Source organism: Colwellia sp. Arc7-D, from assembly GCF_003061515.1.
In the GTDB taxonomy this organism is placed as follows: domain Bacteria; phylum Pseudomonadota; class Gammaproteobacteria; order Enterobacterales; family Alteromonadaceae; genus Cognaticolwellia.
The window spans coordinates 1,960,828-2,076,170 of sequence record NZ_CP028924.1 but is presented as its reverse complement, the minus strand read 5'-3'; the positions used below and the strand labels follow the sequence as shown (position 1 = coordinate 2,076,170).

General features: G+C 37.6%; 92 protein-coding genes and 1 tRNA gene (1 of these 93 running past the window's edge). 35 read left to right on the top strand and 58 right to left on the bottom strand.

Annotated elements, in window-relative coordinates; all coding sequences use genetic code 11:
• Together DBO93_RS09100 and DBO93_RS09095 are read left to right on the top strand one after the other, a co-directional pair.
• Positions 1-795, top strand: the 3' portion of a protein-coding gene (locus DBO93_RS09100) for a bile acid:sodium symporter family protein (RefSeq protein ID WP_108456063.1). 102 nt of this gene lie to the left of the window's left edge; the window shows 795 of its 897 coding nt (coding positions 103-897); its start codon lies beyond the left edge, outside the window; the stop codon is at positions 793-795.
• An 88-nt stretch (positions 796-883) separates the two neighbouring features.
• Positions 884-1,492, top strand: a complete 609-nt coding sequence (locus DBO93_RS09095; protein WP_108456062.1) for a glutathione S-transferase family protein — start codon at positions 884-886, stop codon at positions 1,490-1,492.
• Between the two features lie 65 nt (positions 1,493-1,557).
• Here the strand turns inward: DBO93_RS09095 and DBO93_RS09090 are convergent, their stop codons facing one another.
• Positions 1,558-3,153, bottom strand: a complete 1,596-nt coding sequence (locus tag DBO93_RS09090) for a hemerythrin domain-containing protein (RefSeq protein WP_108456061.1) — start codon at positions 3,151-3,153, stop codon at positions 1,558-1,560.
• Positions 3,154-3,724: 571 nt separating this feature from the next.
• On the opposite strand from DBO93_RS09090, the gene DBO93_RS09085 reads away from it, so the two are divergent.
• Entirely contained in the window at positions 3,725-4,417 is a 693-nt protein-coding gene (locus DBO93_RS09085; protein ID WP_108456060.1) for a crotonase/enoyl-CoA hydratase family protein, read from the top strand.
• Between the two features lie 139 nt (positions 4,418-4,556).
• Here the strand turns inward: DBO93_RS09085 and DBO93_RS09080 are convergent, their stop codons facing one another.
• The 17 genes from DBO93_RS09080 to DBO93_RS09000 form a co-directional block, all read right to left on the bottom strand.
• The gene (locus tag DBO93_RS09080) at positions 4,557-5,471 is read right to left on the bottom strand and encodes a haloalkane dehalogenase (RefSeq protein ID WP_108456059.1); all 915 of its coding nucleotides are present in this window, start codon (positions 5,469-5,471) and stop codon (positions 4,557-4,559) included.
• A 76-nt stretch (positions 5,472-5,547) separates the two neighbouring features.
• Positions 5,548-6,720 carry a VWA domain-containing protein gene (locus tag DBO93_RS09075; RefSeq protein ID WP_108456058.1) on the bottom strand — a complete coding sequence of 391 codons (1,173 nt, stop codon included), beginning with the start codon at positions 6,718-6,720 and terminating at the stop codon, positions 5,548-5,550.
• A gap of 5 nt (positions 6,721-6,725) precedes the next feature.
• Positions 6,726-7,559 carry a MoxR family ATPase gene (locus DBO93_RS09070; RefSeq protein ID WP_108456057.1) on the bottom strand — a complete coding sequence of 278 codons (834 nt, stop codon included), beginning with the start codon at positions 7,557-7,559 and terminating at the stop codon, positions 6,726-6,728.
• 102 nt (positions 7,560-7,661) lie between these two features.
• Positions 7,662-9,779: a molybdopterin-dependent oxidoreductase gene (locus tag DBO93_RS09065; protein ID WP_108456056.1), complete on the bottom strand. Its 2,118-nt coding sequence runs from the start codon at positions 9,777-9,779 to the stop codon at positions 7,662-7,664.
• A gap of 180 nt (positions 9,780-9,959) precedes the next feature.
• Positions 9,960-10,958 (bottom strand): NADP-dependent oxidoreductase, encoded by a 999-nt coding sequence (locus DBO93_RS09060; protein ID WP_108457787.1) that lies wholly within the window; start codon positions 10,956-10,958, stop codon positions 9,960-9,962.
• Between the two features lie 84 nt (positions 10,959-11,042).
• Positions 11,043-12,701, bottom strand: a complete 1,659-nt coding sequence (locus tag DBO93_RS09055; protein WP_108456055.1) for an AMP-binding protein — start codon at positions 12,699-12,701, stop codon at positions 11,043-11,045.
• Between the two features lie 77 nt (positions 12,702-12,778).
• The gene (locus tag DBO93_RS09050; protein ID WP_108456054.1) at positions 12,779-13,960 is read right to left on the bottom strand and encodes an acetyl-CoA C-acyltransferase; all 1,182 of its coding nucleotides are present in this window, start codon (positions 13,958-13,960) and stop codon (positions 12,779-12,781) included.
• A gap of 74 nt (positions 13,961-14,034) precedes the next feature.
• Positions 14,035-14,955 carry an SDR family NAD(P)-dependent oxidoreductase gene (locus DBO93_RS09045; protein ID WP_108456053.1) on the bottom strand — a complete coding sequence of 307 codons (921 nt, stop codon included), beginning with the start codon at positions 14,953-14,955 and terminating at the stop codon, positions 14,035-14,037.
• 51 nt (positions 14,956-15,006) lie between these two features.
• Complete coding sequence (locus tag DBO93_RS09040; protein WP_108456052.1) at positions 15,007-15,471, bottom strand: MaoC family dehydratase; 465 nt, start codon at positions 15,469-15,471, stop codon at positions 15,007-15,009.
• Between the two features lie 127 nt (positions 15,472-15,598).
• Positions 15,599-17,404: an acyl-CoA dehydrogenase gene (locus tag DBO93_RS09035; protein WP_108456051.1), complete on the bottom strand. Its 1,806-nt coding sequence runs from the start codon at positions 17,402-17,404 to the stop codon at positions 15,599-15,601.
• 77 nt (positions 17,405-17,481) lie between these two features.
• Positions 17,482-18,243, bottom strand: a complete 762-nt coding sequence (locus DBO93_RS09030) for an SDR family oxidoreductase (RefSeq protein ID WP_108456050.1) — start codon at positions 18,241-18,243, stop codon at positions 17,482-17,484.
• 73 nt (positions 18,244-18,316) lie between these two features.
• Positions 18,317-19,366 (bottom strand): phosphotransferase family protein, encoded by a 1,050-nt coding sequence (locus DBO93_RS09025; RefSeq protein WP_108456049.1) that lies wholly within the window; start codon positions 19,364-19,366, stop codon positions 18,317-18,319.
• 59 nt (positions 19,367-19,425) lie between these two features.
• Complete coding sequence (locus DBO93_RS09020) at positions 19,426-20,634, bottom strand: acyl-CoA dehydrogenase family protein (protein WP_108456048.1); 1,209 nt, start codon at positions 20,632-20,634, stop codon at positions 19,426-19,428.
• Between the two features lie 100 nt (positions 20,635-20,734).
• Positions 20,735-21,856, bottom strand: coding sequence for an NADH:flavin oxidoreductase (locus DBO93_RS09015; RefSeq protein WP_108456047.1), 1,122 nt, complete (start codon positions 21,854-21,856; stop codon positions 20,735-20,737).
• Between the two features lie 53 nt (positions 21,857-21,909).
• Positions 21,910-22,677: an SDR family oxidoreductase gene (locus DBO93_RS09010; RefSeq protein WP_108456046.1), complete on the bottom strand. Its 768-nt coding sequence runs from the start codon at positions 22,675-22,677 to the stop codon at positions 21,910-21,912.
• A 38-nt stretch (positions 22,678-22,715) separates the two neighbouring features.
• Positions 22,716-23,438 carry a histidine phosphatase family protein gene (locus DBO93_RS09005; protein ID WP_108456045.1) on the bottom strand — a complete coding sequence of 241 codons (723 nt, stop codon included), beginning with the start codon at positions 23,436-23,438 and terminating at the stop codon, positions 22,716-22,718.
• A 465-nt stretch (positions 23,439-23,903) separates the two neighbouring features.
• Positions 23,904-26,351 (bottom strand): TonB-dependent receptor, encoded by a 2,448-nt coding sequence (locus DBO93_RS09000; RefSeq protein WP_108456044.1) that lies wholly within the window; start codon positions 26,349-26,351, stop codon positions 23,904-23,906.
• Positions 26,352-26,652: 301 nt separating this feature from the next.
• On the opposite strand from DBO93_RS09000, the gene DBO93_RS08995 reads away from it, so the two are divergent.
• Complete coding sequence (locus tag DBO93_RS08995; RefSeq protein ID WP_108456043.1) at positions 26,653-27,552, top strand: LysR family transcriptional regulator; 900 nt, start codon at positions 26,653-26,655, stop codon at positions 27,550-27,552.
• Positions 27,553-27,615: 63 nt separating this feature from the next.
• Here the strand turns inward: DBO93_RS08995 and DBO93_RS08990 are convergent, their stop codons facing one another.
• From DBO93_RS08990 to yejK, 6 genes are all read right to left on the bottom strand, one after another.
• Positions 27,616-27,930 (bottom strand): cupin domain-containing protein, encoded by a 315-nt coding sequence (locus DBO93_RS08990; RefSeq protein ID WP_108456042.1) that lies wholly within the window; start codon positions 27,928-27,930, stop codon positions 27,616-27,618.
• Positions 27,931-28,053: 123 nt separating this feature from the next.
• Positions 28,054-28,809: a transporter substrate-binding domain-containing protein gene (locus tag DBO93_RS08985; protein ID WP_108456041.1), complete on the bottom strand. Its 756-nt coding sequence runs from the start codon at positions 28,807-28,809 to the stop codon at positions 28,054-28,056.
• A 49-nt stretch (positions 28,810-28,858) separates the two neighbouring features.
• On the bottom strand, positions 28,859-29,698 hold the full coding sequence (locus tag DBO93_RS08980; RefSeq protein ID WP_108456040.1) for a M23 family metallopeptidase: 840 nt from the start codon (positions 29,696-29,698) through the stop codon (positions 28,859-28,861).
• On the bottom strand, positions 29,691-30,572 hold the full coding sequence (locus DBO93_RS08975) for a 6-carboxytetrahydropterin synthase (RefSeq protein ID WP_108456039.1): 882 nt from the start codon (positions 30,570-30,572) through the stop codon (positions 29,691-29,693). Before DBO93_RS08975 ends, DBO93_RS08980 begins: the two co-directional genes overlap by 8 nt.
• 17 nt (positions 30,573-30,589) lie before the next feature.
• The gene (gene pyrC / locus DBO93_RS08970; RefSeq protein ID WP_108456038.1) at positions 30,590-31,618 is read right to left on the bottom strand and encodes a dihydroorotase; all 1,029 of its coding nucleotides are present in this window, start codon (positions 31,616-31,618) and stop codon (positions 30,590-30,592) included.
• 85 nt (positions 31,619-31,703) lie between these two features.
• Positions 31,704-32,822 carry a nucleoid-associated protein YejK gene (gene yejK / locus DBO93_RS08965; protein ID WP_108456037.1) on the bottom strand — a complete coding sequence of 373 codons (1,119 nt, stop codon included), beginning with the start codon at positions 32,820-32,822 and terminating at the stop codon, positions 31,704-31,706.
• 78 nt (positions 32,823-32,900) lie between these two features.
• On the opposite strand from yejK, the gene DBO93_RS08960 reads away from it, so the two are divergent.
• The 3 genes from DBO93_RS08960 to DBO93_RS08950 all read left to right on the top strand — a co-directional run bounded on the left by DBO93_RS08960 (position 32,901) and on the right by DBO93_RS08950 (position 35,063).
• Entirely contained in the window at positions 32,901-33,122 is a 222-nt protein-coding gene (locus DBO93_RS08960) for a DUF1414 domain-containing protein (RefSeq protein ID WP_081153610.1), read from the top strand.
• 55 nt (positions 33,123-33,177) lie between these two features.
• Positions 33,178-34,887 carry a DUF3413 domain-containing protein gene (locus tag DBO93_RS08955; RefSeq protein WP_108456036.1) on the top strand — a complete coding sequence of 570 codons (1,710 nt, stop codon included), beginning with the start codon at positions 33,178-33,180 and terminating at the stop codon, positions 34,885-34,887.
• Positions 34,888-34,986: 99 nt separating this feature from the next.
• Positions 34,987-35,063: transfer RNA gene (locus DBO93_RS08950), tRNA-Pro, on the top strand.
• Positions 35,064-35,261: 198 nt separating this feature from the next.
• Here DBO93_RS08950 and DBO93_RS08945 read toward each other — a convergent pair.
• Together DBO93_RS08945 and DBO93_RS08940 are read right to left on the bottom strand one after the other, a co-directional pair.
• Entirely contained in the window at positions 35,262-36,518 is a 1,257-nt protein-coding gene (locus DBO93_RS08945) for a Y-family DNA polymerase (protein ID WP_108456035.1), read from the bottom strand.
• Complete coding sequence (locus DBO93_RS08940) at positions 36,506-36,919, bottom strand: S24 family peptidase (protein ID WP_108456034.1); 414 nt, start codon at positions 36,917-36,919, stop codon at positions 36,506-36,508. Before DBO93_RS08940 ends, DBO93_RS08945 begins: the two co-directional genes overlap by 13 nt.
• A gap of 269 nt (positions 36,920-37,188) precedes the next feature.
• On the opposite strand from DBO93_RS08940, the gene DBO93_RS08935 reads away from it, so the two are divergent.
• On the top strand, positions 37,189-37,989 hold the full coding sequence (locus DBO93_RS08935; RefSeq protein ID WP_108456033.1) for a transporter substrate-binding domain-containing protein: 801 nt from the start codon (positions 37,189-37,191) through the stop codon (positions 37,987-37,989).
• Between the two features lie 81 nt (positions 37,990-38,070).
• Here the strand turns inward: DBO93_RS08935 and DBO93_RS08930 are convergent, their stop codons facing one another.
• The 7 genes from DBO93_RS08930 to lrp form a co-directional block, all read right to left on the bottom strand.
• Entirely contained in the window at positions 38,071-38,277 is a 207-nt protein-coding gene (locus DBO93_RS08930; RefSeq protein ID WP_108456032.1) for a hypothetical protein, read from the bottom strand.
• A 143-nt stretch (positions 38,278-38,420) separates the two neighbouring features.
• Positions 38,421-39,707, bottom strand: a complete 1,287-nt coding sequence (gene serS / locus DBO93_RS08925) for a serine--tRNA ligase (protein ID WP_108456031.1) — start codon at positions 39,705-39,707, stop codon at positions 38,421-38,423.
• A 26-nt stretch (positions 39,708-39,733) separates the two neighbouring features.
• Complete coding sequence (gene crcB, locus DBO93_RS08920) at positions 39,734-40,135, bottom strand: fluoride efflux transporter CrcB (RefSeq protein WP_108456030.1); 402 nt, start codon at positions 40,133-40,135, stop codon at positions 39,734-39,736.
• Positions 40,128-41,483 (bottom strand): replication-associated recombination protein A, encoded by a 1,356-nt coding sequence (locus DBO93_RS08915; protein ID WP_108456029.1) that lies wholly within the window; start codon positions 41,481-41,483, stop codon positions 40,128-40,130. The genes crcB and DBO93_RS08915 overlap by 8 nt, the downstream gene beginning before the upstream one ends.
• A complete protein-coding gene (lolA, locus tag DBO93_RS08910; protein ID WP_108456028.1) occupies positions 41,470-42,255 on the bottom strand; it encodes an outer membrane lipoprotein chaperone LolA in 786 nt (261 codons plus the stop codon). Before lolA ends, DBO93_RS08915 begins: the two co-directional genes overlap by 14 nt.
• A 1-nt stretch (position 42,256) precedes the next feature.
• Positions 42,257-44,797, bottom strand: a complete 2,541-nt coding sequence (locus DBO93_RS08905) for a DNA translocase FtsK (RefSeq protein ID WP_108456027.1) — start codon at positions 44,795-44,797, stop codon at positions 42,257-42,259.
• Positions 44,798-44,892: 95 nt separating this feature from the next.
• Positions 44,893-45,375: a leucine-responsive transcriptional regulator Lrp gene (gene lrp, locus DBO93_RS08900; protein WP_108456026.1), complete on the bottom strand. Its 483-nt coding sequence runs from the start codon at positions 45,373-45,375 to the stop codon at positions 44,893-44,895.
• 123 nt (positions 45,376-45,498) lie between these two features.
• On the opposite strand from lrp, the gene ald reads away from it, so the two are divergent.
• The 6 genes from ald to infA all read left to right on the top strand — a co-directional run bounded on the left by ald (position 45,499) and on the right by infA (position 50,805).
• Positions 45,499-46,620: an alanine dehydrogenase gene (gene ald / locus DBO93_RS08895; protein ID WP_108456025.1), complete on the top strand. Its 1,122-nt coding sequence runs from the start codon at positions 45,499-45,501 to the stop codon at positions 46,618-46,620.
• Positions 46,621-46,851: 231 nt separating this feature from the next.
• A complete protein-coding gene (trxB, locus tag DBO93_RS08890) occupies positions 46,852-47,811 on the top strand; it encodes a thioredoxin-disulfide reductase (RefSeq protein WP_108456024.1) in 960 nt (319 codons plus the stop codon).
• Between the two features lie 3 nt (positions 47,812-47,814).
• Positions 47,815-48,525, top strand: a complete 711-nt coding sequence (aat, locus tag DBO93_RS08885; RefSeq protein WP_108456023.1) for a leucyl/phenylalanyl-tRNA--protein transferase — start codon at positions 47,815-47,817, stop codon at positions 48,523-48,525.
• Positions 48,526-48,628: 103 nt separating this feature from the next.
• Positions 48,629-49,732, top strand: a complete 1,104-nt coding sequence (locus DBO93_RS08880; protein WP_108456022.1) for a tetratricopeptide repeat protein — start codon at positions 48,629-48,631, stop codon at positions 49,730-49,732.
• A 68-nt stretch (positions 49,733-49,800) separates the two neighbouring features.
• On the top strand, positions 49,801-50,502 hold the full coding sequence (locus tag DBO93_RS08875) for an arginyltransferase (protein WP_108456021.1): 702 nt from the start codon (positions 49,801-49,803) through the stop codon (positions 50,500-50,502).
• An 84-nt stretch (positions 50,503-50,586) separates the two neighbouring features.
• Positions 50,587-50,805: a translation initiation factor IF-1 gene (gene infA / locus DBO93_RS08870; RefSeq protein ID WP_011043571.1), complete on the top strand. Its 219-nt coding sequence runs from the start codon at positions 50,587-50,589 to the stop codon at positions 50,803-50,805.
• Positions 50,806-51,041: 236 nt separating this feature from the next.
• Here the strand turns inward: infA and clpA are convergent, their stop codons facing one another.
• On the bottom strand, positions 51,042-53,297 hold the full coding sequence (gene clpA / locus DBO93_RS08865) for an ATP-dependent Clp protease ATP-binding subunit ClpA (RefSeq protein WP_108456020.1): 2,256 nt from the start codon (positions 53,295-53,297) through the stop codon (positions 51,042-51,044).
• A 28-nt stretch (positions 53,298-53,325) separates the two neighbouring features.
• Positions 53,326-53,646, bottom strand: a complete 321-nt coding sequence (clpS, locus tag DBO93_RS08860) for an ATP-dependent Clp protease adapter ClpS (protein ID WP_108456019.1) — start codon at positions 53,644-53,646, stop codon at positions 53,326-53,328.
• Positions 53,647-53,865: 219 nt separating this feature from the next.
• On the opposite strand from clpS, the gene cspD reads away from it, so the two are divergent.
• Positions 53,866-54,093, top strand: coding sequence for a cold shock domain-containing protein CspD (gene cspD, locus DBO93_RS08855; RefSeq protein WP_108456018.1), 228 nt, complete (start codon positions 53,866-53,868; stop codon positions 54,091-54,093).
• A gap of 101 nt (positions 54,094-54,194) precedes the next feature.
• Here cspD and icd read toward each other — a convergent pair whose 3' ends face one another.
• Positions 54,195-55,445 (bottom strand): NADP-dependent isocitrate dehydrogenase, encoded by a 1,251-nt coding sequence (icd, locus tag DBO93_RS08850; RefSeq protein ID WP_108456017.1) that lies wholly within the window; start codon positions 55,443-55,445, stop codon positions 54,195-54,197.
• Between the two features lie 269 nt (positions 55,446-55,714).
• A complete protein-coding gene (locus tag DBO93_RS08845) occupies positions 55,715-57,946 on the bottom strand; it encodes an NADP-dependent isocitrate dehydrogenase (RefSeq protein WP_108456016.1) in 2,232 nt (743 codons plus the stop codon).
• A 170-nt stretch (positions 57,947-58,116) separates the two neighbouring features.
• Here DBO93_RS08845 and DBO93_RS08840 point away from each other — a divergent pair, with 170 nt between their 5' ends.
• The 7 genes from DBO93_RS08840 to DBO93_RS08810 all read left to right on the top strand — a co-directional run bounded on the left by DBO93_RS08840 (position 58,117) and on the right by DBO93_RS08810 (position 64,213).
• Complete coding sequence (locus DBO93_RS08840) at positions 58,117-58,734, top strand: pseudouridine synthase (protein WP_239059154.1); 618 nt, start codon at positions 58,117-58,119, stop codon at positions 58,732-58,734.
• On the top strand, positions 58,727-59,206 hold the full coding sequence (locus tag DBO93_RS08835) for an NUDIX hydrolase (protein ID WP_108456014.1): 480 nt from the start codon (positions 58,727-58,729) through the stop codon (positions 59,204-59,206). Before DBO93_RS08840 ends, DBO93_RS08835 begins: the two co-directional genes overlap by 8 nt.
• A gap of 64 nt (positions 59,207-59,270) precedes the next feature.
• Entirely contained in the window at positions 59,271-60,416 is a 1,146-nt protein-coding gene (mnmA, locus tag DBO93_RS08830) for a tRNA 2-thiouridine(34) synthase MnmA (RefSeq protein WP_108456013.1), read from the top strand.
• A gap of 12 nt (positions 60,417-60,428) precedes the next feature.
• Positions 60,429-61,052: a high frequency lysogenization protein HflD gene (gene hflD / locus DBO93_RS08825; RefSeq protein WP_108456012.1), complete on the top strand. Its 624-nt coding sequence runs from the start codon at positions 60,429-60,431 to the stop codon at positions 61,050-61,052.
• A 21-nt stretch (positions 61,053-61,073) separates the two neighbouring features.
• Entirely contained in the window at positions 61,074-62,444 is a 1,371-nt protein-coding gene (gene purB, locus DBO93_RS08820; RefSeq protein ID WP_108456011.1) for an adenylosuccinate lyase, read from the top strand.
• A gap of 149 nt (positions 62,445-62,593) precedes the next feature.
• The gene (locus tag DBO93_RS08815; RefSeq protein ID WP_108456010.1) at positions 62,594-63,748 is read left to right on the top strand and encodes a cupin domain-containing protein; all 1,155 of its coding nucleotides are present in this window, start codon (positions 62,594-62,596) and stop codon (positions 63,746-63,748) included.
• Between the two features lie 3 nt (positions 63,749-63,751).
• Positions 63,752-64,213, top strand: a complete 462-nt coding sequence (locus tag DBO93_RS08810; RefSeq protein ID WP_108456009.1) for a GNAT family N-acetyltransferase — start codon at positions 63,752-63,754, stop codon at positions 64,211-64,213.
• Positions 64,214-64,257: 44 nt separating this feature from the next.
• Here the strand turns inward: DBO93_RS08810 and DBO93_RS08805 are convergent, their stop codons facing one another.
• A complete protein-coding gene (locus tag DBO93_RS08805) occupies positions 64,258-64,659 on the bottom strand; it encodes a DUF4826 family protein (RefSeq protein WP_239059153.1) in 402 nt (133 codons plus the stop codon).
• Between the two features lie 363 nt (positions 64,660-65,022).
• On the opposite strand from DBO93_RS08805, the gene DBO93_RS08800 reads away from it, so the two are divergent.
• On the top strand, positions 65,023-66,066 hold the full coding sequence (locus DBO93_RS08800) for a Glu/Leu/Phe/Val dehydrogenase dimerization domain-containing protein (protein ID WP_108456008.1): 1,044 nt from the start codon (positions 65,023-65,025) through the stop codon (positions 66,064-66,066).
• 133 nt (positions 66,067-66,199) lie between these two features.
• Here DBO93_RS08800 and DBO93_RS08795 read toward each other — a convergent pair whose 3' ends face one another.
• A complete protein-coding gene (locus tag DBO93_RS08795) occupies positions 66,200-69,271 on the bottom strand; it encodes an FAD-binding and (Fe-S)-binding domain-containing protein (protein ID WP_108456007.1) in 3,072 nt (1,023 codons plus the stop codon).
• Between the two features lie 174 nt (positions 69,272-69,445).
• On the bottom strand, positions 69,446-71,824 hold the full coding sequence (gene ppsA / locus DBO93_RS08790) for a phosphoenolpyruvate synthase (protein ID WP_108457785.1): 2,379 nt from the start codon (positions 71,822-71,824) through the stop codon (positions 69,446-69,448).
• 216 nt (positions 71,825-72,040) lie between these two features.
• Here ppsA and DBO93_RS08785 point away from each other — a divergent pair, with 216 nt between their 5' ends.
• Complete coding sequence (locus tag DBO93_RS08785; protein WP_108456006.1) at positions 72,041-72,850, top strand: pyruvate, water dikinase regulatory protein; 810 nt, start codon at positions 72,041-72,043, stop codon at positions 72,848-72,850.
• Between the two features lie 127 nt (positions 72,851-72,977).
• A complete protein-coding gene (locus DBO93_RS08780; RefSeq protein WP_108456005.1) occupies positions 72,978-74,027 on the top strand; it encodes a 3-deoxy-7-phosphoheptulonate synthase in 1,050 nt (349 codons plus the stop codon).
• A 606-nt stretch (positions 74,028-74,633) separates the two neighbouring features.
• On the opposite strand, the gene DBO93_RS08770 is transcribed toward DBO93_RS08780, so the two are convergent.
• Complete coding sequence (locus tag DBO93_RS08770; RefSeq protein WP_108456003.1) at positions 74,634-76,901, bottom strand: TonB-dependent receptor; 2,268 nt, start codon at positions 76,899-76,901, stop codon at positions 74,634-74,636.
• Positions 76,902-76,994: 93 nt separating this feature from the next.
• On the bottom strand, positions 76,995-78,206 hold the full coding sequence (locus tag DBO93_RS08765) for a phosphopentomutase (RefSeq protein ID WP_108456002.1): 1,212 nt from the start codon (positions 78,204-78,206) through the stop codon (positions 76,995-76,997).
• Positions 78,207-78,498: 292 nt separating this feature from the next.
• Here DBO93_RS08765 and udk point away from each other — a divergent pair, with 292 nt between their 5' ends.
• The 4 genes from udk (at position 78,499) to DBO93_RS08745 (ending at position 81,969) form a co-directional block, all read left to right on the top strand.
• The gene (udk, locus tag DBO93_RS08760) at positions 78,499-79,143 is read left to right on the top strand and encodes a uridine kinase (protein WP_108456001.1); all 645 of its coding nucleotides are present in this window, start codon (positions 78,499-78,501) and stop codon (positions 79,141-79,143) included.
• Positions 79,144-79,223: 80 nt separating this feature from the next.
• The gene (locus DBO93_RS08755; protein ID WP_108456000.1) at positions 79,224-80,468 is read left to right on the top strand and encodes a NupC/NupG family nucleoside CNT transporter; all 1,245 of its coding nucleotides are present in this window, start codon (positions 79,224-79,226) and stop codon (positions 80,466-80,468) included.
• 80 nt (positions 80,469-80,548) lie between these two features.
• Positions 80,549-81,319, top strand: coding sequence for a deoxyribose-phosphate aldolase (deoC, locus tag DBO93_RS08750; protein ID WP_108455999.1), 771 nt, complete (start codon positions 80,549-80,551; stop codon positions 81,317-81,319).
• A 62-nt stretch (positions 81,320-81,381) separates the two neighbouring features.
• Positions 81,382-81,969 (top strand): thymidine kinase, encoded by a 588-nt coding sequence (locus DBO93_RS08745; RefSeq protein ID WP_108455998.1) that lies wholly within the window; start codon positions 81,382-81,384, stop codon positions 81,967-81,969.
• A gap of 130 nt (positions 81,970-82,099) precedes the next feature.
• Here DBO93_RS08745 and DBO93_RS08740 read toward each other — a convergent pair whose 3' ends face one another.
• The 14 genes from DBO93_RS08740 to DBO93_RS08675 form a co-directional block, all read right to left on the bottom strand.
• Positions 82,100-89,809 (bottom strand): Ig-like domain-containing protein, encoded by a 7,710-nt coding sequence (locus DBO93_RS08740; protein ID WP_108455997.1) that lies wholly within the window; start codon positions 89,807-89,809, stop codon positions 82,100-82,102.
• A 110-nt stretch (positions 89,810-89,919) separates the two neighbouring features.
• Positions 89,920-90,300: a hypothetical protein gene (locus DBO93_RS08735; RefSeq protein WP_108455996.1), complete on the bottom strand. Its 381-nt coding sequence runs from the start codon at positions 90,298-90,300 to the stop codon at positions 89,920-89,922.
• A gap of 639 nt (positions 90,301-90,939) precedes the next feature.
• Positions 90,940-92,901 carry a cytochrome c/FTR1 family iron permease gene (locus tag DBO93_RS08730; RefSeq protein ID WP_108455995.1) on the bottom strand — a complete coding sequence of 654 codons (1,962 nt, stop codon included), beginning with the start codon at positions 92,899-92,901 and terminating at the stop codon, positions 90,940-90,942.
• A gap of 364 nt (positions 92,902-93,265) precedes the next feature.
• Positions 93,266-93,631: a cupredoxin domain-containing protein gene (locus DBO93_RS08725; RefSeq protein ID WP_108455994.1), complete on the bottom strand. Its 366-nt coding sequence runs from the start codon at positions 93,629-93,631 to the stop codon at positions 93,266-93,268.
• 15 nt (positions 93,632-93,646) lie between these two features.
• Positions 93,647-95,896 carry a heavy metal translocating P-type ATPase gene (locus DBO93_RS08720; RefSeq protein WP_108455993.1) on the bottom strand — a complete coding sequence of 750 codons (2,250 nt, stop codon included), beginning with the start codon at positions 95,894-95,896 and terminating at the stop codon, positions 93,647-93,649.
• A complete protein-coding gene (locus tag DBO93_RS08715) occupies positions 95,889-96,323 on the bottom strand; it encodes a MerR family DNA-binding protein (RefSeq protein ID WP_108455992.1) in 435 nt (144 codons plus the stop codon). The genes DBO93_RS08720 and DBO93_RS08715 overlap by 8 nt, the downstream gene beginning before the upstream one ends.
• A gap of 152 nt (positions 96,324-96,475) precedes the next feature.
• Positions 96,476-97,294 carry a formyltransferase family protein gene (locus DBO93_RS08710; protein ID WP_108455991.1) on the bottom strand — a complete coding sequence of 273 codons (819 nt, stop codon included), beginning with the start codon at positions 97,292-97,294 and terminating at the stop codon, positions 96,476-96,478.
• A 145-nt stretch (positions 97,295-97,439) separates the two neighbouring features.
• A complete protein-coding gene (locus DBO93_RS08705) occupies positions 97,440-97,985 on the bottom strand; it encodes a nuclear transport factor 2 family protein (protein WP_108455990.1) in 546 nt (181 codons plus the stop codon).
• Positions 97,986-98,019: 34 nt separating this feature from the next.
• Positions 98,020-98,553, bottom strand: a complete 534-nt coding sequence (locus DBO93_RS08700; protein ID WP_108455989.1) for a cytochrome c — start codon at positions 98,551-98,553, stop codon at positions 98,020-98,022.
• A 308-nt stretch (positions 98,554-98,861) separates the two neighbouring features.
• Positions 98,862-101,999, bottom strand: a complete 3,138-nt coding sequence (locus DBO93_RS08695; RefSeq protein ID WP_108455988.1) for an efflux RND transporter permease subunit — start codon at positions 101,997-101,999, stop codon at positions 98,862-98,864.
• Between the two features lie 18 nt (positions 102,000-102,017).
• Positions 102,018-103,838, bottom strand: a complete 1,821-nt coding sequence (locus DBO93_RS08690; protein WP_108455987.1) for an efflux RND transporter periplasmic adaptor subunit — start codon at positions 103,836-103,838, stop codon at positions 102,018-102,020.
• The gene (locus tag DBO93_RS08685; RefSeq protein ID WP_108455986.1) at positions 103,831-105,294 is read right to left on the bottom strand and encodes a TolC family protein; all 1,464 of its coding nucleotides are present in this window, start codon (positions 105,292-105,294) and stop codon (positions 103,831-103,833) included. The genes DBO93_RS08690 and DBO93_RS08685 overlap by 8 nt, the downstream gene beginning before the upstream one ends.
• Positions 105,294-105,842, bottom strand: a complete 549-nt coding sequence (locus DBO93_RS08680) for a DUF411 domain-containing protein (protein ID WP_108455985.1) — start codon at positions 105,840-105,842, stop codon at positions 105,294-105,296. Before DBO93_RS08680 ends, DBO93_RS08685 begins: the two co-directional genes overlap by 1 nt.
• Positions 105,843-105,994: 152 nt before the next feature.
• Complete coding sequence (locus DBO93_RS08675) at positions 105,995-106,330, bottom strand: hypothetical protein (protein ID WP_239059152.1); 336 nt, start codon at positions 106,328-106,330, stop codon at positions 105,995-105,997.
• A 439-nt stretch (positions 106,331-106,769) separates the two neighbouring features.
• Between DBO93_RS08675 and DBO93_RS08670 the strand changes: the two genes are divergently transcribed.
• The 6 genes from DBO93_RS08670 to DBO93_RS08640 all read left to right on the top strand — a co-directional run bounded on the left by DBO93_RS08670 (position 106,770) and on the right by DBO93_RS08640 (position 114,223).
• The gene (locus DBO93_RS08670; protein WP_108455983.1) at positions 106,770-107,309 is read left to right on the top strand and encodes a manganese efflux pump MntP family protein; all 540 of its coding nucleotides are present in this window, start codon (positions 106,770-106,772) and stop codon (positions 107,307-107,309) included.
• A 160-nt stretch (positions 107,310-107,469) separates the two neighbouring features.
• Positions 107,470-108,135, top strand: a complete 666-nt coding sequence (locus tag DBO93_RS08665) for a response regulator transcription factor (RefSeq protein WP_108455982.1) — start codon at positions 107,470-107,472, stop codon at positions 108,133-108,135.
• Positions 108,136-108,144: 9 nt separating this feature from the next.
• Entirely contained in the window at positions 108,145-109,578 is a 1,434-nt protein-coding gene (locus DBO93_RS08660) for a HAMP domain-containing sensor histidine kinase (RefSeq protein ID WP_108455981.1), read from the top strand.
• A gap of 428 nt (positions 109,579-110,006) precedes the next feature.
• Positions 110,007-111,692 (top strand): phosphoethanolamine--lipid A transferase, encoded by a 1,686-nt coding sequence (locus DBO93_RS08650; RefSeq protein WP_108455979.1) that lies wholly within the window; start codon positions 110,007-110,009, stop codon positions 111,690-111,692.
• Positions 111,692-112,057 (top strand): diacylglycerol kinase, encoded by a 366-nt coding sequence (locus DBO93_RS08645; protein ID WP_108455978.1) that lies wholly within the window; start codon positions 111,692-111,694, stop codon positions 112,055-112,057. Before DBO93_RS08650 ends, DBO93_RS08645 begins: the two co-directional genes overlap by 1 nt.
• Positions 112,058-112,213: 156 nt before the next feature.
• Positions 112,214-114,223, top strand: a complete 2,010-nt coding sequence (locus DBO93_RS08640; protein WP_108455977.1) for an LTA synthase family protein — start codon at positions 112,214-112,216, stop codon at positions 114,221-114,223.
• Positions 114,224-114,337: 114 nt separating this feature from the next.
• Here DBO93_RS08640 and rnk read toward each other — a convergent pair whose 3' ends face one another.
• Together rnk and DBO93_RS08630 are read right to left on the bottom strand one after the other, a co-directional pair.
• Positions 114,338-114,715, bottom strand: coding sequence for a nucleoside diphosphate kinase regulator (rnk, locus tag DBO93_RS08635; protein WP_108455976.1), 378 nt, complete (start codon positions 114,713-114,715; stop codon positions 114,338-114,340).
• Positions 114,716-114,904: 189 nt separating this feature from the next.
• Positions 114,905-115,114: a hypothetical protein gene (locus DBO93_RS08630; RefSeq protein ID WP_108455975.1), complete on the bottom strand. Its 210-nt coding sequence runs from the start codon at positions 115,112-115,114 to the stop codon at positions 114,905-114,907.
• Positions 115,115-115,343: the final 229 nt, after the last annotated feature.

The window sequence follows — 115,343 nt, the reverse complement described above, 5'->3', positions numbered from 1 at the left end:
TTTAAACGTATCTTAAAATATCCAAAAGCAGTATCGGTTGGCTTGCTTAATCAATTAATATTACTTCCCATTATTGGCTTTACACTTGCTAATATTATGCCATTAGAACCTGAATATGCGGTTGGTGTTATGTTGTTAGTGCTTTGCCCTGGCGGTACTACCTCAAACATGTTTTCGCATATCGCAAAAGGTGATGTTGCACTTTCTGTTACCATGACCGCGGTGGCAAGCTTAATCACCGTTTTTACCATTCCAGTTGTGTTAAATTTATCACTTGTGCACTTTATGGGTGAAGGTAGCGAGTTTCAGCTCCCCTTAATACCTACTATTATCAGTTTAATGGGCTTAACTATTGTGCCTATTGCTATTGGCATGTTAATTAAATCTTTTGCACCTCGCTTTGCTGATAGTAGCCAAGTATTAGTGTCGAGATTTGGTATTTTGTTTTTAACCTTGTTGATTATATTTTTAACTTATGTGCAACAAGATATTGTTGTATCGGCTTTTATTGCTACAGGGCCAGTTTCTCTTATATTAAATATTTCAACAATGGCGTTAGGCTACTATTCAAGCCGCTGGTTTGGTTTAAATGCCGCACAAACCACCTCAGTGACTATTGAGGTAGGCCTACAAAACAGTACATTATCAATGTTTATGGCGTTAACATTATTAGCGAATTATAAAATGTCGTTTACCCCTGCTATTTATACTTTGGTGATGTTGTTTACCGCAGGTGTATTAGTGAGATTTTTACGCGCTAGAGTTAACTTACCCGCATCGCAAGCTCAAACCTAATTAATTGAAATAGCAATAATTTCGACATTAGTTACGTTATAGTGTCGTATTTATCAACTAGAAATAAAGAAAGCTAAAGAGAACTATTATGATAACAATTCATCATCTAAATAAGTCACGTTCAACCCGTGTGCTTTGGTTATTAGAAGAACTTGGCATGCCATATAACGTGGTTAACCACGTGCGTGATCCGCTAACAAGATTAGCTCCAGAGAGTTTACGACTGGTTCATCCGCTTGCTAAAGCTCCCATTATTGTTGATAACGAAATTACTTTATGTGAATCGGGAGCGATTATGGAATATTTGCTTAATCAAACCAACAATGAAAGCCTTCGTCCCAAAATGAATACAACTGAGTACTACCATTACCTAGAATGGCTTCATTTTGCTGAAGGATCACTAAGTTTACCGGTCATCAGCACGTTATTAATGTCGATGGAAACACGTGATGGTAAACAACCTCTTGATGGCTATATCGCTAAGGAAATTAATTTAGACTTTTCTTATATTGAAAGTACTTTAGCAACACGCCAATATTTTGCAGGTGATTGTTTTACTGCTGCTGATATTATGATGACAATTGTGCTTGAAATGGCTGATAATCTAGGGTTACTAAAATCTAGAACTTATACCAAAGCCTATTTAGATAATGTAAAACAACGCTCTGCCTACCAAAAAGCAGCAAGCTTGGGCTGAACTATAATGCGCAGACATGATAACACAACATAAACTGCTCATGCTGTGCACTTATTTAATCTAAATCAACTGAAACTTTCGTCTTCTATTGATAATGCATAATCTTTATACAACATATCAGATTGTAATATATGTTGAGTAAGCCAATTGTAAACAAACATGGCGATTTTATGCTGTATTTCAACAGTATAATGATCCAGTTTCTTTATTAAAGCCATAAGGTTAGCTTTTAATTCTTCATGCTCTTTTATATGCTTTTCAGTGTCTGGATAATTAATTTGTTTTAATAAGTTTTCTTCTGATTCTAGCTGTAAGTCGATATATGAAGTTAAGTGCTGAGCAAGTATAATGGCAGACTGTTTCTCATCTTTATGATAAAAATCATTTAACATGGTAAATATCATTTCATGTTTATCATCAATATCTTTATTACCTAATAGGTATTTAGGTAACCATTTAAATACCACCTTTTTGTCTTTTTCTTTATATTCCAGCACTTCATTAGGTAGTTTTATCGCTTTAATGATACTTTTTAATATGGCACTTTTTTTAGAGGGTTTTATTAAATAACCGCTCAAACCCAATGGAAACCAGCGTTTTATCACTTCTCTATCGCGATCTTGAGTATAGGCAATAATAGGTACTTGATTACCTTCTTTGCGAATGATTTCTGTAATTTCAATACCGTTTAAGGTGGGTAAGTCATAAGCTAAAAGTACAACGTTGGGTTTAAAGTTATTTATCTCATCTAAGGCAGCTTTTCCATCGTTAACTAATACATACTTAAATACTGTATCAGAAAATATTTTATCAATAACATGGGCGAACATATTAGAAGGTTCAGCCACAAGCACCTTATAACAAGTACGTTGAAAGTGTTCTATATCTTGTACCTCAGCACTTAACAAGCCTGTATTTACCCTTTCAGACAGAGAATCTTTAATGTTGTTTTGAATAACCTTTGCTTTTACCGCTTCATTATTATCTTTTAATTCAAGTAATTGATCTAAAATTCCCTGAATTTTACTCGAAACAGTGTCATTCATTTGGTCTAGTGATAAACCGACAAGATTTTGTAAAACTACTTTAGCTTCTTTGTCCTCAATGGCGGTTTGCGTAGCTGACAAGATATCTTTTTCACATTGATTAACACCTTCTATGAATGTTTTTTTAAGTGCTACACCATGCTCAATACATGAGGCAAGTTCGTCTTCACCATCACTCACCAGTTGATTTAAGCTATCGTTGTTACGGCTTTCTATTAGTTTTAATTCTTTTAATAAAACCAGTTTTAAGCGGTAAGGTTCATTTAACGGGTTAATAATGGCATAGTCGTCAAACAAACCATTCTCGCAAGCCAAATAAGCTCGAAATGTTTCGCGGTTATTGATCAATAATATGGCACTATGAGGCGCAATATTTTGTTCATATTCTTCGAGATAATTGATATAAAATTCAATTGTATTTTTGATGTTATTTGATGAGAGTAATAAAACCTTAGGTTTCATTGCGGTTAAGCTATTTAGTTTATCGGGGCTAAATTTATAAGTTTTAAAGTTCAAGCCTAATTCTGTTATTTGTTGAATTGCAGGCTCTACAATATCTCGCTCTTGATAAACCATAACAATGTCAAGTTGATTTGTAATTTTAGCCGGCTTCATTTATAACTTCTCTCTATTAACACAGTTTAATTTGTAGCTATTAACTTTATCTAAAAATGTCATAATTTTTACCGGTTAACTTTGACGACATTATTAAATGTTAATAAAGTTTTTTGATAAATATGTCGATATAGCAGGTACTTATAAAAGTAATAGTAGTTAAAAAATTAAAATAAAGCATGGTTAAAGTGTCAATTTTTTAAATTTATTTGTTATTTTATATATAAAGCGAAGATTTAGTCTAAATTTCATACTATCAATGACTGTATATTCATAAAAAAGACCTCAGTACAGTTTTGCTAAATAACTAAACATGAAGGTTAACATCCTTGTTATAGTTAAAAGTTTTAATAAAAACACATATTTTGCTGGTGATTGTTTCTGTGCCCTTGGTAATATGGACTTACTATTTTAAAATAGTAAAAATTAACTTTATTAGCAATAAAAACAATAATCAAGCTAGCATTATTCAAAACATCTGCAGACAATAGTAAGATGATTTTGAATGTAATAACATTTACTATTTTCTTATTAAGTCATTAATAAGAAACTGAAAACAATAGGAAGCACCGTGGAATTAATCGATTTAGACATTAGTGAAAACATAGCAACAATTACCCTTAAAAATGGCAAAGTTAATGCTATTTCCCATCAAGTAATTACTGAAATAAATGACGCGTTAGATCAAGCAGAAACTGCCGGTGCAGTGGTTATTTTAACAAGTCAGCCAGGAATATTTTCTGGCGGCTTTGATTTAAAAACAATGAAAGAAAGTTCAGCATCAGCAGTAGCTTTAGTTACTGCTGGCTCTACTTTATCTCGACGTATGTTGTCTTTTCCTTTTCCTATAATTGGTGCTTGTACAGGGCATGCAATAGCGAAAGGCGCATTTTTATTACTTAGCTGTGACTACCGTATTGGCAGTTTGGGCAAATTTAAAATAGGTTTGAATGAAGTGGCTATTGGCATGACAATGCATCAAGCTGGCATTGAAATAGCCCGTAATCGCATGCCAATCAACTACTTAACTCGTTCTGTAATCAATGCTGAATTATTTTCACCAGAAACAGCTGTTCTAGCGGGATTTTTAGATACGCTAGTTGAACCTGAACAATTATTAGATACAGCTAAAGCCGCTGCTACTCAAATGCAAGCTTTGAATATGAAAGCGCATCATGGCACTAAATTAAAAGAAAGAAAGGATATTTTAGCCGCACTGGATGCCGCTATAGAACTTGATTCAGCAATGGTTATTGCTTTATAACTGAGTTTGTAATGTTATGCACCAGCGTTGTATTACTGAATTAGCGTTAATTTAACAATGATTTTATAGTTGGTTTTAAAATTATCGCCATTAAAAAGTGAGCACCTAAAGCGTGCTCACTTTTTTTATATTTAACCCATTAGTTATTACCGTTATCTTTGATAAATTTGATCACCACTTGCGCTAACTGTTCGCCTTGATCTTCTTGTAAAAAATGCCCCGCGTTGACTATGGTGGTATGGGCTTGACCTTTTGTACCCGGAATTAACTTTTGCATTATTTTATCACCACCAGCCGTGATCGGATCTGAATCACTAAATGCGGTTAAAAATGGCTTATGCCATTGTCTCAATATCTCCCATGCTGCCAAATTACTTTTTGTTGCAGGATCATCAATACTTGTTGGTACTAATAAAGGAAACTGTCGGGCCCCTGCTTTATATTTTTCTTCTGGATATGGAGCATCATAGGCCGCAATAATTTCAGCAGATAATACTGAGGTTGTTCCGCTATTTATAATGTTACCCGCTGGAAATTCTGGAACTTCTTGAGAAAATTTTTGCCATTGACTGAATGCTTCTCCAGGTGAATGCTCTCCTGTGGGTAGCATAGTGTTCGCAGCGACAACGCCACTAAATCGCTCACTTTGTTCAGCAACTAAACGTAACCCTATCAATCCGCCCCAATCTTGACAAAACAAGGTGATGTTGGACAATTGTAATTGATTAAGTAATGCGTGCATCCAATCCACGTGGCGTTTATAAGTATAGTCAGAACATTGGGTCGGTTTATCTGAACGACCAAAGCCGATCAAGTCGGATGCAATAACCCGAAATCCTGCACTCACTAAAACTGGAATCATTTTACGGTATAGGTAACTCCATGAAGGTTCACCATGCATTAATAGAATTAATGCACCATCTTTAGGCCCTTCATCAATAAAGTGGACTCTTAGCTGCCCACCTTCGGTGTCATCCACCATCAAATAGTTGGGTAAAAAGTTATAAGCTTCAAGTTTGTCAAAACAGCTATCGTCAGTGCGCAGATAATTCATGTAACCCCTCATAGACCTTATTATGATTAATACGTTAAGTTTTTGTTGTCATATTATTCAAATAATCACCGGCAGTTTAGCTAATTTCTTTAATGGCGCGACCTATACCATCAACGGTTAAAGGAAACATTTTATCGCTAATAATATCTTTGATGATTGAGATAGAGTGATAATAATCCCATTGATTTTCAGGTTGAGGATTTAACCAAGCAACTTTAGTGAAATGAGCTAAAATTTTGCGCATATATTCAAGTCCAGGCTTTTCATTCCAATGCTCAACACTGCCACCAGGTGCAACTATTTCATAAGGCCCCATTGTTGCGTCACCGACAAATATAACTTTGTAATCACTACCAAAGGTTCTAATTATTTCATCTAAATCAACGGTATCATGTCTTCGACGACTATTGTCTTTCCATAAACGTTCGTAAACACAGTTATGAAAATAGAAAAATTCGAGATGTTTAAATTCGGTATGCGCGGCAGAGAATAATTCTTCACAGGTATGAATGTATTCATCCATAGAGCCGCCAATATCAAAAAACATTAACACTTTTACCGAATTATGACGCTCTGGTTCCATATGCACATCGAGCAAACCACCATTTTTCGCTGTTGACCGAATAGTGGTGTTAATATCAAGCTTTTCACTGGCGCCTGTACGAGCAAATTTTCTCAGTTTTTTAAGGGCTAACTTTATATTACGTGTCCCTAGCTCTCTGTCTTGGTCAAAGTTTTTAAATTCACGTTTATCCCAAACTTTTACTGCACGGTTATTTCGATTACCGTCTTGCCCAACACGAATACCTTCAGGGTTATAGCCATAAGCTCCAAATGGTGATTTACCGCCAGTGCCTACCCATTTGCTGCCACCCTCATGCCTCTTTTCTTGTTCAGCAAGGCGCTCTTTAAGAGTTTTCATTAATTCATCAAGACCACCAAGTGCCTTTAACTGGTCTTTTTCAGCTTGACTAAGTTGGTTTTCAAACTTTTTACGTAACCAATCTTCTGGAACAACATGGTCGAAAATATCGATTTTTTGAACACCGTCAAAGTATTCTGCAAATGCGCCATCGAATTTGTCGTAATGTATTTCATCTTTAACCATCACTATTTTAGCTAAATGATAAAACCCTTCTACATCAGCAAAAACAACGCTCTTTTTTAAAACAGCGATAAGATCGAGCAGTTCACGCAGGCTTACTGGTACTTTGTGTTTTCTCAGCGTCAGAAATAAATCTATAAACACCGTTATTACCTATTTCTTCGGCTAATAAAGGCAAGTTTTTCAAGTAACGAAACATCTTGCTCATTTTTAAGTAAGGCACCAAACAAAGGAATAACATCAGACTTTTTATTTATTAAAACGTCTTGTGCAACATCGTCGGCAACTAACAGCTTTAACCAATCAATTAATTCTGACGTTGAAGGCTTTTTCTTAATCCCCTGTAGATCTCTCAGATCAAAAAACACTTCTAAAGTGTGCTTTAACAAATCTTGTTTTACATGAGGATGATGCACAGCAATGATTTGTTCCATTTCAACTTTGGTTGGAAACTTAATGTAATGAAAGAAACAACGACGTAAAAAAGCATCGGGCAGTTCTTTTTCATTATTTGAGGTAATAATAATAATGGGACGTTGTTTTGCTTTAATTACTTGTTGAGTTTCATAAACAAAGAACTCCATTTTATCAAGCTCTTGCAATAAGTCGTTTGGAAACTCTATATCTGCTTTGTCAATTTCATCAATTAACAGTATTGGGCGCTGCTCTTCTTCAAATGCTTGCCAAAGCTTACCTTTAACAATGTAATTTGAAATGTCATTTACTTTTTCATCACCTAGTTGACTATCTCTTAATCGCGACACTGCGTCATACTCGTAAAGCCCTTGCTGTGCTTTGGTAGTAGATTTAATGTGCCATTGGTATAGTTTACAGTTTAATGACTTTGCTAACTCTTCTGCGAGTTGAGTTTTACCCGTTCCAGGCTCACCTTTGATCAACAAGGGTTTTTCTAGGGTAATGGCCGCATTTACTGCTAAACGTAATTCGTCAGATGCGATATAATTTTCTGTACTTTTAAACATGTGCTTACCTATAAATATGATGTCGTTTAATGTTTAGACATCTGTAAAATATTTGAATGATATTAAAGCTATATATCACTATATAATGAGTTACGCCTAGCTTTAGGTTGCCACTTTAATAGCGACAGGCGTACCATTGAATGCTGCATTACCTGTGAGTAAATCAACTCGATTAACATCGGTTAAGTCATTAATACTAACACCGGGTTGAGTCGCTGCTATCGACATATTGGTACCTTTTTGATTATGTCCCCAGCCTTGAGGCATAGTAACAACACCGCGTTGCACATCATCAGTAATAACCGCGTTAATCAATACTTCACCTGATATTGAACTCACGTTTACTAACTGGCCGTTTGAAACCCCTAACTGCTGAGCATCATCAGGATGAATTTCTAAAGTGCATGGATTCTTACCTTTAACTAAACGAGCAGAGTTTTGCGTCCACGTATTGTGACTTTTAACTAATCGACGGCCAATTAAGTCAAAGGGATAGTTTTTATTTCGCGCAGGTTGTGACATAACGGCATTAAGCCTAACTAAATCATCTACATAAAGTTGCGGTAATAGGTTTATTTTACCATCAGATGTTTTAATACGTTCTGCCGCACATGGCATTAAAGGACCAATATCGATACCGTGAGGGTTATCAATAAGTTTTTGTAAACTAAAGCCTTGCTCACCATAAGGACCTTTTTTTAACTCAACATCTAAGATTATTTCAGGTGTCAAACTTTTTACATGTGCTGGTACTTCTTCGTCAGACATTCTGATGGTTAATTCTTTTAATATTTCATAATCGTTACGCTGGTACTCTTCTATTTCAAACAATGGCGCTGAATATTTTACGGTATTACGTACAGAAAATGAATTAAAGAAAATGTCATAGTGAGCGTTTTCAACCCCCGTAGTTGCCGGTAAAATAATATTGGCATATTTGGTGGTTTCGTTTAAATAAATATCAACACACACCATATAATCTAGTTCTTGAAATGCTTCGGCTAACTTATGACCACTAGGGCTTGAAAGTACGGGATTACCAGCCACAGTGATCAAACTTTTAATTTGACCTTCACCCGCTGTTTGGATTTCTTCTGCAAGTGCGGCGACAGGAAATTCACCATTAAAAAATGGCAGTTTTCTCACTCGTGAATGGTATTGTCCAAAGGAGCTTTTAAAACCTTTTTTATAATTTCTTAATAGATCGAAAGCCGGTTGAGGAAACATCGCCCCGCCTGCTCGATCAAAATTACCCGTAATTATATTTAGCACATTCGTTAACCACTGACATAAACCGCCGAAGGTTTGTGTTGAAGCTCCCATACGGCTATAACAAACGGCTGAGTTTGCCGACATAAATTCGTCTGCTAAGGTATAAATGTCTTGCGCGGAAATACCTACGAATTCAGCAACGGCATCTGCTGAATATGCTTCTGAAATGGTCTTAAAAACCTCTATATCGTCTATTATCTCTTCTAAGTGGCGTAATTTAACGGCATTTTTCGCGAAAACACGATTGATCAGTGCTAGAAGTAATAAAGCATCTTTTTCCGGACGAATAAACAAATGTTGATCAGCAACTTTTGCGGTATGAGTTCGACGAGGATCTACCACTACCACCTTACCTGAACGCTTTTGGATGGCCTTTAAGCGTCCGATTACATTAGGGGCTGTCATCATACTCCCGTTTGAAACAACAGGGTTACCGCCAATAATTAGCATAAAATCAGTACGGTCAATATCTGGAACAGGAATGAGCATACCTGCGCCAAACATAAAGTTTGAAGCCACATGATGTGGCATTTGGTCAGCTGAAGCCGAACTGAAACGATTAATAGTACCAAGTGACTTCATAAAAGGTTTTAAAAATAATGTATTACCGAGATTATGAGCGTTAGGGTTTCCTAAATATAAGGCTAATGAGTTTTTGCCATGTTTTGCTTGAGTGGTTTTAAATTTTTCTGCTATTTCTGTGTAAGCTTCTTCCCACGAAATATCTTCCCAACCGGTTTTAGTTCGTCTAATCGGTGTTTTTAAACGGTCTTTATCTTCGTAAAAATCTTGCAAGGCTGTAGCTTTGGGGCAATTATAACCTTTACTGAATGGGTCATCTTTATCGCCTTTGATAGAAATTATATTTTTATCTTGATACTTAATTTCCAAACCGCACATGGCTTCACAGATATTACAATTTCGGTAATGGGTTTTAATTTCGCTCATAAATATCGCCTAAGTTAACAATAAATACATTTTTGAGTACGTTGAGAATTAATAACCCAAGCATGTAATATTGATAGTTTACTTGTTATCACGTTAAAGAAGTTTGTTGGAAGTATTTCTGAAGTTAATGCTGTGGCTTAATTTTAGTCATAACGGCTACAGCATTAACTTTTAAACAGATTAAAGCTTAACGATTAGCTTACCTTTGTTCTTACCTGTAAAGAACAAGTTCAAACCTGTTATTGCTGATTCAAGGCCTTGTAAAACGTGTGCACGATGCTTGATTTTACCTTGCATAACATAAGGGGTAAGTTTTTCTAATAACGCCGGAATTTCACCAAAGTGATCAGGCATAGTAAAACCTTGTATAGTCAGACGTTTTTTGATGATATTAATCCAACTTGGAGCCAAATCAGGTATTTCTTTCGAGTAGTCTGCGATCATGCCACAAACAGCAATGCGACCATGCGCATTCATTCTTTGGTATACATGATGTTGAATGGGTCCGCCGGTGTTTTCAAAGTAAACGTCAATACCGCGAGGGGTTAATTTGGCTAATTGCTCAGCTAAATTATCAGTTTTGTAATTTACCGCACCATCAAAACCTAATTCGTTAATTATCCAATCAGCTTTTTCATCACTACCTACAATACCAATAACTGTAAGACCATCAGCTTTCGCCAGTTGGCCTACAATTGAGCCAACAGAGCCTGCTGCTCCTGAAACCACCAAGGTTTCACAACTTTTAGGTTTACCTATACTGTATAAACCTTGAGTGGCCGTTAAACCCGGTAATGCGAACACTGAAAGAATGGCTTCATCTGGTAGTGGCGCGGCAACTTTATTTAGACCTGTACCATCAGATAAATAGTACTGTGTCCACCCCATTAAACCCATCACTCTATCGCCAACTTGAAAGCCTTCATGATTACTTTCTACCACTTCGCCGATACCAGAACTGCGCATAACATCGCCAAGAGCAACAGGCGGAATATAGCTCTCGGTATCCGGACTCATCCAACCAAACATGGCGGGATCTAGCGACATATGGTTTTGTTTAACTAAAAATTGACCTTTGCCGATACTGGGTAATTCTTTTTCTACTACTTCAAATAGCTCTGGGCCAATTGGGCCGCCTGTTGGACGGGCTATTAAATTAATTGCAGTATAAGTAGTCATTATTATTCTCATTATAGTTTTAAAAGCGATATTAATGGGCTTGTTAACCAAGCCCATTAAATTAGTAAGTAAATGGTTAAATACTTATTGTCGTAATTCTTTTCTTAATACTTTACCGACATTAGTTTTAGGTAGTTCATTCATAAATTCAACAAACTTAGGACGCTTATAGTTGGTAAGCATGGTGTGACAATGATCGAATATATCTTGTTCAGTTAAGTTAGGATCTTTTTTAACAATAAATGCTTTAACTGCTTCGCCGGTTGTATCATTTTTAACACCAATAGCGGCGGCTTCTAATACACCTTCATGCATCACAAGCACTTCTTCTATTTCATTAGGAAAAACGTTAAAGCCCGATACTATGATCATGTCTTTTTTACGATCGACAATCGTGAAGAAACCATTTTCATCCATGGTGGCAATATCACCGGTTGCTAACCATCCGTCTTTTAATACTTCATCAGTTGCTTCTTGACGATTGTAATAACCTTTCATAACTTGTGGACCTTTAACCCACATTTCACCAGGTTGTCCTAAAGCAACTTCCTCACCGTCGTCACCAATTAAACGAATATCGGTTGAAGAGGCAGGAATACCAATAGTGCCATTGTAACTTTCTTGATTATAAGGGCTCATGGTAACTAATGGAGCACACTCAGTTAAGCCATAACCTTCTAACAATCGTGTTCCAGTCACTTTTTCCCATAACTCAGCAACAGGACGTTGTACTGACATACCGCCAGCAAAACCAAGTTTTAATGGACTAAAGTCAAGTTTGTCAAAGCCAGGAGTATTTAATAAACCATTAAATAATGTATTAACACCGGTAATGGCCGTAAAAGGATATTTAGATAATTCTTTAACAAAACCAGGCATATTTCGTGGATTAGTAATTAACAAATTAGTACCACCAAATGGAATAAAACACAGGCAGTTCGATGTTAATGCAAAGATATGATAAAGCGGTAAAGCAGTAACCATCATTTCTTTACCCACTTCATAAATATTTTTAGTGGCAGCGTTAGATTGCTCAAGGTTGGCAACCATATTACGATGGGTCAACATTGCGCCTTTAGAGGGGCCAGTAGTACCACCGGTATATTGTAAAAAGGCGAGATCAGTGCCTACAACTTCAACAGGATTAAAATTAAGCGCGGCACCCTTTGCAAGAGCGTCATTGAAAGTTATTGAACGTTTAAAGTGATATGCAGGCACTTGTTTTTTAACGTACTTTAAAGCGAAATTAACTAAGGTGCCCTTGATTTTACTGAGACGATCGCCAACCCCAGTGGTGATAATATGCTCTACGTCAGTTTTTTCAATAACATTTTCAAGTACGTGTGCAAAGTTTTCAAGAATAAGAATGCCTTTAGTACCTGAATTTTTTAATTGATGCTGTAATTCACGCGCAGTATATAGAGGATTAACATTAACGACCGTTAACCCTGCGATAAGCGCACCAAATAAAGCAACTGGATACTGTAAAAGATTGGGGATCATGATGGCAAATTTATCACCTTTTACCAATCCTAGATCTTGTTGTAAATAAGCAGCAAAATCATTCGCTTGTTGCCCTAGCTCTTGATACGTAATGCTTGAACCCATGTTGATAAAGGCAGTGTTATCTTTATAAAGCTTGGTGTATTTTAAAAATAATTCTGCCAAAGATTTATATTTGTCTGGGTTAATTTCGAACTCAACACCAGGCGGGTAACTTTTTTCTAGCCAAATTTTTTCCATTTTTTAATCTCCCCAATCAATTATTTAAAGCATAGCTTTTCATGTTTTATTTCTTATTCTATAGCTAAATAGGTTTTCTATAATACTTCAAACAAACCCGCAGCACCTTGACCACCACCAATGCACATACTGATCACAACATATTTAACACCACGGCGTTTACCTTCAATAAGTGCATGCATTACCATTCTTGTGCCGCTCATACCATATGGATGACCAATTGAAATAGCACCACCATTTACGTTTAATCTATCTTCTGGAATACCTAACTTATCTGCACAATAGATCACTTGCACAGCAAATGCTTCGTTAATTTCCCATAAACCAATATCATCTATCGTTAAATTATGACGCGCTAGCAATTTGGGTATAGCATAAATTGGGCCTATGCCCATTTCATCCGGTTCACACCCTGCCACTGCCATGCCTCGATAAACACCTAAAGGCTTAAGACCACGTTGCTCAGCTAACTCACGTTCCATTAGCACAACAGCCGCTGCACCGTCGGATAACTGTGAAGCATTGCCCCCTGTAATAGTACCGTTTTCTTTAACTGCTTTTAATGATGATAAACCTTCAATATTGGTTGATGGACGGTTACCTTCATCTTTGGTTAAAGTGACTTCTTGTTTACTAATGTCACCTGTTGCTTTATCCATAACCAATTGCGTGGCTGTAACAGGCACAATTTCATCATCAAACTTATTAGCGGCTTGCGCACTTGCTGTACGTTGCTGAGATTTAAGTGCGTAAGCGTCTTGTACTGCTCTTGAAATATCATAACGTTTAGCAACGACTTCAGCCGTATCTAGCATAGGCATATATATTGCTGGTCGGTAAGCTTTTACACTAGGGTCGACCAATCGATGCATATTCATTTTATCATTTTGCACTAAACTGATTGAGTCACACCCACCCGCAACCATAACCTGAGCGCCATCACATACAATATGATTAGCCGCAACAGCAATTGACATTAAACCTGAAGAACATTGACGATCTATTGTCATTCCTGCAACTGACACCGGTAATTCTGCAGCCATGGCAACTTGACGGCCAAAATTCATGCCTTGATTACCTTGGGTTAAAGCGGCGCCAAAAATACAATCTTCAATTTCACTGACATCAACTCCCGCACGATTTACTGCTGCTTTTACGGCAACAGCTGCCAATGTTGGAGCTGATAAATCATTAAATGCACCTCGATATGCTTTACCAATCGGTGTGCGTGCAACGGATACTATTACGGCTTCTCTCATGATGTATTTCCTTTTAACTAACTTAATATATTATAATTAACAAAGACATATAAAAACAATTTTGTAACGCGTAACTATTTATTGTGTGATTTCATGAAAGCCATTGCTTTCAAAACAAACTTTTCACCCTGTTTAGCACCAGAATCTAAAGGTACCTGTGTGCTGCTATCTGATATTACTGGCCATTGCTCTCGCACAGTTTCAGGTGATTGTTTGTCGAGCGAAAGAAAACAGCCATCGGTTTCAACAACACTAGCACTTGAGTAACCGCCAGCGCCAGCACATAAAATAAATCGATTAGGTGCTTCATCATCACAAAGTGTTAAAAGGCCTGCGGTAACCGCTTCGGGTGCAAATGCTTGTACAATTTCTGGTGGCATTAAATCTTCTGTCATACGTGTACCTGCTGTTGGTGCAAGTGCGTTGACTCTAATATTATTTTTTGCCCCTTCAAGCACTAAGGTATTCATCAAACCTAATACAGCCATTTTAGCGGCACCGTAATTTGACTGACCAAAGTTACCGTACATGCCACTTGATGACGTTGTCATAACAATACGGCCATAATTTTGTGCACGCATGATTTCCCAAACAGCTTTTGTACAATTAACGGTGCCCATAACATGAACATCCATAACCAATTTAAAATCATCTAATGTCATTTTAGAAAACGATTTATCACGAAGAATACCGGCATTGTTGATAAGAATATCTACACGGCCCCACTTTTCCATCGCTTGATTCACCATGTCTTGCACTTCATCAAAGTTTGCTACGTTAGCGCCATGACTTATCGCTTCACCGCCATTTTCTTCAATTAAACGAACAACTTCTTGAGAGGCTACTGACGATGCACCACTGCCATCGCGCGCTCCACCTAAATCATTAACCACAACCTTAGCACCACGGGCGGCCAGCGCTAATGCATGTGAACGACCTAACCCATTACCTGCACCAGTCACTATGGCGACTTTACCTTCAAAGCTAATTGACATAATACTTCCTGATATTTTATTTAATTAAAATGATATAGATGATTTATCGTTTTACTTCACCATTTGAACAGTGATCCACTCAGCGATTAACGCCGGTGTGTCACAGCCTTCAATTTCAATGGTTACTTGTGTACACAAACGAAATTGCCCCGGCTTTTTCTCTTCAATATGTAAAGTTTTAGCATGTGCTCTTACCCGACTATTTACTTTTACGGGTTGGAGAAACCTGACTTTATCGAAACCTGCGTTTAAACCCATATAACAACCGTCGATAATGACACTGAAACTGTCTGCAAAATGTGAAAGCATAGATAAGGATAAAAAGCCGTGCGCTATGGTTGAACCAAATGGGGTAGCTTTTGCTTTTTCTTCATCAACATGAATAAATTGATGATCGATCGTACAATCAGCAAACTGATTAATTTGTGTTTGCGTTATGTTATGCCAAGGTGTTGGCTTAGCTTCAAAATCAATGTAATTGGCTATTTCATCTTTATTTATTATTGTTTTTGTCATAGTTAAACTCCATCTAACTGCTTATTATGTAAGATACTTCTTCGATTTTTCTGTAGATTAGCTCTACAACTTAACGCTATACGTTGCGCGAATAAATATTTTACTGCTATGGCGCACAACATAACCGTTAAAACCAATCTGCTTTCATGTCATAGGTTGTACTATCGGTATGACATAAAATAGTTGACCATAATGTAATTTCTGGCAGCTCAAAACGGTAAAAATACTGCAATGCTTGAAGTTTACCGTTATAAAAATCTTCATCGGTTTTATGTGGTTTATTTTTAAGCGCTTGACTAGCAACAATGCCCTGCTTTAACCATAACCATGCGACAATAACGTGACCAAACAATTCAAGGTACTTAACTGAATTAGCTAAGGCCAAATCAATGTTTTTGCTCGACATAGCGCCCAAGACAGATTGTGTCGTTTGCTTTAAAGTTTCAACAGCTTGGCTAAGCTGAAGCGAAAATTCATCGAGGTTTTTATGCTGTTTAGCTTCCTCAATAATTTTCATAATTTCAGCTAATGTTGCAGAATATCCTGCCATGTTATGCATCGGTACTTTTCGGGTTAATAAATCTAACGACTGTATGCCTGTAGTACCTTCATGAATAGCATTTAAGCGATTGTCGCGATAGAACAACTCAACAGGATGTTCGTTAATATAACCATGACCGCCAAGCACCTGAATCGCTAAGTCATTTGCTTTTGTGCCGTACTCGGATGGCCACGTTTTAATGATGGGGGTCAGAAAGTCTAATAACACATGGGCATGTTCGCGCGCTTCTTTGGTTGGCGCAGTTTTTTCGTCATCACTCAGTTGTGAGCCATAAAGCACTAATGAAAGCGCACCTTCAGCGTAAGCTTTTTGTGCCAATAACATGCGGCGAACATCAGCGTGTTCAATAATATTAACCATGGCAGAAAGCGGATCTTTACAAGAAGGCAAACGCCCTTGTGGACGATTTTTTGCGTACTCAACAGCATATTGATAGCCTGCAACGGCTAATGTCGCGCCACTGGTACCCACCATAATACGTGCCTCATTCATCATATGAAACATGTACTTAAGTCCTTGATTCTCTTCACCAACCAGATAACCAATAGCGCCATTTTTTTCACCAAAGCTTAACGCGGTTGACGTTTGAGCACGCCCACCCATTTTGTGGAATAAGCCAGCAAGTGCAACTTCATTTTCTTCACCAATCGTACCATCGTCGTTCACTAGGTATTTAGGCACTACAAACAAAGAAATACCTTTAACGCCTTTGGGTGCACCTTGAACACGTGCGAGCACCAAATGAACGATATTCTCACTTAAGTTATGATCACCCCCTGAGATATAAATTTTATTGCCACTAATGCGATAAGTACCATCTTCAGACATAACGGCTTTTGTAATTAAATCACCAAGGCCCGAGCCACTGCCTGGTTCTGTCATTGCCATAGTGCCCATGAACCGTCCTGAGCGCATGGGTTTAACCCACTTCTCAATAAGTTCAGGGCTTCCGTGGGCTTGAAGAAGATTGGCATTTGCGTTAGTTAACATGTTATAGCCTAAGCCAACCCCACCCGCGGCAGTTAGAAAGGTACTTGCCGCACTGGCAATAATAGGAGGTAATTGCATACCATTTGATTCATAATCTGCGGTTGCTGAAGAAATACCAGAGGCGATCACTGCTTCAATAGCCGGTTTTAGTTCAGGAATAAGGCTGACATTTTTGCCGTCAAAAGTAGGTTGGTGCGTATCAAGTTTCTGCCTTATCGGTAGAAAATGTTTTTCTGCTATCGCTTTTGCCGTATGCATAACTTCATTAAATGTTTGGCGATCGTGATCTTGATAGCGATCCCTTTTTATCAATGCCTCACTGTCAAAAAGCTCGTAGAGCAAAAATTCAAGATCACGTTCATTCATTAAGGTTGCAGACATAAAGTTATATTCTCATTTTTACTTAGCTAAATTATAGCGTGCATTATTTTGTCATTAATAAAGGGTATTACAGTCTATTATTGAGCGGAAACTCCGCCATCAATTGCGATACATTGGCCTGTCATGTAAGTATTAGCTGGCGATAACATCATCAGCATCATAGCGACAATTTCTTTAGGCTCACCTAAACGATGCATAGGTGCGCCTCTACTCATTCTTTTTTGTTGCTCTTCATCCGCAAAATTAGTCACCATAGGCGTTAAGGTAAAAAATGGGCAAATGGCATTAATTCTAATATTGTTACGACCATATTCTACAGCGCCAGATTTGGTTAGCCCGATAACCGCATGTTTTGCCATTGAATAAGCACTGCCTCGTGCTGCTCCACTAAGACCAGCCATTGAACTAACATTAAGAATGGCACCTTCGCCTTGTTTTAACATTTGTTGAATTTGATAACGCATACCAAATTGCACACCTTTAACATTAATGGCAAATTGGCTGTCCATTATTGACTCGTCGATGTCGTGCAATGGCATAAACTCATGTGCTACACCGGCGTTATTAACGCCGATATCGACACGTCCATAATTTTTAATGGCCGCATCTACCATGGCTTTACAATCTTCATTTTTTGATACATTGCAGGCAAGTGCTATAACTTCAGCTCCAGTGGATTTAATATCCTGAGCAACTTTTAATACCCCTGATTCATTAACATCACTGATCACAAGCTTCGCGCCACGCTTAGCTAGCTCTTCTGCTAGTAACTTGCCAAAACCTTGTGCTGCGCCTGTGATAACAGCGACTTTGTTAGTAAAATCTAATAGTGGATCCATGCTTATTCCTTACCTTAAAATTATGTTCTGACACGTTATTATTGTTATAGACTCGAACTTAGCCTGATGACACTTATGATTCTGCTGAGTTTGATGATTGCTCGATAATACTTAACGCCATTTGTGCAAGTGGCTCTACAAATGCCCCAACTTTATTGGCATGTTCATTGGATGCATTCCCCTCGGATGCTCTTTTTGCTACCCCTTGAACTATCGCAGACAACCTAAAAAAACTAAACGCTAAGTAAAAGCTCCAGTTTTCAATTTGCTCAATACCCATACGTTTACAGTAGTCAGCGACATATTGTTCTTCTGTTGGTATCCCTAAACTTTCCCTATCAACGCCTTTTAAGCCATCAATAGTACCCATACCTTGTGGCATACGTAGTTGCATACACTGGTAAGCTAAATCAGAATAAGGATGACCTAAAGTAGATAACTCCCAATCAAGTACGGCAATAACTTCGGGTTTATCTTTGGCAAACATCATGTTGTCTAAACGAAAATCGCCATGAACTAAACACACTTTTCCGTCGTCTTCGGGCAAGTGATTTTCAAGCCACAACATCAACTGATCCATGGCTTTTATTTCTTGTAACTCTGTTGAGCGATATTGCGAAGTCCAGCGACCAAATTGGCGTTCAAAATAATTGCCCGCTTTTCCGTAGTCTTGAAGCCCTACAGCATTAATATCAACACTGTGAAGCGCGACTAATGATTTATTCATCGCATCGTACATTTGGCTACGAACGGTATTACTGGTAATTTCAGCTAATGAAGCGCTCCAATAAACAATGCCGTCACAAAACTCCATCAAGTAAAACATTGACCCAATAATGCTGGTGTCTCGACACAGGTGATACACCTTGGCAACGGCAACGTCTGTCTCTTTTAATGCATCAAGAACTTCATATTCTCTATCAACCGCATGAGCTGACTTTAACAACTTCCCTGCCGGTTGGCTGCGCAGAACATAAGTTCCAGACTGCGCTGTTACTTTAAAAGTTGGATTTGATTGCCCACCACTAAACTTACTCAAGGTCATAGGACCCTTAAATCCTGTTACATGAGATTCAAGATATTGCGTAAGTTTTTCTACATCAAAAGTAACCGTCGCTGTCATACATATTCTCTTTATTTGTTGTCTTTAAGCCAGAGCTTTAATCTTTACCGGTTTTAACGTTAGGTAGATTTTTTAACTAAGTCTCGACCCAGTTGCATCATGTGTACTTGATCTGGCCCATCTGCTAAGCGCAAAGTTCTTTGACCAGCATAGGCATGTGCTAAGAAAGTATCTTGGCTGACACCAAGCGCGCCATGACACTGTATTGCCCGGTCGATAACATCAAGTGACATATTGGGTGCAACAATCTTGATCATGGCAATAATATCTTTTGCAGCTTTATTACCTTCAAGATCCATTTTTTGCGCCGCTTTTAAGGTCATTAAACGTGCTTGTTCAATTTGGCAAGCAGAAATGGCAATGTCTTCACGCACCGATTGCTGTTTAATCATGGGTCGACCAAAGACAATACGTTCATTAACACGCTTACACATTAAATCTAAAGCACGCTGTGCAATACCGATAGAACGCATACAATGGTGGATACGTCCTGGTCCTAAGCGACCTTGGGCGATTTCAAATCCTTTACCTTCACCAACAATAATATTTTCTACTGGTACGCGAACATTTTCGAAAGTAATTTCTGCATGCCCTTCTGGTGAGTCGTTATAACCAAAGACTTGCATCGGTCTCACTATGGTTACACCAGGAGTTTTCATGGGTACTAATACTTGTGATTGTTGAATGTATCGGTTGCTATTGCCTGGATCGGTTTTACCCATCACGATCATAATTTCACATTGTTTACGACATGCACCGCTGATATAAAACTTACGACCGTTAATAACATATTCGTCACCGTCGCGTTCTATACGCATTTCAATGTTAGTGGCATCACTTGAGGCTACTTCTGGCTCTGTCATGGCAAATGCGGAGCGAATTTTTCCTTCTAACAAAGGCTCTAACCATTGTTTCTTTTGCGCTTCGTTACCATATTTGGCTAATACTTCCATATTGCCAGTATCAGGTGCGGCGCAGTTAAATACTTCAGGTGCCCACATAATTTTGCCCATTAACTCTGCTAATGGGGCATATTCTAAATTGGTTAAGCCAGCACTATATTTACCGTAACTTACAGGCAAAAATAAGTTCCATAAACCTTGTGCTTTAGCCTTGGCCTTAAGTTCTTCCATTAATGGAGGCGTAGACCATGGATTTTCGGCGACTTGTTCATGCATTAGTGCTTCAACGGGATAAACATGCTCGTCCATAAACACAGTTACACGAGCAATTAATTCTTTTACTTTGTCGCTATATTCAAAATCCATGGGGGGATCCTTATATTTATTAATGACATTTAATATGTCAATTTATGTTAATACTTTTAATTCTAGATAATTGATTTATATAAACTATATGCTGAAACAATTAGCTCAGCTTCATCAATGCATCTTTATTAAATGGCGATATTTCGTCTTCTTTATTACTTTGAATTTTGTTGACCCACTCAGGATCCACTAACAAAGCTCGACCGATAGCAACTAGGTCAAATTCATCATTATTTAAACGCGTTAATAAACCTTCGATACCGGTAGGGTTTGATGTGCCTCCAAGATCAGCACTACCTTCACCAGTAAAGTCACTATCTAATCCCACACTGCCAACCGTGATAACAGGTTTATTGGTGAGTTTTTTTGTCCAACCAGCAAGGTTAAGATCCGAGCCTTCAAATTCAGGTAACCAAAAACGGCGGGTACTGGCATGAAAGACATCAACACCAGCATTACTTAATAGTGTTAAAAATGTTGCTAACTCTTCAGGTGTTTGGCAAAGCTTGGCGTTGTAGTCTTGCTGCTTCCATTGTGAAAATCTAAAAATTATTGGAAAGTCTTCACCGACAGCAACGCGAATAGCTTCTACTATTTCAACAGCGAATTGCGCTCTGTTTTCTAATGAGCCACCATATTTATCGCTACGTTGATTTGTGCCTTCCCAAAAGAACTGATCCACTAAATAACCGTGGGCACCATGCACTTCAATAGCATCAAATCCGATAGCCTTAGCATCTGACGCCGCTTGCGCAAACGAGGCAACGACTTCGTCAATATCAGCTTGGCTCATAGCGACACCATTAGGGGATCCTGGTTTATATAAACCCGATGGACTATAAGCGGGTATAGTTTTATCTGGACCAATACCTTCTTTTCGAACTGAGCCTACATGCCATAGCTGTGGTGCGATTTTTCCACCGGCTGCATGAACTTCATCGACCACAGTTTTCCAACCTGCTAGTGCTTCTTCGCCAAAAATGGCTGGAACACGTTCGTAACCATTAGCGGCTTTATGCGAGATAAATGTGCCCTCAGTGATGATTAGACCGACATTACCTTCTGCTCTTCGACGATAATATTTAGCTACATCTGCTGTAGGGATATAATTTGGTGAAAACGTACGTGTCATTGGTGCCATAACGGTGCGATTTTTTAATGTTAAACCACCAGCGGAGAATGACTGGAAAAGTTTTGCTGTTGCTGCGTTATTGTTACTCATAATTGTTCCTGAACTCTTATATTTACTGATTTGCTATACCACGGGTACAACAATTAACCGATTAAATAACCGCCATCAACATTAATGGCCGTACCTGTGGTGTAGCTCGAAGCATTAGACACCAAATACAAAACTGTGCCTGCCATTTCTTCAGGTTGAGCTACACGATTCATCGGAACATGTTGTAGCATTTGGTTAAGTATTTTAGGATTATTAACTAACGTTGAGGCAAATTTAGTATCTGTGCCACCAGGCAGTAATGCGTTAACGCGAATATTAAATTGTGCACATTCTTTAGCAAAGGTTTTAGTCATAGAGATAACAGCAGCTTTGGTTATCGAATAGATACCTTGATAATCGCCAGGTATAACACCATTGATAGATGCAACATTAACGATTGCGCCACCTGCATTTTTCTTCATTAATTTAGCGCCTAAAGTCGACATAAAAAAGTAACCACGAATATTAACGTCGACTGTTTTTTGAAATGCAGATAAATCAGTATCAAGTACATGACCAAAATAGGGATTTGCTGCCGCATTGTTGACTAAAATATCTAACTTACCGTGCTCTGATGAGATTTGTTCAAAGATAGCTTCTATTTGATCTAGCTCGCCAATATGACATGCAATAGCTTGTGCACTGCCACCTTCGGCAATTATCTGCTCAACAATAGCTTGGCAACCCTCAACTTTACGACTAGATACAATAACGTGGGCGCCGTTTTGCGCGAGTAATTTTGCAATATGCTCGCCAATGCCTCTGCTTGCGCCAGTAACTAAAGCAACTTTGCCCGTTAAATCGAATAAATTGGTACTCATATCTATCTTCCTATTTATAAATTTCTTGTGATCTATGTTTATCTAAACGTTACCCAGTCTGCACCCGCTTGGGTTAAATGAGCATAATTATTTAAATAATCAAGAGTGAGTTTATTTTTTGAATAAAATAATTTAGTTACGCCTGTATTACGTAATTGTTGAATAACTGCGAGTGTATTTTCATCTGATAGGCCGAGAATGTGCTGAACAAGTACCGAGATAGTGCCACCTGATGTAAAGATACAAATATTTTTAGCTGGGTTAAGATTCTCAGCGTTTTTTTTAATAAAGAGTTCTTGGTGCACAACATCTTGTAGCGCAGCAATGCACCGCTTTTTAAATTGTGACCAGCTTTCAATGTAATCGCTATCATACTTACCGCTAACCCAACGTTTAAGCGCAAGTGAAAACTCTTTTTGGAATATTTTATTCGCGTCAGGTTGTTGATTGTATTTAGCGGCAATGGCAGCAAAATCTTTCCATTGGGCATCATATCGCGTTAGCATATCGACATGATTAAATTCATTAAATCCAGAATGTAAAACCGTAGAAGGATGATTGCCTTGATAACCTTGTAAGAAATTTTTCAGTGTTTGCTCATGGCGTAGTAAGTCACCAGTAAAAACTTTATTAGGTGCTGACATTGCTTGCCAAAATTTACCCAATAACTCAGATTGACTAATGCCTTTAGCAGACAGTTGATCATAATCAGCTTTACCAAACGATGCTTGCCCATGACGAATAAGATAAATAGCTGACATAAGACTAATCCATCGCCATAGATAATGGAGGATTAGTAAATGTAAAAAACTTAACTACTTTCATTTGCGATTCTCCAACATGCATAACATGATTTAAAGAAATGATGTGATGAACTAACATCAGCCTATAAACCCATGTTAATCGCACCCTATAAATTAAACAAATGAATAGTTGTTATAACTTGTTATTCAAATTACGAATAATGCCATGTAGATTTTTAGTTGATGATTGCTCACTTTAGATAAGATTCAGGTACATGAACTTGAATATTAAATAAAACATAAAGTGATTTATTGTTTGAACTTTATTGATGTTATTGCTACTTACTTTGTAAGTTAACAACAGCCTTGCTAGGCAATGTAATACAATAAAGCAAGACTGTTGCTAAAAAATCAACACTAACTTATGTTAATAAAAGATGACTTAAAGGTTTATATGTAAACCTATTATTTCCATACTTTCAGTTAAAATTCATATGATAGTGTTGCACCAAATGTACGTGGCTGATTTGGGTACGCATTAAAGCTACCTGCTTGAATAGGTGGCGGGAACGCTGATAAGTAGTATTCATCATTATTTAAATTTCGTACCCACACCTGTAGGTGAACTCCATTTACAAAATTCAAACCTGCACTAGCATTTAAAGTACTTACTTCGCGTGTTAAAGACTCTGGTACGTTCTCAACGAGATGTACCTCACTCTCATATAAATAGTCTGTTCTTACATAGCCATATGCACCATTTTCAAGTTCATAACTATAAGTAATACCCGCAGTTATGCTTTGTTCATGAATACCCGCTGGTTTTTCGCCTGACAGATCTACTGGGCCAGTTAGCCCTGATGCACCTTCAAAAGCGTCATAAACAGGGTCAAGAAATGTTCCTGCTAAAGTAAATGACCAATTTTCTGTCGGGTTATAAGCCGCGTCAAATTCAAGTCCTTTAGTGCTTTGTTTACCCGCATTAGCTAACACATAGCCCGTACCAATGAATATTGAGGACTGAAAGCCTTCAATAGTTTGATCAAACAAAGTAATGTTAAATGCCCCTTTTTTGTATCGAGCTTTTAAACCCAATTCATAAACCTTTGACTCTTCAGGGGATGCATAACGGCCACCATAATTTTGATTTGCCATCGCAATACCTGCCGCATCTATACCTGACTGATCTCTGGCAAACGGGTTACTATTTCTAGATAAGTTCCACGATGATGCTTTAAAACCAGTTGCTGCAGATGCAAAAACATTTATATTATCGTTCACTTCATAAGCTAAGCGCATTGACCAAGTTGTTTTACTGTCATCTGTTCGGTGCTGCTCAACGGCATTCGGTAAATTCAACATGGGTGGTAAAAACTGTAAACTTTTTAATGTTGGAATGGCAGGCGCTAAGGTAGGTATAAATGTTAAAGGAACGTTGAATACGGTTAAATCTGTGTCTAAATTAATACCCGAAAGTACATCACTATTTATTTGGTTTATTGATAATTCTTTTTCATCTTTGGTAAAGCTAACACCAAAAATAGCCGTTAGTTCATCTGAAATATGATAATCAAAGTTTGCAAATATAGAATAGGCGTCATTTTCTTGCTTAAATTCTGAATTGACTGATGATTGATTTGAAAAAAAAGTGCCAGGCTCAAGTCCATATACCCCTTCAACTCCCCCTAATAACCCAGCGGCTCCACCAGCGGCCATTAAAACATCAAAATAATTTCTGATATCATTGCCATAAAATAAGGTATCACCAGTTTCAACATCTTCAGTGAAAATATAGGCACCTACCATCCATTCTAGCCTTTGGGTAGCCGTCGACGTTAAACGGAACTCCTGTGTTGTGGTATCAATTTCGGTATGACCACCTTCTTGAAGTATATCTAAAGACGTATAATCTACGTCATTGTAAAAATTTGAATCGTTGCTACGTATTGCTGTAATAGACGTAAAAGTGTAACGGTCAAAATCGACATCAACTTGTAATGATACCCCACCATCTTCAACTTGATTATTCGGGTCAACATTAAGTGATGATTGATAAGAGAAAGGGTTAGTATCTTCTAAAACAATGCCTCCTAACGCACGTACTGCGCCAGTTGTTGGTCCGTTTATAACATCAGCAACGGTACAACAAGCTTCATCGATTTCGCTGTAATCAGCAATAAATCGTAATGTTATATTATCGGTTGGTTCGTATAATGCTTGCCCACGTATATTCCAACGGTCACGATTGTTAATTTCATTTAACCCGACAACGCTGTCGGTATATCCATCTCGTTTGTTATAACCACCCGACAGGCTGATAGCTAACTCGTCGGTTATACCATTTGTAATATAACCTTTCGCTAATTGTTGATTATAGTTTCCAATGCCAAGCTCTACTTTACCTTGCAAATCATGAGAGGGAGCTAATGTACGAACACTGATCACACCTGCTGAAGCATTTTTACCAAATAAGGTACTTTGTGGACCACTGAGTACTTCTATTTGTTGTAAACGTGGTAAATCACCAATTTGAGCCGCAGCGCGTGATCGATAAACGCCATCAATAAAAACCCCTACTGACGGTTCGATACCGGTATTATTAGTACCGTTACCAAAGCCACGAATTGAAAAGTTAGTGTTAGTTGAACGTTGTAAGGGGGTAACTCTTAATGTTGGCACCAACGTTTGTAAGTCATTTATATCTAATATTTTTGCTTGTTCAATAGCTTGGCTACTCACCACGGTAACAGCAACAGGTGACTCCTGTAGACCCTTCAGTCGCTTAGATGCTGTGATCATAATCCTTTCTACATCTTCACTATCATCTTTTGCAGGTATGTTTGTTTGTTCAGCGTTAGCACTGATTGCACTGATCATTGCTGAAACGAGTATTGTTTTTTTAAAATACTTTGTTGTTAATCTTTGTTTCATCTTGAATCCCCAGTATTACTTTAAATACCTATATTTAGATATTTAATGTATTTCATCCTGCTCAAATACATTGTTTGAGCATGAATTATTATTAAATCCGATTTAGCCTTAATGAATAAACCGTACTTATGCACCATACATAAAATACTCATGGTGCGTGCAGCACATTTTTTGTACTACTTTATATGCTAGTGTAGAAATTAAATTAAACAAATGAATAGATTTAATAATGTATTATTCTTATTATGCATACTGTAACTTGCTGGGCTTAATGATAATTGATCAATAAAGTGGAGATAGTATGAAGGTAGACTTAAATTTATTTGTGGTATTTGAAGCCATTTATTGTGAAGGTAATATTACTAAAGCGGCATCAGCTTTAAACTTATCACAGCCTGCAGTGAGTCACTCTTTAAGCAAACTTCGCCATAATTTTGATGATGCTTTATTTATTCGTCAAGGTAATGAAATGCGGCCAACGCCTGTAGCAAACAATGTTATTGCCGACGTTAGAGAAGCATTACAGCAATTAAAAGTCTGTTTGGCGCAATCTCGACAATTTGAACCTTTAGTCTCTAGAAATAACTTTAATATATCTCTTCATGGTGGATTAGAGGCATCATTTTTACCGCCACTGATGCAACGAATAAAGAAAGAAGCCCCTTTAATCAATTTACAAAGTAGCCGACGCGTTAATCGCAGCGAATTAGAAAATAAACTAGCCAGTGGTGATATTGATTTAGCGATAGACACTTTGGTCCCCGTTAGTGACAATATTTTACATACACAATTAGATCAAAATAAACTCGTTGTTCTAGTACGTAAGAACCACCCTATTGTAAAGTCTGTACTCGATTTAGATACCTATCTATCCCAAGATCATGTTTTAGTTTCATCTCGCACAATCGGGCCAAGTATAGAAGACTTTGAGTTAGGTCGATTGGGTTTACAGCGAAAGATTGGTCTTAGGTGTCAACATGCATTTTCTGCTTGCCAAGTAATTGCTCAGAACAACATGTTATTAACTCTGATTGAAACAACAGCGAAGATGTATAGTGAAGTGCTTGATTTAGTTATATTTCCTTTACCTGTAAGCTTGCACGATATTGACGTTCATTTATATTGGCATAACAATGTTGACTTTGATCCAGCGAACAAATGGCTCAGAAATCAGATTATTCAAACAACTTCAAATACATAAGTTAACGTTAAGTATTGTTTGTAGGTAAATAGTTTTGGCTTTATTTTTAGCTGGAGTTAACTTTTATTCATCAGGGTGAAACCATATTTCAATTTCATCTGTTACGACGTTAAATTTAGCACTGTGATCGACATTTGCGGGCACATGGTACCACTGCCCAACTTTTATATGTTGAGTTTCACCTTGCATAGTCAACTGTAATTCGCCACGCGTTATCACACCATAGTTATCCGTGTCGTGTTGATGAGGTGGTATTTCTGTTCCTGCTGGGTAAGAGGCAAAAAGCACATCACTGCCATTTGCCGCTAATTTATATGCGTCAAACCTGCCGTCAAATAGTGGAAGTGTTTTTATCTTGCTTGGATATTCGCCTGCCATTAGCTTTCCTATACTGTTTCTATAAAAGATATAATGTGCAATTTAAAGCGTTATATTCAAGCTTTATTTAGTACAACAGACAATATAATTAGGTGGTTTTTTGAAAGGAGACTCATCGTAATACTACTGCAATTTACTCCATTTATTAATAATAGCGTCTAACTCACCAGATTTTTTTAGCTCGCTAATTGCGTCATCAATCATGTTTACCGTTTTAGGGTCTACTGAATGTTTACTAAACATGAAGTGAATACCTGATTGATAAATAGTTATTTTATGCTGCTCAAATTCGCCGTTCATTTGATATTTGTTTGAGAACGCTGTAATGGTGGCAGGGTCAACTAAAAAACCATCAATATGACCTTGCATCAGTAATGTTACATTTTCTTCAATATCAACAACTTCAATGATATGTTCTTGAAAATTAGTGGTTTTCATTAATTCTTTGTACGCTTCTCCATAATAATATCCACTCTCTACCCCTATCATATAATCACTATTTATAAGATCAGATAAAGTGTCTAATTTAATCGCTTTAGTTTGGCCACTTCTGACATATAGATTAACTGTTTCTTGCCTATAAGCTTGTGTAAACATAGCATAGTGTAACCTTTCTTCACTATATGACGCGCCCATAGCAACATCCAATTCACCTAATTTTATATAGTGTAGATGTCGTTTCCACGGTAATTCAGTATAAGCGGTTTCATAACCAACTTTAGCCAAAATAGTATTAAAAATTTCAAAATCTAAACCCACGAGATCTTGTTGACTAGTTCGATATTGATATGGGTACCAGAGTTCCCAACCGACCTGTAACTCTTTAGCATTGACGGTAATGTTGATAATAAGTACAAAAATGATAAATAAGTTTTTCATGTTATGCCTTTCATACCTTGTTCATTACCGACTTAGCTAATAGTAGACCTTATAAATTTGAAGGTTTTAATTTTAGCACCAATGCAGGGTCTAACCTCATGTTGAACCAGTTAACTCGCCAATCTAAATGTGGTCCTGTTGCTCTGCCACTTGCGCCTACTGCTGCGATTAGTTCACCTTGCTTAACATCATCACCTTCTTTAACGTATGAATCGCTTAAGTGTAAAAATGTTGAAGTAACGCCGTGTCCATGATCAATAATCATAGTACCACCCGAGTAAAACATGTCAGCTACATACATTAATATTTTACCGTCTGCAGGAGATTTTACCGGATCGCCTTTTTTACCCGCATAATCTAAACCATAATGTGGTGTTTTAGGTACACCATTATAATAACGTTGACTACCATATACACCGGTAATTATGCCATCAATAGGCGCGATAAAGCCTTGAGAAAATGCCGTTAAATCGCTATCAACCTGGCGCGCAGCTCTAATTTTTTTATTATCTTCCCCAACTCGGCTGATGGCTTTTTTGTTGGGGTTCATAATTTTTTTCGAAATACCATTCACACGTTGAATGTTATAATTTCGCTTTAAAGGTTTTAGTAAACGCTTTTCAGTTTCACCACTTGGGCTTATGATCAATAACTCACTGTTATTTTTCTCATCTCGGCTAAAACCCAAAGCATAATCGCCCTGCTTAGAAACCTTAATTTTATTTCCATTTAACGTTACTGTGTTTTCTGGCTTCGTTTTACCCACAATCAGTGAACCTTGAAAAAACGGTTCACTTGATATGGTTTCTGCTTGTGTTGATACAACATTTGCAAATAACAAACCAGATACAATATACAGCTTTAATAACATTGTTCTGTGTTTACCCATGAGCAATAGCACCTTTTGCAACACCTTCAAATGCAACAACTTTAAATTCATCATTAGGTGATTGCTTTTTAAGTTGTCGAACAATAAAGTCAGCAAGTAACTCCACCGTTGAATCGCAATCAACCACATCTAATATGTTACTTGGTACCGCAATATCAAATCGGCCTTGCGGTGCATAGTAAGAAAATAATTGGTGATCGGGTGTCAAATTAGCACGAGCTACTTCAGATAACTCTAAATCACTTAGCGCTATACGATCAGCTTCACTGGCAAGGTAAATATCTTGCCAACGTAAACTCCACACCTCTTCAAGTGCTGATGAACGTTTACCATTTTTATAGATATGAATTTTAGAGCGATGGCCATGGGCAATGCGCTGACAATTACCGTCGTGAAGTTTCAAGCCATGGGTATAATGATAGTAGGCACCATCAATAACTTCTGGTCTTAAATTTAGCGTTAAGCCTTGAACATTTTTAGGTAAATGCGTAAGAATTATGGTCGTTAAATATGCGGTAACTGACTCTATATCTATTTGCTTAGTGTCTATTTTTGCAAAAGCACAACTAGGTGACTGTAAATAGTATGCACCTTGTTTTGATTCAAAATTTACAAACTCATGACCATCTCTTTGCGTTGAGGGCTCTGCATTAATACTATTATCTTGCATTGGCAAGAGTAATTTATGATCAACAGCATCATCAATAATGGCTTTGATTTGCTTTTTAACCACAGCAAAATCTAGCACCATGCTCATTTCATTTAAACTTCCATCAAGTAAAACATCTACAATCCAGCTTTCACCCACTATGCCACGTGCACTACAACAATAAGAGAAGTCGATTACGGTTAAATCATTTACAAATAACTGCATTTATTATTATCCCCCTACTATTTCACTTGCCAAGCGATGGTTTCATCTGCACGAATAGGTACAACAACATCACCACCAAATGCCATGGTTGCTGGTACGTTCCAAGCTTGTTTCACTAAGGTTATTTTATCGCTATTTACTGGTAAGTTATAAAACTTAGGACCATTCAAGCTAGCAAAACCTTCAAGCTTATCAAGTGCACCGGCTTGTTCAAATGCTTCTGCATAAAGTTCAATAGCGGCATGCGCTGTGTAAGCACCGGCACATCCACATGCTGCTTCTTTAGCACCTTGTGGATGCGGCGCAGAATCTGTACCTAGAAAAAACTTTTCGCTACCACTGGTTGCCGCTTCAATTAAGGCATGTTGATGAGTATTACGCTTCAATATAGGTAAACAGTAAAAATGAGGACGAATACCGCCAACTAACATGTGATTACGGTTAAATAACAAATGATGAACGGTAATGGTTGCCGCAACGTTATCACTGGCTTCTTTAACGAAATCAACCGCATTTTTAGTCGTAATATGTTCTAAAACAATTTTTAATGTTGGATACTTTGCAACTAATGGGCGCAAAATAGTATCAATGAAGATAGCTTCACGATCAAAAATATCAATATCATGATCCGTTACTTCACCATGTACCAATAATGGCATGTTAACTTCTTCCATTGCGGCTAAAACTGGCGCAATGTTATCGACGTTAGTAACACCTGAAGAAGAATTGGTGGTTGCACCTGCGGGATAAAGCTTCGCGGCGTATACAATACCCGATGCTTTAGCGGCTTTAATATCTTCAGCCGTAGTCTTATCCGTTAAATACAGCACCATTAAAGGTTGAAATTGCTTACTCGGATTAGCAGCCATAATACGTTGATGATACTGGGTTGCTAATTCTGCATTAGTTACTGGCGGTACAAGGTTTGGCATTATAATAGCGCGACCAAAGTAGCGACTAATATCAGCAACGGTATTATTTAAGGCTTCACCGTCACGTAAATGTACATGCCAGTCGTCTGGTCTAGTAATGGTTAATGTGCTCATTTTTTTCCTAATTTTTTCATTTGCTATCGCTTAACTTCAGCAATAGGATTTATATATGGTTGATGCCTAACTGAGTGAACGTTAATTATTCGCTTTCTGAATGTTGCGTTTGCTCTAGGCTCGAGTTTTCATTATTTTGCGCTGTAGCTTGGTTTGAATTCGCGCTTTGATTAGCATTACTTTCCATTAATGCTAATAATTGATCTTTTAAATTTGGCGGTACTTTATAAATAGTAATGCTTTCATTAGCGGGGCTATAAACAACATCTTGACCAAAATGGCTACGCTCAAAACTCAAACTAATGCCGTTACCATAGCCTGCATATTTAGTCACTTTATTGACTACAGCTTGGTCATGCGGAAATGACTCTTCAATTGGATATGATTGCTCTTGGCAGAATTTATAAAAGTCTTGTCCACTTTCTTCTGTTTTAATTACATTACCAATTTCTTGCAATGACACATCCTGCGCTGACTCTTTTTGCTCTTTACAGTAACTTAATAGCTCTTTACGCGTTTGTTGCTTTTCATTCGCGTCAAACTGATTAACGGCAACATAGTCTTCAACGGCTTGTACTAAGGTTTGGGTTTGCTCTTTCGAGTTTAGCCCTTCTTCACAACTTAAAAAGTCTAAGAAAAAATCAGATACTTTTCTGCCTGCACGGCCTTTAATAAATGAAATGTAACGGTTGCCCTCAGCATTATTTTGATAATCGAATAAATCAATTCGAGCCGCTAACTGTAATTTATTGGTATCAAGATGCTGATCCGCTGAAATATTTAATTCACCATCAACAGAGTAATGTTCAGAAATAGGAATAATAGCCACCAGTAAATAACGACCGCCCATATATTCATAATGACAAACAATTAAATAACCCGTTTCAGCTAGGTCATATTTTTCTAATTCATTTTTAAGTAAATTACCGGCTTGGCCACTAAATTGATGAAAAGTTTGCGCATCACTTAAATAACTTTCCATAACATCAACAAATCGGGCACTGTCGCCTTCAGCTGGCATTGATGAAAAATGTCCGTAAGCCTTACTACCTTTACTATTATAAATTTTATGTAGTGCATCAACAAAACTTTCTATTTTGCTACTCGCCGCAACGTTTTCAGGCCCTAACCTGAGTACAACTTCACCTGTTTCTTCTTTTTTTGATAAAAAATGCAGTGTTATATTCGAAATTATTAAGCTCATAGATAAAGGCCAGTATTATATTGTTCGGGCATTTGATAAACTTAAGTCAGTTTATTCAATTACCATTAAGTGTTTAAGATGCCTATTGTATCCAAGTATTCCAACGAACGTGTAGAAAAAATTATTAAAGATTTGCTTGATGTACTCGTCAACGAGTCTGCAACCCCTGATCTAGCGCTGATGTGCTTAGGAAACACCCTAACTGAAATTATTATAAATAATGTTCCTAAAAAGGAACGAGAAGCAATAGTAAACAATTTTACCAACGCATTAAAACAATCTATACAAAATTCTAAATAAAAAGTATAAATAATAAGCGACATTCCTCAACAATAATAAGAGTATTTACGACGCAATGGCTTCATTTGAATCTAAACCCTATAGTAAGCGCCTATTACAGTTAGTTAGTTGGAGCCACTGGTTCACTTTTTTTAATATTATTGCGGCGATATTATTATCGTCAATTTATGTATTTAGTGAATCAATGCCCGAGACTTTATTAGGCCAAACGTATTTAGTTACTACGTGGTTAAGCCATATGGCTTTTCTAACCTTTATGAGTTTCGTACTCATTTTGTTTCCGATCACCTTATTGTTTCCTCGCACTCGGTTTATTCGAGTTACCGCTTCCATTATTTTTACCATTGAACTATTACTGCTTTTATTAGATGCCTTTATTTATAATCGTTTAGGTTATCATTTAAATATTTCATCAAGTGCACCAATACTTGAGCTTATTACCAACGAAATTCAACAAAATAGCCGAGTTTTTTGGTTCGTTAGTTTAGTGTTAACCATGGTTATTTTGTCGTTTGAACTTATTACGTCAAACTATGCATGGAAACACTTAAAAGATTTACAAAAAACCATTTTTGCACGCTTTATTGTTATTCCACTTGTTAGCTTTTTCTTTTTTAGTCACATTATTCATATTTGGGCTGATGCTAATCTTGAATATGATGTGTTGCGTCAAGATACCGTATTACCGTTGACTTATCCGTCTACGGCAAAAACCTTATTAACTAAATATGGCATGTTCGACAGAGTTGATTATATTGCTCGTCGTACTAGCCCGTTAGCCTTTACTGATGCCGTTCCTCAGTACCCGCAATATCAGGGTCAATGCCCGAATGATTCCGCCTTAAAACAATCAGTTTTCATGGTAATTACCGACCAAACCTTACAAGTTGAACAGTTGGATAAAATTAAGCAAAGAGTCAAGCATGGCATACTCTCGCTGGATAATCATGTGGATAACGCGTTACCAAAAGATGCTTGGTTTAATCTGTTTTATAGCTTGCCGAGTATTTATAAAGAATCGTTAATTGAACAACATGCTCAACCATTACTTTTTCAGATTATAGAACAAAAAAATCTTGCTAAATCGTTTACTATTATTGGTGAAGATAACAGTGAAGCGTCAATCATTAACTCAAATGGCTTACTGAATATTACTAATGAATTATTCTCTAGCACAACGAAACTAAATGATATTTCTAGCTTAATTTTTGCTGATAAATTGAATAGCTACTCGCCAGGCTTACACGTATTTTACTTTAAAGGTGACAATAGTTATCAGTATGAACTGTTTTTAGATGCTTTAATGTCAGCACAAAATAAACAGCAAAATGATAATGAAATTAACGATATTCTTTGGATCAGCTCGGTTGGTAACAGCACAATAGATACAAGCTTATCAACTAAACCTGCGTTATTTGTTTTACCTGAAAGTAAGAATACGTTTATTAATAACCTGACAAGCCATATGGATGTTCAGCCCACCTTAATTAAACGTTGGTTAGGTTGTGATATTGATGAAAAAGGCTATAGCAATGGCACTGACATCAAAGCGTTAACTTATGACCGCATTATTGCGAATACTATGGACAATGGCATTGTTGTTTTTAATAAAGATAAATCAATGTTTGTTGACCAAAATGGTAACTTCCAAAGTTATTCTATTCAGCTTGCCGCGCCTATTACGGCAAAACCTGACTTTCCATTAATGATTGATGGTGTTAATTTTATTAAGCAATTCAGTAAGCAAGCACAAAGTGTACAATAATTAGTCGCTTAGCTTAACGGTAACGTTTTTTAATTGCATTCGACTCATAAATCATTAATATAGCTCGCATAAGCTTTTATCCCCATTAAGCTTATTATTCGGGGTATAGCGCAGCTTGGTAGCGCGTGCGTCTGGGGGACGTGAGGTCGCAAGTTCGAATCTTGCTACTCCGACCACATTAAGTAATATAAATTAGCCATTTACAGAGTAAACAAAAACTCTTAAGTGGCTTTTTTGTGCCTATTAATATTCGTCTAACCTATATCTAACGCATGTCTAACAAAAATCCACTTTTGTTAATTTCAAACCTTAGTGTTTTGCACTTAATTATAGAAACCCAAGGGTATCGTCACTAGTGCCCTATTCTTATGCCGTTAACAATTAATTTTCGGTATATCTCGCCACTTACTGGTAAAGCTCGGGGAAAGAAATTCACGTCGCATATGCCATTTTTCAATGCGGCCCTGCGCTGCTAGCTGTAATGTTTCATTACCGTAACGATTATTTATACCGTCGTAGCAGTGCATTAATTTAGGGTCGTCACTATTTGGCCAGAATAGATCCTGTTGTTGAAACTGGCTATTTTCAAGTTCAATAGCGCCTACACCGCAGCGATAGAAATTAACACCACTGGCATAAATACGATTAAAAACCGTTGATATGGCATTGGCAATACTGAGCGTGTTATCAGTTGCAATGCTAAATTCATAAATAATAGATTGATTGTAGTAGTTATCATCATGAGGTGAACTTGCTGCAAAAATTGCTAGGCGTTTTACCCGAGAATGCTGTTTTCTTAATTTTCGAGCTACAATGACTCCGTGGCTGACCAGTGCTGTTTTTAATTGATAAGTTTCATTAATACGCTGTCCAAAACTTCTCGTTGAAAAAATTTCTTTTTTGGGTTGTTTTACCTCATCCCAATGAATACAAACAATACCGTTAAGCTCATTAACGGTTCGCTCAACCAGTACGCTAAACTGGCTGCGCATAGCTTTAGGTGACTGATTGGCTAAATCCCACGCGGTAGCAATACCTAATACGTTTAAACGTTTGCCTAATCGGCTACCAATTCCCCATACGTCAGTTACTGTCATTTTTGATAACACGTCTTTGCGTGATGCTATATCGTCAACCACCGCAACCCCGTTATAACCCGGTAACTTTTTAGCCGCATGGTTAGCCGCTTTGGCTAACGTTGGTGTCGAGCCAAATCCTACACCAACGGGTAAGCGTGTTTCTTGCCAAACAGCACGGCGTATGTCGTGACCATATTGCTGCCAATCCATAATAATTTGATTATATTTTTTGAATTGTAAAAATGACTCATCAATCGAGTATACATATTGGTTATCACAGAAACGCCCAATAACATTCATCATTTTTTCGCTCAAATCTGCATATAGCTCGTAATTTGACGAGCGAATAACCACATTATGTTTTGCCAAGAAATGTTTAATTTGAAAGTAAGGTTTAAACTTAGGTATACCTAAACGCCTGCCTATGGGGCAAACAGCGCAAATACAGCCATCGTTATTTGTTAGTACGACTACGGGCCTATTACGAATTAAAGGGTCAAATACCTTTTCACAAGAGGCATAAAAGGATACCGCATCAACTAACGCATACATGCGCTCAGCTCCCTTGCTGGTCGATGTAATCGTATTGAGCGCGTAACAACGCCTTCTATTTGAAATTCATCTTCTGGGGTAATGTTCACAGGTTTATGCTTGAACGAGGCAGATAATAATCTAGCGTTCTTTTTATCAATAAGTTTGCACGTAAAACAACCGTTGTAGTTAGCAACAATCACGTCTCCGTCTTTTACTGTTTCACCACGGTCGACGAGTAATAAATCACCATCGAAAATACCTAGCTCTTGCATTGAGGCCCCCTGTGCTAAACCGATAAACGTTGCATCTGGGTTTGAAATTAAAAGTTGATCAAGTGATAAGCCAAGCTCTTTATATTCAGCTGCAGGAGATTCAAAGCCAGAGATACCGGCCTCAATATAAATCGGAATAACTTTCATAACACACAACCAAAACTGTACATTTATACAGTATAATTTATTATGCAAATTTGAGGAAGCTTTATATTATATGTCGTTACAAGTGTGTGGATAAATATACTGCAACGCACTAGGCGAAGTTACGTTATACCTAATGTGAGTTTAAAAATAATATACAGTGGTTACGCATCAACAACCCCTGTTTCAAAAAATGGTTACATACATAGCTTGTTAGAAGTCAATATAATCGCTAAAATTACGCTATAACATCTATCATTCGGTAAAATAAAATGAAATCGATCAATATTATATGGGTGGTGATGTTACTTTCATTATTGTTCAATGCAGCCAACGCAGCAGAAAAGTTAACGGTAGTATTTGGTGGTAAATTAGCGCCTTGGGTTCTATCTGACACCAATGAAGGTATTATTATCGATCTATTAAAAGCAACAATGAAGCCCTTGGGTTATGAAATACAGCCATTGTACCTCCCTTATGCTCGTCGAATTAATGCCTATAAAACAGATGAAGTTGATGTGGTATCTGACATGAATTTAAACACGATCAACGAACACGGTTTAAAAGGTTATCTTTCAGATACTGCCTACGCTTACGAGAACTTTGCCTTTAGCTTACATAAAAATAACTTTGAATTTAACGAATTAAAAGATCTTAAAAACCACAGTTTACTTTCATGGCAAGATGCTGCTATTCATTTAGGTGAAGCATACGCTAATATGGCAAATAACCACTCGAGTTATAGCGAAACATTTGATCAATTAGTACAAGTTAAAATGCTGTTTTTAGAGAAGTTTGACGTAGTACAAATGGATGCGCACATTTTTGATTATTACCGCGTTCAAATAATCAATAACCGCAAAATTAATGCCGCTCAACAAGTCGATCGTTTTGGGCTATTTGGTGCAAGCCCTAATGGCTTTTTATTTAAGTCAGAAGCCTTACGTAATAAGTTTAATACACAATTACGACACCTTAAGGCTACAGGTGAATATCAAAAAATATTTGATCGCTACTTAACGCTCGATAACGCAAACGCTGAACAACCAGACAAGGTAAAAGCATTCAATTAATTGCTATTTAAGAGTCTACACAGCTTTAACTCATTGACCTGAAAAAGTCATTTACCCTTGCACCTGCACACATACCTGCACTTAAACTTTAAGAAAGTAAGGTATAGCAACTAAAATTACGCCAACAATAAGCAGCATAGTAACGCTAGACATAAAGTATGGAAATACAAATAAAGCTAGCCCGGTGCAAAGCGGCACAATCGCTTTTTGTTTTCTACCATACATGAAATAACCTATACCAATACCACCAAATAAAACGCTCCAAAGCATTATTGAAGAACTATCCATATAACATCCCTTTTTAAGTTATTAACCAACCTGTAAAGAACCAATAACTATTGTTTTAGTTTATCTAGTCGATTGGTTTGTGTTTTCTATGCATAAAAAAAATCCAATACCTAGGTATTGGATTTTTTTGAAGCTGACATTAATTAACCAACATTAATGTTAGTACAACCTTTCATATAAGGTTGTAAAACGGTTGGTACGTTAACGCTACCATCTGCTTGTTGGTAGTTTTCAAGTACCGCTACTAACGTACGACCAACAGCAAGACCAGAGCCATTAAGTGTATGTACAAGTTCTGGCTTATTGCTTTCACTGCTACGATATCTCGCTTGCATTCTACGTGCTTGGAAATCGCCCATATTTGAACAAGAAGAAATTTCACGGTAAGTATTTTGCGCAGGAAGCCATACTTCAATATCAAACGTTTTAGTTGCACTAAAACCAATATCACCCGTACACAACACTACTGTACGATAAGGTAATTCTAATTTTTCAAGAATTTTTTCTGCATGACCCGTTAAGTCCTCTAAAGCTTGAAAAGAGTCTTCTGGCTTAACAATTTGCACCATTTCAACTTTGTCGAATTGATGTTGGCGGATCAAGCCGCGAATGTCTCTACCATAAGAACCTGCTTCACTTCGAAAACACGGTGTATGTGCACACATTTTTATTGGCAAGTCACTTTCTTCGATAATTTCATCGCGCACTAAGTTAGTTAACGGTACTTCAGCGGTTGGAATTAAAGAAAGCTTTTTGTTGTTTAATTCGGTATGGAATAAATCTTCACCAAATTTGGGTAATTGGCCCGTACCGTATAAAGAGTCATGATTGACTAAGTAAGGTACGTACATTTCTTGGTAGCCGTGCTCTTCGCTATGCACATCTAACATAAATTGGGCTAATGCACGGTGCAACTTAGCAATTTGACCGCGCATAACGGCGAAACGAGTACCAGCAAGCTTTGCTCCACTTTCAAAGTCTAAGCCTTTGTCTAATGCCGTAGCAACGTCAACATGGTCTTTTACTTCAAAATCAAATTCACGTGGCGTACCCCAACGTTTAATTTCTACGTTGTCGTCTTCGCTAGCACCGGCAGGTACTGACTCATGAATTAAGTTTGGTATTGCTGAGGCAATAAAATCAATTTTCGCAAGTACTTGAGTTTGTTCTTCTTTTGCCGCTTCTAGCTCATCACCCAGCTTACTCACTTCGGCCAATAAAGGCTGAATATCTTCGCCACGGGCTTTAGCTTGTCCTATAGATTTAGAACGAGTATTTCGCTGGTTTTGTAAGTCTTGCGTATTCATTTGGATAGCTTTACGTTGCTCTTCTAACGCCATTAGTTCTGCGGTATCTAACGTATATCCACGTTTAGCAAGTTCAGCTGCGGTGTTTTCTATATCTGTTCTAAGTAGTTTTGGATCAAGCATGATATGTCACGTGTTTTCTTTGTTATTTACTTGTTAAAAATAGATACAATATACATGCCTAACGCTGCTGCAAAAATGCATAAGCAAACATTAAGTAAAATGTTTATTGTCGCTTTAAATATGTCACCTTGTTGAATTAATAACAACGTGTCTAATGAGAAGGTTGAGAAAGTGGTAAATGCGCCTAAAAAGCCAATACCAATAAGTGTTCGATAAACACTTACTTCAATCACACCTTGTTCAATTAACCCATAAAGTGCTCCCATGATCAGGGATCCGGAAATATTAACCGCCAACGTAGCAAAAGGGAATCCTTTTCCGAGCCAATTTAAAATTAATTGTGAAATATAAAATCGAAAGCTCGCACCAAAAGCGCCACCTAAGGCAACAAATAGATATAAAGTGAAGTTACTAATAGTGTTAGTCATATCGGCGTTGGTCAGATTGTTGGTTTAACTGGTTTAAATAATTTAGTTTCTCACGCAATTGTTTTTCAAGACCACGGTCGGTGGGTTGATAAAGAGTTGTTTGGGCGATTTCTTCTGGAAAGTAATTCTCGCCTGCAGCAAAGCCCCCAACTTCATTATGAGCATAGCGATACTCTTCACCATGTCCTAACTCTTTTGTAATAGCACTGGTAGAATTTTTTAAATGCAATGGCACGTCAAGATCACTGGTTTCTTTTGCTAAGGCTTTTGCTTGTGAAAATGCCATATAAACGGCATTACTTTTCGGTGCAAGTGCCATATAGACCGTAGCTTGGGCTATCGCGCGTTCACCTTCGCTTGGACCAACCCGTTGAAAGGTATCCCAAGCGTTTATTGCTAATTGCATAGCACGAGGGTCAGCATTTCCAATATCTTCACTGGCGATAGCAAGAAGACGTCGTGCAACATAAAGTGCATCGCCGCCACCGGTTAAAATACGTGCATACCAATACAGTGCAGCATCGGGATCTGAGCCTCGAACCGATTTATGAAAAGCACTAATGAGATCGTAAAAAGCATCACCGCCTTTGTCATAAAGGGCAATTTTATTACCTGCTACTTGAATTAGCTGCTCTTTACTGAGTATTTGTTGGTTATTTTCAACCTTGGTAATTTCTAAACAATTTTCAAATAAATTTAATAACCTACGTGCATCACCATTGGCTAAAGCAATAAGTTGTTTTTTAGTGGCTTCATCAATAATGATATCAAGTTGAGTGCTGTTTGTTTGATAAGTTATCGCACGAGTAAGTACATTACTTAGATTAGCTTCGCTGAGTTTTTTTAAAGTATAAACACGGGCACGCGATAAAATAGCCTGATTGAGTTCAAAAGCAGGATTTTCAGTTGTTGCACCAATAAAAATAATGGTGCCGTCTTCAATATGCGGTAAAAATGCATCTTGCTGGCTTTTATTAAATCGATGTACTTCATCAACAAAAAGTACCGTCCTGCGTTGTTGATGGGTTGCGCGACTTTTTGCATTTTCAATAGCTTGGCGAATATCTTTAATGCCTGATGTTACTGCAGACACTCGTTCAATATCGGCATTAGCATGATGTGCAATAATTTCTGCTATGGTGGTTTTTCCAGTGCCTGGCGGCCCCCAGAATATAATAGAATGTACTTTACCTTGCTCTATAGCCAAGGGTAATGGCATACCTTTAGCTAGTATGTGTTCTTGGCCTTCATAATCTGCGAGCGATTTAGGTCTTAATTTAGCCGCTAAGGGTTTAAAACGGTCATCTTCAGCAAACTCTAGTTCGAGTGAGCCGTTAGCGTTGGTCATCTAAATAAACACCTTCAGGGACGGTAAACTGGAATAAACTCGATTCAGGTTTTGTATTTTTATCTTCAAGGCTAATAACACTAAGCTGCCCTGTTGCGTCTAGAATATTAAACGCTGAAAGTTCAACTTTCTGCGCATTGCCGGTAAAGCTAAGCTCTAAACTTTTAACGCGCGAGTTTTCATTATTTGCCGTGACCAAATAACGATTATTCGTTAACTGGCTTACGGTGTAATCTTGCCATAGTTGCTCATTGTTACTGGTAATTAATAAAATAGGCGTATTGGCTATCGCGCTTTCTAAAGTGTAAACACTGACCTGTTCAACAAAGGGATCATAAAACCATAAATTTTCGCCATCTGATACTATCAATGACTCATCAGGCATTAGGGTCTGCCAATGCACTAAATTAGGCTTGCTGACAGAAAGTGAACCACTGCCTTGTTGTAATTCATTACCTGCTTCATCAAATATGCGTTGAGTAAAATCTGCGCTGAAAAAGTCAATTTTCGCTAATTTGGCCATTAACTCACTTTTGTGATCATTGGCTTTATTCATTACCGATACATCAACTGAATACTCTACTGTGCCGTTATCTGTTAGTTTTTTGGTTAGATCTACTGGCTTGGTAATTTTAGTATGATCTGGATTAACCTTTATAGAATGAACATCCAAATTGTCATGACTTACCGCTAAACTAACCGTTGAAAATACCGCACTACATAGCGTTGCAATGGCAACGCTATTTTTTATTAATTTAATCTTAAATAGCATGTTAGTGTTCCTTAATTGGCGGTGGCGCTAACACTTCTCGTGCGCCATTATTACCTGGTCTGCTTACGACACCATGTGATTCCATTTGTTCAACAATACGTGCAGAACGGTTGTAACCAATTCTAAATTTTCTTTGGATGCTAGAAATTGACACTCGACGACTTTCTGTAATAAAAGCTAATGCTTCATCATACAATGTATCTATTTCTTCTTCACTATCGGCATCTGCTTGCTCACCTGGTAGTAAAATATCTTGTTCTGAATCGCCTGAAAGGATCTCTTCAATGTAATTAGGCTCTGCTCTTGATTTCCAATCGTTAACTACTGCGTGAACTTCGTGGTCGTCAACAAAAGCACCATGAACACGAATAGGTACGGCTTCACCAGGCGGTAAATAGAACATATCACCCATGCCCAGTAATTGATCAGCACCTTGTTGATCAAGAATAATACGAGATTCAATACGCGATTGTACTCTCAGTGCCATACGTGTTGGAATATTAGCTTTTATTAAGCCCGTAATAACATCGGCTGACGGGCGTTGAGTCGCTAAAATTAAGTGAATACCAGCAGCACGTGCTTTTTGAGCAATTCGAGCAATAAGTTCTTCAACTTTTTTACCTACTATCATCATCATGTCAGCAAATTCGTCAACAATAATAACAATCGAAGGTAGCTTTTCTAATGTTGGAGGCGTTTGTGTAAAGGCATCACTTGGCTGCCATAAAGGGTCTATTAAAGGTTCACCGGCAGCAATGGCTTTAGCCACTTTATCGTTATAACCTTTTAGGTTACGTACGCCAAGTTTAGACATTAATTGATAACGTCGTTCCATTTCTCCAACACACCAACGTAATGCATTCGCCGCTTCTTTCATGTCGGTTACTACTTCAGATAGAAGATGAGGAATACCATCATAAACCGATAATTCTACTTGTTTAGGGTCAATCATGATCATGCGTACATCTTCAGGAGAAGACTTATACAGAATACTGACTATCATGGTATTAACAGCTACAGATTTACCTGAACCGGTAGTACCTGCCACTAATAAATGTGGCATTTTAGCCAAATCAGCAATAACCGGTTGGCCAGAAATATCGCTACCGATAGCCATAGCTAAGTTTGATTTTGAAAGTGCAAATTTTTCACAAGAGATAACATCAGCGAAAAATACGGTTTCGCGATGTTTGTTAGGTAATTCAATACCAATAACTGATTTGCCTTCAATAACTTCAACAACTCGTACGCTTTTAGCCGATAAAGAACGTGCCAAATCTTTAGATAAATTGGTAATTTTACTGGCTTTAACACCTGGCGCTAAGTTTAGCTCAAAGCGAGTAATAACCGGTCCTGGGAATACACCAACAACTTCAGCCTTGATACCAAATTCCAACAGTTTTGCTTCTACTAAGCTAGACACTAAATCAAGTTGCTCTTGATCAATTGGGTTTTCAACTTTATCTTTTCTGTCTAACAAATCTAATGAAGGCATATCATTATAATTTGGCTCTGCCGGTTTATCTTTGTCTAATTGCTGATAAATTTTATCATGTAGGGTTGTAGGCTCTTCAACAACAATTTTTTCAACGGGCTCGAAAGCGGCAGCAATTTCATCATCGCTGACATGCTCTTGCACATTCATGGCAAGCGGCTCACCCATTAATTCATCTATATCAACATAAGGTTCATTGTCGCGAGAGTTATAAGCGCTGTCATCAATACTCTTGGCAATAAGACTGTCATGCTTAGCATCACTGATAGCTTCCATAGCGTCTTTGACTTCATCAGACTCTTTTTCAAAAGCGATGTAATGCTCTGGAACATTATCGTTTGAAGTCGCTTTAGTACTATTGAGTTTTTCAGCGGCTTGCTCAATATTTAATGATTGAGCTGTTACTGTTTCTTTTTCTGGGCTTGTACCTAAATGATGTTTAATAATCGCAGGTATAGTTAAACTATATTCAATAGCATTTATCGCTAACTCCCCTACTTTATCAATAGCATTAAGTAACGAAATGCCGGTTAACAAAACAAAGCCTGACCCACAAAATGTTACAAATAACAGTGTGCTACCAACAAATGACAAATAAGGTATCAGTGAGTTACTGAGTACGTCGCCTAAAATACCACCCGCAGAAAAATAAAAAACGTCGTCAAAATTCATGCTAGCTATCGAGGTTATACCAATATAAAACAAAATAAAGCCAATAAATTTTAAGCCTAATGTTAGGTAATCAAGTCGAATTAACTGGTGATACTTTTGAAATAACAACCAACCTGTTATCGCAATAACAAAAGGTAAGCTATAGGCAATTAACCCAAATAAATTTAACAGTAAATCAGATAAATATGCGCCAACTGCGCCACCTAAATTTCGGACAGGGTTTTGATAACCCGTTTGGGACCAACCGGGATCAGCGGGATCAAAACTAAATAATGCTAGCATGATAAACATAGCAAAAACGCAGGACACTAAAAGTCCGGCTTCGAGCAGGCGTTGAACGCCATTTAACTTTGGAGATGGAGAAGACAAATGCACACTCTTCTGAAAATTATCATTATAATAATGCTAAAATACCAAACATTAGCGATGAATAAAACGTAATACCGAATATTTACCGTGAATAATGGCTTTTAACGCTTTATAGGTAAGTGATTTGAGGATTTAACCTCTTCCATAACGACATAGGTTCTACTTTCACTAACCGCAGGCAACCTTAACAAGGTGTCTCCCAATAGTTCGCGATAAGCGGTCATATCTGCGACACGTGTTTTAAGTAAAAAGTCGAAATTTCCTGAAACTAAATGACATTCTTGAATGACGTCTAAGCCATGCACCGCTTTAGAAAAATCGTCAAAAACATCAGGGCTGGTTTTAGTTAGGGTAATTTCTACTATCACTAATAATGCAGCATCCAATTTTCTTGGGTTTAAAATAGCTTGATAACCAACAATAAATTGGTCATTTTCTAAACGCTTCACCCTTTCAAGACAAGGAGTAGCGCTTAAACCTACTCTTTTAGAAAGTTCAATATTGGATAAACGACCATTTTTTTGTAATTCAAACAAGATATTTTTATCTATTCGATCTATTTTTTTTGTCACTGCAGAATTCATATACAATCCACTAATAAAATAAACATTTACAGGATTATATCCTAACATCAACAAAATAACGACAGGTTAATTCGAGATAAAGTCACTATACTAGTTCCATATTTTACAACAGAGATAGAAACTATGATTATCGGTGTACCTAAAGAAATAAAAAACCACGAGTACCGTATTGGCTTAACTCCTGCTGGTGTTAAAGAGTTAGTTGTTAATGGCCATGACGTTATCGTTGAAAATAATGGTGGTGCAGCAATCGGCTTTGAAAATGAACAATACATCACAGCTGGTGCAAAAATTATTGATTCAGCAGCAGAGATATTTGCTACTGCTGACATGATCATTAAAGTAAAAGAACCACAGCCAATTGAATGTAAAATGCTTCGACCTGGTCAAGTACTTTTCACTTACTTACATTTAGCCCCAGATCCAAAGCAAACAGAACTACTTGTAGCTTCTGGCGCAACTTGTATTGCTTACGAAACGGTTACACAAAATGGCGGTGGTTTACCACTACTAGCACCTATGTCTGAAGTTGCAGGCCGTATGTCAATACAAGCAGGTGCACATGCGCTAGAAAAAGCACAAGGTGGCTTAGGTGCATTGTTAGGTGGTGTTCCAGGTGTTGCTCCAGCAAAAGTACTTATTGTTGGTGGTGGTGTTGTTGGTACGCAAGCAGCTCGTATGGCTGTAGGTATGGGTGCTGACGTTACTATTTTAGATCGTTCATTACCTCGTTTACGTCAGTTAGACACAGAGTTTGATGGTCGTCTTAAAACCGTTTACTCAACGGCTGATGCTATGGACCAACTTATTGTTGAAGCTGATTTAGTTATCGGTGCAGTCTTAATTCCAGGTGCAGCAGCGCCTAAGTTAGTGACAGCTGAACATATTAAAATGATGAAGAAAGGCGCTGTTATTGTTGATGTAGCCATTGACCAAGGCGGTTGTTTTGAAACATCTAAAGCGACTACACATCAAGACCCTACTTATGTAGTTGATGATGTTGTGCATTACTGTGTTGCTAACATGCCAGGTGGTGTTGCAAGAACATCAACAATGGCGTTAACCAATGCGACTATGCCATTTACTGTTACACTAGCCAACAAAGGTGCAAAACAAGCATTACTTGATGACGTACACTTAATGGCCGGTTTAAATGTTTTAGGTGGTAAAATCACTTACAAACCAGTGGCTGATGTACTCGGCTATGATTATGTTGCACCAGAAGTCGCTATAGCTACTTTATAACTTGTAACATCAAAAAATGTTTAAAGCCGCTTACATAAAGCGGCTTTTGTGTTTTTTAAGTATTTATAATTAGCAGCAACATTACAATTATCTAGGTGCATTTGTAAAAATAGCCTTGCAGTTTTGTCAAAGAAATTATTATTTATAATTATTTCTTTGTTGCTCTCTTGAGATAATCACTTAGAATCCCAACTATTAAGACATTAACATATTTTATTTTTGGAGTAGTTCATGAGCGAAGCAAGACATTGCCCGTTACTCATATTGGGTTCAGGCCCTGCAGGATATACCGCAGCAGTATATGCAGCACGTGCTAACTTAAAACCTGTGATGATCACCGGTTTACAACAAGGTGGTCAATTAACCACAACCACTGAAGTAGAAAACTGGCCTGGTGATGCAGATGACCTTACTGGACCTGCATTAATGGATCGTATGCAAAAGCATGCTGAAAAATTTGAAACTGAAATTATATTCGACCATATCAATGAAGTAGATTTCAGTGAAAAGCCATACAAACTAAAAGGCGACTCAGGTGTTTATACTTGTGATGCGCTTATTATTTGTACTGGTGCATCTGCGATGTACCTTGGTTTACCTTCTGAAGAAGCCTTTATGGGTAAAGGTGTTTCTGCCTGTGCTACTTGTGATGGATTTTTCTATAAAAATCAAAAAGTCGCTGTTGTTGGTGGTGGTAATACCGCTGTAGAAGAAGCTTTATACTTATCAAACATAGCTTCTGAAGTTCATTTAATTCACCGTCGTGATACTTTCCGTTCAGAGAAAATATTAACTAAGCGTTTAATGGACAAAGTAGCGAACGGTAATATCGTATTACACCTTGATCGTACATTAGACGAAGTACTTGGCGATAACATGGGTGTTACTGGTGTTCGCATTAAAGACATGAACTCTGATGCAACAGAAGAATTTGACGTAATGGGTGTGTTTATAGCGATAGGCCATAAACCAAACACTGATATTTTCAAAGATCAATTAGACATGAAAGATGGTTATATAACCATTCAAAGTGGTACTAATGGTAATGCCACACAAACCAGTGTTGAAGGCATTTATGCGGCTGGAGATGTTGCTGATCATATTTACCGTCAAGCAATTACCTCTGCTGGTGCCGGTTGCATGGCTGCATTAGATGCAGAGCGTTACTTAGACGCAAAAGGTAGTCACTAATCAATGACCCGAGCTATTCCTTGGATTACTTCGAATAGCTCGATTTTCCCTGATTTATCTACCGCTCTTACCGACCCCAACGGCCTACTCGCTTTCGGCGATGACTTATCACCTCAACGAATTTATCAAGCTTATCAAAATGGGATATTCCCATGGTTTAGTGATGGCGAACCTGTCATGTGGTGGAGCCCTGATCCACGTGGCATTATTAATATTTCACAACTTACGATTAATAAAACCTTAAAAAAGGTGCTTAAACGGGAAACCTTTACCGTCACACTTAATAAAGACTTTAATCAAGTTATTGCATTATGTGCTGATGCCCCCTTTCGTCAAGAAGAAACTTGGATTGTTGACCCTATGATAGCTGCTTATAAGTTATTACATGATCAAGGCCGAGCACACTCAATTGAAGTTTGGCATAACGAGCAACTAGTTGGTGGATTATATGGCGTAGCAGTAAATGGTTATTTCTCCGGTGAGTCAATGTTTTACAAAGAGAGCAACGCGTCAAAGATCGCACTTGTGTATTTGGCTAACTTACTTAAATCAATAAAAGTTGAATTTATAGATTGCCAAATGCTTAACCCTTTTTTAGCAGGAATGGGTTGCATTGAAGTTTCACGTCAACAATTTTTAAAACAGCAATCACTTGCAAAAACTATAAACCCACCAATAGAATTTTGGCAAACTAGACAGTTACTTTTAGATTAACGCTCTTATTGTTATTCAGCGATCAAAACTTTAAGTATGAATAACCGTTGAAATTTGTTAATAATGAGTGCTGATATAAAAAAATTTAATCGTGGTGAAAAATTTGAATAAAAATCTTAGTTGGTTAACGGTAATATTAATTGTATTTTATTCAAACTATGCATTTTCTTTCACTACCAATAATATTGAACAAACACTTAATCATCAAATTGCTATTAACCCAAAAGCTGTTTTTTATAAAATAGAATCTTTATTAGTCGACCCTGAAGTTACCGTTAACTTAAAAGCTAAGTTGATGGTGCTTCAATCAGAAATAGCTTACATCATTGACCAACCTGAAAATATTTTAAAATATTCAAAAGCAGCCTTAGCTACGGGTTTATTAACAGATACTTGGCATACCAGAGTACTGATTAGCCAATCTAGAGGGTACTTTCAGCGGGGACAATTCAATGAGTTTTTAGCTACTGCTAATATGGCGGTGATTAAAGCTGAACAATCAAGTTTATCGAATTACAAAATAGCGGCGTTAGTTGAAAGAGCCTATGCGTATAATTTGTTAGGTAATGATGATAAAGCAGTAAAAGATTTAACCCTTGCGATTAAATACTTAGAATTGATGCCTAATGTTTTTGATAAGGCAACAATTTTAGAAAGATATAGTGCTGTCAATAAACGGCTTGGAAAAATAAAAATTGCACTGAAATATCAACATCAAGCTAATGTTATTTATGAAAAAATAGATACACCTCATTACTTATCTATTGGGTATTATAACCTTGCGCGAATATATCAAGAAACTGAAAACTGGCAAGATGCCAGTGTTTGGATGTTAAAATCTTATCGACAAGCTTTAAAAGATAAAAATAAGCTCAATCAGGCTTTTTCATTGTCTAGATTATCAGAATATCAAAATAATTTAGGAAACTTCAAAGAAGCAAAAGAGTATTTAAATGAAGCTATTATTGCCGCAGATTTAAGTGCGTCAGAACGTGTAAAAATTCATGTTCGTAAAAATATGGCAAACATATTAGCTCAAAATAAAGAATTCATAGAGTGTAAAGTCTTACTTATTGAAACCATTGCGCTCGCAGAGGCTTATCAGATGCAAAGAGATAAAATTGAATTAATACATATGTTAGCTGAAGCCCACTATAGTCTCGGCGACTTTGAGTCTGCATATCTAACATTAAAATCGGCTAATTAATAATAAAAATGATCAAAGAATAGCGATTTTTAATCGTCTGATAGAGAAAGGTTTCGAGTAAAACATTCATGAGTACAAATTATAAGATAGGTATTACTAAATCGTTTCCTTGTAATTACCTACCCGAACAAGAAGAGCGGTTATTAATTGCTGTTGACGATGTTTTACATGACCGAGACCATTATGGTTGGCTAATGCAGCAAGGATTTAGACGCAGTGGCAACGATATTTACCGTCCCCATTGTATTGCTTGTCAAGCATGTAAGTCATTACGCGTATTAGTTAACGACTTCATCCCTTCAAAAAGTCAAAAACGTTTATTGAAACGTAATCAGCAATTTACTGTTTTAATAAGTAATGAAGTAAAAGCAAGTTACTACCCTCTTTATGAGAGCTATATTAATACCATTCATCATGATGGCAGTATGTTTCCAGCGTCTGAAGAACAGTTCAAAAGCTTTACTCAAAATAATATTACACCGCAATGCTACATTGAAATTTGGCATAAAGAAGCTTTAATAAGTGTTGCCGTAACGGATGACATCCCTGATGCTTTATCAGCTGTGTATACGTTTTATGATCCAAACTACAAAAAAGATGGCTTAGGTGTTTATTCTATTCTTAAACAAATAGATATTGCATCACAACAGAAACGACAATTCCTTTACCTCGGTTATCAGATTGAAGAGTGCAGTAAAATGAATTATAAAAACCGTTATACTCCTCATCAAATTTTAGTAGAAAATCAATGGCAAACCGTAAATAAATAACACTATAGCTTTACATTAGGGCTGCAATTCGGCATTATCTGCGCAGCTTTTTATTTACGCACTAATTTAGAGGTTCGGCGCCCAATGGCGAAAGAAGAAAATATTGAAATGCAAGGTACTGTTTTAGATACTTTGCCAAATACTATGTTCCGAGTTGAATTGGAAAATGGTCATGTTGTTACTGCACATATTTCTGGAAAAATGCGCAAAAACTACATTCGTATCTTAACTGGCGACAAAGTTACTGTTGAATTAACACCTTATGACTTATCTAAAGGTCGTATTATCTTCCGTGCTAGATAGAAATTTAAAGTTTTAGTTTTAAAAGCGCTTTAGCTTTCTATTAACAAAGCGTTTTTTTATAACTAAAATTTTTGTTATTGCCAATTTAAAAACAAAAAACCGAGCTAGCTCGGTTTTTTTATGTCTAAAAATTAGTCTGAAATTTAAGTCAATTTTTTTTCAACTGTGTTTATTGATAGTACGCAATAAACACATAAATGTGACTTAACATCTATGTGTTTCATGTCAGTCAAAAATTAATGCTCAACTAACTCTTTCTTAGATTCATAGTTAATAACTAATTTATCTTTCTTAACTGCTACTTTAGCTACACCACCCTGTGTTAATTCGCCAAAGAGCAATTCATTGGCTAATGGCTTCTTCAAGTGCTCTTGAATCAATCTCGCCATAGGACGTGCACCCATCGCTTTATCGTAGCCTTTGTTTGCCATCCATTTTTTAGCATCTTTAGTTATTTCTAGCGATACGCCTTTCTCATCAAGTTGTACTTGAAGCTCAACAATGAACTTATCGACAACTTGCTGAATAACTTCATCACCTAAATGATTAAACCAGACAATGTTATCTAAGCGATTTCGAAACTCAGGTGAAAATACCTTGTTAATTTCCTCCATAGCATCAAGACTATTATCTTGTTGTTTAAAGCCAATAGATTGCTTAACAGTGTGCTCTACACCCGCATTAGTGGTTAATACTAAAATAATATTTCTAAAATCGGCTTTACGACCATTATTATCGGTTAATGTGCCATGATCCATAACTTGTAATAATATGTTGTATACATCTTCATGTGCTTTTTCTATTTCATCAAGAAGTACAACCGCATGTGGATTTTTAATCACAGCATCAGTTAATAATCCACCTTGCTCATAGCCAACATAACCAGGAGGAGCACCAATCAAACGACTTACGGCATGCTTCTCCATATATTCTGACATGTCATAGCGCAGTAGCTCTACACCAAGTACTTTTGCAAGTTGTTGAGTAACTTCTGTTTTACCAACACCTGTTGGACCTGCGAATATAAATGAACCAATAGGCTTATGTTCATTACCTAAGCCTGCTCGAGATAAACGAATAACAGATGATAGTTCGTCAATAGCATGATCTTGACCGAAAACAACAAGTTTTAGATTACGATCGAGCGTTTTTAAACTATCAACTTCTGTCGACGATACTGATTTTTCAGGAATACGTGCCATTTTAGCGACAATATTTTCAATGTCGGTGTTGTTGATTGTTTTTTTACGTTTAGATGCTGCAACCAACTGTTGACGTGCGCCTGCCTCATCAATTACATCAATGGCTTTATCAGGTAAAAATCGGTCATTAATATATTTTGCTGAAAGTTGCGCTGCGGCTCGCAATGCACTATTGGTATATTTAACGCCATGATGACTTTCATATTTTTCTTTTAAGCCATGTAATATTTTAGTGGTGTCATCAACACTCGGCTCAACCACATCAATTTTTTGGAAACGACGAGCTAATGCACGATCTTTTTCAAAAATACTTTGGTATTCTTGGTACGTTGTTGAACCCATGCAACGCAGTTTACCTGATGATAATAAAGGTTTAATCAAATTAGACGCATCTAACATCCCGCCAGACGCAGCACCAGCTCCAATAATGGTATGAATCTCATCAATGAATAGAATGGCATTACCGTCTTGCTCAAGTTCCTTTAACAGTGCTTTAAAGCGCTTTTCAAAATCACCACGGTATTTAGTACCCGCAAGTAAAGCCCCCATATCAAGAGAATAAATGGTCGCATCTTTTAAAAATTCAGGCGCTTTATCTGATACCAGTAAATTTGCTAAGCCTTCAGCTATTGCTGTTTTACCTACACCTGCCTCACCAACAAATAAAGGATTGTTTTTTCTACGGCGACTCAATACTTGTAAAGTTCGTTCTAATTCGTTATCGCGACCAATAAGAGGGTCAATGCCCCCTTTCAAAGCAACTTCATTTAGGTTTGTTGAAAAATTATCAATCGTACGAGGTTCTTCGTCACCAGCAGGTGCTTGCTGATCTTCGTTATTAGCACCTTCTTGGTCAATTTTCGCGATACCATGAGAAATAAAGTTAACAATGTCTAAACGGGTAATGTCAGACTTTTTAAGGAAATAAGCGGCCTGAGACTCTTGTTCACTAAAAATAGCAACGAGGACATTCGCGCCATTAACTTCGCTTTTTCCTGAAGATTGCACATGAAAAACAGCACGTTGTAATACTCGCTGAAAACCCAGTGTGGGTTGAGTTTCTCGTTCAGCTTCTCCAGCAGGTATAACTGGCGTTGTATCAGCAATAAAAGCTAACAATTCTTTTCTTAAATTCGCGATATCTGCGCCGCATGCTTTTAAAGCATCGATAGAAGAAGGATTGTCTAACAATGCCAACAATAAGTGTTCAACCGTCATAAATTCATGGCGAGACTCTTTAGCCTGACGAAAAGCCATATTTAACGATACTTCTAAATCTTTATTCAGCATAAGATGCTCCAATTAAAATCTTGCGTAATTACGCTTTTTCCATAGTACATTTAAGCGGATGTTCGTTGCTCGTTGCGTAACTCAAGACCTGATCGACTTTAGTTTCTGCTACTTCAGCAGTAAAGGTACCACAACGCCCTTTCCCTTTATAATGAATCGCTAACATAACATCTGTCGCTTGCTCAGCATTCATATTAAAAAATCTACACAGTACATCAATGACAAAGTCCATTGGTGTATAGTCATCATTTAATAGCACAACTGTATACATTGGGGGTTTCTCAAATTTTTCAATAACCTCGTCATCAAGAACAGTTTGGTCGTCTATCAATTCTTTCCATTTACTCATAATTCTATATTAGTCTGTCAGTTAAATTTTGCTTAAGATTTAAAAAAATAATAACTAAAAACTCGAAATATGTGACTTAACACTTGACTATTTTTAATTATTATCTACGATTTACTTTGATGGCTAATTTTTCGTCATCTGTTGTAAATATTGATGCTTTAGATAATGCTTTGAGGAAAGCATACCTAATTACCGATGAATTTAGAAGGATGTTGAAGTATGGCTCACGGTACAGTTAAATGGTTTAATAATGCGAAAGGGTTTGGTTTTATTCGTCCTGAGGATGGTGGTGAAGATATATTTGCACATTATTCAACAATTCAAATGGAAGGATACCGTACGTTAAAAGCAGGACAGGATGTAAATTACGAGCTAAATGCGGGCCCTAAAGGTGATCACGCAGCAAGTATTACGCCATCAGAGATAGAAGCAGATTCTGACAACTAATGTAATAATTTACAGATAGAAAAATAAAAACACAGCAAATTGGCTGTGTTTTTTATGCTTAGTACTTTATAAAAAAATTACAAAACTCGTAAAACTAACTTTTACATGTTTTCAATTATACAATCACCAAACTCAGAACAAGTAACAAGTGTGGCATTGTCCATTAAACGTTCAAAGTCATAAGTAACCGTTTTTGCGTTGATAGCACCAGACATACCTTTTAAAAGCAAGTTAGCCGCTTCAGTCCAACCCATATGTCTAAGCATCATTTCAGCAGATAAAATAACAGATCCTGGATTCACTTTATTAAGACCTGCATATTTTGGCGCTGTTCCGTGTGTTGCTTCAAAAATGGCTACATCATCATTTAAGTTAGCGCCAGGTGCAATACCAATACCACCTACTTGAGCTGCTAAAGCATCTGACAAGTAATCACCGTTTAAATTTAGCGTAGCAATAACACTATATTCTGCTGGGCGTAATAAAATTTGTTGTAACATTGCATCAGCAATAACATCTTTGATGATAATTTCTTTACCCGTTTTAGGGTTTTTAAGACTACACCACGGACCACCATTCATTAAATCAGCACCGAATTCTTCTCTTGCTAATTCATAGCCCCACTCTTTAAAAGCACCTTCAGTGAATTTCATAATGTTACCTTTGTGCACTAAAGTAACAGATTCACGATCATTATCTATGGCGTACTGAATAGCTTTACGCACTAGCCTTTGTGTACCTTCTTTAGAAACAGGTTTAATACCGATACCACAATTTTCTTGGAAACGAATTTTAGTAACACCCATTTCTTCAGTTAAAAACTTGATCATTTTTTTAGCTTGATCAGTACCTGCTTGATATTCAATCCCAGCATAAATATCTTCAGAGTTTTCTCTAAAAATAACCATATCAACTTCGCTAGGTTTTTTTACCGGGCTCGGCACACCGGTAAACCATTGCACCGGTCTTTGACATACATACAAATCAAGTATTTGTCTTAAGGCAACGTTTAAAGAGCGCATACCACCACCAACAGGTGTTGTAAGTGGACCTTTTATTCCCACTTTATATTCTTTGAACATCGCTAAGGTTTCATCTGGCAACCAAGTTTCTGAATCATACATTTGCGTTGCTTTTTCACCGGCATAAACTTCCATCCAATGAATTTTTCTTTCGCTGCCATATGCTTTATTTACTGCAGCATCAACAACTTTCATCATAGGTGGTGTTACATCGACACCTATTCCGTCACCTTCAATAAAAGGGATAATAGGGTTATTAGGTACTTTCAACAGACCTTGTTCTGAGGTGATTTTGGCACCAGCACTTGGAATAATTACATGGTTCGACATACGAGATCTCCTAAATTTACTAATAAAAATAGCCGTTTGCTAGTTTCTTTTCCTTTAAACTAATAGAAAAAGTGCAGCGACACTAATACTGAAATCATGATAATTAGTATAACCGTCATGAATGATTAAACCGTTGCTTTAATTCAATTGCAAACTTTTATAGAAAAAAACTCATACCTATTTAAATATCGCTCGCGTTACAGGTTAAATTTAAGACAAAAAAAAGCTAGGCAATTGCCTAGCTTTTGACTGACTTTTTTAATTATAGATTAAAGCAAGTTTGATAAAATAGTATTAAGCGTTGCACTTGGGCGCATTGCTTTCTCTGCTAATTCAGCATCAGCAAAATAATAACCACCTATATCCATGCTTGGACCTTGAGCACTATTTAACTCTTCTACAATTTTTGCTTCTTGCTTAGTTAATGCTTGAGCAATAGCAACGAAACTTGATTTCAAGGTTTCATCCTTTGTTTGCTCTGCTAAGGCTTGTGCCCAGTACATAGCAAGGTAAAAATGTGAACCACGGTTATCCAATTCGTTAACACGACGTGAAGGCGATTTATTTTCTTGCAAGAACTTAGCTGTTGCTTCGTCCAACGTATCTGCCAACACTTGAGCTTTAGCATTACCTGTATTCACGCTTAAGTGCTCTAAAGAAGCCGCTAAAGCTAAAAACTCACCTAATGAGTCCCAACGTAAGTGGTTTTCTTTTTCGAACTGTTGTACGTGCTTAGGCGCTGAACCACCAGCACCAGTTTCAAATAAACCACCGCCATTCATTAATGGTACAATTGAAAGCATTTTGGCACTGGTACCAAGCTCTAAAATTGGGAATAAATCAGTTAAGTAATCACGTAATACGTTACCTGTTACTGAAATGGTATCTTCGCCTTTAGCAACGCGTGCTAATGTGTAATCACAGGCTTCAACTGGAGCCATTATTTGAATGTCTAAGCCAGCTGTGTCGTGATCTGCAAGATAAGTATTAACTTTCTTGATCATTTGCGCATCATGACCACGGTTTGCGTCTAACCAGAATATGGCTGGAACATTCGTTGCTTTAGCGCGTGTTACGGCTAATTTAACCCAATCTTGGATTGGTGCGTCTTTCGCTTGACACATTCTCCAGATATCGCCTTCGCTTACCGCATGTTCTAATAACGTTGTACCGTTATCGTCAACAACTCGCATTGTACCTTCACCAGACATCGTAAATGTTTTGTCATGTGAACCGTACTCTTCTGCTTTTTGTGCCATTAAACCAACATTAGGAACTGAGCCCATTGTTGTTGGGTTAAACGCACCATTTTCACGACAAAAATCAACTACCGCAGAAAATACACCCGCATAGTTACGATCAGGGATCATGAATTTAGTTTCTTTTTGAGTTCCGTCTGGTGCCCACATCATACCTGAAGCACGTAACGCTGCTGGCATAGAAGCATCAATAATAACATCACTTGGTACATGTAAATTTGTGATGCCTTTATCTGAATCAACCATAGCGAGTTCAGGACGTGTCGCGTAAACAGCATTAATATCTGCTTCAATTTCAGCTTTCTTTGAGGCTGCTAAACGGTCGATTTTAGCGTAAACATCGCCAATACCGTTATTAGCATCAACACCTAATTGGTTGAAAGTAGCGCCGTGCTTAGCAAAAACATCTTTATAAAACACTTTAACAGCATGACCAAACATTATAGGGTCTGATACTTTCATCATAGTGGCTTTTAAATGTAGAGATAGTAATACATTTTCAGATTTTGCTTTTTCAGTTTCAGTAGCAAAAAACTCAACCAACGCTTTTTTGCTCATAACTGATGCATCGATAACTTCTAAATCTAAAAGAGGTAAATGCTCTTTTAGTAAAGTAACGTCACCGTTTTGTGCAACAAATTCAATTTTAACGTTAGTTGCGCCATCAATGGTGACTGATTTCTCGCTACCATAGAAATCACCAGACTGCATATGTGCAACGTGTGATTTAGTCGTAGGTGACCATTTGCCCATAGAATGTGGATTAGTACGAGCATATTGCTTAACTGAACCAGGCGCACGACGATCTGAGTTACCTTCACGTAAAACCGGGTTTACCGCTGAGCCAAGAACTTTGGCATAAGTCAGTTTAATTGACTCTTCTGCTTCATTTTGTGGTTCTTCAGGGTAATTAGGTAAGTTATACCCTTTTGCTTGTAATTCTTTTATTGCCGCTTGTAACTGAGGTATAGACGCAGAAATATTAGGTAATTTAATAATATTGGCTTCAGGTGTTTTTGCTAATTCCCCAAGCTCAGCTAAAGCATCTTCAATACGTTGCTCAGGCGTCAAATATTTAGGAAAATTAGATATAATACGACCAGCCAATGAAATATCGCGAGTTTCAACATCAATAGCTGAAGAAGCAGTAAATGCTTTAACGATAGGTAAAAAAGAGTGCGTTGCTAAAGCAGGCGCTTCATCGGTAATTGTATAAATAATTTTTGATGTATCTGTGGTCATTTAAAATCCTTTGCTGATTTGCCATATATCGATAAAATGAATACACATTCATTTACGAATAATTATTCATTTTATCGATAAAAAATATTTTCGCGCGCATAATATAGGAAATCAAGGCGTATTAAAATAGATGAATTATTTTCAAACTAAAATTTACAGAGTCAACTTTCGTGGAATTAAAACAAAAACAAAAACTTACAAGCAAATACAAGCGCAAACCTCAAAAGGTACGACCAGTTGATTTCAAAGCCGAAATTGTACTTTTCAATAAACCCTTTGATGTTTTATGCCAATTTACCGATGATCAAAACCGAAAAACCTTAAAGGATTATGTTCATGTAAAGGATGTTTATGCTGCTGGTCGACTAGATAGAGACAGTGAAGGACTACTTTTATTAACTAATGACGGAAAACTTCAACATAAACTCGCAAATCCTAGCCAAAAAACGAATAAAACATATTGGGTTCAAGTTGAAGGTGTCCCAAAAGAGCATGATCTTGATGCGCTACGCCAAGGGGTAGAGTTAAAAGATGGCCTGACAAAGCCAGCAAAAGTTAACATGATTGAAGAACCCAATATTTGGCCTCGTATACCCGCCATACGTGAGCGCGCAGCGATTCCAACTTCTTGGTTAGCTATTACTATACAAGAAGGTAAAAACCGACAAGTTAGAAGAATGACTGCTCATATCGGTTTCCCAACATTAAGACTAATTCGCTATAGCATAGGTCAGTGGACTTTAGATGGTATTAATAACGGCGAATATAAGAGAATTATACATGACTGATCTGTTAACAAACCCACATGGTAGTGAGCAATTCAAACCCAATACGACTGTTGCTGTTGTTGTTTTTTGCCAAGGAAAATTTTTATTGGTTGAAGAGATAGAAAACGGGAATACTGTTTACAATCAACCTGCGGGTCATCTAGAAGCCAATGAAAACCTAATAAATGCAGCAATGCGCGAGCTTGAAGAAGAAACAGGCTTAACTTGCTCGGTCGATTACCTTAGCGGTATTTACTATTATTACCGACAGTCGATATCACTCTATTATTTACGATTTTGCTTTGTTATAGAACGTGAATCATTTGAAGAATGCCAACCACAAGATGAAGAAATTATTGCCTGTCATTGGTTAACATTTGAAGAGATTAAAGCAAAATCAAGTCAATTACGTAGTCCATTAGTGCTTGAATGCATCGAAGATTACCTCAGTGGTAAAAAAATACCATTAAGTCACCTAAAATCTAATCTTTAATCTATCATCAGGCTAAATGACCATGCTATAATTTCGCGCCATTTTCCATAGAAATATAGTTGTCATGACCTCGAACGAACATGTAAAGGTAAACTCAATATCACCAAACGAAAAGTTACCCCAAGATACTAAAGTTATTGTAGGTATGTCGGGTGGTGTTGATTCATCTGTTTCTGCTTATTTATTAATTGAACAAGGCTACCAAGTTGAAGGCTTGTTCATGAAAAATTGGGAAGAAGATGATAATGACGAATATTGTGCGGCAGCAGAAGACTTAGCAGATGCACAAAATGTTTGTGAGAAATTAGGTATAAAGCTTCATACCATTAATTTTGCTACCGAATATTGGGATAATGTTTTTGAGTATTTTCTTGCTGAATATAAAGCAGGCAGAACGCCTAACCCTGATATTATGTGTAATAAAGAAATTAAATTTAAAGCATTTCTTGAATTTGCATGTGAAGATTTAGCCGCTGACTACATTGCTACGGGCCATTATGTGCAACGTGAGTTTAATGATGGTAAATGGCAAATGCTTCGCGGTCTAGACAGTAATAAAGATCAAAGCTATTTCCTTTACACATTAAGTCACCTGCAAGTAGGCAGAACACTATTTCCTGTTGGACATATTGAAAAGCCAGAAGTACGCGCTATCGCTGAAAAGGCTGACTTGATCACCCATAATAAAAAAGATAGTACCGGTATTTGCTTTATTGGTGAACGCAAATTTAAAGATTTTTTGGGTAAATATTTACCCGCACAACCGGGCATAATAGAAACACCTGAAGGCGAAGCTATTGGTGAGCATGACGGTTTGATGTATCACACTTTAGGTCAGCGCAAAGGTTTACGTATCGGCGGGCTTGCAAATGCTGGTGAAGCGCCATGGTATGTGGTTGATAAAGATCTTGAGCGTAACGTATTAATCGTTGGTCAAGGCCATGATCACCCTCGCCTATTCTCTAAAGGTTTAGTAGCAAATCAATTGCACTTAGTCGACAGAATAGACTTAACCACGCCAATTTCATGCACAGTAAAAACACGATATCGACAAGAAGATGTCGCATGTAATCTTTCACCTATGGCCAATGGTGAATACTTAGTGATGTTTGCAGAGCCACAAAGCTCAGTAACACCCGGACAGTCTGTGGTGTTTTATCAAGATAATATTTGCCTAGGTGGCGGTATTATTAATTCCCTTATTCGTTAATAAAAGATATGCATGAATAATTTAGAAAAACAAACAATTACCCTGGCTGCAATATGTCAAGCCTCAGCGCTAGTGCAAAATATAGCGCGTACTGGCTCAGTAGAAGAAACCGAACTCGCTATTATGCTAAACAGCATTATGGTGACATCACCAGATAGCATATTAGAAGTTTACAGCAACGATATTGCGCATTTAAAGTCCGGTTTAAAAGCTTTAATAGAGCAACTTGGCAGTCAAACTAAAGAGAAAGATCCAGAGTTAACCCGATATGTTGTCAGTTTATTAGGGTTAGAGCGTCGATTAGCCAACAAAAAAGGGCAATTAGCGCTTTTGGGTGATCGCATTGAACAAAGTCAACGACAACTAGCGCATTACGATATTACTAGCGAGACTCTTATTGCTAGTTTAGCCAGTATTTATAGTGACCTACTAAGCCCTATCGGTACACCAATACAAGTTGCTGGCGAACCTAATTTGCTAAAACAGCAAAGCAATCAACATAAAATCCGTGCGCTATTACTTGCTGGTATTCGTTCAAGTGTATTATGGCGTCAAGTCGGTGGAAAACGTAGAAATATACTCTTTGGTCGCACAAAAATGGTCGCGTGCGCTCAACAATTACTTAAAGAAATTTAAATATAACCTCAGGAATATACTATGGAACTTTCAGCATTAAGTGCGATATCACCGGTTGACGGTCGTTATGGCAGTAAAGTTAAATCATTACGCCCTATTTTCAGCGAATTTGGCTTAATAAAATACCGTGTTACGGTTGAAGTACGCTGGTTACAAAAATTAGCTACGACTGCTGAAATAGCCGAAGTACCTGAATTTTCGGCAGAAGCTAACGCGTTATTAAATGCAATTGTTAGTGACTTCTCTGAAGCCGACGCGCAAAATATTAAAGATATTGAAGCAACAACCAACCATGATGTAAAAGCCGTTGAGTATTTTCTAAAAGAAAAAATTAGTCATAATGCTGAATTAAATGCCATTACTGAGTTTATTCATTTTGCTTGTACATCTGAAGATATCAATAACCTTTCACACGGTTTAATGTTATCTGACTGTCGTGAAACAGTATTGATGCCAATGATAGACGATATTCTTGCTGATATTAAAGCGTTAGCCATTGAATATAAAAACATACCAATGATGTGTCGTACACATGGTCAACCGGCTTCTCCTAGTACACTAGGTAAAGAAATGGCCAATGTATATGTACGCTTAAAACGCCAACGTAAGCAAATTGCTGAAGTTGAAATGTTAGGTAAAATTAATGGTGCAGTGGGTAATTATAATGCCCACTTATCAGCTTACCCTGAAGTAAATTGGCACAATTTTGCTGATGAATTTGTTAACTCGTTAGGCTTAAGCTTTAACGCGTTTACCACACAAATTGAACCGCATGATTATATAGCAGAGCTATTCGACGCTATTGCACGCTTTAACACCATATTAATTGATTTCGACCGTGATATTTGGGGTTATATCGCCATGGGACATTTCAAGCAAAGAACGATTGCCGGTGAAATTGGCTCATCAACTATGCCGCATAAAGTTAACCCTATCGATTTTGAAAACTCTGAAGGTAACTTAGGTATTGCCAATGCTTTGTTTACGCATTTAGCCCAAAAATTACCTATTTCCCGCTGGCAGCGCGATCTAACTGACTCTACTGTTCTACGTAACTTAGGGGTTGGTTTTGCACATACATTAATTGCTTATCAAGCAACTCGTAAAGGTATCAGTAAATTACAAGTTAATGAAGCAAACTTGTTAGCTGAACTAGATTCAAACTGGGAAGTGTTGGCCGAACCAATTCAAACTGTAATGCGTCGATACGGTATTGAAAAACCTTATGAAAAACTTAAAGAGTTAACCCGTGGTAAACGTGTTAATGGTGACTCAATGCGCGAATTTATTATGACGTTAGCATTACCAGACGCTGCAAAAGCACAGTTATGTGAAATGACACCAGCCTCTTACATTGGTCGAGCTGTAGAGTTTATCAATGAACTAGACTAGTTTATTAATATAAGCTTTTAAGATTAAAAAAAGGGATCCTATAGGCTCCCTTTTTGTTATTTAATTATAAATATCAAAAGTTTGTACTATACAATCCACTAGAAAAGCTAGTTACATTGTTCGTAAGCTTTTGATAACAAGGTTGCACTATGAATATTGAATCAGTCAATTGGGGGGAATTATCCCCAGAAATATTTCTTAAACAATACTGGCAAAAAAAACCGTTATTGATCAAACAAGCTTTTACTGACTTTGAAGACACAATATCAGCGGATGAACTTGCCGGCTTAGCGATGGAACAAGAAATAGAGTCTCGCATTATCAGTGTTAACAACCAAGGTGACTGGCAAGTTGATCATGGTCCATTTGAAGATTTCTCAAAGTATGGGGAAGATAATTGGACATTATTGGTGCAAGCAGTAAACAACTGGTCTCGACCCACTCATAACTTGCTTAGCCCTTTTTCGTTCATACCTAACTGGCGCATAGATGATGTGATGGTCAGCTTTTCAACACCAAAAGGCGGTGTAGGCGCTCATTTAGACCAATATGATGTTTTTATAATCCAAGGTAGCGGGAAACGACATTGGCAAGTTGGTGCGCCTGATAATACCTTAACAAACTTATTACCGCATGCAGATCTAAAACAAGTTTCACCTTTTACGCCTGTTATTGATGACATTACCGAACCAGGAGATTTACTGTATATACCGCCTAATCATCCACATAAAGGCGTATCTATTGAAAATTCGGTTAATTTCTCTATTGGTTTTCAAGCGCCATCAAGTCAAGACTTATGGTCAAGTTTCGCTGATAACCTCATTGATAATAATTTAGGCGAACAAAGATTTAGCGATCCAGAAAGACCACTACCTGAAACTAGCTTTACTATCACGCAACAAGATAAGCAGCAATTAAAAGCATTTATGCTGCAAAACCTTGAGCAAGAGAGTTTCTTTGAACAATTTATTGGGCAATATTTAACTCAAGGTCATCATGCTTTGGAAATATTAGTACCCGTTGAAGATATAGATGAAGATAAGCTCAGCGATATATTATCTGAACCTGACATTTTATTTATGCCAGTATCTGGCTTGAAAGCCGCCATAATTAACGACAAGCAAGCAACACTGTTTATAAATGGTGAGAACTTTGCTTTAGAAAGCCAAACTCTAGCGTTGGCTGAACAGTTAGCACAACAAAAACCTTTAAGTACCGGTGAAGTAAAAAAACTTGCTGTTTGTTTGAAAAACATACAATTGTTAACTAATGTTTTAAATAAGGGTTATTGGTATATAGAATAATAAATGTCATACACGGTGAGTAGAGTGAAGTGGGAGCAAGCAGCTCCCTTACTTAAAAATGTTAGAGAACAGGTATTTGTTTATGAATGGCGAATACCTAAAAAAATTGAGTTTGATCGCAAAGATCACTTCGCGAATCATGTGCTTGCTTGTCACGATAAAACACAACAACCGATAGGAACCGGCCGTATTTTATCTTCTGGTGAAATTAGCCGAATTGCGGTATTAAAGCGCTACCGTAAAGATCAAGTCGATAGAATCATTTTACAAAAGCTGTTTAGCATAGCCCAAGAGATGAAACTAAAGGAAATATTTATATATAGCCCTTTAGAGACAATCGATTATTTTCGTGAAAATCATTTCAATACTTCTGGCGCTGTATTTATGGAAGCTGGTATGCCTAAACAAAAAATGACTTGTCTACTCAATAAAGCAACAGTAGCTAAATATTATCTAAGCCATTAAGTTAGCTTAGATAATATTTAAAGATCTTTAGTTTAAATGAGTGACTAAACCCATATTTCATCTTTAGCATAAAGTTGATATAGCCCTTCAGCTTTTGTCATTAATAATTTTGCATAATCCAATTGTTCTTGTGTTTCACTTTTCAAAAGCTTATCAGCTTGTATTTGCCATTTAAAAGTAAAATGACGTAAAACATTACGTGCAGATTCGTTTTCTTCCAACACCAAATGGTCTGTAGGTAAATCGCCACAAATAACCCAAACTTTTGTTTTGTCTAATAAATTAATCTTCCATACTGCCATTAATGGTATTAAGTAACGGCTTTCAGTATCAGCCACACTTTCTGCAACTAAGCCTTTTTGCGCAAGGTATTTAGTTGCTTTTAAATAATGTTCACGTACCCACTCTTGTTGCTGTTCTTCGGTCATTTCTAATTTATTTGTCATATTTTTGGTCTTTTTATTGATTATTTTAATAAGTTTTTAACAATCGGAAAGTTTGTATGAAATAGTTCACAGCAAAGTTCAAATTTATTTATAGCTTAGCTAGCGAAGCATTTGCCTAAATGGTATTGTGCGCAGCGAATTATTACAACCCTAGTTTAAGTCAAATTAATCTTAAACTATTTCTAATACCAATTGAATTAAGTAAGTGAACATTTTAAGCAAGACTAAATATTTATGAACAAGGCGCGTGATAGAACAATAGCTAGCTATTGGGATTGAAAGTAACGCAGGTATTAGATATTTAAGTCGTCTTAAAATTATTTTTTTATCTCAATTGGTATAATATTATTGGAGATTTCGATAGTGGCCGTTTTCGATTTAGTAGATTTTGATAACCACGAGCAAGTAGTTTACTGCAGTGACGAAGCGTCAGGGCTTAAAGCAATTATAGCTGTTCATAGCACAGCATTAGGACCTGCAGCTGGCGGGTGTCGTTTTTGGGATTATGCAAGCGATGAAGCAGCGCTTAAAGATGTATTACGCTTATCTAAAGGCATGACATATAAAAATGCTATGGCCGGTTTAAAGCTTGGCGGTGGTAAAGGTGTTATTATTGGCGATGCAAAAACGCTAAAATCAGAAGCACTATTTAAAGCTTTTGGTCAGGCCGTTAATAATTTGAATGGCCGTTACTATACGGCTGAAGATATTAATATCACTACAGGTGATATGGCCATTGTTAACCAAAGCACAGCTTTTGTTTCTGGGCTTGAAGGTAAAAGTGGTAACCCTGGCCCCTTCACTGCTTTAGGCACTTTCCTAGGTATTAAAGCCGCGGTTAAATTTAAGTTAGGTAAAGACGACTTATCTGGCATTAAAGTGGCTGTTCAAGGTTTAGGCAGTGTAGGTTATTCACTTTGTGAAAAATTACATGCCGCTGGAGCAGAATTAATCGTTACCGATATTAATCAAGCTACCTTAGAAAAAGCAGAGAAGGAGCTAAATGCTAAAGTCGTGGGATTAGACGATATATATAGCCAAGATGTAGATGTATACTCTCCTTGTGCTCTTGGTGCGTCAATTAATGATGAAAGCATTGCACAATTAAAAGCCAGTATTGTAGCCGGTTGTGCAAATAACCAGTTATCTGAGTCACGTCATGATAAAGCATTACTCGACAAAGGAATTTTGTACGCGCCTGATTATGTAATTAATGCGGGTGGTATTATTAATGTTGCTTTAGAGATATACCCTGAACCTTATTGTGCAAAAAGTGCAACAAAGCTTGTAGAGAATATTTACAACACCTTGATGACAGTTTTTGAAACAGCACAATCAAATAATATGCCTACAGGCTTTATTGCCGACGAAATGGCGCGTAATATTATTGCTAATGGTTCGAAATAGTAGAATAAAAAGCTATCAGGATTAAAATAACGCCTTAAACAATAAAAGCACCTTTAGGTGCTTTTATTGTTTTTAAAAGTAATATTCAATAATGCTTACATTTAATCAACACCATTAACTATTACTTCAAAACTTATAACGCGGCTAATAAAGCCTGAACTGGATGTAAGGTCACTTTATTGTCTAGACGTTTTATCTGGCTGCGACAAGAATAGCCCGTAACCAACACTTGCTCTGTGGTTAGCTCCGCAACTTTATTCTGCCAGCTCATTTTATACAGCGATGTTGAGTTATCCAAATTAACCTTTTCATGTCCATAGGTGCCTGCCATACCACAACAACCCACAGATACATTCGCTAGATTCAAACCAAAATGTTTGAATATATGTTGCCACTGCCCTTCACTACCGGCTAAAGCGGTTTTTTCTGTACAATGCGCAAACAACTTATATGCAATAGTGCTTTGATTATCGGCTAAGTTAATTGAGGTACTGGCTTTTTCTTCGATAATCGATATTAACCATTCATGGGCCAACTTCACTTCAAAATCACCGCGGTTATTACCCAATACCTGCTTATACTCGTCCCTAAAACATAATACCATTGAGGCATCTAAGCCCACCATAGGCAACGCTAATTGATGAACTTGATTCAAAAATTCAGCGGTTGATTTTGCTGTCTTTGCAAACTTAGCTAAAAAGCCTTTAACATGCTGCGGTTTACCGTTTGGTTTAAATGGCAAAAGTATGGGGTCAAAACCCAGTTTTTTCACCAACAACATAAAGTCTTCAACTACTTTTGCATCATAAAAAGAAGTAAAAGGGTCTTGAACGATGAGCAACAATTTTGCACGTTCATCGACAGGCATGCTTTTCAGTTTTGATAAGTCAAAAGGTGTGAAGTTATGCTCGGATGTTCTATGCGTTAAGGTCGGAATTGACAATAATGGCGTATCAACATAACCAATAGTCACTTGCGATAATTTATCGTAAACATTAGACGCTAACACACTGTTTACCAATTTTGGCATTTTTGCCATGATGGGTGTCATCGATTCTACATTCGCCACCAAATGATCTTTTAGCGGTCTAAAGTATCGTGTGTGATATAAGTTTATAAATCGAGCTCTAAAATCGGGTACATCCACTTTAACAGGACACTGACTAGCACATGCTTTACACGCTAAACAGCCTTGCATCGCCTCCATAACTTCGTGAGAAAAATCTTCAGTATCATCACCATTAAACTGGTTGTTGAAACGATTTTTCACCTTATCGATAAGGCTTTTGATTGACCAGTTTTGTATATTCTGTTCCATGGCGAGAACATCAACGCCCTTAGCTTCTAATAAACGCAACCACTCGCGCATTAGGCCAGCTCTACCTTTCGGAGACTGTCTTCGGTCACGCGTTACCTTACTTGAAGGGCACATAGGGCTATCTAAGTCATAATTAAAACATAATCCGTTACCGTTACAATCAAGGGCTGAATTGAATGAGTCTTTTACCGTTATTGGTATTTGTCTATCGTAAAATCCACGCTTTGTATCATCAACAGAAACTAACTTATCAGTAGATTCAAATGGCGTACAAATTTTGCCTGGGTTCATTTTATTTAACGGGTCAAAAGCCGCTTTAATTTTTCGTAATTCGCTAAACAACGCCTCACCAAAAAATTCAGGGCCATATTCACTACGATACCCTTTGCCATGTTCGCCCCACATTAATCCGCCATATTTAGCGGTTAACGCAACGACTTTATCTGAAATTTCTCTCAGTAAAATTTCTTGCTCAGGGTCACACATATCAAGTGCAGGTCGCACATGTAAAACGCCAGCATCAACATGGCCAAACATGCCGTAGTGCAAACCATAACCATCGAGTAACGCTCGAAATTCAGCAATATAATCGGCTAAATTTTCTGGTGGAACGGCTGTATCTTCAGCAAATGCTAATGGTTTTTGACTACCTTTTGTATTCCCTAATAACCCTACCGCTTTTTTTCGCATGGTATAAAGTTTACCAATGCTTGCAAGGTCAGACGTGACTTGGTAACCAATAACACCGGTTTTATTCGCAATATCTTTGTCTAGTTCTGCACATAACGCGGATACTTGATCTGCTACGCTCTCAATACTTTCACCGTTATATTCCACCATGTTAATGCCGTCCATAACAGCGCCATCAACATCTTGCAGCATATCACTCACCAATTGCCAAACAATATCTTGTTTAGCGAGATTGAGTACGGTGCTGTCTATTGTTTCTACCGACGTAGCTTTAGCTTCAACTAAACGAGGCGAGTGACGCAGAGCAGAGTCAAAACTGTCATATTTAATGTTGATTAACGTTTTTGCGTTCGCAATCGGTGTTAAATTTAGTTTTGCTTTACAGACAAATGCAAGCGAACCTTCTGAACCAGTGATAATACGACTTAGATCAACCATAGATAAATCGTCGTTAAAAACGTTTTCTAAATCATAGCCCGTGAGGAATCGGTTCAAACGAGGGAATTTTTCTAAAATCAGCTTACGGTTATCAACACATGTATTAAGCACTTGTTGCATTAATTTTGCTTCTGTACTGTCCTGTTTCGCTAGTGACTGTGCTTGTGCCATAGTTTGCGGTTTGGTAATAAGTAACTCACCGTTAGCTAATACACTTTCAAGCGCTAAAACATGATCAGAAGTTTTACCATAAACCAAAGAGCCTTGACCTGAAGCATCAGTATTGATCATGCCACCAACCGTTGCTCGATTACTGGTTGATAAATCAGGAGAAAAGAAAAAACCATAAGGTCTTAAATAATCATTAAGTTGGTCTTTAATCACACCGGCTTCGACACGAACCCAATTTTCTTCAACGTTAATCTCTAAAATTCGGTTCATGTATTTTGATAAATCAACCACAATACCAGGTGTTAAGCTTTGTCCATTGGTGCCTGTTCCACCGCCACGAGCACTAAATTTTATCGCGTTAAATTTTTCTTCGTTACCCAATAAGGTAATAACTTGAATATCTAGTTTGGTTCGTGGATGAAGTACTAATTGAGGAAGTTGTTGATAAATACTGTTATCAGTTGCATGCGCTAAACGAGCGCTGTATTGAAAATTTATATCACCTGAAAAATTTTTAGTCGCCAAGATTTTGGCAAACTCTTGATATAAAGGAGAAACTAACTCTTGAGGACTTAAGCGAGGTAACATAGATAAATTTCTATTAACAACATTATGTGGCCAATATTATATCATGGGATTTTGTTAATTTGCTCGTTAAACAGAAAAAGCCTAAGAACTTTTTTTATCTTTGTTATGACAAAAAAGTGCCTAGGCTTTAATTAATGTAAAAATATCTTAAACCGAAGTTAACTCAAACAATAATTACTTTTTATTGTGTTGCTCTGCTAAATATAACCATGTCGGTAATACGGTATCTGGGTTAAGCGAAAGGCTTTCAATTCCTTTATCCACTAACCAAGCAGCAAAGTCTTCATGGTCTGATGGACCTTGACCACATATACCCACATATTTGCCACGTGCTTTACAGGCTTTAATCGCCATTTCAAGCAAGATTTTAATCGCAGGATCTCGTTCATCAAACAAATGCGCAACTAAGCCTGAATCACGGTCTAAGCCTAAAGTTAATTGCGTTAAATCGTTTGAGCCAATTGAGAAACCATCAAAGTAATCTAGAAATTGGTCGGCGAGCAAGGCGTTTGAAGGTAACTCACACATCATGATGATACGTAAACCATTTTCACCACGCTTTAAACCATGCTCAGCTAGAATATCAATAACCTCTGCTGCTTCACCAAGTGTTCGTACAAACGGGATCATAATCTCAACATGAGTCATATCCATATCGTTTCGAACACGTTTAATGGCTTCACACTCAAGCGCAAAACAATCTCTAAAGTCTTTAGATATATAACGCGAAGCACCACGATAGCCAATCATAGGATTTTCTTCTTCTGGCTCAAAGTTTTCACCACCGACTAAGTTCGCATACTCATTTGACTTAAAGTCAGACATACGCACAATAACTTTTTCTGGGGCATATGCTGCAGCCAATGTAGAAATACCTTCGGTTAGCTTGGCAATATAAAACTCAACCGGGTTGTCGTAACCTGCGATAATATCGCGAATTTCATCTTGTAAATCTGCTGATTGCTCATCAAAATTTAATAACGCTTTAGGGTGAACACCAATCATTTTGTTGATAATAAACTCTAAACGCGCCAAACCAATACCGGCATGCGGTAAACGAGCAAAAGCAAATGCACGATCAGGATTACCAACATTCATCATTATTTTCAACGGTAAATCTGGCATTGAATCAACTTCTGAAGTCGTAACAGTGAAATCCAATTTACCTTGGTAAATAAAGCCTGTATCGCCTTCAGCACAAGAAACCGTTACTTTATCGCCTGTCGCAATTTTTTTAGTAGCATCGCCACAACCGACAACTGCAGGGATACCCATTTCACGTGCGATAATTGCAGCATGGCACGTTCGACCACCACGATTAGTTACAATCGCAGAAGCACGTTTCATGATCGGCTCCCAATCAGGATCTGTCATATCCGTGACTAACACATCACCAGGTAAAATTTTATCCATTTCAGCTAACGAAGATAATACTTTTGCTTCACCACTGCCTATTTTATGACCAATAGAGCGCCCTTCACAAATGATAGGAGCACTTGACTGCAATTGGAATTGCTCCATTACATTGGCATTTTCACGACTTTTTACTGTTTCAGGGCGAGCTTGAACAATATAAAGTTTACCGTCTAGGCCGTCTTTAGCCCATTCAATATCCATAGCACGACCGTAGTGTTTTTCAATAATTACAGCTTGTTTTGCTAACTCTTCCACTTCTTTATCATTCAGTGAAAATGTATCTGATTGTGCTTGGTCTATATCAACAATTTCAACTTGCTTGCCATGTTCTTGATTAGCAGCGTAAATCATTTTTATCGCTTTACTGCCAATATTTCTGCGAACTACCGCAGGTTTACCTTTGGCTAATGTTGGTTTGTGAACATAGAATTCATCAGGATTAACCGCACCCTGCACGACCATTTCACCTAAACCGTAACTCGAAGTAATAAATACCACATCTTCAAAGCCTGATTCAGTATCAATAGAGAACATTACACCACTTGATGAAATATCACTGCGCACCATACGCTGAATACCGGCGGAGAGTGCTACACCACGATGGTCGTAACCTTGATGCACTCGGTATGAAATAGCACGATCATTAAAAAGAGAGGCAAAAACGTGTTTAATAGCGATCATGACTGCATCGAGTCCACGAACGTTTAGGAAGGTTTCTTGCTGACCAGCAAAAGAGGCGTCTGGCATATCTTCAGCAGTTGCAGATGAACGAACAGCAAATGAAGCGTCGTTAGCAAAGCCATCAGAAAGCTTTATGTAAGCTTGTTCAATATCTTTCTGCATATCTGGTAAGAATGGTGTATCGATAACCCATTGACGGATTTTCTGGCCACATTCAGCTAATGCATTTACATCACTGACATCTAAATCATCAAGTAAATGATAAATTTTATCGTTCAAACCACTTTGTTCTAGAAATTCATTAAAAGCAAACGAGGTAGTAGCAAAACCACCTGGCACTTGCACACCAACATTTGAAAGGTTGGAAATCATTTCACCCAATGACGCATTTTTACCGCCGACACGGTCTACATCATTCATTCCTAAATTTTCATACCAAAGCACGTATTCTTGCACGACAACATCTCCACTAGACATAATAAAATTTAAGAAAGTTATCTATAAAATATCGGCTAAAAATATCTTTCTTAACGCTTTTATCAGTTTATGTATCATTAAGTGGTTTATTTCATGTCACAGACATTTTACACTGCTAACTTTGAAACTAAAGTACTATTTCAAAGTTTTAACCTTCTAATAAAGAATAATATAGAATTATATTAAGGAATAATCATGCGAGCAGCTTTTTATATATCTGACGGAACGGCGATCACTTCTGAAGTATTTGGTCACGCGCTTTTGTCTCTTTTTCCTATGGAGTTTGAGCACGACACTATTTCCTTTGTCGAAACAAAAGAAAAAGCAATAGATGCCTGTAAGCGAATCAATAAAGCAGCGAAGCGCACCGGCGTGCCTCCTTTAGTGTTTCACACCTTTGTTAATCCAGATATTAGAGAAATTATCGACGGCTGCGATGGCATAATTTATAATTTTCTTGAACATTTTATCGCTCCGCTTGAAGAAAAACTGGGGATTAAAGCGAAACCCAAAGCGCATAGAACCCACAGTATTCACGAAAATAGTTATGATTATCGAATTGACGCGGTTAATTACTCTTTAGCCAATGACGATGGTTCAAATGTCACTAACTATGAACATGCTGATGTAATACTCGTGGGCGTTTCACGTTCAGGTAAAACTCCAACAGCTCTTTATTTAGCACTTCAATATGGTATCAAGGCAGCAAACTACCCTTTTACCGATGATGATATGGATGAATTACAAATTCCGTCATTTTTAAAAATGCACAAAAAGAAAATATTCGGTTTAACTATCGATGCAGAACGTTTGGTTGATATTCGTGACGGTAGAATGGCGAACACCAAATACTCTTCTGCGCGCCAATGTCGGATGGAAGTACGTGAAGTCGAAAAACTCTATAAACAAGAGAAGATTCCATTTTTGAACACCACTAAACTATCAGTTGAAGAAATTACCGCCAAAATACTCTCAGAAACGGGCTTACAGCGCTATAAATATTAACTTATAACAATTTAGTTACATAAAATATTAGAAAGCGGTTCACATAATTGCTTATTTTCGTTATGTTAGCGCGATATAATTATTGCGCTGCATCAATATGTGCAGGCTAACCAGCATTTGATATACCATGACCATAAAAACAGATGAATTTAGAACCACATTAATTGATAGTTTAGTTTCGCCTGCCGAACTCGCTGAGCAAATACCACTTGACGACGCCACAGCGAATTTCATAATCAAGAGCCGTAAAGAAATTGAAGCCATTATTGGAGGCGACGATAAGCGTTTGCTTGTTATTATTGGCCCTTGTTCAATTCATGACACAGCAGCCGCTATAGATTACGCAAAAAAATTAAAAACCTTACAAGAAAAGTATGCCAATGAATTACTCATTGTTATGCGCGTATATTTTGAAAAGCCTCGTACAACCGTGGGTTGGAAAGGTTTAATCAGCGATCCTGATCTAGATAAATCATTCAAAGTAGCTAAGGGCTTAAATTTAGCCCGTAACCTGTTAATGGAAATTAATAAGTTAGGACTCGCTGCTGGTACAGAATTTTTAGATATGGTAACTGGCCAATATATTTCTGACTTGATCAGTTGGGGTGCTATTGGTGCTCGTACAACTGAAAGCCAAGTACACAGAGAGCTAGCTTCTGCACTTTCGTGCCCTGTAGGCTTTAAAAACGGTACTGACGGTAATATTCAAATAGCAGTTGACGCTATCAAAGCGTCAAGTGTTCCACATGTGCTTTACTCTCCGGATAAAAGTGGCCAAATGTGTATTTATCAAACACACGGTAACCCATATGCACATGTAATATTACGTGGCGGTAAAGAGCCAAACTATCAAGAAGAGTATATTACGAATACTTGTAATACCTTAGCGAAAGCAAATTTACCTGAGAAGGTAATGATAGATTGCAGTCACGGTAATAGTTACAAAGATCATAATAAACAAATGGATGTCGCTAATTCATTAGCTGAGCAAATAAACTCAGGCAACCAGTCTATTTTTGGCGTAATGATTGAAAGCTTTATGGTTGCAGGTAACCAAAAAGTAATTCCTCAGCAGCCTTTAGTGTATGGACAAAGTATTACCGATGCGTGTATTAACTTAGACACTAGTGACGAAATACTTAACATATTAGCTAACGCGATTAAAACTAGAAAATAAATAACGTACAAATAATTAGAGGGTGTATTTAAGATAGTAAATTATATAAACACACTCTTTAAAAGGCCCGGTAACATAATTTGTTATCGGGTCTTTTGCTTTAAATCAAGCCAGAAATTTACCTAGGCGAACTTTGTTGATTAGATTTACTGGAATGTAAAAACTAAACTTACCCAGTAAATTCAAACTCTTTTGTATTCATGCAGCCGCGAATACCGTACATCCTGTAAATGCACGCTCTTTTGCATCCATGCAACCGCGAATACCGTACATCCTGTACATGAAAGCTCTTTTGCATCCATGCTACCGCGAATACCGTACATCCTGTACATGCACGCTCTTTTGCATCCATGCTACCGCGAATACCGTACATCCTGTACATGTACGCTCTTTTGCATCCATGCAATCGCGAATACCGTACATCCTGTACATGCACGCTCTTTTGCATCCATGCAATCGCGAATACCGTACATCCTGTACATGCACGCTCTTTTGCATCCATGCAACCGCGAATACCGTACATCCTGTACATAAAAAAACCGGATATCAAATTGATATCCGGTTTTTGTTTAACTTGTTAACGTGTGTTTGAAAAAGTACTTCTTGTTAAAAGAAGTTAGCTTTAAATTCAACACCCCAGAAGCGAGGTTCGTTAACATAACCTGTTAAATTATTGAAATCGATAGCACCAGTAAGTTGCTCTTCATCAGTAATATTACGGCCAAAAACAGCGACTTCATATTCAGCGCCATCTGTGTACCATTCATAACCAACACGAACGCCACCTTCTAATAATGCATCACCCGTAAACTCAGTTGACTCATATAAGAAGAAGTTAACTTCACTACGGTAAGACCAATCAGTGTAAAAATAAACCTCACCATCACCAATTTCTTTTGTCCAACGAGCTGCAAAGTTTGAAATCCACTCTGGAGATTGTGGTAATGAATTACCATCGATCATCGCTAAACCGTCACCATTTAATGGTGAAGTTACCGTACAACCGCCGCCACAACCAGGCACCGCAACGGTATCATCTTGTAATTCTGTATGGTTGTAGCTTACGCTAGCCGTTAATACTAAATCGTCAGTAACAAAGTATTCTGAGTCAAGCTCAAAACCATAACCAACCGACTTATCAGCATTAAGTAGACTTGCAACGTTACCAGAACCACCTACAGCGGTTAACTGCTGGTCATTAACAACATAGTAGTAAACAGAGCCATCAACACGGGCGGTATTTTCTGCAAATACTGATTTAAAACCTGTTTCTACTGAATCAACAGTTTCAGAATCAGCCGTTGTTGAGTTTGCTGAGAATAGTAAACTACGACCTTGAATACTTGGAGCACGGTAACCACGAGCTAAACGTGCATATACGTTGGTCTCGTCATTTAATTTGTAACTTGCACTTAAATCACCGCTTACTTGTGAGTCTTGAACATTGTTACTTTCAGAAAAACTTGGTGCGCCAAATGGTGATTGAACTAGTTCGCCATCCCAATCACGTTTATCATCTGAATAACGTAAACCACCGTTAACTGTTAATTTATCTGAAACTTCGTAATCAAGTGAAGCAAAAACTGCCCAAGCTGAAGTTTCCATTTGTTGAATAGCAATACCGTCTTGTACGCCGCCAGCCAAAGTATTAAAACTTAAGTTATTAATCGTTAGGTCTTCGTCGAATAAGAAGTAACCAAATTGATAATCAAACTTACCTAGGTCATTACTAGCAATACGAATTTCTTGCGTAATTTGCTTATGATCAGGCATTCTTGCACCAGTTTCAGACGGAAAAGGTATAAAACCAGGTCCCATATAATCAGGTAAGAATGAAGCACCGTAACCACCATCTATATCGCCCACTGAAAACATTTCAGCAGACTCATAACCCGTAACAGAGGTTAACGTGTGATCGCCCATGTTATATTCAAGCTTTAAACTTGCGCCTTTCATTTCAACCGTTTGGTCGTTACGAACTGCAGCATCTTGAAATACAGTTTCACGATCAAAATCGTCAACTAATTCGTTAGTGCCTGGCTTAATAATGTTGGCTCTAAAAACACGAGAGTCAGCTTCTGCATCACGAAAGTGATAGTTAAATAGTGCAGAAAAATCATCACTTGGTTCCCATAACAATTGTAGGCGACCAGCACTTTCGCTGTAGCCACCCAATTGGTCTTCTGCTTCAAAACCAGGTGCTTTGTTGTCTATCCAGTCATCACGGTCTTGTTGTAATAAGGCAACGCGGGCTGATAATGTATCAGTTAAACCACCACCAACCGCTAAGCGTAAATCAGTGCTACCAAAACTACCGTATGAAGCAGAAATGTTAGCATCGAAATCTTGTGTTGGTTTTTTCGATTGTACTTTCACTATACCAGCTGGTGTATTACGACCAAAAAGTGTGCCTTGAGGACCACGTAAAACTTCTACGCGCTCAATGTCAAACATTGGCATACCTTTAGTTAAAGCATTTTCTAAAACTACATCATCATAAATTAATGAAACAGGTTGCGAGGCTAGTAGATCGAAATCTGTGTTACCTAAACCACGAATATAAAAACGGGGAAATGTACGACCGAAAGATGATTCAATTAACAAACTCGGTACTTTCGCAGAAAGTGCTCTAACATCCATACCAGATGAACCTAGTACTTCAAGCTTTTTAGGGGTAAGTGCTGATACAGAAATAGGAACTTCTTTGATATTTTCTGTACGTTTACGAGCGGTAACTTCAATAACTTCAACGCCTACAACATCAGCGTTTTTAGCATTTTCTTGTGCTAGTGCAGCAGTTGAAACACCTGCAGCAGACGCCAAAATAGCCGCATTCACGCAAAGTGCGAGCGACGTTTTATTAAAAACATTCATTTAGTACTCTCCCAAGAACTGTTTATGTTTTGTGTAAAATTTATTACTTCTGTCTTTGCTATATATTAATGGCAAAGACATTAAGTTTAATTGCTATAAATCAAGATCAGATAAAAAACTTGTGCCGTAAGGCATTTTATCTAATGAAAATAAGTCTGCGATTGTTTGACCAATATCAGCAAAAGTACTTCTTTCCCCAATATTAACAGATCGTACCTTTTTGTGAAATGCAATAACAGGGACATATTCACGAGTATGGTCATTTCCAGGCCATGTAGGATCACAACCGTGGTCTGCCGTTAAAAACAGTACATCATCTTCGTTCATTGCTGAAATTATTTCAGGTATACGCGTATCAAAACTTTCTAATGCTAATGCGTAACCTACGGGGTCACGACGATGGCCATAGTCTTGATCAAAGTTGACTAAATTAGTAAAGATCAAACTATTGTCTTTTGCTGTATTTATATGTGAAATGGTTGCATCAACAAGCGCATCTATGCCCGTTGCTTTAGTTTTTTCACTGATACCTTGGTGTGCATATATATCTGCAATTTTACCAACACTGATCACATGGCCACCCGCTTGGGTGAATCTATCAAGTACCGTTGGTGAAGGAGGTAATATAGAATAGTCGCGTCTGTTACCTGTACGAGTAAAGTCTTCAGGACTATTGCCAATAAAAGGACGGGCGATAACACGACCAACATTCATATCAGAAAGCAGTTCTCTTACGGTTTCACAGTATTTGTATAGATTGTCTAAACCAAAATGTTCTTCATGGGCTGCAACTTGAAAGACGCTATCTGCAGATGTATAACAAATAGGTAAACCTGATTTAATATGTTCTTGTCCAAGCTCGTTAATAATGTCGGTACCTGATGCATGACAGTCACCTAATATACCGTTATAACCTGTTGCTTGATTTATTTTCTCAATAAGATCAGCAGGAAAAGCATGATCACCTTTAGGAAAGTAGTCCCAATCAAAAAGCACAGGAACACACATCATTTCCCAATGACCGCTAGGAGTATCTTTACCGGTACTTAACTCGGCAGCATAACCATACGCGCCTTGTTCAGGTTTTTGCTCTTCAACGGGGAATTCGCTATTACCCGCTTCAAAGGCGGCTTGAACTAAACCCATTTTAGCTAAATTAGGGACATTAATTTTACGCTTCTCATGTTTATAGAAGTGTCTTGATAAGTTAGCAAAAGTATTGGCACTGATATCGCCAAAGTCTGCTGCATCTGGTGCATGACCGATACCAAAACTGTCGATTACTAAAACTATTGCTCTTGCCATTTTTATTTCCTATCTGTAGTTCAAAGCATTTTAACAAAATTTTAAAATTTATCCTTGTAAATATCGATAAATTTCATGACCAGTTGGTCAACATGTGATACTTTACCTAGCAATAAATTATAGACAACAGATATTTTGTAAATATTTAACGCAGAGATGTTGCTTTTGCTTAAATTTTGATGAAATTCATATTAATTAGTCCATAATATGAGTGCGGTGAACTATATTCAGCATCACCGCAATTGATAATTACTTAACACTTTTGTTAATCATATTTTTAAGGCTCTCTGTTTTGCAAACCAATAAACCGACAATTATTGCGGTCACCGGTGCTTCGGCATCTGGCAAATCACTTTTTGCGCAAACTATTTACGATGAACTATTACCTGAGTTGGGCTCAAGTGGTATTGCTATTATCAAAGAAGATTCGTACTACAATAGTCAATCGCACCTTTCGATGGAAGAACGTGTAAAAACAAACTATGACCACCCTAATGCGTTTGAACATAGTTTACTATCGAAACATTTAACCTTATTAAGTGCTGGTGAAAGTGTTGATATACCTACTTATTGTTACAAAACCCATACCCGACTAGCAGAAACAGTTCATTTAGAACCAACCCCTATAATTTTAATAGAAGGCATTCTTTTATTTTCAGATAAAGAACTTAGAGATAAATTCGATATTAAAATTTATATTGATACCCCTCTTGATATTTGTCTTGTGCGCAGAATCAACCGCGATACCATCGAACGTTCACGTAGTATAGCGTCTATAACAGAACAATATTTAACTACTGTTCGCCCTATGTACCGCCAGCATATTGAACCCAACAAACCTTTTGCCGACATTGTAGTCACACGTGGTGGCAAAAATAGAATGGCAATTGAAATGTTAAAAGCAAAAATTCGTCAACTAATGAACAGACGTACATAACACGACATAAACAACAGAATTAACATAGATATAACTTAAATAAATATAATAACGATAACAAAATAATTTATGAGGTAATTATGGAATTAGGTGCTCTTCGAGGAGTCTTTGGCATTTTCGCACTATTAGCATTAGCGTTTTTTTTATCTAAAGACCGCAGTGCAATAAATTGGCGAACAGTAGGCTTTGCCTTTGCTTTACAAATTATACTTGGTGCCTTTGTACTTTACGTGCCATTTGGTAAAGACGTATTAGGCTCTATAACTAATGGCGTGCAGCAAGTTATTAATAGTGCTCAAGCAGGAATAAACTTTTTATTCGGCGGTTTAGGTACTGATGCTATGTTTGACAATGGTGTTGGATTCGTCTTTGCAATTCGTGTACTGCCCGTTATTATCTTTTTCTCATCGCTTATCGCTGTGCTTTACTACCTTAATATAATGCAATGGGTGGTTAGAATTATTGGCGGCGGTTTACAAAAATTGTTAAAAACTTCAAAACCTGAATCACTTTCTGCCACGGCTAATATTTTTGTTGGCCAAACTGAAGCCCCTTTAGTTATTCGCCCTTACATTTCAAAAATGAGTCAGTCAGAACTCTTTGCTATTATGGTGGGTGGTTTAGCCTCTGTTGCTGGTTCTATTTTGGCTGGTTATGCCGGATTAGGCGTTAAACTTGAATATTTGATTGCCGCTTCATTTATGGCCGCACCTGGTGGCTTGTTAATGGCGAAATTACTTATGCCCGAAACAGAAGAAATTAATAACGATTATAGCGATGTTGAATTAGCCGAAGCGGGTGACAAACCTGCCAATGTTATAGATGCAGCAGCAACAGGCGCAGCATCAGGCCTTAAGCTTGCTGTTAACGTTGGCGCTATGTTGCTGGCATTTATAGCTATTATTGCTTTACTTAACTCTATGGTTTCTGGCTTTGGTAGTCTATTAGGTTTTGAAGGGATTACTATTGAGTGGTTGCTTGGCTATATATTTGCACCATTTGCTTTCTTAATTGGTGTGCCTTTTGAAGAAATGTTGCAAGCAGGCAGCTTTATCGGACAAAAAGTTGTCGTCAATGAGTTCTTTGCTTATGTAAATTTTGTTGAGATTAAAGATACACTTTCGCCAACAACTCAAGCGATTGTAACTTTTGCTTTATGTGGTTTTGCTAACCTATCTTCCATTGCTATTTTACTGGGTGGTATTGGTTCAATGGCACCCAATCGCCGACCTGACATTGCACGTTTAGGCATGAAAGCTATGCTAGCAGCCACTATGGCTAACTTAATGAGTGCAGCTATTGCGGGTGTATTCGTTAGTTTGTAGCAAACATAGTTAACATTAAAACCTAAAAGCCTAGCTTTCTTAGCTAGGCTTTTATTCCCTTCAAAGTACAGAGACATGCCATGAGTACTATAGAAAGTTACGCACAACGTGCATTACATATGATAGATTTAACCAGCTTAACGGATATAGAAACCTCAGCTGATATAATTCAACTTTGTAAAGCAGCAAAGTCTGCTTGTGGTAACACAGCCGCTATTTGTATATTCCCCCGTTTTGTTCCTTTAGCTAAAAAAACATTAGCCGCACAAGGCACACCTGAGATAAAAATAGCTACAGTTACTAATTTCCCGCACGGCAACGACGATATTGAAATAGCCGTTGCCGAAACAAAAGCAGCTGTAGCCTACGGTGCAGATGAAGTAGATGTAGTATTTCCTTATAGAGCATTAATAAACCAAAATGACAGCATAGGTTATGATCTGGTAAAAGCATGTAAGAAAGCCTGTGGAAAAAGTAAACTGAAAGTAATAATTGAAACGGGTGAGCTTAAAACAGACAAGCTTATTATAAAAGCCAGTGAAATTTGTATTGCAGCAGGTGCTGACTTTATTAAAACATCGACTGGAAAAGTAGCAATAAATGCGACACCAAAAGCAGCTGAATTAATGCTAAACGTCATTAAAAACAAAAACCCTCAGGTGGGATTCAAACCCGCAGGTGGAGTTAAAAATGCTGAAGATGCAGCAATCTATCTTGATTTAGCAGGCAATATTTTAGGTGAAGATTGGGCAACTAAAGATAACTTTCGTTTTGGCGCCAGCAGTTTATTGACTAACCTTCTTAATACATTGGGTGCGAGTGATAAAGTCGCTAATCCAACAAGTTATTAATACTATATTTTAAGTAAATACAGTAATTAAGCAAACAACCATAATTAGGACATTATTGATCAATGGCGCAATTATACTTTTATTATTCAACCATGAATGCCGGTAAATCGACCCACCTATTACAGTCGTCTTATAATTATCAAGAACGCGGCTTAAACACTTTATTGTTTACTGCACAAATAGACGATAGATTTGCCAAGGGCAAAGTTTCATCAAGATTAGGTATTCAAGCTGACGCCCTGCTTTTTGATGACAAAACCGACATATTTAACCAAGTCAAACAGCAAATTAGTGAACGTAAAATTGCCTGTATATTAATAGACGAAGCTCAGTTTTTAACAAAACTACAGGTTAAAGAGCTAACCGATATTGTTGATGAATTAAAAGTTCCTGTATTGGCTTATGGCATACGAACAGATTTTCTTGGTGAAACCTTTAATGGTAGTGCTGCGCTATTAGCTTGGGCTGATAAATTAGTCGAATTAAAAACTATTTGTCATTGTGGAAAAAAAGCCAATTTTGTTATGCGCTGTGATGAGAATGGCCAAGCAGTTAAAGGTGGAGAACAAATTGAAGTTGGTGGTAATGAGCGATACGAATCACTGTGTCGTAAACACTTCAAAGCACTTGTTTGGAATTCTTCAATTTAATTCGTTTTTAGCACATTAAAAAAAAGGAATGCATTAGCATTCCTTTTAATCTTTCTATATTTATATACACCTGCTTTTACATTAATATTACAAATATATTAACTTGTAGATGTAACTTACCTACCCACTTTTAATGGCCTTTAATAAGCACTTCAACTCTGCGATTATTATATCGACCAATTTCTGTTTTATTGCTATCAATGGGTTTAAGTTCTCCATGACCCATTATTGTGAAAGCAGATTCAGGTAAATTAGTGGCCTGCATTAAAGCTTCAGCAACGGCGCGTGCTCTTGACTCAGACAGAGGCTGATTTAATGTCTGCTTTCCGCGCCAGTCAGTATGCCCTTCTAAAGTAATATTAACTTCTTTATAAAGGCGTAATTGAGCTGCTATATCATCAATTTGTAGTTTAAATTTATCTCCAATAACCGTTGAATTATTATCAAACTGAATAATCACTTTTTGTGCGACTGGGCAACCTTGTTCATTCACGACCAGTCCTTTTGATGTGTCTGGACATTTATCTAATTTATTCAGTACACCGTCAGCATCTACATCTTGGTTCCTTACTGGAGCAACCACAGGAATGGGTTCAGATATCACCTCAGGTCGAGGAGTTGGCTTAGTCATAGCTGTCGATTTTCTGGCGTTACTGTCACCGAAAAATCGGCTAATACTTAACCCCAAGAAAAACGCGTCTTTATCATAACTGTCGACTTCTAACCTTGTCATCCAGTTATCACTAAAGCGCCATTGAATACCTGCACCAATGACAAATTGGGTACTATTAAGTTGCTCGTGGTATTGCTCAAGATTACTGCTAGAGTCTATCTTCGAAATACCAGCTCTGATAAAAGCGTTCCATTGTGCTTCAACCGGTTTGAGCCAATAACCTGCCTGTAAAGCCACTCCAGAATAATCTACTTTTAAGGTATCTTGAAGATTGGGGTTACGGTTGCTTAATAGCGCTTCACCTAAGTCTGTGTAGCTTAGCTCAGCAAACCAGTGCTCATTAAAAGCATAGCCACCATAAAGTTTGAAGGCGGTATCTTTGTCATCAAACGTTTTCCAACCAGTATTGTTTTCGTTAGGGTCAAGATAAGACATCCCAAGCCCGCCAGAAAGATACCAGCAGCTTTCATCTTCAAGGCCTTGACAGTTGTCTTTAGCTTGGCCAGATACACTTATCGATACTAATAAAGCTAATGCCATAAATTGGCGCTTCCTACTCAGTGCTACCATTAAGAACAATCCTCCTAAAATTAATAACCCACTACTACCCGCACCTTTTAATGTTGACTCCACTTGACGAGGTTCTTGCAGGCTGTCATTAATACCGTCATTGTTGAAGTCTCCATTTTCTTGGCTGTCAGGTACGCCATCACCATCACTATCAATATCTTTATAGTCTGGGATTCCATCACCATCAGTGTCTACATTACCTTCAGTAGCATCGTTTATTCCGTCTCCATCACTATCAATGTCTCTAAAGTTAGGCACTCCATCTCCATCTATATCTAGTAAATCAAGTGAATTGTCATCAATGCCATCACCATTTGCATCTGTTCCAAGGGTAAAGTCTACATCTATAGCATCATCGATACCGTCGTTATCACTGTCAACTCCACTTAGTACAATAAGCACCTGCTCTTGGCTATCTTTGATACCATCACCATCAGAATCTAGATCAAGATAATCAGGAATACCGTCATTATCGGTATCTATGATAGTAAAAACATCATCAATACCATCACCATCGCTATCTATACCACCTGTTACATCTACATCAAATGCATCATCGATACCATCAGCGTCTGAATCCATTCCTGTCGGTAGTGGCCTATTAGTTTCAAATGAATCAGGTAAGCCATCGTTATCACTATCAACATCTAAATAGTCTGGAATACCATCTCCATCACTATCGCCTACACCTTCTACAACATCAGATATACCATCGTTATCATCATCTTTATCAATATGCGATGGTATACCATCCCCATCAGGATCGATTCCTGGGCTGGTACCACGCCCTCCAGGGTTAGCGTCGTAACTGTCATAAATACCATCACCGTCAATATCATCTGTGGGGTCAATCATGCCGTCATTATTTATATCTAAACCAGCTCCTGGTGTGCCCACAATGTCGAAGATGCCATCGTTATCACTGTCTAAATCACGATAATCAGAGATACCATCGCCATCTGTATCAATCGGATCTGTGATCAACACACTAGTATCATCAGCAAAACCATCACCATTGTCGTCAACAACACCGGCTTCTTGAGTATCAAGTAAGCCATCGTTATCGCTGTCTAGATCATGCATATCAATAATGCCGTCACCATCAGTATCGGTTAAGTTAACGCTATCATCTATACCGTCATTGTTAGCATCCATACCACCAGTAAAGTCGATATCGAATGCATCATCAATTCCATCCATGTCAACATCTTGTCCACTAATATCACTTTCGACACTGTCGCTGATACCATCATTATCACTATCTTGGTCTAAATAATCGGCTAACCCGTCACCATCGGTGTCTGTAAATATAAGCGTTGCATCATCAATGCCATCACCGTCAGCATCAAAACCACCCGTTGCATCTACATCGAACGCATCATCTATACCATCACCATCAGTATCAACACCACCCGTAGCATCTACATCATATTGGTCCTCAATACCATCGCCATCAGTATCAACTATGTTTAATTGCGATTCGACTACATCTGGAACACCTTCATTATCGCTATCTAAATCGATATAATCTGCAATACCATCATTGTCAGTATCAGTTGGTACTATATCGTCATCAATACCATCACCGTTTGCATCTTGGCCACCCGTTTGATCAACATCAAAGCTATCATCAATGCCATCACCATCGGTATCGAGACCGCTATTGCCCGCTTCAAAACCATCAACAATGCCATCGTTATCTGAATCGGTATCAAGATAATTAGGAATTCCATCCATATCATCATCACCTGTACCTTCAACAATATCTGGAATGCCATCGCCATCTTCATCTAGGCTAGTGTCTAAGTAGTCAGGCGTACCATCGCCATCACTATCTCCTGATCCTTCAACAGCATCGCTAATACCATCACCATCAGAGTCACCATCTAAATAGTCAGGAATACCATCGCCATCAGTATCACCATTCCCCTCGTCTGCATCGTTGATGCCATCACCATCAGAGTCACCGTCTAAATAGTCAGGAATACCATCACCATCAGAATCACCATTACCTTCTTCAGCATCACTAATACCGTCACCGTCAGAGTCTTGATCTAGATAATCAGGAATACCATCGCCATCAGCATCACCATTACCTTCATCTGCATCACTAATACCGTCGCCGTCAGAATCTAGGTCTAGATAATCAGGAATACCATCGCCATCACTGTCAACATTACCTTCATCTGCATCACTGATACCATCACCATCGGAATCAAGGTCTAAATAATTAGGGATTCCATCACCATCATTATCGCTATTTCCTTCCAATGTATCACTGATACCATCGCCGTCAGAATCTAGGTCTAAGTAATCAGGTATTCCATCACTATCTGAGTCAATCGCTCCTTCTGAAGCATCATTAATGCCATCACCATCAGAATCTAGGTCTAGATAGTTAGGGATACCATCACCATCCATGTCACCATTACCTTCTACAACATCAGGAATACCATCTCCATCAGTGTCTACATCACTGTCTTGGAAGTCTGGTCTGCCATCTTCATCACTATCAGGTAAAGCAATATTGTCATCGACACCATCGTTATTAGCATCAGTACCACCGGTTTCATCAACATCAAAGGCGTCATCTATACCATCATTATCGCTGTCCATACCCGTAGCGCCAGATTCAACACCGTCATCAATACCGTCACCATCGCTATCTGAGTCAAGATAGTCTGGAATACCATCCATATCAGTATCATTGTTACCTTCTAATGTGTCAGGTAAACCATCATTATCACTATCTGGGTCCAGGTAATCAGGTATACCATCTGAATCAGTATCTACAGGAATAAAATCATCATCTATGCCATCAGAGTTAGTATCGGTGCCGCCAGTTTCATCTACATCAATACTGTCATCAATGCCATCACCGTCAGTGTCATTGCCACTTAGGCCTGCTTCAACGCCATCATTTAAACCATCATTATCACTATCGTTATCTAAATGATCTGCAATACCATCACCGTCTGAGTCTAGTGCGTATGGGCTGGTGTTATCATCCATTCCATCACCATCAAGATCAACACCACCTGTTTGGTTCACATCAAAAGCATCATCAATACCATCACCATCGGTATCAATGCCAGTCGCTCCAGTTTCAATCACATCAGGTAAACCGTCATTATCACTATCTGGGTCTTGAAAATCTGGAATGCCATCATTATCAGTATCAATAGGCATAACATCATCATCAATGCCATCACCATTGGCATCTACTCCGCCAGTTTGGTCAACGTCAAAATAGTCATCAATACCATCACCATCAGTGTCAATACCTAATGCCCCAGACTCAATTGCATCTGAGATACCGTCATTATCACTGTCGAGATCCTGAAAGTCGGGAGAAGTGTCAGCATCATTATTTGGAGGCGTAGCATTGTCATCTATACCATCACCATTTATATCTGAACCGCCAGTAATATCAACGTCAAAAGCATCATCAATACCGTCCATATCAGAATCGACATTTAAAGCTCCTGACTCCCAATAATCAGGTATACCATCGCCATCACTATCGACATCAATATAATCAGGTGCTAAATCGCCATCGGTATTCGCTGGTGCAACATTATCATCAACACCATCACCATTAGCATCAACGCCACCTGTTTCGTCTACATCAATAGCATCATCAATACCGTCATTGTCGCTATCAATACCAGTAGCCACTGACTCATTAGCATCTGAAATATTATCGCCATCTGAATCAGTATCTAAATAGTCTGGTATACCGTCACCATCACTATCAGTAATACCTGTAGCAGGGTTATTGTCAGCATCTAGATTAGCGTCTTCATTGACTGTCGCTATGCCATCGTTATCGTCATCAGGATCAATTGCATCAATCATCCCATCGGAATCGCTATCGTTAGGGTTATTAACATCACCGACTTCTGTGCCATCAGGAATGCCGTCTTTATCACTATCATTGCTGGTAGGATCAAGCCCTAATGCAATTTCATCTTCATCACTTATGCCATCATTGTCTTGATCATAAATAACTTCAACAGCTGTTGCGTTAGTATCATTCCCAGTAGAATCTTGAGCCGCCGCTAACAGTAAACCTATATCAACGTTACCAGCACCATCAGGTGTAACCTCAACCGTGTAAGTGTTGCCATCAATTACTGTGAAGTTAGCTAATGTGGCGTTATTAAAGATGATATCGCTTAAGTCAAAGTTTAAAACATCTTCACTAAACTCAAAGGTCAGTACAAAAGAATCATTATTATTGATGGTCACAGGAGCATTTAAAATAGAAACAATAGGCTGGTCTTCATCTTTGTTAGCAGATTCTTGCACTGCATTACCGACATTACCAAATGAATCCGTTTGACTAGCATCAGCAACAATTACGTCTGCGCCATCTGCTATAGCACTAACATCAAACGTTGAACTCCAAGTTCCATCTGGATTACAGGCTACCGATTGGGTACTAGGGGTAGCACCAACAATATTCACCGTCACATTACCGTCACCTATAGTACATGTTCCGTTTACAGGATAACTCGTTCTGTTAACAATATTACCATCTACTAAAGTGTTGATAGCAATAACAGGAAGAGTGCTGTCTTTATCACTTGTTTGGTTTGCTGTACTAGTTGTGTTTCCTGAAGCATCTGTTTGGCTGGCGTTAACTACAATGCTATCTGCACCATCGGCAATGGCACTTACATCGAAAGTCGCCGTCCAAGTACCATCAGGATTACAGACAACACTCTGACTAGCTGGACTCGCACCAGGCAACATTACAGCAACATTACCATCGCCAATACTACAGGTTCCGCTTACAGGGTAAGTAGCAACATTAGCTGCATTTACTTCAACTAAGGGGTCAACCGTAACTACAGGTACAGATGTGTCTTTATCAGCGGTTAATTGTGTAGCGCTATCGGTATTACCAGAATTGTCAGTTTGCATTGCATTTGCAACAACGACATTGTCGCCATCTGCAATGGAGCTTACATTAAAAGTCGCCGTCCATGTACCAGCTGCAGTACAAGTTACCGCTTGAGAACTCGGTGTTGCGCCAACAATCGAAACAGTCACATCACCATCATTTATCGTACAAGTTCCGGTTACACCATATGCCGATGAATTGGTTGCATTTGCATCATTTAAAGCGTTAATCACTACATTGGGTGCAACTACATCTTTATCCGCTGTTACTTGTGTCGCACTGCCACTGTTACCCGAGGCATCTGTTTGCATTGCATCAGCAATAATGGCATTGCTGCCATCAGCAATGGCACTTACATCAAAAGTTGCAGTCCAAGTACCAGCTGCAGTACATGTTACAGCTTGATTCGCTGGTGTTGCACCAGCAACAAATACCGTAACATTGCCATCACCAATAGAACAACTGCCCGTTATTGGATATGCACTTGAATTAGATGCGTTGGCATCATTTAATGTATTAATAGCAACTGTAGGTGCTACGATATCTTTATTTGCTTTTACCTGAGTAGCATTACCAGTATTACCCGCAGTATCTGTTTGGCTTGCATCTGCGGAAATAACATCAGTACCATCAGCGATCGCACTGACATCAAATGTTGCGTTCCACGTACCAGTTCCAGAACAGCTTACTGTTTGACTAGCAGGTGTAGCTCCAGCAATTGCAACGGTGACTAGACCATCTCCAGTTGTACATGTACCGCTTACAGGGTAAGAACCTGCATTGGTTGCATTAACATTAGGGGCGCTACTTATAGCAACAATAGGTGCTAAAGTTTCTATAGTGTAGTTTGGTGAACTGGCAGAGCTCCCAGAGTTTGAATCTAAATCTTGATACCCAGAACCAACATCTATGGTATTTGTTGCATCTTCTATATCTTCAGTTGGAGTAAATGTTGCAGTATAAATAGTAGGGTCAGATGGATCTACGATAAAGTTGCTCAAAACACCATTTGGTGACGTAACATCGCTAACATCAAATCCTACAACTTCTTCATTAAAACTAAAAGTTACTAAAGCAGTTTCACCTGCAATTAAGTCAGTGTCATCAAGCGTAACCGCAACTGTTGGAGGAACAGCTGTAACAGTTATATCTATAGTTTCGTCAGTAGTTAATGAGTCAGCCGAAGTGAATACAGTGTCAGTACCACGAACCGTTACAGCCCCTGTCAATGTAGAAGTACCAACGGGTGTTAGCGCTTGGCCTGCTTTGAAAGATTGTACAAAAACTTTTGAATCACCAGGTGCATTTTTTATTGCATAATCACCCTCTAATGCCGATAAGTCTGCTAAATGGTTGTTACTATTATCTGCAGAAATTAACTCCCATGTTTGTGTGCCCTGATTAGATAATTCATAGCAAATATAACCAGTTTCTCCCTGAACAAAGCTTAAATTGTCAACTTGATCTGAACAAGTATTATTTTTACTTACCCAAATATCATAGGTTGCAGACGAGTAATCAATATCGATACAAACTTCACGAATAGAACCGACATCTTGACTAAAAGCGTCATTAACAAAAATATTCCATGTACCTATAGGTGTACCTACCAAGTTTGTTAATGAATCTAGAGGTAAAACATTACCTGCGATTGCGGGAACAGCAACTAAATCCGTTGGTGTAAACACAAATGGACTACCAGTACCCCCAGTGCCAGTAACTGCAGCAGATCTTGTTGTTGCAGCTGAATTACATACGGTGTCATCACCACCAGGATCATCAACTAGAATAGGGCCAGCTACTGCATCATCCCTAAAGTTGACATTATAATCTGCCCGCTACAATTTGAGGGACTCCCTAAAGTAAATAACTGAATATTACTCCCGCCAGGTGTCGTTAGGTTAGCTTGAAGATCTCCTGCATATTCATGAATGATTTTAAATGAAACTTGATTAACAGCATCCATAGTGGTTGCCGTATCACCTACAGGAAAAATAGCACTTATATTAGTATTCCCATCATCAATTATATCCCATTCACCCGCTTGCGAAGGAACTGTACAAAACTCAATGGCATTTGTATAAAAGGGAGAGCAAACTAATGCGATACTTAGAAATGTTTTTAACTTACTGGGATTAGATTTTAACTTGGGGAAACCTTTAATACTTGTTTGACTCATGACTACTCCATTTAATCATTAGAAATATTTATTCTACAAACATAAATTTAATATTAGTAAAGGATTTTAAAATCACAAATTAAATTTTAATTAAATTGTAACCCAGAGATTTACATGGAATTCAGGTGGTTATGTTTAATATTCCAGGTTGCTTATACTCAATGCGGAATAAGGAATAAGGAATAAGGAATAAGGAATAACAGCCATTTTAGTGCGATAAATTGACAAATGTATCTATTTTAAAAAATAGTAAATAGTGTCAAAAAATAGAATTATTGACTGTTTATGAGCGACGTATTTATAGATGAATATTTATAGATGAATAGTGATAGATGAATAGTGATAGATAGGTAATTATAGATAGAGAGTTATCTGCACATACGAAAAAGTGAGAGCTTGTATCAAAGATTTGTAGGCAGATAATTAAACGATAAAGTATATATGAGGCTTAAGTACTGATTTACCGTTCTCTTAATAAAGTAACTAATAAAGCGCTTGTACCAACAAGAAACAAACTAACATACAGATGAAAGTAATAAATAAAGGGGCTTAGCCCCTCATAAAAATTAGGTTAGCTTACTGAAACTCATCTTATAAGCTAACCATTCAAGCGAAAAAATGCATTAATACCTACATAGCTTAATTCGATTTTATAGATTTTTGCTTGGTCGATATGCGATAAAAAGCAAAAAACAATATTACCGCTATTTGAGCAAAAGCCCCCTGCCAAGTAGAACCCACGCCAATCCAAGGTAAATCAACATGCATTGGCAATGCAGAAATACTGATCACAGCGGCCTCTTGTAACGCGGTAATAGCTTTACCCATTAAGATAAACGCTAAAGCGAGTAATAAATAAGTCGTCATAGAGAAGAAACGCGCAATAGGTAACTTAATTGAATACTTTAATATCGCCCAAGCAACTATGGCTAAAATAACAACCCCAGTAATAAAGCCTGAAACCGCAACTGAATATTGCTCTGGCGATGCTTGTGTTAATAGTGATTGATAAAATAAAACTGTTTCAAACACTTCACGATACACGGCAATAAAGGCAAGTAACGTTAATCCCCATAGCGTGCCAGCTCGTAATTGCGTACTGATATGTTTTTGAATATATGCCTGCCATTGTTCGGCATTAGTTTTACTGTGCATCCATATACCTACATATAACAGCATAATCGCTGCAAGTAATGCCGCAACACCTTCCATCATTTCTCGGCTAGCACCACTAATGTCGATAATCGACTGCGCTACTGCCCATGTAGCTACGCCTGCTATTAACGCTAAAACCCAACCAGCATGAACATATTTAAGGGCATCACGTCTATTGGTTCTAATAAGTACGGTCATTAGCGCAATAACAACTAATAATGCTTCAAGCCCTTCTCGTAGCAAAATAACTAAACTCGCAGAAAACAATGCGCCACTCGATAAAGCAGCCCCAGTTAATAATTTCTCGGCTTCATCTAACTGAGTAAATATCTCCGCAGATAATTGCATTAACTGTTTTTCTTCGCCTGGTGAGTTGATAACTTGCCTTAAGTTAATAAGGTTAACTTCAATTTGTTTCCGTAAAACTTCATCTCTCGCGTCTAAGCTATTTTCAATTAACTCAAAGCCATCAAGATAAGCGCTAACCGCAAGCGTATTGGCTTTTGTAAATTCATTACCTTTATAAGCATCAATAGCAGCGATTAATTGACTTTTAGTGATTTCGATTGGGTTTTGTTGTTGATTAAACAACAATGAAGGCGACGCTCTGTATGCGTCAATATAATCAGCATCGATATTATTATCAGCATTAATTAATTGCGTAGGATTAAAGTTTATCCAATTTTGCAGATCAATTTCTTGTGCTGTTTTAGTTGAAGGTTTAGAGGAATTGAAAGCAAGACCACCGACATAAAATGCTAATGACCAACGTTGCTGCTCTTTTAGCTGAGTAAAAGCTGGCATAGCGGTATCGTCTAAGCCATTAGAAATTGCATCAAATAAGCCTAATAAGGATCTATTGACCGCACGTTCTTTATCGGTAAAGTTTGTTGGCTCTGGCGATAAACCTTTTGCTAATAAACCATCACCTTTACCCATAACACCATGACAACTAACACAGTTCTCTTGAAATAAAGTTTGTGTATCTTTTTCAGGTAATAATCTACTTGGTAGAGGTGACTCAGGTAAAATTGCCAATAATTGACCTCGAATTCCAGCACTTATTAGGCGTATATCACTCACTGACATCTTGTCTTTAATCGCCTGTTCTAATGCCACTGACTGGCTGTATATTGCCGCTTTATGATCAGAACCAACTTGACTAGAAACTCGGTCAATAATCATGGCTGAGAACTCAAGCATTTCTTGATATTCACCGGCATTAACGACCTCTCCATTTTCAACAGCATCGGCATAATCAACACCAATATATTCTGCCAACTGAGCTAGTTGTCGAAGTTGAGCTGTATCATTAGTTTGTGCAGATACCGGTAAAGAAAATAGATTTATCGACAAAAAAATCACAGTTATTATGCTGAGTATTTTTTGCTTAACTTTGTTAGTAGAACGATATGGATAACAAAAGTGGGTAGAGCTTTTATTCATCTGAAATAACCTTAACAACATTGCGTAATGATAACTATTATCAATTGTAAGCTAAATATTCACGAATGTAATTAATTAAATGTTGTTAAAATGTAAAACATCTAATTTAGGGTTTTTGACGAGTTTGAATCATAATAAAGGAAGGTATTTAAACAATAACTAGCAACATTAATTGGCTATTTAGGCCATAAGAATTGCTGAATATTCGTTTGATAATGTGGGAGTATAATGACTATCAATATGATAATGCTAAGCCTGATTATAAAATTTTAAGCAGGTATAGCATTATCAAAGGTTGCCTTGCTGTATTGAAAGTTAATACATGTAAACGATTGAATCAGTAGAGTAAATAAACCAATAGCTATTATTTCACAACAACAGTTCCGCTATACATTTTCATTTGGCAATGAAAAGCATATTCACCTTTATCCATAGCAGGTAACTCTACTACCAAGGATTTATTCAAAGGTAAATCTGCACTAATGTCTAAATCAGGAAAAATCACTGTGGCTGCACATGGACTTGCATCTTTACGGATAAAGTTAATGCGCAAAGCTTTATTCTCAGGCGATGAAATATAAGCAGGCTGATAAACTCCAGCATCAACCACTACGGTTATTTCACTGTTATCATTTTCAACACTCACTTCAGTTGATTTAGGTTTATAAAGCCAAAACCACCAAATAATTAAAATGATTAATCCTAAACCCATCAAATTGATTATTAACATGCTATCTCCTTTTAATTAGTGTTCTTGTGGCTTAAATAAACGTAAACGGTTGGCATTGCTCACCACGGTTAATGATGAAAATGCCATTGCTGCACCGGCCACAACCGGGTTTAACATCAGACCAAAAAATGGATATAAAATACCTGCAGCAAAAGGCACCCCTGCTACGTTATAAATAAAGGCACCAAACAGGTTTTGTTTAATATTGCTCAGTGTTGCTTTACTTATCGCTATTGCATCTGCAAGGCCATGTAATGAACCTCGCATCAAGGTTATATCAGCACTTTCAATAGCCACATCTGTTCCTGTTCCGATGGCAAAGCCAACATTAGATAGCGCTAAAGCAGGAGCGTCATTAATACCATCGCCTGTCATACCCACTATTTCGCCTTGCGCTTGTAGCTCAGCAACCTTGTTCGCTTTATCATCCGGCATTACTTCTGCAAAAACTTCTTTTATGCCGACCTGCTTTGCCACGGCATTTGCTGTCGCCCTATTATCGCCGGTAAGCATAACGACACGAATACCACTTGCCTGAAGCCTTTTAATCGCAGCAATAGAGTCTTTTTTAATTGGATCTGAAACCGCAATTATTGCCACAAGCTTATGATCGACAGCTAAATACATTGGTGTTTTAGCGTTGTCAGCAAGCTGTTGTGCTTTAGTAACAAAACCATTTAACGCGATACCATTTTTTAGCATCAGCTTTTGATTACCAAAAAGTAATTGTTGACCGTTTAATTTGGCTTCAACACCATGACCGACAATAGCCTGAAAGTCTGTCGTATTTTCAAGGACAATATCTTTCGCTAATGCTGAATCAACAATAGCTTGTGCAAGCGGATGCTCAGAGCCACTTTCAATACTGCCAGCAAAACTTAAAATTTGTTGTTCGGTATAGTTTTCGTCTGCAACAATAATATCGGTTACTTTCGGCGCGCCTTCAGTAATTGTGCCTGTTTTATCTAATATCATTGCGGTAATTTTTGATGCGGTTTGCAATGCTTCACCGTTACGAATTAATACACCAGCTTCAGCAGCTTTGCCAACACCAACCATAACCGACATAGGTGTTGCTAAGCCTAATGCACACGGGCAGGCTATGATTAAAACGGTGGTTGCCGATACCACAGCAAAAGCGATCACAGGATCAGGACCAAAGTTAAGCCACACTAATGCGCTTACGATTGAAATTATCATCACAACCGGCACAAAGTAGGCTGAAATCACATCGGCTAACCGACCAATAGGCGGCTTAGAGTTTTGTGCTCTTTTCACCATATTGATGATCTGTGCTATTGCCGTATCTTTGCCTACTCTTGTTGCTTTAAATAAAATTGACCCTGACTTATTTAACGTACCTGCGACAATGTCATCGCCTTCATTTTTTTCAACCGGCATAGGTTCGCCCGTTAACATCGACTCATCAATCGATGTGCGGCCTTGTGTTACCACACCATCTACAGGGACTTTTTCACCTGGCCTAACTCTCACAATGTCATTAATTAATACTTGCTCGATAGCGATATCAATATCTTTATTGTCACGCAAAACTCGAGCAGTTTTAGCCTGTAAGCCGATTAAACGTTTTATCGCTTCGCTTGTTTTCCCTCTTGCTTTTACTTCAAGCGCTAAACCTAGGTTGATTAAACCGATAATCATAGCTGTTGCTTCAAAATAAACATGGCGTGCCATCTCAGGTAAAGCCAAAGGAAAGAAAACCACAATCATCGAATATATCCACGCAGTACCTGTGCCTAAGGCAATTAAGGTATCCATATTTGCTGTGTGGTTTACTAATGATTTCCATGCACCAATGTAGAAATGTTTACCGGCAAAATACATAATGGCAGCGCATAATATGCCAATAAATAACCAAACGCCGCGCTCGGTTGTTGTTTCAACGGTCATCGGCCCACCAAATAAGCCATACACCATAAGCGGAACACCTAAGCCTAAAGCAATCCACATTTTCTTCATTAAACTGCTGTAGTACTTTTGGTCAGCCGCTTCTTTTTCATCAAGTAGTTCATCATCGCTACTGTCACTTACGCTTTTAGCGTTATAGCCAATAGCTTCAATCGCTTTTATTAATACTTTGGGCTCAACAGCACCAGTAACTGTCACCGTTCGTAAAGCAAAATTCATTTCTGCACTTTCGACTCCAGCGGTATTAGTTAATGCCTGCTCTATTTTACCTACGCAGCTTGCACACCCCGCCCCTTCAATAATTAAATCTTGGCTAGGTTCAATAGATTTATTCATTGTCATCTCCTTTGCTGTCTTCATATTGTCCTTCCCCCTCAATAAGGTGGCATATCATATGTCCGGTTGGTGCTTTGTCAGGTTTACGCTGCCAATCGTTAATAGCGTTTCTCAACTTTTCTCGTAATTGAAATGCCGCTTGAAACTGTTTCTCGGTTTCAGCTAGGTGGTGTTCAATAATTTCTCGCACTAATGGACAAGCTGAATGGCCTTTATCTGATTCAATTAAAATACTTTTTATCTCTGTAACAGAGAAATTTAATTGCCGCGCACTTAAAATAAACTTGAGCCTGTTCTGGGCACTTTTTCCATAATTTTTATAACCATTAGTTGGACTTTTACTAGGCGTAATAAACCCAATTTTAGTGTAGTAGCGCACAGTATCCGATGTGGTATTCATCGCATTCGCTAATGCTGTTACTCTCATGACATAAATCCTCTATCGGTAAAGAAAATATAATGTTTTCTTAAAACTAAACAGACTTTACACCTGTGTCTTACACACAGGTCAAGCAAATAATGTCAATAAATATTGAATCCAAGCTATTCGGCTTCAGGCCTACTTGTAGTCAACATTCATTAATCTGGAACTTGAGAAAGCGAAGATTTATGTATACAAACAATGCCGTCTTTAGCATATACAGCAAGTAAACCTTGGTCTTCAAATGCAACATGTCCAGGTTGTAAAACAGCTTCAAACGCGATTGTTTCTATATGCGTGGCCGTCCATAGCGTTTGATCAAGTTTAATTAATAACCCCATATGCCCGAAGCACTTTACCTTTTCATCAATGTCACTTATCGGCATTTTAAAATCCAAAATTCGCTCAGAAACCTCAGTTCTAGGCCAATAAGAAGCATTAATTTGAGGACGTGCATCGCTATAGTATTTTTCAGCATTTCCAAAAAAGCATTGTAATAATTTGGCTGACTCTAAATGCACTTTTATCATCAAGGTGGTTAGCGTTTCATTCGCAGATAGTGCAAGTTGGCTTTGTAATATAATGTCACCACAGTCAAAATCTTTAGTTACTTTTTGAAGTGAAATACCCGAAAATTCAGGGTGTTTTATTAAATAAGGTAAAGGTGTTGGGCCTCTGCCTGCTGGTAATAATGTAGGATGAATATTAATTGCATATTTAACATTTGTTATAGGTAATAAATAAGAGTATTCAGCAATAATAAACATCTCAGCGCCAAGGGTAATTAATTGCTTTAATTCACTCTCGCTAGGTTTATGACTATGCAAAGGAATACAATTATTCGCACATACGTTATCTATAATAGATGAATTACGTGCAGAACTATTTTTATACACTCGTAATATGTCATGGCCTTCAGACAGTAAATACTTTAAACAAGAGGAGAATAAATTATTCCCAAAATAAACAATTTTCATAAGCAGATTTCAACGTATTGGTATAAAGTAAAATTATTGAATAATGAAGATATTACTTTTATTAAAGCCATTGCTATTAAACAATTACCGTCATCAATTTATACATTTTCGAGCTCGTTCCTACGCTTTAGTTCACTAAGCAAGCTTAGTTTGACCAGTGAATATGTATGATTTTCCATTGTCCTGCTTGTTTATGTAACATCATAGTTTCCAGCCCTACGCTATTAATGTTTTTGCCTTTATATTGACCAGAAGACTTGCGTTTTGACATGGCGTAAGCAAAGTCGCCAATAACGTCTATTGTTTGATCAACGACTTCAGTGTTTATATCCGCTAAAAACTTCATATCTGCCAGCATGTGATGTTGAGCATATTCATCAGCTGATTTTTCAACGCCGCCGCCTTCAAAAATAATTACGTCATCAGCTAATAAAGCCCTAGCAGTAAACGTATCTGCTGACTTAAGCGCATGATGAAACTTAGCAATAGTTTCACCGGCATCATCCTTTAGTCGTGAAGTGTTAACTATTACCTTGTCCTCCAACAACTCATAACCTGAAGAGTTGTTTTTTATTGAATTAATGGCAGTAACTGTATCTTCATGTTTACCGTTATTGTGTGCGTGCAAATTAACACTCAATATTGTGCTACACACCAGACTGGTAATTAAGAATATTTTATTTATCTTCATTTGTTATTTACCTCTATCATTTCAATTCTTGTGTTTATTCAATTGCAGTAAGTATCTGATATTGTTCAGGTGTTAAAGTAGGTAGTTGCTTTATAAATGCCACCATAGCCCAAATGCGCTGATCGTCATGAGTTTTACCCCAAGCAGGCATGCCAGATGCTTTAATACCGTGTTTAATGACCCAAAAATTTTTTCGATCAATAGCAATCTCATCACTCGGTTTACTTTTTACTTTTACATTAGTGGCTACTGTTAAGTTAGGTGGTGCTGGATATAACCCTAAACTCATATCACTTTCATATTGTCCTGACTTTAAATGACAACTAGCGCACATAAATTCGTAATCAACAGCACCTAAAAGTAATAAGTCAGGATTGGTTAAATCAGGAACCGCAATATGCTGTGCGGCTTTATTTATCGACGTCTGTCTTGTTTCATCTAAAAGCCAATACACTAATTCGCCATGAGGCTCATCAGCTGCCACATTAACAATACCTGAATAGATCACAGTGGTTGTAAACCCAATACCTAAAACAATTAATATCAGCATTAACTTAAACACTTTCATCTTACTTCCTTCAATTTTATAGTGACTTAGCGCCTAAACTCACACTAAGTCACTTTGTGCTTCTTTAATGATTATCGTGTTCTATTTTCTTTATATCCTTATCTTTAACATCTTCCATTTTGCTACAGTCTGCTTTTTCGGTTTTCTTTACATGTAAACTTGTATTATGTGCTTTAACTGATATGGATAGAGTCATTACTGGAATTCATACCAGTGTCACTTTACTTAAAGCTTTAATGATTCTTTTCGTCATGCTTGTTGCTCTCGTTATAATTAAGATTTTATAAATCTTTATCATATTGATAGCTTCATTCTTCTGTTGCTACATGCTTTATCGATGATGAACGCCATAAATAAAACAATGCAGGTAAAACAAGTAAGGTTAATATCACCGCACTCATCATGCCTCCCACCATAGGTGCAGCTATTCTACTCATCACTTCAGATCCCGTGCCTGTACCATACAAAATAGGTAACAAGCCAACAATAATAGCGGCAGCTGTCATCATAACTGGACGAACACGCATGCCAGCACCATGTAAAACAGCTTGAAATAAATCTTCTTTTGTCGTGGTAATTTCTTTTAAGCGATGTTCGTCTAACATGGCTTGATAAGCTTGGTTTAAATACACCAACATAATAACGCCAATTTCAACCGCTACCCCTGCAAGTGCAATAAAACCAACCCCCACTGCCACTGAGAAGTTAAAACCTTCTAGGTACATCAACCAAATACTACCCACCATAGCCAATGGTAACGTGCCCATGATCATGGCTACTTCAATTACATTTCTAAAGTTTAGATAAAGTAAAATCACAATAATGAATAAAGTTAATGGCACAACGTAAGCTAATTTAGCCTTGGCTCGCTGCATGTATTCGTATTGTCCTGCCCAAGTCACGGAATAACCTGCAGGTAGTACTAATTGATCTGCCACTACTTTTTGCGCCGCTTCAACATAAGTACCGACATCTACACCTTCAATATCAACATAGGCCCAACCATTTAATCGAGCATTTTCAGATTTTATCCCCGGAGGACCATCTTCTATATAAATATCAGCAACATCACCTAAAGCAATACGTTGTCCGTTTGGCGTAACAATCGGCAACAATGATAACTGTTCGGGCGAATTACGATAATCTTGTGGGTAACGCACATTAACCGGGTAACGCTCTAAACGCTCAACCGTTTGAGTAACATTCATACCACCAATAGCTGTTGCTACAACTTGCTGAATTTCAGCAATATTTAAGCCAAAGCGAGCTGCTTTTGCTCGTTGAATATCGACTTTGATATATCGGCCACCCGCTACTCGCTCGGAGTAAACCGATGTTGTACCCGGTACGTCTTTTAAAATAACTTCTAGCTGCTGACCTATTTCTTGAATAACCGATAAATCAGGTCCCGCAACTTTAATACCTACCGGTGTTTTAATACCCGTTGCAAGCATATCAATACGAGTTTTTATCGGCATAACCCAAGCATTAGTTACCCCTGGAAGTTTGACTAAAGCGTCAAGTTCATTTTTCAAACTTTCTGGTGTTACACCTTCTCGCCATTGGTCTTTAGGCTTAAACTGAATAAAGGTTTCTATCATGGTGAGTGGCGCAGGATCTGTTGCCGTTTCTGCGCGACCAACTTTACCAAATACCGTTTTAACTTCGGGCACTGTTTTAATCAATTTGTCAGTTTGTTGCAGAAGTTGGCGAGCTTGACCTATTGAAATTCCGGGATAAGTTGTAGGCATATACATTAAATCGCCTTCATCAAGCGGAGGTATAAACTCGCTACCTATTTTATCAATTGGATAGATACCAATACCCAATACAATTAATGCCGCTAATAATGTCACTTTAGGAAAATGCAAAACGGTTTTAAGCGCAGGCATATAAATAAAGGTTAAAAACCTATTTACTGGATTTTTATGTTCAGGGAGCACCTTGCCACGAATAAAGTAACCCATTAATACTGGTACAAGTGTAATAGCCAATGCCGCTGAGGCCGCCATTGCATAAGTTTTGGTAAAAGCTAATGGGGAAAACATTCGCCCTTCTTGCGCTTCTAGGGTAAATACCGGTACAAAACTTACGGTAATAATAAGTAAACTGAAGAATAAAGCTGGGCCAACTTCACTGGCCGAATCAGCCACTACTTGCCAACGATTTTCTTTTGTTAATGGGGTCTTTTCCATGTGCTTATGCATGTTTTCTATCATAACAATAGCACCATCTATCATCGCACCAATCGCAATGGCAATACCTCCTAAGGACATTATATTGGCATTTAGACCTTGCATATGCATGATGATAAATGCCGTTAAAATACCAACCGGTAAACTTATAATAGCGACAAGAGATGAGCGCACATGAAATAAGAAGATAATACACACTAAGGCGACTACGCCAAATTCTTCTAGTAACTTAAATGCTAAGTTATCAACTGCTCGTTCGATAAGTGCAGAACGATCATAAACCGGCACAATTTCAACACCAGCTGGTAAGCCTTTTTTAAGCTTTTCAAGCTTTGCTTTAACGCCATTAATAACTTGTTGTGCATTCTCGCCAAAGCGCATGACAACAATACCACCAACTGTTTCGCCTTCGCCATTAAGCTCAGCTATACCTCTGCGCATTTGTGGACCTGTACCAATATCTGCTACATTTTTTAGTAGTAAAGGTGTGCCATTTTTATTCACACCAAGTGGAATATTTTCGAGATCGTCAACGCCTTTAATATAACCTGTAGCCCTAACCATATATTCGGCTTCAGCCATTTCAACCACTGAGGCGCCAATTTCTTGGTTACCCTGTTTTATTGCGGTTTGGATCAGCGAAAGCGGAATGCCATAAGCACGTAACTTTTCTGGATCAACTTTTACTTGATATTGTTTAACCATACCGCCTAGTGCAGTAACCTCAGAAACACCTGGAACGGTTTGTAATTCAAACTTTAAAAACCAGTCTTGAATGCTGCGAAGTTGGCTTAAATCATGTTGCCCTGTTGGATCAGTGAGCGCATATAAATAAACCCAGCCTACGCCTGTTGCATCCGGTCCTAGCTGTGGTCGGGCCTCACTAGGTAAATTGGGAGCTACTTGGCTTAAATACTCAAGTACTCTTGAACGCGCCCAATATAGATCAGTGTCCTCATCGAATATAACGTAAACATAAGAGTCGCCAAAAAACGAATAACCGCGAACAGTCACTGCCCCAGGCACTGACAACATAGCAGTCGTCATCGGGTAAGTAACTTGGTCTTCCACTACTTGTGGCGCTTGCCCCGGATAACTGGTTTTAATAATAACCTGCACATCAGATAAATCAGGCAGTGCATCAATCGGGGTTTTGCTCACCGAATATAAGCCGACACCCACTAGCAGTATTGTGGCTAATAAGACAAAAAATCGATTGCCTATTGACCATCGAATAATAGAAGTAATCATATTTTATTTACTCCTAAATTAGTGGTTTGAATGATCAACAGGCGATGCTTCAAGCGCAGCTTCACCATTTGATTTTTCATTTTCAGACAAGGGAGTAATATCAGTGATAATGAAATTTCCATCACGTATTTCAAAGGTAAACTCCACCTCCATGCCTTGACTAAAATTAGCTAAACTCACCGCTTTATCAGTAATAAAATCAACCGTAGCTGCCGGTCTATTCCACTTTTCTATAGCAGAGCGGCTGATATTTATCATGCCATGGTCAATCATAAGTGAATTAATGGTGCCCGTGACCGTCGCAGAGCTTACTTCGTCAACCGAAGACATATTCATTTCCATCGAACTGCTGTCATCAGGAATATGAATATTAGTGATGATGTAATCGCCTTCAGCTGTTTTACTCACTTCAACATGCAAACTCAAACCAACTTCAAGTAATGAAAAATCAATAGAGTCAATGGCAATAAAATCCATCACCATTTCAGGCCAACCCCACTCGGCTATAGCTTCATGCGATAGAGTTAACATTTTGTGCCCTGGCATTAGACTTTGAATATCGGCTTGAACCCAAACGGATACCGGTGGTAGTTCGTTATCAGATGCATCACTATGCATACGTTTAAAATCAGAAGATTTACTTGATTCTGAATCCAATAAAAATTGTGCTGAACTTACCACTTTATCGCCCTCGTTAAGGCCAGAAAGTATTTCAACACTTTCATTGTCAAAACGGCCGACAGTAACCTCAATCGACTTAAAGCTTCCTTCGCCTAACGCTAAAACAACGCGATCTTGTTTGCCTGTTCTGATTAACGCTTCTTGTGGAATAAGCAGTGCTTGTTCTTGATTACGATTATGGATGGTAATTTGAGCAAACATATTAGGTTTAAAAGCTAAATTTTCATTACTAAAGCGTAATCTAAGTTTTACCGTTCTAGTTTTAACGTCGAGGGTTGGGTAGATTAAATCGACTTGCCCCTGCCATGATTGACCTGGTAAATAATCTAACGTCATGGTGACCGCTGCACCCTCTTTCACTTGGTTTACTTGACGCTCAAAAACTTCTGCTTCTACCCAAACTTCAGATAAATCGCCAATAGACATAATGGTTAAACCCGGTTTAACATAAAAACCTTCTCGAATATTTAACGCTTCAACAACGCCGTTTTGAGGAGAGTAAAATGTAATGGTTTGCTTTACCTGTTTAGTTTTTATCAGCTCTGATATGGTCGACTTAGGGATTTGTAAAGCAAGCAAACGGTTTTTGGCCGCTTCTATTAACTGACGATTACTGCGCTTTAGCGCTAAGACTAATTCTTCTTGTGCATTTACAAGCTCAGGAGAGTAAATATCATAAAGCGCTTGTTGCTTAGTCACTGTTTCACCAACTGCTTTGACATACAGTTTTTCTATCCAACCTTCTACCCTAGGGTGAATCTGAACAAGCTTTTCTTGATCGTACGCTACATAACCTACGGTATTTATTTCTGTATGTAGTGACTTAATATTCGCAGTTGTTGTTCTTACGCCTAGGTTATTTATAACATCAGGAGAAATACGAATAGTACCAACGCCCTCGTCTGGGCCTTTACCGCCATCGTCGTATACTGGCACTAAATCCATACCCATAGGCGACTTACCCGCTTTATCTCTTCTGTAATTGGCATCCATTGGAGCAACCCAATAAAGGGGTTTTTCTATATCTGACTGATCCGTTGAAGTTTGCCCATTGCTGTCTTCAAACAGGTAAGAGAAAGCGCCCCAGGTGATTAAACCACCGATAAACATACCGATAATAATTGGCTTGACGTTGTTTTTTGCCATTTTGTTACTCATTAATTAACTCCGAAACAACAGAAGTTCGGCTGCTATTGTTTGTAATAGTGTTGTTGTGCGTAATTGCTGTATTGAGATTACCGATAAATAGATAGTTAAGTTCTAAACGTATTTTCTGTTCTTCAACATTGAGTGTTAGATCATCTATTTCAGTGTTAAGCACCGCTATACGTGAACGAACAACTTCAGAAAAGTCGCCATCGTCATTGGTATAAGCTGATAAAGAAGCTTGGGCTTGGTCGTTAATTTGCGGTAATAACTTATTTTCATACAAATTTTGACGATCTTTTAAACGTAAAAGTCTACCTTTTGCACTGGCATAAGCCGCCATTAGTTGGCGTAGTAATAAAATCTTTTCAGTTTTAATTGCTTCTGAAGCATATATGGCAGATTCACGCTCTTTATCTTGTTTATTTTCAGTAAAAAGTGGTAAATCGAAAGTAACACCAACCGAAAACAAATCAGCTCGACTACTGCCCATCGGATCATCCGCTCGATAACCATAACTCGCGTTTACCCCCCATTGAGCTTTATATTTTTGCTCGGCTAATTTAATACCTGCTTTAGTCGCATTAATATTTTTCTCTACAGCGATAACCGCCGGGTGATTTGTAAAATATGGCACCAATGCCATAGGTTTTAACCAGTTTTCTTTAAAAACCAAATCAGTATTAATTAAATCTATTGCTGGTAATTTTGGACTGATTACTATGTTATGTAATGAAAAATCAGACGCTAATAGGCCTGAGTCACTTGCCGTACTTTCGCTAGAAAACTCGCTTAACCACTGTGAAAGCATGCCTTCATAACGATTTCTTTGTTGCGCTAATAAATTTAATCTATCGTCTAAACGGGTGAGTTCAAGTTGTGCGCGAACAATATCTTGTTGACGCGTTTTACCCAATGCAGATGAATAACTCACTTGTGCAACTTCGGCCAATTGTTCGAATAGCGATCTGTTCTTTTCAATTAATGAAATACTTTGCTGAACGCGATAAACGTCTAACCATAAGCTACCCACAGTAACCGCTACTTGTGATTCGCGATCTTTTCGTTGAAAAGGAAAGGCTTCACTTTGCGTTTTTAATTGCTGGCTTTGGATCGCTAAGGTATCGCCGCGAGGAAACATTTGAGCAATACCCAATTTCGCTTGTGTCATCCCTTCTTGAGAAAAGTCAAAACCGTTAACAGGTAGATTGGCTAAACTTATTGATACAACCGGATCAGATAATGTATTGACTGCTTGGCTCATTGATTCAAGCGCGCGTTGCTTGTGAATATTTCCCGTCAGCCAAGGATCATTTTTTTGTGCCTTTTTAATGGCATTTTCAAATGATAATGCGTAGCCAGCTTTTACATTGCTGGCTTGTACTACATTTACATAAAGAACAGTTAACGCTATAAAACCTACACTACATTTAACGCTAAATTTGTACTTATTGTTTTGCATCTTCATTAAAACTGGTCCTCATAAGATTGAACATTAGCGTAAATTTCATAACTACCATCGACTTTCAATAATAAAACTCGATATGGCTGAAACCTATCGTCAACTTCCATGCCCGGGCTTCCTACTGGCATTGCAGGCACAGATAAACCAATAACATCTTGGCTGTGGGTTTGTTTGATAAATTGTTGAATATACTTTGCAGGCACATGCCCTTCAAAAACATAACCATCAGTTGAAATGGCGGTATGACAAGAACGGTATCTTGGTGCTATAGATTTTTCTTCTTTAATACCCGGAAAGTCATCAAAGCTATGAACCTTAGACTCAAAGCCATGATTATCAACATGGTTTATCCAAGCTTTACAACAACCACAAGAAGGACTTTTATATACGTCTAATGCAATCGTGTGTGGTTTAACTTTATTTGGTGGCTCAACAACGTTTGATGTGGTATTTGTTGGCGCTTGGTTCTCTTTAGAACAACTGGCTAAAACAATAACAACGAAACAGTAGACGAAACTTCTTAACTTAATCTTAAACTTACTTTTAAACATAACTCACCCAATAGGCACATTAATAATTTTTTGTTGATCAGGTTATTTTAAAAGTACGTAGAAACGAAATTTCTAGCGATTGAACTCAAAAAAGCCTAATACAGCGAATAACACGATAAATGCACCAAATTTTGGATACATTTATGCTGTACTTAACTTAATATTGGCGGACGGTAGAGTGATGAAGGTTGTTGGCTGATAGCCACACGAGAATAGTTTAGTATTTTGGTTGGATTAACAATCATGAGGTTATGATTGAAATTATTCATGAAGGTTGCAACATTAGAACAACCTCCCATATAACATTTACAAATAGTGCTACAGCAATCTTCAAAATTGTTTTCTGCTGACTCATCCATGCCGAACGAGTTGTCTGAAGAGTTACCAGACATATTATGATTACTATGGTCCATCATAGGCATATCTTGCGACATATTTTGTGAATGTGAACTCATACTTAACATGCTCAACATTTGATAAGACATCATAGTAGACGCCATAGCTTGACCAACAAAGGTCAAACAAGCTAGCAGTACTATTAATGTTTTAGAGCAGTTTAAAGTCACAAGCAATCAACAAAATATTATAATTGATCGCAATAGTCGCACAGCTTAAGTTTATATTCAACGAAATAAACACACTTACTAGGCTATTAAGCTTGAACGAACTTAGAAGTCTGTTTAATTCACTACCACCCATACTTGTAAAGAGTTTATCATAACTACCCGAGAGAATTTAGAAATGGTAAAAACTTAGATATCGTTTTTACCTACGTACTAACGCAGATAAAATCGTACAATATGCTGTTTATATCATTAACAAAATCGCTGTAAACTCCCTTTAACTTTAGTATTATTAACATCAAGTTAGCTATACTCAGGCTTTAAATTTAGCCTATACCTGTTTTGTATTATTCGGAATTGATAAATGTTTGAGATTATAATTTTGGCATTGGCATTAAGTATGGATGCATTTGCTGTTTCTATTGGTTTAGGCGCTAAAAACAAAAATAAAACAGCCTCACTTGCCATGGCATGTGGGTTATATTTTGGTTTTTTTCAAGGCTTAATGCCCTTAATTGGTTATATGGGCGGTAGAGGTGTTTTTGGTTGGATAGAAGCTTATGCTCCCTGGGTTGCATTTTTTCTATTGGTATTAATTGGCGCTAAAATGATTTATGAGTCATTTTCAGATGGCATAGAAGAAGATATAGCAAAAGTCACCCACAGGATTATGTTGGTGCTTGCCATAGCGACCAGTATAGATGCAATGGCAGCAGGCTTCTCGCTAACTATACTTGACGTAAACCCATTTATTGCCTGCGCTATTATTGGCATGACTACCTTTTTCTTTAGTGTGTTTGGCGTTTATATTGGCGATAAAAGTGGTACTTGGCTTGAAAGCAAAGCTGAGCTTCTCGGAGGAGTTGTGTTAATACTGATAGCGATAAAAATATTATTTATGTAAGCATTTATCACCATTGTTAAAGCCTAAAGTCACTAAAATTAGCTTTATCTAGTTTTGCGATAAATACTGAATATCTATTAATTTTTAACGTTAAATTCAGCAAATCTTAAGTTTAGTCTGGTATCTTATGGGTACTAATGTTTATTTATTGTGAGTGACTTTGAAAGTTTTAATTATAGAAGACTCAACATCTTTAAGAAGAAGCTTAAAAATTGGCTTATCTAATTTAGGTTATACCGTAGATGATACTGGCGACGGGTCTGAAGGCTTAAGTATGGCGCTCTCTGGTGATTATTCTCTACTAATTCTTGATTTAATGCTGCCCTCTGTTGATGGCACTGCAATACTCAAAGCAATTAGAAAAGCCAATAAAGATCTTCGTGTGCTTATTTTATCGGCACGCGACTTAACTGAAGATAAAATTGAAGGGCTACTTAATGGCGCTGACGATTACCTTACTAAGCCCTTTTCTTTTGATGAGTTACATGTTCGACTACTTTGCTTAATGCGCAGAGGCTCGTTAAACGTTAACGACAATACGATTAATATTGGAAGTTTTTCATTAGACTTACATTTAAAACAACTCTTCTGTAATGGCATTGATACGAATTTAACCCCCAATGAATATAAGTTAGTAGAATGCCTTTTTACTAATCAAGGTAAAGTTATATCACCGGAAAAATTGAGTGAATATTTAGCCGGACAATATGACGCTATTGCTAAAAATTCAATTGAGGCTCATTTATCAACCGCCAGAAAAAAGGTTAAGTTACTCGGCTACGACCTACCCATTAAAACCAAGCGAGGCTTTGGTTATTTTTGTTGAGACCCATGAATGATTTCTATTAAGAAAAAACTAAGCCGTTATATCTCAATATCAATATCGATATTATTAGTGTCTATATTGTTAGTTACTGATCTTGCTGTTGATAGTTGGATTAGTGCTGAATTTGACCGTGCAATGACCAACAAAGCAAATTTACTCACAACATTAATCAGTGAAGACAGCGATGAAGTTCATGGCATAGAGTTTGACTTTGCTGATGAATTTATGCCTGAATTCTCAGGTAATAACGATCCAGAATACTTTCAATTATGGCTTGATAACAAGGTATTTGAACGCTCTCAAACGCTTGAGCTATTTGATGTTAATGAACTCCCTAAAGCTGAAGTTAAACTCCACCAATCATCCATTAGTAACATCACTTTGCCTGATGGTCGCTCAGGTAAAATGTATTTTACAAAGTTTAAGCCGCAAATTGACTCTGATGAACGAGAAAATAATGCGATTTCAACATTGCAAATAGCCAATAATCAAAAAACAATGGAATTGGCTTACGCTATAAGTAATGAAGGCTTAAATCAAATACTTTGGTTTGTAGATATTATTTTTATATTCTCTTCATTGCTTGCTGTTATAGCGGTAAGGTTAATTGTTTTTAATGTGGTAGAGCGCGGTTTAAAGCCAATTGAGCAACTCAATACCGAGCTACAGCAAATCAGCTTAAACTCTGAAATCAGTGCGATCAACACCGAAAATTTACCTGAAGAGTTGATCGTGATTGCTAACGGTATTAATCATTTTATTCGTGAAAATAAAACTCTCTATTCTCGTGAAAAACGTATTACCTCAGATATTGCCCATGAGTTAAAAACGCCAATTGCAGAATTATTAAACTTAAGTGAAGTCGCGATTAAATTCCCCCACGAAAAACAGTTAGTTGATAATTTTAAAGTTGACGTACTTAACATTACTGAACGGCTTCGAAATATCGTCAACAGTATATTGTTGCTGCAAAAAAGTACCAATAGTACCGCCTTAGAAAAACAACAAGTGGAGCTAGCACCGTTAATTAATGCGGTTATAACAATGGAGAACAAAGCTAAGCGGGAAATAAATGTTATTTTTGATAACTCATGTGAACATATTCACACCAATGAGTTCGCATTAACAACTGTATTGTGTAACCTTCTCAATAACGCGCTTTACTATAGTCCTGTAAAAACACCCGTGACTATCACAGTGTTACCTTGTGAAGAAGGAAAGCGAGTTGTAATCAAATTAACTAACTTGAGTCAGCATGATTATACTGAGCAAGATTTAGCCTTGTTTTTTGATCCTTTATGGCAAAAAGACGCTTCACGCACTTCAGCTGACCGATATGGTTTGGGGTTAGCTATTGTAAAATCTTATTGTGAAAATATATCGGCAGATTTGAATGTAGCCATTTCAGCAGAAAAAGAAATAACCTTTACCATTACAATATAAGCTGTCTCGTTAATTGAAATTATTAGCCGTTAGTTATTAACGGTTTTTTATCAGCATTGCTTATCATCGTTGTTTATCATCAAATAATTATCGACATTTAGTTATCAAAGAAACCTTTTAACTTAGAATTTTTAACAAGTAATTTTACTGAATGTTAAGTTTATTCTAAGCTAATTATCAGTTTCCCCTAAGCGCTTCTTAAGTTTAACAATTTAAAATATAAACACTTACCCATAGGTGTTTATATGACAAATTTTATCCCTGAGTTCTCATACTCAAACGTTATACAGTTAAAAACAGCGTTTGCAAACTTGCTTACAGACAAACCTGAGGCGCTTAGCTCCGCTTACAAGTTAATATGTCGTCGAGTTTTCAATATAAACTCATCAGCTTTAGTCAAAAAACTCGACTTAAAGGCTGTTTAAGTGATGGAAATATTACGTAAAATTGAAAATATCACTATAACAACCAATCAGTTATTGTTTTTTACTTGTTGCTATATTGCTTTAGTTTTAAACCTACCTTTTTTAACCAAAGCGACAGAAGCAATCACGGCACTAGATAATTATAATGTGATATTTTTAATGTCACTGCCCATTTTTATATTATCTTTAACCATGCTAATTCAAGGGCTATTTGCTTTTCGCAGGCTGACCAAACCCCTGCTTATTATTACGGTAATTATTTCATCACTTATATTCTACGGCACGATTACTTACGGCATCGTATTTGATTACGGTATGGTGCAAAATACCATTGAAACAGACTCCGCCGAAGCACTGTCTTACGTTAACTTGCAGGCTATTTTGTTTTTCTTATTTTTTGGTATTTTACCCGCTCTTTTAATCTATAAAGTAAAACTAACCTATAAACCTTTTTTTAGAGAGCTGTTAAGTCGCTTAAAAGTCATTAGCTTCAGCTTGGGTGTGGCATTATTAATCGCGAGTGTTTTTTATTCTAATTATGCTTCTGTGGGCAGAAACAATAAGGATTTACTAGGTTACATTACACCTTATAAAATGGTTGATGCCTCTTATAAATTCATCAGGAATCACTATTTTTATCCTCCGCTTAAGTTTCAAGTGTTAGATACCGCTCCGTCAATTGTTCGCGATAACTCGCGTAAGCATGTCACTGTGATGGTATTAGGCGAAACAGCTCGTTCACAAAGTTTTTCACTTAATGGTTATGTAAAACCAACAAATGCCTATACAGAAAAACAAGGAGTTATATCGTTTTCTAATGTTAGTTCGTGCGGCACAGCAACTGCGGTATCAGTCCCTTGTATGTTCTCAAGATTAGATAAAAACCATTACAGCAAACGCACAGCTACCGCTCAACAAAATGCTATAGATTTAATAAATTTAGCGGGTGCTGACGTATTATGGATCAGCAATAATAATGGCAGTTGCAAAGGCGTATGTACCCGTGTAAAAACCATTCAGGTCGATACCGATAAATCTAACCCGTTATGTGATGGCGAATATTGTTTTGATGAAGCGTTGTTAGCTCCATTAAAGCAAAAACTTAATTCGCTAACAAATGACAATACGCTCATTGTTCTGCATATGATAGGCTCTCATGGACCCACATATTTTAAGCGTTACCCTAGCGAGAAAAGTGTTTTTACACCCGACTGTCAACGCAGCGACATTCAAAATTGTAGTCCTGAGCAATTACTAAATACTTACGATAATACTATTGCTTACACCGACTTTGTTATATCAAAAGTTATTAATGAATTAAGTGTTTTAGACAAAAAAAATAATATTGAATCATCATTACTTTATATATCAGATCATGGCGAGTCATTAGGTGAAAGCGGTGTATATTTACATGGCCTGCCCTATGCGTTTGCACCTGAAGAGCAAACACATGTACCGATGATTTTTTGGGCCGACACTATGCAAGCTGATTTTAATACTGCCTGCTTGCGTGATTTATCAAAATCTCGTATCAGTCATGACAATGTTTTTGATACTTTATTAAGTATTATGTCTGTTAAATCCAAAGCATATAATATTGAAAACGACCCGTTCATTGATTGTAAATCAGAGCATGCAATAGTACGTACCAACTCAACATCCGCATTTAATATAGAGAGAATAAACTAGTGTTCGACAATACCAATAAGCCTAAAGGCATAAACAGAGTAATATTAGCGTCGTTAAACTCATTTAGAGCGATAAAATGGTTGTATCTAAATGAATCCGCATTCAGGCAAGAGTTGTTACTGCTAATTATTGCCATTCCGATATCCTTTTTATTCGATATAAGTGCCAAAGAACAAGTCTTTTTGGTACTGGCAATAGTCTTTATTATGTTTACGGAAATAGTGAATACCGCAATTGAAGCAGTTGTCGACCGGGTCGGTCTAGAAATACACCCACTTTCAGGGTTGGCAAAAGACTTAGGCTCTGCCGCGGTATTTTTAAGCTTGATTATTGCGAGCAGTATTTGGCTTGTTATCTTGCTTTAAAACTTATGTCTAATGACGAGTTAAATGGCGAGTTAATTTGCTAGCAAAAATGGTTTATAAAATCATAAAAATTAGCCTATTTTCAGTTTAAATTAAGCCTTTCTTAAGTTTCGTTTAATAAAGTAGTACCGTGTTCTAATAGCGGTATTACTTTAAATGTTTAAAACAACGCTCAATTTACTTCGACCTTTTATTTTATTTGCCATGATACTTGTGCTGATTTTGTTTATTTCTCGCATGGGCTTAGCTATATGGAAAATTGACCGATTCGATAACTTTACTAGCATGCTAACCCTAGTTTTACACGGGTTTCGAATTGACTTAAGTGTTTTAGGTTATTTACTTCTTATACCGGCCATTTTGCACCCATGGTTAATGATGACTAAATATCATAAAACATGGCTCAAGATATTAAAGGGTATATTTTTCTTTATATTTATCTGTGTACTCTTCTTTGAACTCGCTACACCTGCTTTTATCAATGAATACGGCTTTAGACCTAATCGATTATTTATCGAATACTTACCGTACCCAAACGAGGTATTCAACATGTTAATCAATGGTCATTTACTTACTTTAATCACAGTTCTATTACTGTTATCTATTATTGGAAAATATCTTTGGTCATTTTTAAGTAATGTTATAAGCAATAAAACATCGCAATCTAACGCTACGTTAATGTCGTCGAGTTTTTCGTTTGTGTTTTTAGTTTTAGTATTAGCTCTTTGTGCTCGTGGCACCGTTGGCCATCGCCCAATTAACCCATCATTAGTATACTTTTCTACAGATCCACTAATTAATTCATTAACATTAAATTCTATTTATAGCGTTGCCCACGCATTCAAACAGCTGGGTGATGAAAAAAATGCTTCAAAGCTATACGGTAATATGACAACCGAAAAAGTAATTAAGCTTGTACAGCAAGAAACAGGGTTACTTCCACAAGATTTTAGTAGCAAATCACTCCCCTCGTTAACTTCACGTTTACCTGCCTATCAAGGTAAACCTAAGAACCTGGTTATTATTTTAGAAGAAAGTTTAGGTGCACAATTTGTTTCATCTTTAGGTGGATTATCATTAACACCAGAAATCGACAAACTTAATAGTGAAGGCTGGGCTTTTAAGAACTTATATGCCACGGGTACCCGTTCAGTCAGAGGTATTGAAGCTGTAATTACAGGATTTACGCCAACACCAGCTAGAGCAGTGGTGAAGTTAGACAAATCACAAACCGGCTTCTTTACTATTGCCAGTTTACTTGCCAAGCAAAATTATTCTACCCAGTTTATTTACGGTGGTGAGAGTCACTTCGACAACATGAAAAGCTTTTTCTTAGGTAATGGTTTTAGTGATATTGTTGATTTTAAAGATATTCAAAACCCACAGTTTGTCGGTTCATGGGGCGTTTGTGATGACGACCTATTTAATCAGGCAGATATCGAACTCACCAAACTTCACAACAGCAACCAGCCTTTTTTTAGCTTTATTTTTTCATCAAGTAATCATGACCCTTTTGAAATTCCTGACGGTATCGTTACGCCCATTCACTATACTTCTGAACAATTGAGCCAGTTTAATGAAAAAGAATTATCGCGCCATAAGGCAATACAATACGCTGATTATGCGTTAGGAAAATTTATCGCCAAAGCGAAGCAGCAGCCCTATTGGCAGGACACTATATTTTTAGTGGTTGCCGATCACGATGCCAGAGCATTGGGCAATGATCTTGTGCCGATTAAGAACTTTCATATTCCTGGCGTTATTCTTAATTCACCAAAGCAGCCTTTTTTAGATACAAGAATTGTTAGTCAAATTGATCTTGCACCTACATTATTATCGCTAATGGGGGTTACTAATTACTCGCCAATGCTAGGGCATGACCTTAATAAAACTGATATTTCTGAGCGAGCTATGATGCAGTACGCTGATAACTTTGCCTACATGAATAAAAGTGGGGTCAGTATTTTACAGCCACAAAAACAGCCACTTAGTTTTAATTATGACTTAAAAGAGCAGCGACTTATGCCTGTAGAACATAACAAAGCATTATCAGAAGTTGCTTTAGCGCATGCTTTATGGGGAAGTTTAGCTTATGAAAATCAATGGTATGCGATGCCAAATGAATTGATTAACGCTGACCCAACAAATAAAGTGGTATCAAACTAGTGTCGCGTCTATTAAAGCGAATAACATTAACTTAAGTTCATCAAACTAATGTTAAACATTTTATTACGGGGTAGCTCCTACTGCAAACTCACCCCGTTATCCTTTGCGAATTAACTAATCGGTACAATCAGTGGAGTCTATATGAACAACAGTGGTTTTGTTGTTCTCTATAGGCCACTCGATCTCTTGACCAATAGATAAGCCAATTAAGGCACTGCCAACAGGGGTCAAAATAGATAAAGTACCACTTTCCTTAGTATCTTTAGGATAAACGAGTTTTAAGGAAAATGTTTTCTGTGTCGAAAGCATGGTAAATTTTACGGTTGAATTCATCCTTACTACATTATTGGGCAATTTAACTTTTGCTACAATTTTTGCCCGATCCAATTCAGCTATCAGTAAGTCATGAGACGGCATAAAAGTTTCTTTTTCTAACATAGCCTGTAAGGCATCATAATCTTCATTGCTAATAATTATTTTTGGTTTAATCATTGTATACCCCTCTTTTATTAAAAATTTTGCCAAGAAACATAATTTGTATGTATAAATTAAAAATATAAACAGTCGCTAATTTTCAATAATAAACTCCTTTTAAACATACCTACTGAGTGATGCATTTAAGCGCAATAAACTTTAAGCCAGTAACTAATGGTTTGTTATTGCAATGCACACTCGAAAACATTACTTTTTTATCACCTGTGAGATTGCTTTAATTAATTTAACTGCCACAAATTCTTCATAAGAATCTACTGGTTCAAAACTACGTTCATAAAGTAACTCAATGGTTTCTAATCGAGCAGAAACCAACTCATAAACTGCTTTTTTATCATTCGTAGCATTCTCTATTAACTCTGATGATTCAAAGAGATAATCCCAAAAAATATTTTTCATATACCTGTTCTCAATCTTGAATAAGTAGTGTTAAAGTTGATTACATAAATTCAAGCTAAGTATGGCTAGTACAATGAGTACGTTGAAATGATGTAAGTTAGTGCTTGGGCTGGGTGACTAAGTAAAAAGCGCTTAGCCACCGAAATCAGGTAAGATGCATATAGGTAGCATCCATGAAATAACAAGTTCATTAACTGGGGCAACAAACTGTATAAATGATAATGTAAGC

Excerpts from the sequence above, each read along its gene's own strand:
- DBO93_RS09095 (WP_108456062.1), top strand. The coding sequence starts at position 884 with ATGATAACAATTCATCATCTAAATAAGTCACGTTCAACCCGTGTGCTT.
- DBO93_RS09090 (WP_108456061.1), bottom strand. The coding sequence starts at position 3,153 with ATGAAGCCGGCTAAAATTACAAATCAACTTGACATTGTTATGGTTTAT.
- DBO93_RS09080 (WP_108456059.1), bottom strand. The coding sequence starts at position 5,471 with ATGAATTATCTGCGCACTGACGATAGCTGTTTTGACAAACTTGAAGCT.
- DBO93_RS09070 (WP_108456057.1), bottom strand. The coding sequence starts at position 7,559 with ATGTTTAAAAGTACAGAAAATTATATCGCATCTGACGAATTACGTTTA.
- DBO93_RS09065 (WP_108456056.1), bottom strand. The coding sequence starts at position 9,779 with ATGAGCGAAATTAAAACCCATTACCGAAATTGTAATATCTGTGAAGCC.
- DBO93_RS09060 (WP_108457787.1), bottom strand. The coding sequence starts at position 10,958 with ATGACTACTTATACTGCAATTAATTTAATAGCCCGTCCAACAGGCGGC.
- DBO93_RS09055 (WP_108456055.1), bottom strand. The coding sequence starts at position 12,701 with ATGGAAAAAATTTGGCTAGAAAAAAGTTACCCGCCTGGTGTTGAGTTC.
- DBO93_RS09050 (WP_108456054.1), bottom strand. The coding sequence starts at position 13,960 with ATGAGAGAAGCCGTAATAGTATCCGTTGCACGCACACCGATTGGTAAA.
- DBO93_RS09045 (WP_108456053.1), bottom strand. The coding sequence starts at position 14,955 with ATGTCAATTAGCTTTGAAGGTAAAGTCGCCATAGTGACTGGTGCAGGT.
- DBO93_RS09040 (WP_108456052.1), bottom strand. The coding sequence starts at position 15,471 with ATGACAAAAACAATAATAAATAAAGATGAAATAGCCAATTACATTGAT.
- DBO93_RS09035 (WP_108456051.1), bottom strand. The coding sequence starts at position 17,404 with ATGTCTGCAACCTTAATGAATGAACGTGATCTTGAATTTTTGCTCTAC.
- DBO93_RS09030 (WP_108456050.1), bottom strand. The coding sequence starts at position 18,243 with ATGGATCCACTATTAGATTTTACTAACAAAGTCGCTGTTATCACAGGC.
- DBO93_RS09025 (WP_108456049.1), bottom strand. The coding sequence starts at position 19,366 with ATGACAGCGACGGTTACTTTTGATGTAGAAAAACTTACGCAATATCTT.
- DBO93_RS09020 (WP_108456048.1), bottom strand. The coding sequence starts at position 20,634 with ATGGATTTTGAATATAGCGACAAAGTAAAAGAATTAATTGCTCGTGTA.
- DBO93_RS09015 (WP_108456047.1), bottom strand. The coding sequence starts at position 21,856 with ATGAGTAACAATAACGCAGCAACAGCAAAACTTTTCCAGTCATTCTCC.
- DBO93_RS09010 (WP_108456046.1), bottom strand. The coding sequence starts at position 22,677 with ATGAGTACCAATTTATTCGATTTAACGGGCAAAGTTGCTTTAGTTACT.
- DBO93_RS09005 (WP_108456045.1), bottom strand. The coding sequence starts at position 23,438 with ATGTCAGCTATTTATCTTATTCGTCATGGGCAAGCATCGTTTGGTAAA.
- DBO93_RS09000 (WP_108456044.1), bottom strand. The coding sequence starts at position 26,351 with ATGAAACAAAGATTAACAACAAAGTATTTTAAAAAAACAATACTCGTT.
- DBO93_RS08995 (WP_108456043.1), top strand. The coding sequence starts at position 26,653 with ATGAAGGTAGACTTAAATTTATTTGTGGTATTTGAAGCCATTTATTGT.
- DBO93_RS08990 (WP_108456042.1), bottom strand. The coding sequence starts at position 27,930 with ATGGCAGGCGAATATCCAAGCAAGATAAAAACACTTCCACTATTTGAC.
- DBO93_RS08985 (WP_108456041.1), bottom strand. The coding sequence starts at position 28,809 with ATGAAAAACTTATTTATCATTTTTGTACTTATTATCAACATTACCGTC.
- DBO93_RS08980 (WP_108456040.1), bottom strand. The coding sequence starts at position 29,698 with ATGGGTAAACACAGAACAATGTTATTAAAGCTGTATATTGTATCTGGT.
- DBO93_RS08975 (WP_108456039.1), bottom strand. The coding sequence starts at position 30,572 with ATGCAGTTATTTGTAAATGATTTAACCGTAATCGACTTCTCTTATTGT.
- pyrC (WP_108456038.1), bottom strand. The coding sequence starts at position 31,618 with ATGAGCACATTAACCATTACTAGACCAGACGACTGGCATGTACATTTA.
- yejK (WP_108456037.1), bottom strand. The coding sequence starts at position 32,822 with ATGAGCTTAATAATTTCGAATATAACACTGCATTTTTTATCAAAAAAA.
- DBO93_RS08960 (WP_081153610.1), top strand. The coding sequence starts at position 32,901 with ATGCCTATTGTATCCAAGTATTCCAACGAACGTGTAGAAAAAATTATT.
- DBO93_RS08955 (WP_108456036.1), top strand. The coding sequence starts at position 33,178 with ATGGCTTCATTTGAATCTAAACCCTATAGTAAGCGCCTATTACAGTTA.
- DBO93_RS08945 (WP_108456035.1), bottom strand. The coding sequence starts at position 36,518 with ATGTATGCGTTAGTTGATGCGGTATCCTTTTATGCCTCTTGTGAAAAG.
- DBO93_RS08940 (WP_108456034.1), bottom strand. The coding sequence starts at position 36,919 with ATGAAAGTTATTCCGATTTATATTGAGGCCGGTATCTCTGGCTTTGAA.
- DBO93_RS08935 (WP_108456033.1), top strand. The coding sequence starts at position 37,189 with ATGAAATCGATCAATATTATATGGGTGGTGATGTTACTTTCATTATTG.
- DBO93_RS08930 (WP_108456032.1), bottom strand. The coding sequence starts at position 38,277 with ATGGATAGTTCTTCAATAATGCTTTGGAGCGTTTTATTTGGTGGTATT.
- serS (WP_108456031.1), bottom strand. The coding sequence starts at position 39,707 with ATGCTTGATCCAAAACTACTTAGAACAGATATAGAAAACACCGCAGCT.
- crcB (WP_108456030.1), bottom strand. The coding sequence starts at position 40,135 with ATGACTAACACTATTAGTAACTTCACTTTATATCTATTTGTTGCCTTA.
- DBO93_RS08915 (WP_108456029.1), bottom strand. The coding sequence starts at position 41,483 with ATGACCAACGCTAACGGCTCACTCGAACTAGAGTTTGCTGAAGATGAC.
- lolA (WP_108456028.1), bottom strand. The coding sequence starts at position 42,255 with ATGCTATTTAAGATTAAATTAATAAAAAATAGCGTTGCCATTGCAACG.
- lrp (WP_108456026.1), bottom strand. The coding sequence starts at position 45,375 with ATGAATTCTGCAGTGACAAAAAAAATAGATCGAATAGATAAAAATATC.
- ald (WP_108456025.1), top strand. The coding sequence starts at position 45,499 with ATGATTATCGGTGTACCTAAAGAAATAAAAAACCACGAGTACCGTATT.
- trxB (WP_108456024.1), top strand. The coding sequence starts at position 46,852 with ATGAGCGAAGCAAGACATTGCCCGTTACTCATATTGGGTTCAGGCCCT.
- aat (WP_108456023.1), top strand. The coding sequence starts at position 47,815 with ATGACCCGAGCTATTCCTTGGATTACTTCGAATAGCTCGATTTTCCCT.
- DBO93_RS08875 (WP_108456021.1), top strand. The coding sequence starts at position 49,801 with ATGAGTACAAATTATAAGATAGGTATTACTAAATCGTTTCCTTGTAAT.
- infA (WP_011043571.1), top strand. The coding sequence starts at position 50,587 with ATGGCGAAAGAAGAAAATATTGAAATGCAAGGTACTGTTTTAGATACT.
- clpA (WP_108456020.1), bottom strand. The coding sequence starts at position 53,297 with ATGCTGAATAAAGATTTAGAAGTATCGTTAAATATGGCTTTTCGTCAG.
- clpS (WP_108456019.1), bottom strand. The coding sequence starts at position 53,646 with ATGAGTAAATGGAAAGAATTGATAGACGACCAAACTGTTCTTGATGAC.
- cspD (WP_108456018.1), top strand. The coding sequence starts at position 53,866 with ATGGCTCACGGTACAGTTAAATGGTTTAATAATGCGAAAGGGTTTGGT.
- icd (WP_108456017.1), bottom strand. The coding sequence starts at position 55,445 with ATGTCGAACCATGTAATTATTCCAAGTGCTGGTGCCAAAATCACCTCA.
- DBO93_RS08845 (WP_108456016.1), bottom strand. The coding sequence starts at position 57,946 with ATGACCACAGATACATCAAAAATTATTTATACAATTACCGATGAAGCG.
- DBO93_RS08835 (WP_108456014.1), top strand. The coding sequence starts at position 58,727 with ATGACTGATCTGTTAACAAACCCACATGGTAGTGAGCAATTCAAACCC.
- mnmA (WP_108456013.1), top strand. The coding sequence starts at position 59,271 with ATGACCTCGAACGAACATGTAAAGGTAAACTCAATATCACCAAACGAA.
- hflD (WP_108456012.1), top strand. The coding sequence starts at position 60,429 with ATGAATAATTTAGAAAAACAAACAATTACCCTGGCTGCAATATGTCAA.
- purB (WP_108456011.1), top strand. The coding sequence starts at position 61,074 with ATGGAACTTTCAGCATTAAGTGCGATATCACCGGTTGACGGTCGTTAT.
- DBO93_RS08815 (WP_108456010.1), top strand. The coding sequence starts at position 62,594 with ATGAATATTGAATCAGTCAATTGGGGGGAATTATCCCCAGAAATATTT.
- DBO93_RS08810 (WP_108456009.1), top strand. The coding sequence starts at position 63,752 with ATGTCATACACGGTGAGTAGAGTGAAGTGGGAGCAAGCAGCTCCCTTA.
- DBO93_RS08805 (WP_239059153.1), bottom strand. The coding sequence starts at position 64,659 with ATGACAAATAAATTAGAAATGACCGAAGAACAGCAACAAGAGTGGGTA.
- DBO93_RS08795 (WP_108456007.1), bottom strand. The coding sequence starts at position 69,271 with ATGTTACCTCGCTTAAGTCCTCAAGAGTTAGTTTCTCCTTTATATCAA.
- DBO93_RS08785 (WP_108456006.1), top strand. The coding sequence starts at position 72,041 with ATGCGAGCAGCTTTTTATATATCTGACGGAACGGCGATCACTTCTGAA.
- DBO93_RS08780 (WP_108456005.1), top strand. The coding sequence starts at position 72,978 with ATGACCATAAAAACAGATGAATTTAGAACCACATTAATTGATAGTTTA.
- DBO93_RS08770 (WP_108456003.1), bottom strand. The coding sequence starts at position 76,901 with ATGAATGTTTTTAATAAAACGTCGCTCGCACTTTGCGTGAATGCGGCT.
- DBO93_RS08765 (WP_108456002.1), bottom strand. The coding sequence starts at position 78,206 with ATGGCAAGAGCAATAGTTTTAGTAATCGACAGTTTTGGTATCGGTCAT.
- DBO93_RS08755 (WP_108456000.1), top strand. The coding sequence starts at position 79,224 with ATGGAATTAGGTGCTCTTCGAGGAGTCTTTGGCATTTTCGCACTATTA.
- deoC (WP_108455999.1), top strand. The coding sequence starts at position 80,549 with ATGAGTACTATAGAAAGTTACGCACAACGTGCATTACATATGATAGAT.
- DBO93_RS08745 (WP_108455998.1), top strand. The coding sequence starts at position 81,382 with ATGGCGCAATTATACTTTTATTATTCAACCATGAATGCCGGTAAATCG.
- DBO93_RS08735 (WP_108455996.1), bottom strand. The coding sequence starts at position 90,300 with ATGAGTCAAACAAGTATTAAAGGTTTCCCCAAGTTAAAATCTAATCCC.
- DBO93_RS08730 (WP_108455995.1), bottom strand. The coding sequence starts at position 92,901 with ATGAATAAAAGCTCTACCCACTTTTGTTATCCATATCGTTCTACTAAC.
- DBO93_RS08725 (WP_108455994.1), bottom strand. The coding sequence starts at position 93,631 with ATGTTAATAATCAATTTGATGGGTTTAGGATTAATCATTTTAATTATT.
- DBO93_RS08720 (WP_108455993.1), bottom strand. The coding sequence starts at position 95,896 with ATGAATAAATCTATTGAACCTAGCCAAGATTTAATTATTGAAGGGGCG.
- DBO93_RS08715 (WP_108455992.1), bottom strand. The coding sequence starts at position 96,323 with ATGAGAGTAACAGCATTAGCGAATGCGATGAATACCACATCGGATACT.
- DBO93_RS08710 (WP_108455991.1), bottom strand. The coding sequence starts at position 97,294 with ATGAAAATTGTTTATTTTGGGAATAATTTATTCTCCTCTTGTTTAAAG.
- DBO93_RS08705 (WP_108455990.1), bottom strand. The coding sequence starts at position 97,985 with ATGAAGATAAATAAAATATTCTTAATTACCAGTCTGGTGTGTAGCACA.
- DBO93_RS08700 (WP_108455989.1), bottom strand. The coding sequence starts at position 98,553 with ATGAAAGTGTTTAAGTTAATGCTGATATTAATTGTTTTAGGTATTGGG.
- DBO93_RS08695 (WP_108455988.1), bottom strand. The coding sequence starts at position 101,999 with ATGATTACTTCTATTATTCGATGGTCAATAGGCAATCGATTTTTTGTC.
- DBO93_RS08690 (WP_108455987.1), bottom strand. The coding sequence starts at position 103,838 with ATGAGTAACAAAATGGCAAAAAACAACGTCAAGCCAATTATTATCGGT.
- DBO93_RS08685 (WP_108455986.1), bottom strand. The coding sequence starts at position 105,294 with ATGAAGATGCAAAACAATAAGTACAAATTTAGCGTTAAATGTAGTGTA.
- DBO93_RS08680 (WP_108455985.1), bottom strand. The coding sequence starts at position 105,842 with ATGTTTAAAAGTAAGTTTAAGATTAAGTTAAGAAGTTTCGTCTACTGT.
- DBO93_RS08675 (WP_239059152.1), bottom strand. The coding sequence starts at position 106,330 with ATGATGTCTTATCAAATGTTGAGCATGTTAAGTATGAGTTCACATTCA.
- DBO93_RS08670 (WP_108455983.1), top strand. The coding sequence starts at position 106,770 with ATGTTTGAGATTATAATTTTGGCATTGGCATTAAGTATGGATGCATTT.
- DBO93_RS08660 (WP_108455981.1), top strand. The coding sequence starts at position 108,145 with ATGATTTCTATTAAGAAAAAACTAAGCCGTTATATCTCAATATCAATA.
- DBO93_RS08650 (WP_108455979.1), top strand. The coding sequence starts at position 110,007 with ATGGAAATATTACGTAAAATTGAAAATATCACTATAACAACCAATCAG.
- DBO93_RS08640 (WP_108455977.1), top strand. The coding sequence starts at position 112,214 with ATGTTTAAAACAACGCTCAATTTACTTCGACCTTTTATTTTATTTGCC.
- rnk (WP_108455976.1), bottom strand. The coding sequence starts at position 114,715 with ATGATTAAACCAAAAATAATTATTAGCAATGAAGATTATGATGCCTTA.
- DBO93_RS08630 (WP_108455975.1), bottom strand. The coding sequence starts at position 115,114 with ATGAAAAATATTTTTTGGGATTATCTCTTTGAATCATCAGAGTTAATA.